Below are 111623 nucleotides of genomic sequence, written 5' to 3' on the forward strand. Positions count from 1 at the left end.
CATCAACGAGCATGGCTTGCTGGATGTTGCCGGAAATGTCTGGGAATGGACCGATACCTGCTTCATCCGGCACGATCTGGATTCCCAGAATCGCCCTGTCGGTGAGGCCACGACAAACTGCGGCGTGCGCGTGGTCCAGGGTGCGCATCGCAGCTATGTCAGCTCGTTCATTCGCGATGCGCGAGGCGGCGGTTGCAGCACTGGTACGCCGCCCGATAATCTGGGATTTCGCCTCGTTCGCGATGACCGGTCATGGTTGAAGCGTATGGTGGGGCGCGCATTCGAGCAATTGAAGCCAGCGGCCTGACACGGGAGCTGATGACCCCCGCGCTATCGTATCAAATACAAAAAGGAATGCCGCGGTTACGTTGCGCGTTGTGGGTCATGTCGTAATCTGGCGGTAGATCGCTGGCAGAGCTGCGGGAAGTCGCGCGATGTCCCGGACGATCGAATAGGCACCGCGCCCGAAGATATGCGGAAAGTAATCCCGGGCGTTCTCGTCGATGGTGACGCCGAACACCCGCAAGCCGGCTTTTCGCGCTTCGCGAATCGCCATTCGGGTATCCTCGATTCCGTAGCGGCCTTCGTAATGATCGATGTCGTTCGGCTTTCCATCGGTCAGCAGCAACAGTAGCTTGTGCCGTTGTGGCCGCTGCGCCAGTTCTGTGGTGACATGACGAACGGCGGCTCCGATGCGGGTATATTGCCCCGGCGTCAGCGCTTCGATTCTGCGAATGATCCGCCGGTCGAGAGGCTCGTCAAACTCCTTGATCGTTGAGACTGTCACGCTCGTGCGGCGTCGCGAGGTGAACGTATAGATGGCGTGTTCGTCGCCGCATGCCGTGAGACCATGTGTCAGCGCCAGCAACGCGCCTTTCTCGACATCGAGAACCCGGCGATCCTGCATCCATGCGTCGGTCGAAAGCGAAACGTCCATCAGAACGGCGAGTGAGAGATCGCGCGCTGCCGGCCGCGCATCGATGAATACGCGATCGGTCCCGGCTTCGCCCGCGCGACGGTCGGCGATCGTCCTGACAAGCATGGACAGATCGAGATCGTCGCCGTCGGGCTGGGCGTGGATGGTTTGGCGGCGCGGCCGCAGGGCCTCGAACTGGCGGCGCACGTAACGGATATTCCGCTGTGTAAGGGGATCTGCCGACCAGTCTTCGCCTTCTTCCGGGGCAGGCCCGGCGATTACCCGGCAATAATCGGGGCGGTAGGCTTGCCGCTTCCAGTCCCACTCCGGATAAACCCGTTCCGCAATCAGAGGCGTCGTCTCGGCCTCGCGCGGCGCCAGATCGAGATCGATTTTCAGGCGCGTTGCAGGGTTCTTCTTGTTGGAGCCGATCGTCAGCTCCGGCGTGTCCTCGGCGGCCTGGCGGGCGGAGTCCTCGTCGTCGTCCTCGACCTCGCGGTTGACGTTGATCATTTCGGCAAGGCTGAAAATGGTCTCGAAGCGATGCAGCATCAGCGGATCGCCCCTGTCGCTGCGGTCGGTCGATTTCCTGATGCCGGTGCGTCGCTTTGCATCGGGGGTAATGGCATCGCCGCCGGAATCGTCGGCCTCGGTATCGGGCGTGCCGGCGCCATCGGCGGCGATCTCACCCCACATCGGCACCGGCAACCAAGTCCGGTAACCGCGCGGCGCGACAAAGGCATTGAATTCGGTGTTCGTGGCGATGGCCTGCAGGATTCCGTCATGCTCCAGTGTGGCCGCGTTCAGCAGGCTGATGATAGCCGCCTCGATCTCGGCCTCCATCTTGGGCAATCCGCGCCTGGGCCTCACCTGCAGCGTTGCGGCTCGCAATCGTGCGTAGATTGGTGCGAGGCCCGGCCATGCAGCGAGCGCCGCGCGCGTTGTCCGTAACGCCGCTTGCAGACGATAAAGGTCGCTCCGCAACGGGTCGCTGTGATGACGCGGCTCCGTGGCATGGGCGAACCATGCGGCCAGCCATTCATAGAGCGCCTCGTTATCGCGTCTGTCGGGAAACAGATCGATCCGTGCAGGCAGGCGCAGCGTACTGGTATCGAGTGTCGGGCGCTCCAGCGCCTCTGTCCCGAGACCCACGGCCTGCTTGAGGCTCAGCCTGTGCCGGGAATGAGTTGCGGCGCCTGCCACGATGCGAATGGCGCCATCGCCTCCGAAGGCCCGGAACAACAACCCGATGCGTGTGCGCATGCTGTCGAGCGTCACAGCCGCGTCGGGATAGCCGCGATAGCTGCGGGACGAGCCGATCAGACGATGCCAGTATCGCCCGATCGTCTCTTCCGGCTCGAAGAGTGACATTGGAAGACTATCCCAGTGCGATCTGCGCGACGCGCTTCAATCCATCCACGATTTCCGGATCGTCGGATAGCGGCTCGATCAGGGCGACGCGCAGCGCGGTGTCGTAATCCACGCGGTCGCGGATCAGCACGGCGCAGTAAACCACCAGCCGCGTCGAAGCGCCTTCCTCGATGTCCTGTCCTTTCAGGCCGCGAAGCGCCTGGGCGACCTTGACCAGAGGAATGCAGCGGTCCTGCGGCAGGCCGCTTTCATGAGAAACGATCGCGGCCTCGACTTCCAGGGTGGGAAAGCCGAACTCCATGGACAGAAAACGCTGCCGCGTGCTTGGTTTCAATGTTTTCAGCACATTCTGGTAGCCGGGATTATAGGAGGCCACGAGCATGAACTCAGGTGGAGCCTGCAGCAATTCGCCGGTGCGCTCGAGCGGCAATGTGCGCCGGTCGTCTGTGACGGGATGCAGAACGACCGTGACGTCCTTGCGCGCTTCGACGACCTCATCGAGATAACAGATCGCACCTTCGCGCACGGCGCGCGTGAGAGGGCCGTCCGCCCAGACGGTATCGCCACCTTTCAGGAGATAGCGGCCGGTCAGGTCGGCGGCGGTCAGGTCGTCATGACACGACACAGTATAAAGAGGCCGGCCGAGCCGCGCCGCCATATGGGCGACGAAGCGGGTTTTCCCGCAGCCTGTCGGTCCTTTGAGCAGGACCGGCAGGTGATTGCGGTAAGCGTGTTCGAAAATCTCGCATTCCGAGCCGGTCGGTGCATAGAACGGCAAGTCAGGTTCTTTTTCCGCAGTGTTGACGCTCTTCAGCATGGAAGTATTCCTTGTGGCATTGAAGCCGTTACTTGGCCGCCTGCAGCGGCATGCTGATGTGAGCTGGCTGCTCCTCCTTCACCGGTCCGAAGATTGAGTAAAGGAACAGCAGGCACGAGATCAGGACGAACACTCCGGAGCCGAGGCGCATCCAGTAGAACAGCACAAGTTGGTCCTGCACCTCCATGTAGCTCATGCCCAGCACGCGCTGCAGGTGCACTTGCACGACACCGGCGAAGGTCAGGGTGAAAGTCATGAACGCCATGGCAGACGTCATGATCCAGAAGCTCCACATATTGAGCACTTGGTTGTAGGGCTTCCGGTTGCGCAAATAAGGCATGGCGTAGGAGATCATCGCCAGATTGAGCATCACATAGGCACCGAAGAAGGCGAGGTGGCCGTGGGCTGCAGTGACCTGGGTGCCGTGGCTGTAATAGTTGATGAAGGACAGCGTGTGCATGAAGCCCCACACGCCGGCTCCGAAGAATGCGCCGACGGTGCAACCGAGCGACCACAGCATCGCTGCCTTGTTGGGATGGTCGCGGCGGCCCTTCCAGACCATATTGAAGGCGAAGATCACCATGGCGAAGAACGGCGCGACCTCGAAGGTCGAGAAGATGCTGCCGATCCATTGCCAGTAGCCCGGCGCGCCGATCCAGTAATAATGATGCCCGGTGCCCAGCAGGCCGGAAAACAGCGCCAGACCGACGATGGCGTAGAGCCACTTCTCGATCACTTCGCGATCGACGCCGGTCATCTTGATCATCAAGAAGGCGAGCACGGATGCCATCACGAGCTCCCACACGCCCTCGACCCAGAGGTGGACGACGTACCACCAGTAGACCTTGTCGAGCGCGATGTTGCCCGGATTGTAGAAGGCGAACAGCCAGAACACCGCGATGCCCCACATGCCGAGCAGCAGCACGTTGCCAATCGCGGTCTTGCGGCCCTTCAGGATCGTCATTGAGACGTTGTAGAGATAGATCAGCGCCACCACGACGATCGCGCCCTTGATCCAGAGCGGCTGCTCAAGGAATTCGCGCCCTTCATGGACGCCCAGAAGATAGCCGGCAACTGCTGCCAGCGCACCGAACATCAGGAGTCCAAGCTGTACATAGGCAAGGAACGGGCTCTCGATGTCGCGTTCGGCCTCCTCGGGAATGAGGTAATAGCCGCAGCCGAAAAATCCCATCAGCAACCACACGATCAGCGCATTGGTGTGGATCATGCGCAGGACGTTGAAGGGGATGATGTTGGCGAGGAAATTCGGGAAGACATAGACGGTGCCCGCCAGTGTACCGAATATGATCTGCACGCCGAACAGAATCATGGCGCAGGTGAAGTAGGCCAGAGCGACCCGTTGAGTTGGATATTTCATTGTCTTTGGCTCCTCAGCCCGAGGTCTTCGGCGGCCAGCCTTGCGTTTTGACGCGGCTGGTAAATTCCAGGAAATCGATCAGATCGTTCACTTCCTGATCGGTCAGGTGAAAATCCGGCATCTGCCGGCGTCCTTCGATGCCGCTCGGCTGCGAGTGCATCCAGGCCGTCAGCGCTTCCCGTGCGCCGGTGGGATCCTCGCGGCCGCCATAACGCACCCAGACGTTTCCGAGTTCAGGGGCGAAATAAGCGCCTTCGCCAAGCAGGGTGTGGCAGTTGATGCACGCATTCTTCTCCCACACGTGCTTGCCGCGCCGAACGCTATCCGTCAGCGTTGCCTCGTCTGTGCTGGATGTGCGGATGTAGTAGTGCGTCTGTGCTGTCAGGCCGATGAAGACGATAAAAAAGAAGATCGAGCCCCCATAGAAAATATTTCTGGCGGCCGCTTTGGTAAATCTCTCACTCATTGAACAGCCGTTCCTTTGTGTAAGCAGAGACCCGCATGTCGTTCTGCGGCGTCAGTGTTCATTTGCCGGAGCGGTTGTCCGACGCGGCCGGAATATAGGTAAAAATTTGCTTCGCTCTTTGCGCCAGAACAAGGAAGGCGAGGGAAGTCGAGCCTCATGTCATTTGCGCGCAACCCGATCCGGGTTTTCGCGATGCGATTGTTTTGACATGGTGGAGACAGGCTTGATCCAGCGCTCGAATGACAACGTGGAGGTGGCGGTGGCGCCCGCTGACTGGGGGCCGTTGTCTGCGCTGCCTGGCAATCCAATGATGTGGATTCTGATCCTCGGAGAGATCGCCGTATTCGGGGTGTTTCTTGTTGGCTTTTCCGTCGCGCGTGTGCTGGATCCGCAATTATTCGACAACTCGCGATTCTACCTCAGTGCGTTGCTTGCCGGAATCAATACGCTTGTACTGGTGACCAGCGGTTTTCTCGTCGCTGCCGCTGTTTTTCAACGGCGGCACAACGGGCAGGGCAGGTTATTCCTTGCTGCGGGGATGGTGCTTGGAACAATCTTCCTCGCGATCAAGGGTGTGGAGTACACGCAGCTTTTCAACGAAGGAATTGGCATCGAAACCAATACATTCTTCAGACTGTACTTTATGATCACCGGCTTTCACGCGTTGCATATCGTTCTCGGCCTTCTGATCCTTGGAATCGTCTTCTTCGCCAACAGCGTGGAGAATATGGAAACAGGGGCGGCCTTCTGGCACATGCTCGATATGATCTGGGTGCTGATTTACCCGATCGTCTACCTGTTGCATTGACAGTGGCGGTGCTGACAAAAATCTGGATTGTGCTGGTCGCGTTGACGATCGCGACGATGAGCGTGGGCGCATCGCAAGGCCGCCTGCTGCCCTTCATTATTCAAGCCGCATTGATTCTGGCGGTCGCGGGCTTCAAAGCCTCGGCGATCCTGAATTATTTTCTGGATCTGCGTTCGAGTTCACGCGGATGGCGTCTGTTGTTCTCGATTTATCTGGTCATGCTCGGCGGATCGGTTCTCGCCATCCATGCCATTGGCTGCACCCTTGGGCATGGGGGGTGCATACTCCTGAGCTATGAGGCCATACGATGAATGAAGCACAGCTCGGATTGGTCATTTCCACTCCGGCGATTCTTGCCTTTATCGTCTTCATGTATCGCAAGGGCGCGATGAATCTTCCGGGAGCTTTTGCAGCTGCTTTTATGTCGGTTGCCATCGCGACAATGCTTTTCCTTTCACAGTAGAAATGGAAGGAGGGGTGCATTGGCTAGCTTGGCTCGTCGGAAATAGTTTCCAGCATGTTCGGTTTGCACACGACCACCTGCCGTCGCCCGCAATCGACGATACCAAGGTCCTCCCATCTGCTGAGGATCCTGCTGACTGTATGAAGTGTCGTGCCGGCCATCTCGGCGAGATCCTGGCGAGATAGAGGGAACGCTATTTCAATCCCGCGTGCGGTACGGCGGCCTGCCTGGTTTGCCAGCCTCAGGACGGTATGGCCGATGCGACGTTCGACTTTCTCGGTCGAAAGCTCAAGAAGCCGAAGCTGGATTTCACGGTAGCGTGCCGACAGCACGGCAAGCGCGTTCATGGTGACAGCCGGGTGCTGCTCCATGATTTTCCAGATCGTTTCGCTGCTCCAGCCGACTAAATGAGAATCGTCAACGGCTGTGACCGTGCTGGGGTGGACAACGCCACGGGCGAGAGTGGCGTGACCGGCCATTTCCCCCGGAGCGAGATAGCGGATGATGATCTGCTGACCGTCCGGAGTCGTTTGGGTGGCGCGAAGGCGACCTGCAATGACGCTGAACAGGGATGATGCACTGTCGCCCTGCTGGAATAGCACCTCGCCGCTGGCGAGCTTGGTGCGAAACCCTGCCGATTGAATCTCGATCAATGTCGCCGGAGTTACATCACGGAACAACTCGGTCCGACCGAGAATATTGAGGTCGGAATGATGCGCCATGTGACGGGCTTCGTCGGTTTCAGGTCTGATGATGAATGATCACCGCCGCAATGTACTTCACTCCGATGTTCGATTGATTGCGCTAACGCAATAACATGGCCTCGTAATTGAGGGTGCGCGCAAGTTGGGCCGATATTTGAGTGAAGCTCTTTGCGCCAGAACAAAGACCGGCTGTTTGCAACAGGTCAGGTTTTAGAATGCGGGCCCGGCATGGCTGTGTCCGCAAGGAAGATCGCCTCAACCGGCCTCAGGGCTACGGCAGCGGGTACGAGATATGCTCAATATCGATAAGACGAACCTGCTTCGCCATCATACCCCCGAGAGAATCCCCGACCGAATTGCATTTGGCCTGGCGCGGCTGGTTGCGTGGATGGCCGGGAATACTTTCTTCAATAGCCGCTACGGCGATCAGGTCATTGTTCTGGAGACGGTGACAGCCGTGCCGCCGATGGTGGTGGCAACCTTGCTCCATCTCAAGTGCTTGCGGCGGATGCTCGACGACGGCGGATGGGTTCGGACATTCATGGATGAGGCGGAAAGCCAGCGCACGCATCTCATGGCGTTTGTGGCGCTGGCGAAGCCAAATGCGTGGGAACGCTTCCTGATCGTTCTCGTGCAAGGTATTTTCTATAATGCCTATTTTTTTCTGTACCTCATCTCGGCCGGGACGGCCCATCGTCTGGCCGCGTATTTTGCCGAGCAGGCGGTTCAGGGGTATTCAAAGTATCTGTCGCAAATCGAATCCGGCGAGCGCGCGATGCAGCCGGCTCCGGCATTGGCGATTGCCTATTGGGCATTGGCGCCCGATGCGCAGGTTCGCGATATGATCGCGTCGATGCTGGAAGATGAGGCAATTCACCGCGATCTCCATCACGCTTTTGCCGATGCGCTCATGCAGGGACAGACATTCCCCGATCGCATCAGCAGCATTTCCTGATTCGTCGCGCAGCTTGCTCTAGAACAAAAACGCTCATCGGAAATCGCGCTAGCAGCGAAGCCGAAGTCACGGTTGTGACGACAACGGAGTCGAATCATGAAAAAGTATTGTGCGTTGACGCTTGGAGTCGTGAGTGCTGTTTTGCTCTCAATTTCTGCCCAGGCGGCAGAGTTTGAGGTCAAGATGTTGAACAAGGGATCGGATGGGCAGGTCATGATGTTTGAGCCCGCCTTTCTCCGCGTTCAGCCGGGAGATACGGTCCGCTTCATCCCTACGGACAAGGGGCATGATGCGGAAACGATTCCCGGCATGCTTCCGGATGGAGCGCAACCTTTTAAGGGCAAGCTTTCAGAGGAGCTGAAAGTCACTTTCCAGACGCCGGGTCTCTATGGCTATCGTTGTCTTCCGCATTTCGGGATGGGAATGGTGGGTCTGATCGCGGTCGGAAACGCTGCGCCGAATCTCGATACGGTCCGGCAGGTGAAGATTCCGCCAGCCCCGGCCAAGCGGATGGCGGCGCTTCTGGATCAGTCTCAGCGGGCGGAAGGCCCATCATCGACAAAGAGCGCGGCGGTTCGCTGAGCGTATTTACGGAAGGTCGATCATCGGCGGTTGCCGGAATCGTCGATAATCAGGAGCGGAATGGGCGGGCGTCAGGCGTCCGCCCATTATATTATGGGCGGCATTAATCTGATTCCACGTCAGCCGCCGGCTCGGAAGAATCCGTGCGCGGGTTATCACAACATTTTGGTGTCCGATGAAAATATCCCAGGCATTCAGATTTGAAGCCGCGCACCGGCTTCCCAATGTTTCGCCGGCCCATCGCTGCCATCGGATGCACGGTCATTCCTACCGGATAGAGGTGGTTCTGAACGGATCCACCGATCCGCATAGAGGATTCGTGGTCGACTTTTTCGATGTGGAAGAAGCGTTTGAACCGCTTCTCAAGAGGCTCGATCATAATTGTCTGAATGATGTCCCTGGATTGGAAAATCCCACGGCCGAAAACATCGCCATCTGGATATGGGAGAAGGCAAAACAACGACTGCCGCAACTTTCCAGCGTCAGAGTCTACGAGACGCCCGATTGCTGGGCGGAATACGATGGGCTCGATCCAATCGTATGAGCAAGATTTCCGGCTCTTGGCACAACGTAAACGCGTTGACCCGGCTCAATTGCAAATTGAGATAAGTGTTGGCGGTGATCAGAGGTGGCTTTGGTACTGGCATTTGGAGAAACAAAAGCCAGATGCTCCGGGTGCAATTCATTGTTCGGTTCAGCAAAATTCCCTGTTTTGTGAGAGCAGGGAATTCCGCGGCATCTGTTTCAGGCTGGCGTCTCTGACAGCGGGCGGTCGCCGAAGGCGATGATCGACTTGCGCAATATGCGGCCTTCCAGATCCGTGCTCAGGCGCGCGCGGCGATTGCTGTAAAAGAAGCTGAGGCGGAATTCTCCGGCGTGTTCTTCGAATCCACGCTCGCAGACGCTTGTGATGTCTCCGTGGCGCATCAGGACCTGCACGCGTGAGGCAGAAAGACCCAGCAGTTCGCCGATAAGCGCTGCGTCCACCATGAATGTATCGTCGCGGATGTCGACTGCGCCCTGGTGGGTTGCCGCCAGGCCGTTCTCCTTGAGACCCTTGGCCATTGCATTTCTCCTTGCCAAAACACCATAAAAGATATACTTAAAGTACATCTTTTAGGCAGGAGATCAACCGTGACCATTCATATGGAAATGCAGACGGGGTCCCGTTCCGCGCATAGCCCGGCTCTTTGTCAGACGCTCCCATCGCCGCCGTCAATGGATCGCAGCCTTGCGGCGCCCGCCCGTCTTTCAACGGCGGAGCTTGCGTTCCGTATTTTTGCTGTCTTTCGCGGGCATCCGCACATCAGCAACGTGCTGACGCACATTTCGCGCGCCAACTGGGCCCAGGTGGAGCGCGAGCTCAACATCATTCTGAACCCAACTACGACGGGCGGACTTTCGTCACTGGCACGCAACATCGTCGATTTGATGTGCGCGGAGCGCGGCGTGACCGGGAAGATCCTCAAGCCATACTTCCATGCCGCTTTGCAGCGGTTGCTTGGGCCTGACGAGGCGGAACGGCTGATCCGCCACGTCGAAGCGCTGTTTCTCGAGCTCGAATGGAAGGCCGATCATCCTGCGTTGGCTATCGCTTCCAAGGAGGCCGGACATGACCGAACCGCGCATTGACGAGCGGGTGATCAACGTTCTCGACATCGAGCCGCAACACCGTCATGCAATCCTGTTCCGCCTGTTTGAACATCTGACGCCGGATCAGTCGTTGCAGATCGTCGTTGACCACGATCCCAGACGGCTGCGCATGCAGCTGGAGGCATCTCATGGTTCACGATGCGGGTGGTCTTATCTGGAACAAGGCCCCGATCGCTGGCGCGTTCGCCTGCGTCAGCTTGCGCACGAAGGTGCCCGCGAGGATGGGAGGCCGGAATGTTAAGCAACTCGCATCGGTACGTGCTGCCTGATAGCGAAGCGGAATGGAGCTCTCTGGAGGCGCTGATCGGCGGGGACTTCGCCAGGTGCCACCCCGGCGAGACGCTGGAAGATATCAGGCGCCGGGCCGCCTTTTCGAAGGAGGACAGGGGCCTGCTTCGGGACTGGGTGGCGGTCGCAGCCGCGCATAAAATATGGCGTTCCGTTTGATTTAGCTCATGCCACGCCTGCCCCGGGCCGCTATCATTAGCCATTCAGGCCCGCTGAGCACGGGAAGGCTACCATGGGGTACAAATCGATTGGCGTCAGCATGGCGGTCGGCAGCTCGAATAGAGCTTGTCTGACAGTCGCGGCCGAACTCGCTGAGCGTTTCAATGCGCGTGTGATCGGAATGGCGGCAACAATACTGCCTGCGCCACTCTATTATACCGACGGCTCGTATGGAGCCGAACTGTTGGAGCGCGAGGGAGCGGGCCTTCGCAAAAGCCTGGCCAATGCGGAGGCGGAATTCCGCCACGCATTGGATGGACGCATCAAGACCATCGAATGGCGCGACAGCCTGACCATCGCCAAGGATTTCATTCCGGCACAAGCCCGTAGCGTCGATATCGTTGTCACCGCCGCACAGGAGGATGGAGACAGCGATCCTTACGCCATGGCCAGCCCATCCGATCTGGTGATGGAGGCTGGGCGCCCGGTTCTGGTCGTGCCGGCTTCGGCGACATGGCTGGATGTGCGCCGGATTCTCGTTGCGTGGAAAGACACCAGGGAATCGCGGCGCGCGGTTGCCGATGCGCTGCCGCTTCTGCAAAAGGCGGAAGAAGTCACCGTCGCCGAAGTCTGCGATGCGCTTAGCGAACCAGCGGCGAGCGAGCGGGCCAATGACGTGGCGGCCTGGCTGCTCCGACATGGCGTAGCTGCTTCCGCGATCACGAAGGAAGATACGAATACGCCGGAGAACCTGGAGACTATCGCATCCGATATGGGCGCGGGCGTGATCGTTGCTGGCGCCTACGGTCACTCACGGTTGCGGCAGTGGGTTCTTGGCGGGGTGACGCAGCATTTCATCACCCGCCCGTCGCGATGTGTACTTTTGTCGCGCTGAGACGCCTAACGACAGAAGCAGGTGCGGCGATCGTTTCCGCGTCATGACATCCCCGATCTCGATTTTGTGAAGCAAGAATTCTCGACCGCAAAAGTATCGGCGGCCTTTGCCATTTGCAAAGATACCCGCGCGATCGGGACATTACAGATTGCGGCGGCAGAAATTGCCCTTAAAACATATATTGACAATGTATCTTTTGGGGACGATGCTCCAGTCCATCTGAAGACGGCAGGCCGCAGACATCAATAGACGCAGTGGTCTTCGGGAGACGATGTTCCGCGCGTTCGCGGACGCGGTGCGGCGCAAGCGCCAACCGATTGAGATCAATCCCATGGTAGGAGCCTGAATATGACCGATGCCACCAAGAATTCGAACGTCAACAAGGTTGATGTGCGCACCCTGATCCCGGCGCAGCGTCACGCGAAAATCTTCGAACTCGTCAACAAGCTGACGCCCGGCGGAAGCTTCATCCTGGTCAACGATCACGATCCGAAGCCGCTCTACTATCAGCTCGAAGCTGAATATCCGAAGCAGTTCTCCTGGACCTATGTCGAGCGCGGACCGGAGGTCTGGCAGGTGGAAATCGGCAAGCTCGCAAAGGCTGCCTGAGTCTTTCCCCAAGGCTCGCGCCGGAATTCCATGCACCGGTGCGGGCCTTGAAAGGAGGTCTGCATGGTCGGCGTTTCACTGTCGAGATGGTCGATGTCCTATTTTGCCGCGGCGCTCGTTGCGTTGCTCGCGGCGGAAATCATGATGGCCACGGGATTCGGTTTTCCGGCCGTGGCGATCGCATCGCCCGATACGCTGATCCTCGTTCATGTCGTCGCCATCGGCTGGCTCAGCCTCTTGATGTGCGGTGCGCTTCTCCAGTTTCTGCCGGTTCTTGTGGCGCAACCGCTCCATAGCAATGCGCTCGCGGTACCGGCGCTTGTTTCGCTGGTTGCGGGTCTTGCGGCATTGATTCTCGCGTTTCTGCAATTCGGCGGGCGCATCAACATTGGCGTTCCGTTCTTCACGACAGCTGCCATCCTGTTGAGCCTCGGTTTCGCGCTGGTGTTGTACAATCTCGTACGGACGATGATTGCGTCGAAGACCGTGCCGTTGCCGGCGTGGTTCGTCGCGGCGGGTCTTGCGAGCGTCGTGGCAACGGTGGCGCTGGGGGTGATCTTCTCTCTCGTATTGGGCGGCGTGATCCAATCCAGGCCGCTCCTTGCGTTGGTGGGAGCAGGGCTTCCCATTCATGCGATCGCGGGCCTCGGCGGCTGGCTCACCTTCACGGCGGTCGGCGTGAGCTATCGGCTGCTTGCGATGTTCATGCTGGCGCCGGAGCTTGATGGCGCGAGACCGAAAGGCGCGCTCTCACTGGGCACGGCGGCGCTCGCGATCGTGATCATCGGGGGAGTCGTCACGGTTCTTTTTGAAGGCAATCTGTCGCTGACATTTCTTGCCGCGCTGGCCGTGGCACTTCCGGCATTCGCATTTTATGGCCTCGATGCCGTTCATCTCTATCGCGCACGCAAGCGCCGCAATATCGAGCTGAACAGTCGCACGGCCGGGATCGCTCTCGGTTATCTTGCGGCTTCGGTCGCGCTCATTGTGGTTCTTCTGGCATTGGGGCGCTTGAGCGATCACGTCGGCGCCGTGGTCTTTCTGGTCGCGTTCGGCTGGCTGACGGGGCTTGGCCTCTCCCAGCTCTACAAGATCGTGGCATTTCTCACCTGGCTTGAATGTTATGGGCCGGTGCTCGGCAAGATCCAGACGCCGCGCGTGCAGGACCTTGTGGTGGAGGCGCGCGCGATCAAGTGGTTCGTTCTCTATTTTGCCGCGGTTGGGGTCGGCGCTGTTGCGCTTCTTGCGGATGCACCGACTGCCTTCCGGTTCGCCGCCGTTGTCATGGCCGTTGGGACCACAGGCATTACCGCGCAACTGATACGTACACGCCGTCTGGCGGATGTGAAGGCGGAGGCGCGCCTGCCGCAGGGCGTCCAGCTCCCCCACCTTCTGCTGTCGTGCCACACCTGATCAAAAGAGGAGATTATGCGATGACAACATCGTTCGTTGAACTGGATGTCCGGCCAATACTTCGGAATGGCGGCGAACCCTTTGGAGAAATCATGGGGGCGATAACCAAGCTCCAGCCGGGGCAGGGGCTGAAATTGCTCGCGACCTTCAAGCCCACGCCGCTTTTCAGCGTGCTCGGTTCCAAGGGATTCAGTCATGAAGCGCGCGAGATCGGCGGGGGGGATTGGGAGGTTCTTTTCCGTCCGGCGGAGGGAGCGGCAAAATCGGAGCCGCCGGTGGCTGCGCCCGCACAGGACACGGCGGAATGGCCCGATCCCGCTCGACATCTCGACAACCGCGATCTCGATCCGCCGGAACCGATGGTACGCATACTGGCAGCCACGGAAGAGTTGAAGAAGGGCGAGGTGCTGTCCGCCTTGTTGTGCCGCGAGCCGATTTTCCTGCTTCCTGAGCTTGCGAAGCGTGGCCATGCCTGGCGTGGCGGCTTCGAGAGTGACGGCAAGACGTACAAGATCCTGGTGCGGATCGGCGCGGCCGATATGGCCGCCGCATGAACGAACGGTTTTCGTAGCCGCTGGTTCACCGCGGCCGCGAGGTCTCACGCAGGAGGTGTGTGATGTTCATACAGACGGAAGAGACGCAGGATTCCGAACGGCTCAGATTTCTCCCGGGCCGTGAGGTGCTGCCCGAGGGCACGCTCAATCTCAAGACGAAAGAGCAGGCCGCTTCCTCACCGCTCGCCGAGCAGCTTTTCACAATCCCCGGTGTCGCCGGCGTGTTGCTCAACAAGGATTCGATCGTCGTGACGCGGTCGGGCTCGGACTGGCAGCATCTCAAGCCTGTGATTCTCGGAACCATCATGGAGCACTTCATGTCCGGCGCGCCGGTGGTGCGGACGCCGCCTGACGCTTCCGCCCACGCCAGCGTATCAGGCGAGGAGGGCGATGCGACCGCCACCGGACAGATTCGCGAAGCGTTGCGGCGGGTGATCGATCCGGAGCTTGGCTACAACATTGTCGATCTCGGCCTCGTTTACGATGTCACGGTCGAGGATGGCGGTGTCACCATCGTGACGATGACGACGACCACGCCGGGATGCCCGGCGACGAATTATCTGAAGACAGGCGCGGGCGAGGCGGCGAGTTCGGTCGACGGGGTGGAGTTTGTCGATGTCAGACTGACCTATGAGCCGCGCTGGACGCCGGACATGATGACGCCCGAAGCGAAAGCGCATCTGGGGATCGGGAGTCAATGGTGAGCGAGCCCGCCGCGCCAGCGCGCCGTCCGGGCGAAGATGAGGCGACTGCGGGAGACGCGCGCTTGCCTGAGATTCTGCTGACAAGCCTGACGGCTCTCGCCGCAGCCGGAGAAGTCGAGCAGGCCTGCCGTCTCGCCGGGCAAGCCTGCGTGATGCTGCGCATCAGCGATCCTGCAGCGTCACGCCGCTTCGACGTCCTTCTTCACCGCCTGACACGCAAACTCAGTTGGTGAGGGCATTGTGCTGCGTCGTTAGTGCTTCAGCCCGCGCGCCAGCGTGCGCAACATGCCGACGAACGTGATCGTCCATGCCACCAGCGCGACATACAAGAAGACGCGCGGCAGTCCGGCCAGAAAGCCGAACTCCATGGCGCGATCCATTTGCCAGGTGCAAGCCGCATACATGCCGAGCGGAAACACCGCGCCCCAGTACAACGGATCGTATTCGAACGGAAATCTCTTATAGACGTAACGCCAGATGCCGAGCAGCAGCAGCATCGGTATCCACCATGTTCCGGTCGCCCAATAGAACACCGTGAAGCCTTTCAGGAAGGGTAGCAGCGACGCCAGATAGGGTGCATGCGGCGCGTTCTGGATGAGCAGGGAGCCGGCCAGTGTCGAGATCGCCATCGCGCCCATGTTGATCCAGTAGGGTGGAGCGAGGTCTCCGGGCGAGAATTGAAAGAACGCATAGCGATAGAAGATCAGCGACATCATCCAGATGTACAGCATGCCGCCCCATAGCCACATCGACAGGGCCATCAGGTTGAGCTCGAGCCGGTAGGGCTGCCCGATGCGCGAAGCGAGCAATGCGCTGGATACGGAAAGAGCCTGTGTCGCGACGACTGCGAGCAGCCAGCCGCCGTTGATGCCCTTGTCGAGCGTCGGCTTGCTGCGCTTCACGGTGAAGGCCGTGAAGATGGTGTAGGTCAAACCGATCCAGAGCAGGATGGCGAACATCCATAGTCCCACGCCGGCCGCGACATTTTCGTGCAATACCATGAACTGGCTGGCCAGAATGCCGGTGCCGGCCACCGTGGTGAAATAACCTGGCCCGCGAAGATGGGCGATCATGTCGCCGAAGAATCGCTGCGGGTAACGCCAGGCCCGCAAGCCGTAGAGCAGGCACAGGACGGCGTACTGCACGATGTTCAGATAGAACAGCGCAATCGCAATGTCCGGATGCTCCATCATGAAGGCGGCCAGCGAGACGATGCCTGTGGCCATGACCAGCCCGAAATAGGCAGGCGACAGATCTTCAAGATTGAAGGCGAGGCCCCCTCTGCGAGGGTTGACGGTCATCGATGATCTCCTGGCGTTCGGCGGCGCTTCCGCGCCCGCCGTCGCCTCATACTCTTGCGGACTATCTCTATACGGCAGCCGCATCAATGCAAACTTGCGCCGGAGCAAAGAAACGCCGGCCATCGCCCGATAGGATTAAGAGACCGGATGATCGAGCGACGATTTTATCGTGCCGTGAGCCGGAGATATTGGACGGACCGATGAATAAGCCTGCTATTCCCCTGAATCTACCGGGTCGTGGCCGCGTTTATGGTTCGATCACGGAGACGATCGGCAATACGCCGCTGGTGCGGCTGGATAAATTCGCCAAGGAAAGAGACGTCGTCGCCAATCTTATCGCCAAGCTGGAGTTCTTCAATCCTATCGGCTCGGTGAAGGATCGTATCGGGGTCGCGATGATCGAGGCGCTGGAAGCGGCCGGCCGCATCGCGCCGGGGAAAACCACGCTAATCGAGTCGACATCGGGCAATACCGGCATTGCGCTGGCCTTTGCGGCGGCGGCGAAGGGCTACAGGCTGATCCTGACCATGCCTGAGACCATGTCGGTAGAGCGCAGGAAGATGCTGGTGTTCATGGGCGCGCAATTGGTGCTGACCGATGGCGCCAAGGGCATCAAGGGCGCGATCGCGAGGGCCGAGGAGCTCGCCGCCACGCTGCCCGATGCGGTGATCGTGCGGCAGTTCGAAAATCCGGCCAATCCGGAAATCCACCGCATCACCACGGCCGAGGAGATCTGGAACGATACCAACGGCACGGTCGATATTTTCGTGGCGGGCGTCGGCACGGGTGGCACCATCACCGGCGTCGGGCAGGTGCTGAAGAGCCGCAAGCCATCGGTTCAGGTCGTCGCGGTGGAGCCGGAGACTTCGGCGGTGCTGTCGGGCGGCGAACCCGGCCCGCACAAGATTCAAGGTTTGGGCGCAGGCTTCAAGCCGGCAGTCCTCGACACCACGATTTATGACGTGGTGGTCAAGGTCTCGGATGAGAATGCGATCGCCAATGCGCGGCTTGTCGCGCGGCTGGAAGGCGTGCCGGTCGGCATCTCGTCCGGTGCGGCCTTGCAGGCGGCGGCTGAGATTGGCTCGCGGCGGGAGAACGCGGGCAAGAACCTCGTCGTGCTGCTTCCGTCCTTCGCCGAGCGTTATCTGTCGACGTTGCTGTTCGACGGGCTGGAGCCATGGAAGATCGCCAATACAACGAAGCGGAGGCGGTAACCCGCGTATCCAGTTCGGGACAGGGATGATGTTGAGAGAGCCGCCTTCTCCGAAAGGAGAGTCTTCCGTCACCGTGATCGGCGCCGGTGTTGCGGGGAGCTGGCAGGCGCTGCTGTTTGCATGTGCGGGCTATGACGTCACGCTGCTTGATCGTGACGACATCAAGATGACCTATGCGACCAGCCACTGGGCAGGGGGCATGCTGGCACCATGGTGCGAAGGCGAAGTCTCCGAGCCGCTGATTACGCATCTCGGGACGCGCTCGCTCGAACTGTGGCGCCAGCATCTTCCTGGCACGTCGTTTAACGGCTCCCTTGTCGTGGCTCAGCCGCGTGACCGCCCGGACTTCGAACGCTTCGCGCGGGTGACGACGGGTCATGATCGCCTCGACGCGGAGGGGATCGGACAGCTTGAACCGGCGCTGCATGGACGGTTTCACGCGGGCCTGTTTTTCGCGGGAGAAGGGCATGTCGAGCCGCGCGCCGTGTTGCCGCAACTGCATGCCCGGTTCGTCGCCGCAGGCGGCATCATCCGGTTTGAATCGGACTGCGATCTGGACAAGCTCGCGCTTGAAACCGACGGCATTGTGATCGACTGCCGCGGTCTTGCCGCCAGAGATAAGTTTTCAGATCTGCGTGGCGTCAAGGGCGAGATGGTCGTCGTCGAGATGCAGGATTTCAAACTGTCGCGCCCGGTCCGTCTGCTTCATCCGCGCTGGCCGATTTATGTCATTCCGCGCGAGGACAATTGTTTCATGATCGGCGCGACCAGCATTGAAAGCGAGGACACCGCCGTCAGCGTGCGCTCGGCCCTTGAATTGCTGACCGCGGCCTATGTCATTCATCCGGCCTTCAGGGATGCATATATCCTTGAAGTCGGCGCGGGACTTCGGCCTGCGTTTCCGGATCATCTGCCGCGCATCGTGGTGAGCAGGAAAAAGATATCGGTCAATGGGCTCTATCGCCACGGCTTCCTGCTCGCGCCTTCCTTGGCCGAGATGACGCTTGCTTATGTCCAGCGCGGATTCATCCATAACGAAGTGATGCGGTCGTCCTTCGAGCTGATGTCCTGATCGGACTATCGTTGGCCCGCATCCCGGACGCGGTCTTCACCTTCCCATTCATGGACAGGAAGATGAAGATCGAGGTCGAGAAGATCGATCGCCCGGCGCGCGATCTGGTCGATCACTTCGGCCATTGACGCGGGCTTGTGGTAGAAAGCGGGTACCGGCGGCGCAATGATCGCTCCAATTTCCGTGGCAGCGGTCATCGCCCGCAGATGGCCGAGATGCAGCGGTGTTTCCCGCACCATCAGCACGAGCCTGCGCCGCTCCTTGAGCTGAACATCGGCCGCGCGCACCAGAAGATTGTTCGCGGCACTGGTCGCAATCGCGGACAGGGTGCGGATCGAGCAGGGGGCGACGATCATGCCCGCTGTTCGGAAAGAACCGCTGGCGATGCTCGCACCGATGTCTTCATCCGCATGATGGCGCGTGGCCATTGCAGCGAGCGCCGATAGTGCATTGCGACCCACTTCGTGCAGCAGCGTTCGTTCGGCATGATGCGTGACGACCAGATGGATGTCGCATTGGCCGGTTTCCGCCAGCAATTCGACGACGCGCACGCCGAGCGCCGCACCCGAGGCGCCGCTGATGCCGACCACGATTCGCAAGCGGCTGCTCATTGTTGTTTCTCCGTGGATTCGAGGTCTGATGGAAGGCCGAGCCGTTGCCAAAGCTCGCTCACGCGCGCGACCACGGCTTCGTCCATGTCAAGGACCCGGCCCCATTCGCGATCCGTTTCGGGCGGCAGCTTCGTGGTCGCGTCAATGCCGACCTTGCCGCCGAGGCCGGGCTTCGGGGACGCGAAGTCGAGATAATCGATCGGCGTATCGGTCAGCGTGACGAGATCGCGCGATGGATCGGAGCGCGTGGCGATCGCCCACATCACATCGGACCAGTTGCGGACATCAATGTCCGGATCGACGAGGATCAGGAATTTCGTGTAGGTGAGCTGCGGCAGCATCGACCACAGTGCGAGCATCACCCGCCGCGCCTGTCCCGGATAGCGCTTTGAGATCGACGCGACGGCGATCCGGTACGAACATGCTTCGGGAGGCAGCCACAGATCGACGATTTCCGGAATCCGTTTCCTGACCAACGGCACAAGAAGTTCGTTAAAAACTTCGCCGATGCGGGACGGCTCATCCGGCGGGCGTCCGGTGAAAGTCGAAAAATAGGTTGGCTTCCAGCGCATGGTGATGGCGGACACGCGCATCACGGGGAAATTCTCGACGGCATTATAATAGCCGGTGTGGTCGCCGAACGGCCCTTCGGGCGCCGTTTCGTCGGGAGAGACGGTGCCTTCGATGACGATCTCGGCTTCCGCGGGCACCATCAGCGGAACGCTGATGCAGCGCGCGAGCGGCAGGCGCGCTCCGCGCAGAAGACCGGCGAAGCGAAATTCCGAAAGCGTTTCCGGCAAGGGGAGCGCCGCCGTGAGCATCATCGCCGGATCGGCGCCGATCGCGATCGCGACCGGCATGTCGAGGCCGCGCGCCTTCCACAGATGATGATGGCGCGCGCCGCCGCGATGGGCGAGCCAGCGCAGGATCAGGCGATCGCGGTCCAGCACCTGCATGCGATAGACGCCGACATTGACGTTGGCGTCCGTCTCGTCGTCCGGCGGCCGGGTGACGACCATCGGCCATGTGACGAGCGGAGCGGGTTCGCCTGGCCAGCAAACCTGCACCGGCAACCGCGTGAGATCGATTGAATCGTCTCGCCATACGATGTCGTGCACGGACGGCGCTTCGACATGCTTGGGGCGCATCGCCATGATCCCGCGCGCGAGCGGCAGTTTCGCCATCGCGTCCGCGAGACTGTGCGGCGGCTCCGGTTCGCTTAGCTCCGCGAGCGCCTGGCCGAGGTCCGGTAAATGCTCGGGGTCGACGCCAAGTCCCCAGGCAACGCGCTCGCGCGTGCCGAACAGGTTGACGAGGACAGGCATCTCGGAGGCTGCGCCGTCGGCTTTAATGGGTGATTCAAACAGCAGCGCGGGACCGTTGCGCTGAAGCACGCGCCTGTGAATCTCGGTGATCTCGTGGACGACCGAGACCGGTTCGCGGATGCGGACAAGTTGGCCTTGGGTCTCGAGATAGGAGAGAAAGCTGCGCAGGCTTTTGAAAAGTGGCTGGTCGCGACGCAACAGAGGCGTGGTCTCCGGAAAGGATTTCCTGCGTCTTTCCTGAAGCAGAAGGCCTCAACATTCGTTGTCCTAGAGCAAGGAATTCCCCTGGTGCGGATGATATGAACGCCACAGAGGAGACTCTGATGCCGGCGTCCGGCCCGTTCATTTCGAGAGTGCCGCCGGTGTTGGCGTTTGTCGGGCAATACCTGCCGCTGCTGCCGTTGCAGCCTGTGCTTGGCGCATGCCTGCATGGAATCCAGAAGCGGCACCCGCAAATCTTCGATCGCCTCGGCACTCACGCCACCAAACGATTTGGACTGGACCCGACAGACTTGCCCTTTGTCTTCGTGCTCGAGCCCGCGCGGGTAAATTCAAAGGTCGTCGCAGTCAGGTCGATGCCGCAGCAGATCGACGTCAGGGTGACGGGGACCATCGCGGCGCTGATTGGCCTCGTGGATGGCTCCTGTGATGGCGACGCGCTGTTCTTTTCCCGGGATATTAAGGTTGAGGGCGACATGGAGGCTGCGGTCGCGTTGCGCAATGCGATCGATGAAGCCGGGATCGACATCGTCGCGGAATCTATCGCCTGGCTGGGGCCGTTGTCGCCCATTGCCGCGCAGTTTCTGCGTGGTGTCATCGGCAGTCCGCCCGGTCAGCAACAAAGCGGGCTGGCAGCAGAGGGGCGGCCATGGAATTGATCTGCCCTGCCGGTACGCCTGCCGCGCTCAGGGCTGCCGTCGATGCGGGCGCGGATGCAGTGTATTGCGGATTTCGCGATGAAACCAACGCGCGTAATTTCCCCGGCCTGAATTTCAGCCCCGAGGAATTGAAGGCCGGAATTTCTTACGCCCACAACCATGGCGTCAGGGTTCTTGTCGCCATCAACACATTCGCGCGGGCGGGATCGCTCGACGTGTGGGAACGCGCGGTAGACGCTGCCACTGACGCCGGGGCGGACGCTCTGATCGTCGCGGATGTCGGAGTTCTCGACTATGCGGTCCGGCATCATCCGCATCAGCGCCTGCATCTGTCGGTCCAGGCGGCGGCGTCCAATCCGGATGCGATTGATTACTACGTGAAGGCATTTGGCGTGCGCCGGGTTGTTCTGCCGCGCGTGCTGAGTGTGCCCGAGATCGCGGCGATCACGCGGGAGGTCAATTGCGAGACGGAAGTCTTCGTCTTCGGCGGTCTTTGTGTGATGGAGGAGGGGCGCTGCTCGCTCTCCTCTTATGCCACGGGAGAATCTCCGAACATGAATGGCGTCTGCTCGCCCGCGAGCCATGTTCATTATCGAGAGCAGGATGGAGAGCTGATCTCGCGCCTTGGCGCGTTCACGGTCAACAAGTTCGCTGCGGGAGAGCCTGCGGGATACCCGACGCTTTGCAAGGGCCGTTTTCAGACCGAGCACGGCGCCGGCTATCTTTTCGAGGACCCGGTCAGTCTCGATGCGACATCCATGTTGCCGGACTTGCGAAAGGCAGGCGTGACGGCGCTCAAGATCGAAGGCCGGCAACGTGGCCGCGCCTATATCGAGCGCGTGGTCCGTAGCTTCCGCCAGATTCTCGCGGGACTGGAAAGCGATTTTGCAAGCCCGCCCGGTGATCTTGTCGCCCTCACCGAAGGCCAGTCAACAACGGCAGGAGCCTATCGCAAGAGCTGGCGATGATGTCATCCCCGTCCGCCATTGACGGCGCATTTCATAAGAGGTTGCGTTGATGCAGTTGACCCTTGGGCCTGTGCTCTACAACTGGGCTCCCGATCAGTGGCGGGACTTCTATTTCCGCGTGGCCGAGGAGGCTCCTGTGGATGTGGTCGTCATCGGCGAAATCGTCTGCTCGAAACGCTCGCCGTTTTTCGCCGAGCATATGCCTGCGGTGATCGAACGGCTCGCGGCCTGCGGCAAGCAGGTGGTTCTTGGGTCCTTGATTCTCGTGTCACTGAAGCGGGAGCGTCAGCAGATGGCGGAACTGGCCGAGAACACCGATTTCATGGTGGAGGCGAACGACCTCACTTGTCTTGGATCGCTCGCGGATCGTCCGCACGCGATCGGACCGTTCGTCAACATCTACAACGAGGCGACGGCATCCTATTTTGCGCGCCGGGGCGCGCAGCGGATTTGCCTGCCGCCGGAACTGCCGATGGAATCGATCCGGGCCATCGCGGCGGATCTGCCTGAGGTGACGACGGAGGTCTTCGCGTTCGGCCGCGTGCCGCTTGCGATTTCCGCGCGCTGTTATCATGCCCGCCTTCACAAGCTGTCGAAGGACAATTGCCGTTTCGTCTGCGAGAAGGACCCCGATGCATTGGCAGTCGCCACGCTCGACGGTGAGCCGTTCCTCGCCATGAACGGCGTGCAGACTATGTCCCATGCCTGCGCGAATTTGCTCGGAGAGGTGGACGATCTTGCGATGGCCGGTGTCGGCGCGCTTCGCCTGTCGCCGCAGCAATGCGACATGGTTGCGGTGGCTCGGGTCTTCCGGGATGTGATCGACGGTGGCCGGTCCCATGAAGACGGCATGCATGAATTGTCGTGCATCTATCCCGATGTGCCATTCGCGAATGGCTTCGTGCACGGGCAGGCGGGGGCGGTGTTCGTTGTCAATGAGGCAGGCGCGGAGTCGCGTATTCGCGAGCCGCAGATGCGGGACGCCGTACAGTGAAGCGCAACGACGTGGCGCGATGTGGTGAGGAGGCGGTGATGGTTGAGAAGGGCCGTACCTGTGAAGCGCTGGATTTGATCGGGCGATTGCAGACCGTGCTGACGCGCATGGATCTCGACTGCAGTTGCCGCGAGATTCTCAGCGATGCTCTCGAGCGATTCTCCAATCTTGAGGAGCAGCGCCTGTCGAGGCGGTCGCTGCTTCGCGCGCGCGATCACAAAGACCGGATCGACGCCATTCTCATGCTGCTCTCCGAGCTCGATCAACTGACGGAAAACGAGAAAGACCGCACGGTTTTCACGGAAATGGCGCTTCTGTTCGACGAGATCGGCCGATCGGCGGAGGCCGGTGCCGCGGCCTTGCGCGACATCGAGCCGCCGACCCTGAATTGCCCTCGCAATGAGTTGCCGCGGGCGGTCAGCGTGCTCAAACGGTAGCTGCCGGCGTCACACCGCGCGGCTATAGACCGGACCGGGTGCGCCGAGATAGGCGTCGAATGCGGCGGCGACGCTGCGCACGAGGTGGCGTGTGTCATCCTCGACCGAAAGCACAGATCCCTCGATCCGGACGATGCCATCGGCGATCAGCATGTCCAGGCGGTCGGCCGATCGCAGCAAAGTCTCCGGCCTTGTGCCGTGTCTCGCGCAGACCTGCTGTAGATCGACGCGAAAATCGCACATGATCCGCTCGATGATGTCCGCGCGCAGGCGGTCGTCGGCGCTCAGTGCATAACCCTTCCGGGTCGGAAGGTTGCCGTTACCGATCTGCGTCCGATAGGTCAGGGGCGCGACTTCGTTCTGAACGTAGCCCTGTTCCAGCCGCCCGATCGCGCTTGCGCCGAAGCCGATCAAGATGTCGCTGTCGTCGGTGGTGTAACCCTGAAAATTGCGGTGCAGGTGTCCCGTCGCCTGTGCTGTTGTCAGACTGTCGGCGGGAAGAGCAAAATGATCGAGGCCGATCTGCCGATAGCCAGCATTGGTCAGGCAATGGGCGATCATGTTGGCCTGAAGGTGGCGCTGCTCTCCATCCGGAAGCGCGGCTTCGTCGATCTTGCGCTGGTGCTTCTTGAACGTCGGGATATGGGCGTAGCCGAAAACCGCGAAGCGGTCGGGGCGAAGCTGCATGCACTTCTGAACGGTATCGAAACATGATGCCACTGTTTGATGCGGCAGGCCGTAGATCAGGTCGAAATTGATGCTGTTGATACCCGCCGCCCGCAATCCTTCAGTCACGGCGGCGGTGTCTTCAAAACTCTGAATGCGGTTGACGGCCTGCTGAACGGCGGGATCGAAGCTCTGGACGCCGAGGCTTGCCCGCGTGATGCCGTTCGCGCCGAGTGCAAGCGACATCTCGCGGGTCAGCCTGCGCGGGTCGATCTCGATGGCGATTTCGGCGTCGGACAGAAAATTGAATTTTTGCCTCAGGACAGTCATGAGGCCCGAGAACTGGTCCGGCGTCATAATCGTCGGCGTTCCGCCGCCAAAATGCACCGCGCCGACCTTAAGCCGTTGCCCTATATGGTCCGTCACCCTCTCGATCTCTTGGCTCAATGCTGCGAGATATTCGGCGACGGGCTCATTGCGCCGGACGATGGTGGTGTTGCAGCCGCAATACCAGCACATGGATTGGCAGAACGGAATGTGCAGATAGAGCGACACTGTTTTGCCTTGCGGGATTCCTGCAAGCCATTGGCGGTAAGTGTGTTGCGTGATCGATTCGGAGAAGTAAGGCGCGGTCGGATAGCTGGTGTAGCGCGGCAGACGCTCTTCGCCGTACCGATGGTTAAGGTCGGATCGCATCTGGATGGGGGGAAGGGTCATGTGCGATCTCTCCGATGTCAGGATCGCGAAACAGCATTCAGCAAATCCGCCCCGCCCGCTTTGCGTTAACGCAATATCGGTGCTGGTGCGGTGTCTGGCGTGACGGGGCGCAGCTTCAGGACGCGGGGTCGTCGATCAACCGCTGGGGGCGTGCGAAGATGATGAGTTGATCCTTGTCGTCGATGACGATTTCGCGCCCGCGAATCCGCACGCCATGGTCTGTCAGATACGCAAGGTTGCGCGACAGGTTTTCACGCGTGGTGCCGATATGCGATGCCAGCGTGCCGCGGTCGAAGGGAATGACGACGTTTCCCTGATGGGTATCTTTCTGGGCCTCAGTCAGTATCCAGTTGGCCAGGCGTTCGACGCTTGACCTGGCCATGTATCCTTTGAGCTTCTTGACCGATCCGCGATACGCGCGCGCAAGCTCTTTCGCGATCACGCGGGCGAAGACGATGTCCTGATCGAAAATCTCGCGGATCCGCTTGGCCGGAATCAGCAGGACACGCGATTCGAGCAACGTTCTTGCCGAACTCAGGTAGGGCTGGTTGCTGATGATGGCCGCGGGAATGAAGGTGGAGACCGGATTAATCAGTGAGATGCCCCATTCTCCGCCACCCTGTTCGGTATAAATTTCGGCAAGGCCGTCGATCAGCACATGCAGAAAATCGGCCTGGGTGTTTTCATGAATCAGGACGACGCCTGCCGGGAATTTCTGCAGCAATGCGGCGTCCAGCAGCCGCTCCATATTTTCCGGACTCATTGCGGAAAACAGTGGAAGCTGTCGAAGCTCTTCGGTTTCATGAGGACGCAATGCCGGCGCTCCGCTTCATCGTGGCCGATAGATGAGGTGTGATGTTTATCAAATTCAAGTATCCCAAACATCACTTCATCATGAGGACTGGGTCAAGCTGAACTGCCTCTATTTATATAAGTCAGGGACGATCATTATGGCTTGATCCAACGCAAATCAATTCCATGGCCCGGGCAGCAATCTCCGATCGCAACTGATTTGGAGATGCTCCGTGAGTGGGCCCAATCAAGGTAACGCCGCGCGAGGGCGGGCGCTCTGGCTTTCGACGATCTCGTTCACGGTCTGCTTTGCAGTCTGGACGATCTTCTCCATCATCGGCATCAGCATCAAGCAGAAGCTCGGCCTCAATGAGACCGAGTTCGGCCTGCTGGTCGGCTTGCCGATCCTCAGTGGATCGCTGATCCGCCTCGTTCTCGGCGCGTGGACCGATCAGTATGGCGGGCGCCGCGTCAACACCATCGTGATGCTGGCGGCTGCGGTCGCGACTTATTTCCTCACCTGGGCGCACACCTATCCGCAATTCCTGGTCGCCGCGTTCTTCGTCGGCATCGCGGGCGGCTCCTTCGCGGTCGGCGTCGCCTATGTCTCGCGGTTCTATCCGGCAGGAAAGCAGGGCACTGCGCTCGGCATCTTCGGCGCGGGCAATGTCGGAGCTGCGGTCACCAAGCTGCTCGCTCCGTTCGTCATGGTCGCGTTCGGCTGGCAGGCGGTCGCCGAGGTCTGGGCGGCGGCTCTTGCGGTGATGGCGGTCATCTTCTGGGTCTTCTCGGAGGAAGATCCGGTGATGCGCGAGCGGCGCGCGCGCGGCGAGAAGCCGAAGAGCATGTGGCTCGAATTTGCTCCGCTCAAGAACATCCAGGTCTGGCGCTTCTCGCTCTATTACTTCTTTGTGTTCGGCGCGTTCGTGGCGCTCGCGCTGTGGCTGCCGCAATATCTCATCAACGTCTACGGGGTCGATCTCAAGGCTGCCGGCATGATCGCGGCGATGTTCTCCATCCCGGCGTCGATCTTCCGCGCCTATGGCGGGCACCTGGCCGATCGCTACGGCGCGCGGCGGGTGATGTACTGGTCTCTGCTGGTTGGTGTCGCCTGTACGTTCATCCTGTCCTATCCGCCGACGGATTATGTGGTGCGGACCGTGACCGGCTCGGTCGGCTTCCACCTTGAAATGGGCGTGGTGCCGTTCACGGTGACGGTGTTCGTGCTCGGCTTCTTCATGGCGCTGGGCAAGGCGGCGGTGTTCCGTCACATCCCGGTTTACTACCCCAATAATGTCGGCGTGGTCGGCGGCCTTGTCGGCATGATCGGCGGTCTCGGCGGTTTCGTGCTGCCGATTGCCTTCGGTGCGCTGAACGATCTGACCGGGCTATGGACCAGTTGCTTCATGCTGCTGTTCCTCATCGTCACCGTCTCGCTGCTCTGGATGCATCTCGCGGTACGGCAGATGGAGCGCGGTCTTGCCGGCGAGGCGCTGCGGAAGCTGCCGCAATTCCCCGAAATGGAGGAGATCCACAAGCCCGAGCACATCGGCGCGCTGGCAGGCGTCGTGCTCACCGACTGGCGGCCGGAGGATCGCGAGTTCTGGGAAACAAAAGGGCGCGCCATCGCGCGGCGCAATCTGTGGATTTCAATTCCGTCGTTGCTGCTGTCGTTCGCGATCTGGCAGGTCTGGTCGGTGGTGGTGGCGAAGCTGCCATCGGTCGGGTTCAAGTTCACCACGGCCGAGCTGTTCTGGCTGGCGGCGTTGCCGGGCATTTCCGGCGCGGTGCTGCGCATCTTCTACTCGTTCATGGTGCCGATCTTCGGCGGACGGCTGTGGACCACGCTCGCGACATGGTCGCTGATGATCCCGGCGGTCGGAATCGGCTATGCGGTACAGTCGCCTTCGACGCCTTACGTCGTGTTCCTGGCGCTGGCGCTATTGTGCGGCTTAGGTGGCGGCAACTTTGCCTCCTCGATGGCCAACATCTCCTTCTTCTTCCCGCGTGCGGAGAAGGGCAACGCGCTCGCGCTGAACGCCGGCCTCGGCAATCTTGGCGTCAGCGTGGTGCAGTTCGTGGTGCCGCTCGTCATCACCGCCGGCGTGCTCGGCTGGTTCGGCGGCAAGCCGGTGATGGTCGCGGACGGTCCGCATCAGGTGCCGCTGTGGCTGCAGAACGCCGGTTTCGTCTGGGTCCCGTTCATTGCCGCCAGCGCATTCGCCGCGTGGTTCGGCATGAACGACATCGCTTCGGCCAAGGCGTCGTTCGCCGATCAGGCGGTGATCTTCCAGCGCAAGCATAACTGGGTGATGTGCTGGCTCTACACCGGCACGTTCGGCTCGTTCATCGGTTACTCGGCGGGCTTCCCGCTGCTGGCGAAGATTCTGTTCCCGGACGTTCATGTGCTGCCGTTCGTTTTTCTGGGGCCGCTGGTCGGTGCGTTGTCACGCTCGGGCACCGGCTGGATCGCCGACAGGTGGGGTGGCGGCCGTGTCACACTGTGGGTGTTCATCCTGATGATGGCCGGCGTGCTCGGCATCCTTTACTTCACCGGCATCAGGGAGCAGCCCGGTGCGTTCTGGGGCTTCTTCGCGATGTTCCTCCTGATGTTCTTCGTCACCGGCGTCGGCAATGCGTCGACCTTCCAGATGATCCCGAACATCATGCGCAAGGAAATGGATCGCCTGATGCCGGAGGCCGACGCCACCGCTCGCGCGCGTCAGACGGAAAAGGAATCCGCCGCGATTACCGGATTTACCTCGGCAATCGCCGCGTTTGGCGCGTTCTTCATCCCGAAATCGTTCGGCACGTCGATCGACATGACCGGCGGCGTGGAAGCGGCGCTGTGGGGTTTCTTCATCTTCTACGTCACCTGCGTGGCGATCACCTGGGCTGTCTACACCCGCAAGGGCGGCCTGCTTCATGACATCGAGCGGCGTGGCGCAACGGTGGTTGCCCAGCCGGCCCAGTAAGGAGAGGCTGATGAGCCATTTTCTTGACAGGCTTTCGTTCTTCACGAAAACCAGAACCGAATTCGCCGGCGGTCACGGCATCACCACGACGGAAGACAGGTCGTGGGAGGACGGCTACCGCAAGCGCTGGCAGCACGACAAGATCGTGCGCTCCACGCACGGCGTGAACTGCACGGGCTCGTGTTCGTGGAAGGTTTACGTCAAGGGCGGCATCGTCACCTGGGAAACCCAGCAGACCGACTATCCGCGTACGCGGCCCGATCTGCCGAACCACGAGCCGCGCGGCTGTCCGCGCGGCGCGAGCTATAGCTGGTACCTGTATTCCGGCAATCGCGTGAAATATCCACTGGTGCGCTCACGGCTGCTCAAGCTGTGGCGCGCAGCGCGGGCGACGCTGACGCCGGTCGCGGCGTGGAAGTCGATCGTCGAGAATCCGGAAAAGCGCGCCGCTTACACCAAGCGGCGCGGCCTTGGTGGCTTCGTCCGCGCGAACTGGGATGAGGTCAACGAGATCATCGGCGCGGCGAATGCGTACACGGTGAAGGCTCACGGCCCTGACCGCGTGTTCGGCTTCTCGCCGATCCCGGCGATGTCGATGGTCAGCTACGCCTCGGGCGCGCGCTACCTGTCGCTGCTCGGCGGCGTCTGCATGTCGTTCTACGACTGGTACTGCGATTTGCCGCCGGCTTCGCCGCAGACCTGGGGCGAACAGACCGACGTGCCGGAAAGCGCCGACTGGTACAATGCCGGATTCCTGATCCTGTGGGGCTCCAACGTGCCGCAGACGCGCACGCCGGATGCCCATTTCTACACCGAGGCGCGCTACAAGGGCGCCAAGAGCGTGGTGATCTGCCCGGATTATTCCGAGGCGTCGAAATTCGCCGACATGTGGATGTCGCCGAAGCAGGGCACCGATGCGGCGGTGGCGATGGCGATGGGCCATGTCATCCTTCGCGAATTCCACATCGACAGGAAGACGGCGTATTTCGATGACTACATGCGCCGCTACAGCGACATGCCGATGCTGGTGCGGCTGGTGAAGCAGGGCGATCATTACATTCCGGATCGCTTCGTGCGCGCGTCGGATTTCGTCGACGGCCTCAATGAGGCCAACAATCCAGAGTGGAAGACCGTCGCCTATGACGAGGTCAGCGGCGGAATCGTCGCGCCGAACGGCTCGATCGGTTTCCGCTGGGGCGAGAAAGGTAACTGGAATCTCGAGGAGAAGGCGGCGGGCGGCGACACCAGGCTGCGCATGTCGCTGATGGATATTCAGGACGACGTCGCCAAGGTCGGATTCCCGTATTTCGGCAATCGCGAGCATGACCATTTCCGCGGCACCGATCATCCGGGCGTGCTCACGCGCAACATTCCGGTGAAGACGTTGCAGCTTGCCGATGGCGAAACGCTGGTGGGCTCGGTGTTCGATCTGTTCGTCGCCAATTACGGCATTGATCGTGGCCTCGGCGGCGAGAACATCGCCAAGGGTTACGACGAGATCGAGCCCTATACGCCGGCCTGGGCAGAGCAGATCAGCGGCGTGCCGCGCGATCAGATCATCACGGTGGCGCGCGAATTCGCCCGCAATGCCGAGAAGACCCACGGCCGCTCGATGGTGATCGTCGGCGCCGGTCTTAATCACTGGTACCACATGGACATGAACTATCGCGGCATCATCAACATGCTGGTGATGTGCGGATGCGTCGGCCAGTCCGGCGGAGGCTGGTCGCATTATGTCGGTCAGGAAAAGCTGCGGCCGCAGTCCGGCTGGGTGCCGCTCGCTTTCGGTCTCGATTGGAGCAGGCCGCCGCGGCAGATGAACTCGACCTCGGCGTTTTACGCGCACACCGACCAGTGGCGTTACGAGACGCTCGACGTCAAGGACGTGCTGTCGCCGACCGCGCCGATGGGGCCGTGGGATGGCGCGTTGATCGATTACAACGTCCGCGCCGAGCGCATGGGCTGGTTGCCGTCCGCGCCGCAGCTTCAGACCAATCCTCTGGACGTGGCGATGCAGGTAGAGGCATCGGGCATGGAAGCCAAGGACTATGTCGCCAAGGCGCTGAAGTCCGGCGAACTGAAGATGTCCTGCGAAGACCCGGACAATCCGAAGAACTGGCCGCGTAATCTGTTCGTCTGGCGCTCCAACCTGCTCGGTGCGTCGGGCAAGGGGCACGAATATTTCCTCAAGCATTTGCTCGGCACCAGCCACGGCGTGATCGGCAAGGATCTCGGCGATGTCGGCGGCCGCAAGCCGTCCGAGGTGGCTTGGCACGAGGAGGCGCCGGAAGGAAAGCTCGACCTTCTCGTCACGCTCGACTTCCGCATGTCCACCACCTGCATGTACTCGGACATCGTGCTGCCGACCGCGACCTGGTACGAGAAGAACGACCTCAACACCTCGGACATGCATCCTTTCATCCACCCGCTGACTGCCGCGATCGATCCGGTGTGGGAGTCGCGTTCCGACTGGGAAATCTACAAGGGCATCGCGAAGTCGTTCTCGCAGGTCGCGCCTGAGGTGCTTGGCGTCGAGAAGGATGTGGTGCTGACGCCGATCATGCACGACTCGCCCGGCGAGATCGCGCAGCCGTTTGACGTCAAGGATTGGAAGAAAGGCGAGATCGATCCGATCCCCGGCAAGACCATGCCGGCGGTCGCTGTGGTCGAGCGCGACTATCCGAATCTCTACAAGCAGTTCACTTCGCTTGGCCCGCTGATGAGCAAGCTCGGCAATGGCGGCAAAGGCATGAACTGGAACACCGAGCACGAGGTCGCTCTGCTCAAGCGTCTCAACGGGGTCGTGACCGAGGAGGGGCCGAGCAAGGGCCTCCCGAAGATCGACACCGATATCGACGCATGCGAGGTGCTGCTCTCGCTCGCGCCGGAGACCAATGGCGAGGTTGCGGTGAAGGCGTGGAGTTCGCTCGGCACATTCACCGGCCGCGACCACACCCATCTCGCGATCCCGAAGGAGGACGAGAAGATCCGCTTCCGCGACGTTGTCGCGCAGCCGCGCAAGATCATCTCCTCGCCGATCTGGTCGGGGCTTGAGTCGGAAAGCGTCTGCTACAACGCCTGCTACACCAACGTTCACGAACTGATCCCATGGCGCACGCTGACCGGCCGTCAGCAGCTCTATCAGGATCATCTCTGGATGCGGGCGTTCGGCGAAGGCTTCTGCGTCTATCGGCCGCCGATCGACACGAAGTCGGTGAAGCCCGTGATCGACCGCAAGCCGAACGGCAACAAGTCGATCGTGCTGAACTTCCTCACGCCGCACCAGAAGTGGGGCATCCACTCGACCTACACCGACAATCTTCTGATGCTTACGCTGTCGCGCGGCGGGCCGATTGTCTGGATCAGCGAGATCGATGCGAAGAGCGCGGGCCTTGTCGATAACGACTGGATCGAGGTGTTCAACACCAACGGCGCGCTGGTAGCGCGTGCGGTGGTGTCGCAGCGCGTCCGTCAGGGCATGTGCATGATGTATCACGCCCAGGAGAAGATCGTGAACATGCCGGGCTCCGAGCAGACCGGCCAGCGCGGTGGCATCCACAACTCAGTGACCCGCGTCGTGCTCAAGCCGACCCATATGATCGGCGGTTATGTGCAGCAGGCCTACGGTTTCAATTACTACGGCACCGTCGGCTCCAACCGCGATGAATTTGTGATCGTCCGCAAGATGACAAAGGTGGATTGGCTGGACGAGCCTGTCGCCGCATCGAGCGCAAGCCTGGAGGCTGCAGAATGAAAATCCGTTCCCAGATCGCCATGGTGCTCAATCTCGACAAGTGCATCGGGTGCCACACCTGCAGCGTGACCTGTAAGAATGTCTGGACCAGCCGCGAAGGCATGGAATACGCATGGTTCAATAACGTCGAAACCAAGCCCGGCATCGGCTATCCGAAGGACTGGGAGAACCAGAAGCGCTGGAAAGGCGGCTGGGTGCGCCGGCGCGACGGTTCGATCGCGCCGCGCATCGGCGGTAAATGGCGGGTGCTGGCGAATATTTTCGCCAACCCCGACCTGCCGGAAATCGACGATTACTACGAGCCCTTCACCTACGATTACGAGCATCTGCAGAACGCGCCGGACATGAAGGCGATGCCGACCGCGCGGCCGCGCTCACTCATATCCGGTGAGCGGCTGGAGAAGATCCAGTGGGGGCCGAACTGGGAGGAAATCCTCGGCGGCGAGTTCGCCAAGCGCTCGAAGGATTACAATTTCGACGGCGTGCAGAAGGACATCTACGGCCAGTTCGAAAACACCTTCATGATGTATCTGCCGCGGTTGTGCGAGCACTGTCTCAACCCGACCTGCGTCGCGTCGTGCCCATCCGGCGCGATCTACAAGCGCGAGGAGGATGGCATCGTCCTGATCGATCAGGACAAGTGCCGCGGCTGGCGCATGTGCGTCTCCGGCTGCCCCTACAAGAAGATCTATTACAACTGGTCGTCGGGCAAATCCGAGAAGTGCATCTTCTGCTATCCGCGCATCGAGGCGGGGCAGCCGACGGTGTGCTCGGAAACCTGTGTCGGCCGCATCCGCTATCTCGGCGTCGTGCTTTACGATGCCGACCGCATCGCAGAAGCCGCCAGCAAGCCGGACGAGCGCGACCTCTATCAGGCGCAGCTCGACGTCTTCCTCGATCCGAACGATCCATCCGTGATCGCCGAAGCCGAGCGTCAGGGCATTCCGCATGCGTGGCTGGAAGCCGCCAAGGCATCGCCGATCTGGAAGATGGCGATGGAATGGAAGGTCGCGTTCCCGCTGCATCCGGAATACCGCACGCTGCCGATGGTCTGGTACGTGCCGCCGCTGTCGCCGATCACCTCGGCGGCGTCGGCCGGCAAGATCGGCCTCGATGGTGAGATGCCCGATGTCCGCTCGCTGCGGATTCCCATGCGTTATCTCGCCAATCTCCTGACCGCGGGGAACGAGGAGCCGGTGGCGCTCGCGCTCGAGCGCATGCTGGCGATGCGCAGCTACATGCGTGCCAAGACGGTGGACGGCGTGATCGACGAGGCCATTGCCAATCGTGTCGGCCTCAAGGGCGCGCAGATCGACGAGATGTACAAGATCATGGCGCTGGCCAATTACGAGGACCGTTTCGTGATCCCGACCGCGCACCGCGAACTCGGCGCCGACGCCTACGACATGCGTGGCTCGTGCGGCTTCTCGTTCGGCAATGGCTGCGGTGGCGGCGAAACCGAGGTCAATCTGTTCGGCTCGCCCCGCAAGACCAAGAACCCGATGGAGGTGGTGTGATGAAGACGTTCAAGGTGTTGTCCGCGCTTCTGACCTATCCTTCGGAAGACCTCGTTGCAGCCGCGCCGCTGTTCGGCGCGGTGCTGGATGATGAGGCGCTGGTGCCGCTCGCCGCGCGCGAGAAGCTCGATGTGTTGCTTGATGAGTTGGCGGCTGGCGATCTCTATGATCTGCAGGAGCGTTATGGCTTGCTGTTCGACCGCAGCCGCTCGCTGGCGCTGCATCTGTTCGAGCATGTCCATGGCGAAAGCCGCGACCGTGGCCAGGCGATGGTCGATCTGAAGACGCTGTATGAGAACGCGGGCTTCTTCATCACAGCGAATGATCTGCCGGATTTCATTCCGCTGTTCCTCGAATTTCTGTCGACCCAGCCGATTGCGGCGGCGCGCGAATTGCTGGGGCAACCCGCGCACATTCTCGCCGCTATCGCCGAGCGTCTGGAGCGCCGCGAGTCGAACTACAAGGCTGTCTTTGATGCACTGGTTGCGATTGCCGAGCAGCAGCCCGAGCGCGAGGCTGTCGAGGAATTGTTGAAGGGGCCGGACCCAGATCCGATGGACTTCGCAGCGCTCGATGCCGCGTGGGAAGAAGAGGAAGTCAATTTCGGACCCGCCGCGCAGAGCCAATCATCATGCGGCCGGGACGGATTGCAGTCGCGGCTGCGCCACGCCTCGCGCGCCGTCAAATCACCGGCAGCCTGAGAAGGAGGGACAGATGTACACGACGCTCAATTCCATCGCCTTCGGCTGGTATCCGTATCTGTGCGCCATCGTCTGCCTGTTCGGCAGCCTGTTCCGTTTCGACCGTGAGCAATACACATGGCGCAGCGGCTCGAGCCAGTTGCTGCGCCGCCGCCAGTTGATGTGGGGCTCCAACCTGTTTCACATCGGAATTCTGGTGATCTTTGGCGGCCACTTCGTCGGCCTGCTGACGCCGATCTGGGTGTTTGACATGATGGGCATCTCGCACACCTTCAAGCAGATACTGGCGATGACCGCCGGCGGCATCGCCGGTCTGATGTGCCTTGTTGGCATTTCATTGCTCACGCATCGCCGGCTGTTCGATCCGCGTATTCGCGCCAACTCGTCGTTCGGCGACACCGCGATTCTCCTGATCCTGTTCGCGCAGCTTCTGCTCGGCCTAGCCACCATTCCGGTGTCGGCTGGACATCTCGACGGCCATGAGATGGTGAAGTTCATGAACTGGGCGCAGGCCATCGTCACGCTGCAGCCGGATGCCGCGCACTATGTCCTCGACGTGCACCCGATCTTCAAGGCGCATCTGATGCTCGGCATGACGATCTTCCTCGTCTTCCCGTTCACGCGCCTCGTGCACATCTGGAGCGCGCCGATCTGGTACCTCGGCCGCCGCGGCTATCAGGTTGTGCGCAGCCGTCCGGGCAGCGGCCCGGTGCCTGTCGCGGCAACCCGTATGCCCGCCCCGCCGCCGATCCAGCCTGCGGAGTAAAGGCCATGGATTGTTCGGTCTCAAATGCCTTGCCGAAGCCGAAGGCAATCAGCGTCAACGGCGTGGTGATTTCCCGCGAAGCCATCGCGCAGGAGGTGCAGAACCATCCGGCGGACAAGCCGATCCATGCCTGGCAGGCGGCGGCGCGCGCACTCGTGGTGCGCGAACTGCTGTTGCAGGAAGCAGCTCGGCTCGGCATCGAAACCGAGGCGCTGTGCGATCCGGATGGGCGGCGCGAAACCGCCGAGGAAGCCGCGATGCGCGCGCTGGTCGAGCGCGAGGTCAAGACGCCGGAGCCGGATGAGGCGGCCTGCCGCCGCTTCTACGAACAGAACATTCAGCGTTTCCGGCTCGGCGATCTTTACGAGGCCGCCCACATCCTGATCGCCGCGCCACGTGACAACCAAGCGGCACGGGTGGCGGCGCGTGAGCAAGCCGAAACCATTCTCGCGGCGGTGAAGGAAAATCCGGCGGTTTTTGCCGACATGGCATCGAACCATTCGGCGTGTTCGACCTCCGCGGCGGAGGGCGGCCGTCTTGGTCAGATCTCGCGCGGCCAGACCGTGGCTGAATTCGAGGCGGCGCTGGAGCGGATGCAGCCGGGCGAGATGGCGATTGCAGAGACCCGGTACGGCTTCCATGTGGTGCGGCTGGATCGCCGCGCCGAAGGGCAGACGTTGCCGTTCGAACTCGCGAAAGAACGGATCGCGGGTTATCTCGCCACCAGCGTCGAGCATCGTGCGCTCGCGCAATACATCTCGATCCTTGCGGGCCAGGCCGAGATCACGGGTATCTCGCTGGCGGCGACGGACACGCCATTGGTGCAATAGAGGGAGCCCGGCATGCAACTCGGTGAAGTGATACGCGGCTTTGATGACGAAGCGAATGCCGCCGAAGCGCTGGTTGCTTGTGGCGACGTGGCGTTGCTGGCCCGCGTGGATGCCATGACAAGCCGGTTTGGCGAAACCGTCGGTGAGTATGCGTCCGGAGCGGTGCGGCGCTTTTCCAGCCTTGCGGAGAGCGAGGACTGGCTCGGGCTGATGAACGTTCTGGAGCGCGCCAGCGATCCCGGCACGGGATGCCTGACCTACATGGTCGGCTGGTCGCTGAAGCATGACGAAGCGATGGCGGCTGCGCCGGAGGAGGGCGGCCACTCTCATGAAGGTTGCACCTGCGGCGGACATGGAGGCTGCTCATGAACCACATGGATATCGACCGCGACGGACCGGACTCTTTTGTCGGATCGGGAACGCTGGCGCGGATCGGTGTCCTTGTCGTCTCCGACCGCGCGAGCGAAGGCATTTATGAAGACAAGAGCGGGAAGGCCGTCGGCGATTTTCTGAAGAAGGCCATCCGCTCAAACTGGATCATCATTTTCAAGATCGTGCCCGATGGCGCCGAGAGCGTGGCCAGCGCATTGATCGAATTGTCGGACCGTGAAGGCTGCGATCTGGTTCTGACGACGGGCGGCACGGGTCCAGCGCCGCGCGATCTTACGCCCGAAGGCACGCGCATGGTCATCGGTCGTGAACTGACTGGCTTTGGGGAATTGATGCGGCGGGTCAGTCTGGAGCATGTGCCCACCGCGATTCTATCGCGGCAACTCGCCGGGACGCGCAACCGTTCCTTGATCGTCAATTTGCCGGGGCGCCCGGCGGCTATCGAAGTCTGCCTGAACGCCATTTTTCCAGCCATTCCGTATTGCCTCGAGCTGATCGGGGCGCGCCGAATCGAGGTCGATTCCGATGTGTGCATTGCATTCCGCCCGGGCAATTGAGCCGGTCCGGGACAGCGCGCCGGATATTGGCGCGATCGTCTACGAGAACGACAAATATCCGGATGAGCTGTTCAAATGGATCGTCAGCCAGTGCCGGGCGCGCTGTCTGCCGCTGGCCGGCGTTCTGCAATACCCGGCATTCGAGGGCGCGGACCCGAGTTGCGATGTGGTGCTGGAAGATCTCGTCAGCGGACGCCGCACGGTGCTGTTCGACGACCGTGGCTCGGGCGCGAGCGGCTGCCGCCTCGATGTCGGAGCCTTGCTCGAAGCCGCGATGGAAATCGAGCGCGGCTTTGAGACCAACCCGTCGCTTCTTGTCCTGAACAAGTTCGGGAAAATAGAGGCGGAGGGAGGCGGCATGTGCGGGGTGATGGCCAAGGCGCTCGAGCGCGGCATCCCTGTCGTGATCGGCGTTCCCGCGCGCAATCTTGAGGCCTGGCAGAATTTCGCAGATGAATTCGCGACCGAGCTGCCGGGGGACATCGATCAGATCGGGCGCTGGCTTGCGAGACTTGGATAGAGCGCCGGCCGGTTTTGGTCACACAAGAGTATTCACGGATGTCGATACACGAAGGTAACGGGCAAATGGCGAGGACGAGCATGGAAACCAAGCATCCGTCGTGGCAGAGCCTGATGCCGCAGTCGATCCTGTCGGAAGAATTCCCCAGCGGTTATCCGCGCCGCTGCCTGCACTGTCAGGCGCGGCCGCTCAGTATATGCGCGGCACTCGATGCGCCCGAGCTTTCCGCCATGGAAAGGCTTGGCCCGGAAACGCACTTTGCGACGAAGGATGCCTTGTTCTCCGAAGACGACAAGGCCCGCCACGTCTTCAACCTGACGCAGGGTGTCGCACGCTTGTATCGGCTGTTGCCGGACGGGCGGCGTCATATTGTCGGGTTTGGCCTGCCGGGCGATTTTCTCGGGGCGACATCCTCCGACCGCTACAGTTTCTCGGCCGATGCTATTACGCCGATTATTGCCTGCCGGTTTTCCCGGGACAAGTTTTTGCGGTTTGTCGAATCCAAGCCGAACATCCTGCGAAGCATGAATGAGTTCGAAGTGCGGGAGCTTCATTTGGCCAGAAACCAGATGTTGCTGCTGGGGAGCCATTCGGCAGAGCAGCGGATTGCGCTGTTTCTCATCGGCTGGCGTGATCGGCTTGCGCGATTTGGCGAGATACCGGAGACCCTGCCGCTGCCGATGAAGCGGCGGGACATCGCGGATTTCCTTGGCATGACGATTGAAACAGCCAGCCGCACGTTGCGGCGGCTGGAACGGAAGAAACTCATCGTCAATGTTCCGAGAGGCGTTCGTTTGGTGAATGTCGCGCGCGTCGAGGATCTGGCGTGGGCGCGATGATCGTGTTCAGCTATTTCCGCAAAGACGCCGGATATTGATCCACGTCATCTCTGTCGGCGCTTCTTTTCACTATTCGCAGAGCGTGATCCGGCCACCGGTCGCGCGGATGTAACCCTTCGTTTTTTGGACGCGCCGATCGGGGAGTTGCCGGAGCGATCCCGCCTTGGGTGCATGATGACACAGCGTTCGCCGGTGCCGCGGCTCCGGGATTATCAAGGACCCGCCATTCTATCTTACGGATTCCGGCCTTTCTTCCTGCTGGGCGCGGTCTACGCGGGGCTTGCCATTCTGGTCTGGTTGCCGGTGTTTCTCGGCGAATTGACGCTGTGGACCGCGTTCGTTCCGCGCGACTGGCATGTGCATGAAATGCTGTACGGCTATTTGCCGGCGGTCATCACCGGCTTTCTGTTCACGGCGATTCCGAGTTGGACCGGGCGGCTTCCGGTACAGGGCAGGCCGTTGCTTGTGCTGGTCGTCGTGTGGCTGTTGGGACGTTTTGCCGTGACGTGTTCGGCGGGGATCGGCTGGCTCGCGGCCATGCTGATCGACGCCAGTTTTCTTGCGCTGATTGCGGCCGCCACAGGGCGCGAGGTTTTCGCGGGACGGAACTGGCGTAATCTCAAGGTCGTCGTGCTGGTCGTTCTGCTCCTCATCGGGAATATCGCCTTTCATCTTGAGGCGCATGTGTCGGGCGCGGCGGATTACGGCATTCGCGTCGGAATCGCGGTCGTGGTTCTGCTCATCATGCTGATTGGCGGGCGCATCATCCCGAGCTTCACGCGCAACTGGCTGGTGCGCGAAAATCCGGGACGCCTGCCGTCTCCTTTTGCAAAATTCGATACTGCGGTCGTCATCTTCAGCGCTGTGACGCTGCTGATGTGGGTTGTTCATCGGGACGGCCGTCTTGCCGGCGCCCTGCTTGCGGCGGCCGGTATTCTGCACGTCATTCGCCTCGGCCGGTGGGCAGGGGATCGCACATTCAAGGAGCGCCTCGTTCTTATCCTGCATGTCGGATACGCCTTCATCCCGGCCGGTTTTCTGCTGGCGTCGGCGGCGGCCTTTGATCTTTTTCCCGCAAGCGCCGCCATCCATGCATGGATGGCGGGAGGCGCCGGCGTCATGACCTTGGCGGTGATGACGCGCGCGAGCCTGGGCCATACCGGCCAGCAACTGATGGCTTCGTGGTCGACGCAGGGAATCTATCTGGCCGTCATCATCGCCGCGCTCGCGCGCATCGCTGCGGTCATGGTCCCGGTTTGGAGCGGCGCATTGCTGGATATTGCGGCGCTGGCCTGGGTGATCGCATTTCTTGGCTTCGCGGTCTTCTATGGACCTTCGCTGATGAGGCCGCGGGCAGCCTCACATCGGGACTGATATCTCTGACGCGCAGGTCACGTATCACGAACTGCTAACTTTGGACCGCTCGTGCGATCTGCTACATCGTCTGTCGCCATAAATACGGGACGCAGACATGAAGATCGCAGTGATGGGCGCTGGAGCAGTTGGATGTTTCTACGGCGGCATGCTTGCGCGCGGCGGGCATGAGGTGACGCTGATCGGCCGTCCGGCGCATGTCGAGGCCATCGCCAAACGCGGTGGCCTGCGGTTTGAGAGCGCGATCTTCGATGGCGTCATTCCGATCGGTGCGAATACCAACCCCTCCGCCGTCGCCGGGGCCGATGTCGTGCTGTTCTGTGTGAAGTCCGCCGACACCGAGGAGGCGGGACAACAGATCGCGCCGCACCTCAAGAACGATGCTGTCGTCATCTCGCTGCAGAATGGCGTCGACAATGCCGAACGCCTCGCGGCCGTGCTCAAACAGGTCGTGCTGCCGAGCGTCGTGTATGTCGCGGCCGGAATGGGCGGGCCCGGCCACATCCAGCATCACGGGCGCGGCGATCTCATCATCGGCCCGTCGCCGCGCAGCGATGACATTGCGAAAACCTTCGCGGATGCTGCGATCCCGACCGTGGTGTCGGGCGAGGTGCTGGCGCGGCTGTGGGACAAGCTCATCATCAACTGCGCCTACAACGCGCTGTCGGCGATCGCGCAACTGCCTTACGGCCGTCTGTTCGAGGTGGAGGGCACGAAAGAGGTGATGGACAGCGCCATTCTCGAATGCATCGCGGTGGCATCGGAGCTTGGCATCGCGGTCTCGCCCGATATCCGCGAGAAGACCTACGCGCTGGTGAAGGTCATGCCGGATCAACTGTCATCCACCGCGCAGGATTTGGCGCGCGGCAGGCCCACCGAGATCGATTTCCTCAACGGCCATATCGTCCGCAAGGGGGCCGAATTCGGCATCCCCACGCCCTCGAACCTCGCGCTTCAGGTGGCCGTGAAACTGCGCGAACTGGAACGCGCGGGGAAAGCACCTAGATAGGCGCTGCGGCCTATCCGCCGAATTGTTTATCCGCGACGGAGGTGCCTCTTGCTCGAAATGGGACTGGATACGTTCGGCGACGTGACCGCCGATGCGTCGGGGCAATTGCTGCCCCACGCGCAGGTGATCCGCGACGTGATCGAGGAAGCGGTGCTGGCCGACAGTCTCGGCATCGATTTCATCGGCCTTGGCGAGCATCATCGCGCCGACTTCGCGATCTCCGCGCCGGAAACGGTGCTGGCTGCGATCGCGGGGCGCACCAACCGCATCCGTCTCGGCACCGCCGTTACGGTGCTGTCATCGGACGATCCCATCCGCGTCTTCCAACGGTTCGCGACGCTTGATGCCGCTTCGAACGGTCGCGCGGAGGTCATTCTCGGGCGCGGCTCGTTCACCGAATCCTTTCCGCTGTTCGGTTTTCCGCTCGATCAGTACGAGCGGCTGTTTCAGGAGAAGCTCGATCTTTTTGTCGAGGTGCTCAAGCAGGAGCCCGTCACCTGGGAGGGCTCGATCCGCCCGCCGCTTGTCAACCAGAGCATCTTCCCGCCGATCGAGCACGGGCGGCTGAAGGCATGGATCGGCGTCGGCGGCACGCCTCAATCGGTGGTGCGCGCGGCCTATTATCAATTGCCATTGATGCTCGCGATCATCGGCGGCGATCCGCAGCGCTTCGCGCCTTTTGTCGATCTCTACCGCCGCACCCACGAGCAGCGCAAAACGCCGATGCAGCCGGTCGGCATTCATTCGCCGGGCTATGTCGCCGCGACCGACGAACAGGCGCGCGAGGAATTCTGGCTGCCTTATAAAGGTATGCGCGACCGCATCGGCGCGGAACGCGGCTGGCCGCCGATGGAGAAGGAGGAGTTCGAACGCGAGATCGAACGCGGCTCGCTCTACCTCGGCTCGCCCGACACGGTGGCGCGCAAGATCGCGGCGACGGTGAAGGCGCTCGGCGCGTCGCGCTTCGATCTGAAATACAGCGCTGGCACGCTGTCGCACGGCAAGCTGATGACCTGCATCGAACTCTACGGCCGCGAGGTGATGCCGCGCGTACGCCAACTGCTGGCGTGAGGGTCTACCGGTCGCAGAGCTCCACAAGTGTCTGCGTCAGGATGCCGTCCGGCTTCGCCAGTTCGTCCATGATCGAATAATGATGATGGCCCGGCAGCACGTAGAGCTTGGCGTCGAGGCCAGCGGCCTGCGCGGCACGGGCGTAGTCGGCGGACTGTCGCTGCAATTCGGGCAGTTCGTTTCCGCCTGACATGATGCGTGTGGGCGGCAGGCTTGCGCGCAATTGGTGGTACGGGCTGAGGTCGCGGATCTCGTCCGGTGTCAGTTGTAAGGGGTCGTTGAGATAATTCAGCGACAGCGGTTCGAGGTCGAAGATGCCGCTGATCGGCATGGTGCCGCGCACGGCCGGATGATCGGCGGTGATCGCGGTGAGGTGGCCGCCAGCCGACCAGCCGCCGACGTAAATCCGTTCACGGTCATAACCGAATCCGGTGGCCCTTTGCAGGTGCGTCAGGCCGTGGCGGATTTCGTCCACGATCTCATCGAGCCGTGCCTGTGGCGCGAGCGTATAGCCGAGAGCCGCGAAATCGATGCCGCGCGCGTTCGGTCCTTCGGCGAGAAACGAAAACATCCCGATGGCGTTGCGCACCCAGTAGCCGCCATGGATGAAGACGAACAGCGGCGCACCGGTGCGGCCCGAGGGAAAGTAATCGAAGCGCTGGCGTTCGCGTGGTCCATAGGCCGAACCGAGTACGGCATCGGAGCGCCTGCGGGATTCCTGGCTGCGATGCGTCCATTCGACGAGCCATTGCGGGCTGTCGGCAACGGCCTTGGTGTTGTTGTAGGCGTCGTCGAGCAGGGCGCGCGTCATGCCGCGATAGACGATCTGCGAAGCATTTGTGTCTGACATCGGAAAAGCCGGTTGGAAATGAGAATCCACGCTAGCAAAGCCGCTCCATCCGGCCAACAGCCATTGACGTGGCATCGCGGCGACGGCTTGATGGCGCGATGACGGACACTGTCCCCGACTCAAAATTCGCATCGCATTTCGTCGCCTCGCCGAATTTCGACGAGCGTGACGGGAGTCCGGTGGATGTCGTGGTGCTGCATTACACCGGAATGCCGGAAGAAGAGGCGGCGCTGGCGCGGCTGTGCGACCCGGAGGCGAAAGTTTCCTCCCATTATGTCGTGCGCGAGAGCGGCGAGATCGTACAGCTTGTTGCCGAGGACAAGCGCGCCTGGCACGCGGGCGTCTCGCGCTGGCGCGAGTGGAGCGGCCTCAACGCGCGCTCGATCGGCATCGAGATCGTCAATCCGGGGCATGACGGCGGCTGCCCGCCGTTTCCGGACGCGCAGATCAATGCGGTGATCGCGCTCACCCGCGACATCACGGCACGCCGGGCGATCCCGCGCGATCAGGTGCTGGCGCATTCGGACATCGCGCCGCTGCGCAAGCAGGACCCCGGCGAATGGTTTCCGTGGGAAAGGCTCGCGGCGGAGGGCGTCGGGCTGTGGGTCGCGCCCGCGCCGCTATCCGACGAGGGGTTCGAAGCGAATCCGCGCGAACTGGATGCTTTCGTCGAGGCGCTCGCGACTTACGGATACGGGGTGGCGCTCTCCGATCCATGCGAGACCAAGCAGGCCGTCGTCGCTGCCTTCCAGCGGCATTTCCGCCCCGCGCGGGTCGATGGGCGAGTGGATCGCTCCAGCATCGATACGATGCTGCGGCTCCTGATGGCCCGGCAGGCGATGGCGGCCCGATCGTAACGATTCATCAAGAAATTCATGGTTACCAAAGTGTCAAACAGCTTTGGGATCAGGGCCATGAACGAGCAGGACGACAGTCACCATACCGGCAATTCGCAGGGTGATGGCGGCGGCCAGTCGCTCGTTCCCGCCCCTTCGGCACGCGCCGAAAGCGAGGGTTCTCCGGAGAGCAAGGCCAAGGATTTTTCCGGAGACGGGTCGAAAAACATCACGCTGCAGCGGTTGCCGCCGCAGGGCTCCTGGGAAGATATCGTGTTCGGCGACGCGCCTCCGCAGCCGCAGAACCCCCGTCAGTTCTCCTCGATGGCCCTGATGATCGGGGTGGCGGCGCTTGTCGGTGTGATGAGCAGCGTCGGCACCACCTGGTTCTCGAACGAGCATTTCGGCAGGGACGACAAGGCGCAGGCCGCCGTGGCGGAGCGCAACCGCGCGATCGATAACGCTTTCGCGCAGGTCAATTCCGAATTGCAGTCGTTGAAGATGTCGGCTGAAAACGCCGCCAAAACCAATGCCAGCAAGATCGCCAAGTTCAGCGAGGCGCTCGAGAAGATAAAAGCCGCCGACGCGACCGGCAGCATTCCGGCACCCGCCGCGCCTGCGCCGGTTCCGGCCAAGTCCGCGCCGCAGATCGCCCGATTGCCGACCATCGACGGCTGGGTCGTGCGCGCCGTCGCCAATGGCGGTGCACTGGTCGAGGGCCGCGCCGGTATTTTCGAGGTCTATGCTGGCGACCCATTGCCGGGCGTGGGCCGGGTCGATGCGATCCGCCGGCAGGACGGGCGCTGGGTGGTGGTCACGAGCCGCGGCCTGATTATCGCACGGTAGGTTCCTGCCTCACCGGGGAGTAAACCCGGGGCTGAAAATCTCCGATAAAATTTGAGCCTTTGCTTGAACGCTACGGCATGATCTTGCTGGCATGGTGCGCCTCATCGACAATGAGGTACATGCATGACGGGCGATATAAATTCTTCTCCGGACAACGTCGTCAAATTCTTTGCCGCGGAAGTGCGCGAGGCAGACGATGATGTGTGGCCCTCGCATGCCAACGACAATGCCTGTCCGTATTGCGGCGGCGTGCTGATGCCCGGCGACAAGGCGACGGATTGTTCGAGCTATAACCCGCGCATGCCGCGGATGTCGCCGCGGGCCTGGCGCGCGCTCGAAGATCGCATGATGGGCCCGTGTTCGTATTGAACCTGCGTCTTGTGCCGTTGTGCCAGTAGGTCCATGCGAAATGCAGGCAAAATAAAAAGGCCAATCGACCGAATGACGGTGGATGGCCTCGGGACTTGCCCAGTCGGTTTGATTTAGTCGATCAACGATCTTGTGCCGAATTGAGCGCGGACCCGAAGAGACTTCAGGTTCGCGAAGGCCGGGATCAAACCTTCAGGTTTTCTGCCGACGTCTTGCCGCGGTTGGCGACTTCCTCGAACTCGATGGTCTGTCCTTCGTTCAGCGAAGTCAGACCCGCCTTTTCAACCGCCGAGATATGCACGAACACATCCTTGCCGCCGCCTGCGGGCTGGATGAAACCGTAGCCCTTGGTCGGGTTGAACCACTTCACAGTCCCTTTAGCCATTAGTCACTCTCCAGAAAGATACCAGTCGGCGCGCGGATGCGTGTCCAACGGCGCACACGATACGCAATTTATGCATGGGGTAAAGCGGCAAAGCCGAATTCGCCGGGTGGTACCGGGCCGGAGGCGGTGCGCCGGGGAGTATATTGCAATGCGAAGAGACCACCTTCCGGCCGGGGGACAGGCCGGAAAGTGGTCTCGTGACCGCACGGATCAGTAGCAGACGTTCACCGTCCGCCAGCGATAGCCGTGGCGCGTCATGATGCGCTGGCGCCGCAGGCAGTCGTCATAAACCGGGCCGCCGACATAGACCGGGCCGACGCCGAGGCCGTAACCGAAGCCGCCGTGCCAGCCGTGATGGTGATGCCAGCCATGGGCGGATGCGGCGGTGGGTGCGAGCGCGGCAACGGTCAGGGCGGTGGCGGCGGCAAGTCCAAGGGTGAGTTTGCGCAACATGGTCGTTCTCCGATGAAAGGGCCGGACTGGCCCGATAATCGTTGGTTGCGCGACCCGCGGGGCGGGTTCATTCCGGTTCGGGGGAATCGGGATTTTTTTGTGCTTCGATCCGGGCGGCCGGATCGGCGCGGCGCATCAGGTCCTTCACCAGATCGGACAGGACCGGGCGGGGCAGCGCCGAAAACGGCAGCGGCCGTGTCACGTCGACGGCGGCGAGGCCAAGGCGCGCGGTGAGCAGGCCATTCAAAATACCTTCGCCAAGCCGCGCGGAGAGTTTCGCAGCAACGCCGTGTCCGAGGACCTGCTGGATCAGGCTGTCGCTTGCCGCCATGCCGCCGGTGACGGCGAGATGTGCGATGACGTGTCGCATCAGCCGGATCATGCCGAGCGTACCGGGTCGCCCGCCGTAGAGCCGCGCGAGTTGCCGCACCAGCCGCAACGCTGCCGCGAACACGAACAGCATGTCGATCACAGCACCGGGGCTGACGGCGGTGACGATGGAGACGCGCGAGGCCGCGCTCGAGATCAGCCGCCGCGCCTCCTGGTCGAGCGGCGCCATCAGCGTGCGTTCGGCGAGGCGCAGCATGTCGGCGCCGTCGATGATGTCGTGGGTGTGGCTCTGCATCACCGCGCGGGCATGGGCAAGTTGTGGATTGTCGTGCGCGACCTTCAAGAGATCGCGGACGATGACATCGCTCTCCTTGCGATCATCCGAGACGAGCACGGCGTCGGCGCGGGCGTGCAACTGTTCGATGGTGTCGAGCCGGGCGAGCGCGAGTGCTTCACGCGCGACGATCACGATGAAGGCCAGCGCGCACAGAACCGCGAGCGCGAGGCCGGTGAAGCCCAGCGCATCGCTGCGCGCGAACAGGTCCTCGATCAGGTTGGCCGCACCCAAGCCGAGGCCGAGCACCACAAGCCCGCCCAGCGCGGTCCAGAACAGCCCGCCCCACGGAAAGCGGCGGCGGCGCGGGTGAGGCGTCGCGACGGGTGCCGGGAGTGCAGGCGCATCCGGTTCCGGTGTGATGCGGATGCCGCCATGCGAGGCACGGCCGCTCTCGCCGGCTTCCGCAACGGTCACGCGCGGATCGTCGAGCCGGAACGAAGCAGGTTTGCGCGGATGGCTGCGCTCGCTCATTGCAGTTTGTCTCCGATCAGGAATTGCAGCGCGCGGTCGAGGCGGATGTGGGGCAGCGCGGGCTCGCCTTGCGTGGCGTCGAGCCGGGGCGGGCGGAAACGCAGGAAGCGGTAATCGGCTTCACCGGGATGCGCGGAGCCTGAACCCTTGAACGTCCCCTCGCTGAACAGAGCATCCGGTGACGCCGGGAGGTCGCCGGGAAACGTCGCGACCTCGCTTTCGCCGTCGAGCGTCTCCTTGCCTGCGACTTCACCTTTCATCGGCGTGCCGATGATGGAAGGTAGCGTCTCGCCGTGATGCTGCACGCTTGCCTCGCGGGTGGCGCGCACGGCGGCGAGCGCCACCACGTCGGTGGTCGCGCCTGCGAATTCCGCGCGCGAGGCAGCGCGTTCCACCATCCGCCGCAGGATTGCTTCCAGCCGGTCGTGGCTCAGGTGATGCAGGTGATCGGCCTTGGTGGCCGCGAACAGGATGCGATCGATACGCGGACGGAACATCATGCTCAACAGCGTGCGCCGTCCGGTGTTGAAGCAATCGAGAATCCCCTCTAGCGCGCCTTCGAGGTCGCGCAGGGCTTCCGGCCCGGCGTTGAATGCGGCAAGCGCATCGACCAGCACGATCTGGCGGTCGAGCCGGGCGAAATGGTCGCGGAAGAATGGCCGCACCACGATGTCTTTGTAGGACTCATAGCGTCTGCGCATCATCGCCCACAGCGAGCCTGCGGGAGGCGTGCCGCCCGTGGGCAGATCGAGCGGCGCGAAGGTGAGGGCGGGCGAGTTCGCAAGCGCGCCCGGCATCAGGAAGCGGCCGGGCGGCAGCAGGCTCATGGCGAATTGCTCGTGGCGGCAGGCGCGCAGATATTCGGTAAAGAGCTTTGCCGCCGTCACCGCCGCCGCTTCGTTCTCCGGCGCGACGGGCGCAAGGCTTTCAAGATGCTCGTGCCAAGGTCTGGCGAGCGCGGCGCGCGGCACCTGCCGCGACAGCGCAATGCTTTCCGCCGACCATTGTTCGTAGCTCTTGTGCAGCAGCGGCAGGTCGAGCAGCCATTCGCCGGGATAGTCGACGATATCGAGCGTCAGCGTGCGCATCGCGCCGTTCTCGCGCTGGTAGTCGATGGCGAGCCGCAATTCGCTGATGTCGGTGGTCGATTGCGGCCACAGCCGCTTCTCGATCAGCGTGGACAGATGCGGCTCGTAGGCGAAGCGCGGAATACCGTCGTCCGGCTGCGGCTCCAGTCGCGCCCGCGCGATCCGCCCGCTGGACAGCGACTCGAACACCGGAAAGCGGCCGCCGCGCAGGAAGCCATGCACGAGTGCAGTGATGAACACCGTCTTGCCCGCGCGCGACAGGCCTGTGACGCCGAGGCGGACCGTCGGGTTGAGCAGGCTTTCGCTGTAGTCGAGCAGCGAGCGCGCCGACAGCCGCAGATCGTCAAGAATGTCAGACAGGCCTGGTGCCATAATTCGATCAAATGAAAGGGGAGTATAGCGTGGGTACCTCTAAAAAGCTGGCGATGATGGAACCCAAAATCAAGATGACGTGGATCGTCCGGAATTGTGATCGCGTTGTGGGGCGGTAGGGTTTTGTTGTGGGTCAAGGCGTAGGGTTGGATCTAAAGCGTAATAGTTGATAGATGACGATTTTCCGGTTGAAAGATCTGACGGCCTTCCCGCCGCTGCCCGGCCGCGGAGCCAAACACTGGTGTTACGACCGGGCCGAACTGATCGCCGACAGCATCGTTCACGTTACCGGCCTGTCGCTCGGGTTGATCGCCGCGACCACGCTGATCGTGCTCGCGGGGGTCTATGCCTCGACGCTCAATCTCGTCACCACCTCGATCTATGCCGCGGGGCTCATCGCCATGCTGGCGTTCTCGGCCATCTACAATTTGTGGCCGATCTCGCCGGTGAAGTGGGTTTTACGCCGGTTCGACCATTCGGCGATCTATGTGCTGATCGCCGCCACCTACACGCCGTTCTTGGCGCAGATGACCGACCGCAGGCTTGGCTTCCTGCTGATGGGCGGGGTCTGGTCCGTTGCCCTGATCGGCATCGCGCTGAAGGTTTTTTACCCCGGCCGATTCGATAAGCTCGCCGTCGTGCTTTATCTGGCGCTCGGCTGGAGCGGAGTGATGGCCTACGATTCCATCGCGGCGTCGCTCTCCAGCACGACGCTGTGGCTGATCGCCATCGGGGGTGTGCTGTATTCGGCCGGCGTGATCTTTCATGCCTGGGAGCGGCTGCGCTTTCAGAACGCGATCTGGCATGGCTTCGTGCTGCTCGCGGCTGCCTGCCATTACAGCGCGGTGCTCGATACAGTGCTGATCGCGAACTGAGGCTTGCGCCTCCATTCACCTTGCAACGAAATTCAGACGCGGACGTCGAACTTTTCAACGCCCCGGCGGTTATATTTTCGCGCATCGTTTTCGGCGCGGTTTTATTATGCCGTTTGCGAGGTTGTTTTTGCCGTCTCCCATTGAAGACTATGCCCTGATCGGGGATTGCCTCACCACCGCGCTTGTAAGCCGTGACGGTTCGATCGACTGGTTGTGCTGGCCGACATTCGACTCTGACGCCTGCTTCGCGGCCATGCTCGGCACGCCCGAGCATGGCCGCTGGAAGATTGCACCGAAGGATGCGGCAGTCACCGCCAAACGCGCGTATCGCGACGGCACCCTCATTCTCGAAACCACATTCAGTTGCGAAAGCGGCACCTGCACGCTGATTGATTTCATGCCGCCGCGCGGCGAGGCGTCCGACATCGTGCGGCTGGTGCGCGGCGATGCCGGCGTGGTCGAGATGCGGATGGAGTTGCTGCTGCGTTTCGGCTCCGGCGCCAACGTGCCATGGGTGCGGCGGCTCGATGACGGTACGCTGCAGGCGGTCGCGGGGCCGGACATGGTGGTGTTGCGCAGCAATGTCGAGATGCGCGGCGAAGGCATGACCACCGTCTCCGACTTCAAGGTGCACCAGGGCGAGACGTATCATTACGTGATGACTTACAATCCCTCGCATCTTCCGGTGCCCGAGGCGATCGATATCGAGATCGCGCTGGAGGAGACCGAGTCGTTCTGGACGGGATGGTCCTCTCGCTGCAATTTCAAGGGCAAGCATCGCGACTTTATCCAGCGTTCGCTGATCACGCTGAAGGCCATGACCTACGCGCCGACCGGTGGCATCGTCGCGGCGCCGACGACATCGCTGCCGGAAAAGGTCGGCGGGGCGCGGAATTGGGATTATCGGTTCTGCTGGCTGCGCGACGCCACCTTCACGCTGCTCGCTCTGATCGACAGCGGCTATGTCGAGGAAGCCGTCGCGTGGCACGAATGGCTGCTGCGTTCGGTGGCGGGTGCGCCCGCCGACATGCAGATCATGTACAGCATCACCGGCCAGCGCCGCCTGCTGGAATGGCAGGCGGACTGGCTGCCGGGCTATGAAAACTCGAAGCCGGTGCGGTTCGGCAATGCCGCGCACGCGCAGTTGCAGCTCGATGTCTATGGCGAGCTGATGGACGCCTTCCATCAGGCGCGGGTGCACAAGATCCAGCTCAATGGCGAGACGTGGCCGGTCGAGACGGCGCTGTTGAAGCATCTCGCGCAGGTGTGGATGGAGCCTGATTGCGGCATTTGGGAGCGGCGGGACGTGCCTCGCCATTATGTATTCTCCAAGGTCATGTGCTGGGTGGCGTTTGACCGAGCCGTTCTTGCTGTCGAAACGTTCGGCAGAAAAGGGCCGGTGGAGGAATGGCGCGCCATCCGCGACGGCATCCATGCCGAGATTTGCGCCAATGGCTTCGATGCGCAGGAAAATACTTTCGTCGAAGCCTATGGCTCGAAGATGCTGGATGCGAGCCTGCTGTTGCTGCCCGCCGTGGGCTTTCTCAAGCCGGACGATCCGCGCATCATCGGCACCATCGCCGCGATTGAACGGCGCATGATGAAGGATGGATTCGTGCTGCGGCACGATCCGCAGGAGGCGCGTGACGGCGAAGTGCAGCCGATCGAGGGCGCGTTTCTCGCCTGCACGCTATGGCTTGCGGATGTCTATGTATTGCTCGGGCGTGTCGACGACGCGCGCGAGCTTTATTTGCGGGTACACGGCATCGCCAATGATGTCGGCCTGTTGTCGGAGGAGTACGACCCGACCCTGCGGCGGCAGACCGGGAATTTCCCGCAGGCGCTGACGCATATCGCGATGATCAACAGCGCGCAGAACATCTTTGCGGCACTGCATCCCGACAAACCCGCCGTGCAGCGCGCGAAGAAGAACTAGGCAAGCGCCAGAATTTTGTCGATGGCGGATGCCACGCCGTCTTCTTCATTGGATGACGTTGTGTAGGTCGCGCGCTTCTTCACCGCGTCGCTGGCATTGCCCATCGCAAACGATATCCCGCCCTTGAGGAACATCGGCAGGTCGTTGGCCATGTCGCCGATGACGGCGACCTCCTTGAGCGGAATGCCGAGCCGGGCAGCGCTTTCCTCGACGAAGGTGCCTTTGTCGAGGCTGGGTGGCGTCACGTCGAGATAGTAATTCTGCGAACGTGCCGCATGGGCGGCTTTGCCGAGCGCCGCTTTCAGGTCTGGCTCGCAGGCCGCCAGCAACTCGAAATCCTCGCTGACGCCCACGATCTTGCAGATGCCGTCGCGCGGAAGCGCATTATCGTCGACGACTTCCGGCTCGAAATCGATGGTACGGCGCTCGCGCGCGACATAGGGGGTGTCACCGCGCCGCACCAGCCAGCGTTCGGCGGTGAACAGCCATATCTCCACGCCCCGCTCGTTGAGAAGGTCGAGCGCGACATCGACGGCATCGTGCGGAATGGTGTGGTTCTCGATGATGGAGCCGTCGGGGCTGAACAGCGTGCTGCCGTTGAACGCGCCCATCGGCAACATGAGCTTCAAGGGCGCCGACAGCATCCGTATGCCGAAGGGCGGGCGGCTGCTGACGACTGTGAATGCGATGCCGCGCGTGTGCAGGCGATGCACAGCGGCGATGACGCCGGGTGTCAATTGCTTGTCGCGCGTGACCAGCGTGCCGTCGACATCGGAAACCACCAGACGAACGGGGCTCATGAGGTGCGGGCTCCTGGTTTGTCGGGGAGGTGCAAGGCAGTGATGATTGTATCCACGATGCGCTCCACCGGTGCGTCGATGCCGACTGTAAGGATATGTTCGCCGGGCTGCGGTGGTTCCAGTGCGTCGATTTGGCTCTTGAGCAACTCTGGCGGCATAAAATGGCCGCTACGATGCTTAAGGCGCTGTGCGATCAAATCGGCCGGCCCTTTCAGGTAGACGATCCGTACATCCTTGCGGCCATGCACGAGAATGTCGCGGTAGGCACGTTTCAGCGCGGAGCAGGCGATAATCACCGGCGTGTTGTCGTCGGCGTAACGGTCGATGGCGTCCGCGATGGCATGCAGCCAAGGCAGGCGATCGTCGTCGGTCAGCGGAATTCCAGCCTTCATTTTTTTGATATTGGCGGCGGGGTGATAATCGTCGCCGTCGGCTTCTGCAAAACCGGTGCGCGCGGCAAGCGCCTCCGAGATCGTGGTCTTGCCCGATCCGGACACGCCCATCACGACAATGATCCTGACGGCATCGGTTGCCATCACGCCTCACAGGACTCTGGAGCTGCCGCCCTGTCGATTAGCCACCATGTCTCGCCGCGTGCCGACTGCGCGTGTGCGGCTGGTAAATCTTCGCCTGCGAACACGCGCGACAGGATCGCGCGCTTGTCGTGACCGGAGGCGAGTAACAGCATCTCGCGGCATTGCGCGAGGCACGGCAGCGTCAGGCTGACGCGCGGCACGAAGGGCGCGACATGCGCCTGTGGCACGCCTGCAACCCAATGCTCGGTCTCGGAGGCGGCGGGATAGCCCGGAAACAACGAGGCGGTGTGACCGTCCGGCCCGACGCCGAGCAGCACGAGATCAAACAGCGGTGCGCCGTCGGTGCGATGGCGGGCCTGAAATTCGCGCAAGGTCTGTTCATAGGCCCGCGCGGCCTCAACCGGCGAGGCTGCATCCGTCGGGATCGCGTGGATGTTCTCGGGCGGCGCGCAGCCGTCGAGGAACGCATGGCGCGCCATGCCGATATTGCTGAGGTCGTCGTCTGGTGGCACGAAGCGGTCATCGCCGATGAACCACTGCACCCGCTGCCACGGCAACTGGTTGCGCCATTCCGGCGTCGCCAGCAATTGATAGAGCCGCTTCGGCGTGGAGCCGCCGGTGAGGCAGATCGCAGGCTCGCCGGTGTTCTCTCTGGCGCGTGCAACGACGCGCTCCGCCGCCCGCTCGGCGAGGGCCACCGCGTCCCGCTCGATGATGATGCGCGGACGGGGCATTGTCATTCGCCATCGATGGCGCGCCAGCGGCGGCCGTCGCGCTCCAGCAGCTCGTGCGCTTCCTCGGGGCCGTCGGTGCCGGCCTGGTACATCGCAAGTCCCTTGCCGCCGGCTTTCTTCCACGCGTCGAGAAAAGGCTGCACCGCTGCCCATCCGGCTTCCACACCATCGGCGCGCTGGAACAGGATGTTGTCGCCGATCATGCAATCGTAGATCAGCGTCTCGTAGCCGGTGTTCGGCGAGGCCTTGAAGTAGTCCTTGTACCTGAACTTCATTTCCACACCGTCGATCGTCACCTGTGGGCCGGGCACCTTGGTGTTGAACTGCAGCATGATGCCTTCGGTCGGCTCGATGCCGATGACCAGATAGTTCTGCGACAGCCGTTCGACCTCGGTGGTGCGGAACATCGAGAACGGCGCCTGCTTGAAGCGGATCGCGACTTCCGTGCGTTTGGCGGCGAGCGCCTTGCCGGTGCGCAGATAGAACGGCACGCCCGCCCAGCGCCAGTTGTCGATGGTGAGTTTCAGCGCGGCGTAGGTCTCCACCGTGCTGTCCGGCGAGACGTCCTTGGTCTGGCGGTAATAGCCGACCTGCCGGTCGCCGATGCGGCCCGCGAGGTATTGCCCGCGCACTGAATTCTTCAGCGCCTCCGCCTCGGTCTGGGTCTGGATCGCGGCGAGCGCCTCGCCTTTCTCCGAGCGCACCGAATGCGCATCGAATCGCGAGGGCGGCTCCATCGCCACCAGCGCCATCAACTGAAACAGATGGTTCGGCACCATGTCGCGCAGCGCGCCGGTCTGTTCGTAGAAGCTGCCACGCGTGCCGACATCGATGGTCTCCGACACGGTGATCTGGACATGATCGATGTGGTTGCGATTCCAGATCGGCTCGAACATGCCGTTGGCGAAGCGCAGCACGAGGATGTTTTGCACCGTCTCTTTGCCGAGATAGTGGTCGATGCGATAAATCTGGTGCTCGTCGGCAAGCTTGAGAAGATCAGCGTTGAGCTGCTTGGCGGATTGCAGGTCGGTGCCGAACGGCTTTTCGATGACGAGCCGCCGCCACGCACCATCTTTTTCCTTGAGCAGGCCGGCTGCGCCCAGCATCTCGCTGATCGGCTTGAACGCGCCGGGCGGCACGGCAAGATAGAACAGATGGTTGGTGACACCTTTATCCTTGCGTGCCTTTTCAAGCTGCGCCTTCAGGTTCTCGACGGATTTGGGATCGCTCGGATCGGCATGGATCGAGGTGAGGCAGCCGAACAGTTTGTCGGCGACCTCCTGTTTCACCGGACGGGTGGCATGTTTCTCAAGCCCCTTCATCAGGTCGGTCTTGAGCGTTTTGCTCTGGGTCTCGGTGCGCGTCACGCCGATGATGCAGAATTTTTCCGGCAGCAGGCCGGATTCTTCCAGATTGTAGAGTGCGGGAATGACCAGCCGGTGGGAGAGATCGCCGGTGACGCCGAAGATCACGAAGCCGCACGAATCCGGAATCCGCTCGCGTGCGTTCACGGTATCGGCATTCATCATGGGCAGACTCCTGCTTAGTCGTCTTTGGGCTTGAGCTTCTCCGGCGCCTTGGCGCCTGGCGCGTCAGGGTGCTGCTGCGGCTCCTTGTGGCCGCCGAAGCCTGCGCGCATCGCAGAGAGAATCTTTTCAGCGAAGGTGTGTTCCTTGCGTGAGCGGAAACGCGCGAACAAAGCGGCGGTAATCACTTCCGCGGGCACGGATTCGTCGATCGCGGCGGCAATGGTCCAGCGGCCTTCGCCGGAATCCTCGACGAAGCCGGAATATTGGTCGAGCGTATCGTTGCGCGCGAGTGCGGAGGCGGTGAGATCGAGCAGCCATGACGAGATCACGCTGCCGCGCCGCCAGACTTCCGCGACATCGGCAACATTGACGTCGAAGCGGTGCTCGGGCGGCAGCGCCTCGATGTTGGCGTTCTTGAGAATGTCGAAGCCTTCGGCGTAAGCCTGCATCAGCCCGTATTCGATGCCGTTATGCACCATCTTGACGAAATGCCCGGCGCCGACAGGCCCGGCATGGATGTAGCCCTGCTCGGCGCGGGGGTCGCGCGCCTCACGTCCGGGCGTGCGCGGCACGCCGCTTTCGCCGGGCGCGAGCGTTGCGAAGATCGGATCGAGCCGGTCGACATTCGCCTTGTCGCCGCCGATCATCATGCAGTAGCCACGCTCATAGCCCCAGATGCCGCCACTGGTGCCGACATCGATGTAGTGGATGCCTTTTTCCTTTAATGCCTGCGCACGGCGTACGTCGTCCTGCCAGAAGGTGTTGCCGCCATCGATGATGGTGTCACCCTTTTGCAGAATGGAGGAAAGCGTGTGGATCGTGTCCTCGGTGATCTTGCCAGCAGGGAGCATGATCCAGACGGTGCGCGGCGCTTTCAGCTTCGCCGCGACATCTTTTAACGAGGCGGTGGCGACGGCGCCGTGCTGCGCCAGTTCGTCCACCGCCTTGGGATTGACGTCGAACACGACGACCTCGTGCTTGCCCATTTCGATCAGGCGGCGCGTGATGTTGCCGCCCATCCGGCCAAGGCCGACAAGTCCGATCTGCATGGTATCTTCCTATGACAGTGCTTTGGCGACCGCGCTGTTGATGGCGGCGAGACCTTTTGAAACATCCCCCTTGATGTGAAGCCGCAGGGCGCGGCGGTCGCGCTCGGTGAGCACGTCGAAATCGCCACGTGCCTGCGCCGCCTTGATGATGCCGAAGCTCGCCGTCTGGCCCGGCACCGGCAGGTCCTTGGCGTCGTCGGCGGTGATCTGAACGAACACGCCGGTGTTCGGCCCGCCCTTGTAGGCCTGCCCGGTGGAGTGCTGGAAGCGCGGGCCGAAGCCGACGCAGGTAGCGACATGCTTGTCGTCGCGGATGGCAATGCGCGCCTTCTGAAGCGCGGCGATGTCCTTGTCGTTATGGTCGATATAAGCGAGCAGGGCGGCGTAGTCGCCGGACTCGATGCGCGAGAAATGCGCCTTGAGCCACGATTCCACCGTGCCGTTCGCGCCTGCTTCGCGCAGCGCCTCGGCGTTGTTGCGGTCGGTATAGACCGCGAGGTTGCCGTCGGTGACGAGCGGTTCTTCCTGCGGTAGCGCGCCGGATTTTTCAAAAGCGGCGGTGAGCTCGCGGGTCTTGACCTTGGCGGCCTCGACATCCGGCTGGTCGAAAGGGTTGACGCCGATCACGCTGCCCGCGACCGCCGTCGCCATCTCGAAGCGGAAGAACTCCTGGCCGATATGAGCGGCGTCCGTCACCGCGATGCGGATCACCGGATGGCCTGCCTGTTCAAGCGCCTTGAGGGCGGCCTCGCGCGAGGTGTCGCCTTTCAAGGCGAGATCGACGAAAACGCGATCATCGCCATACACGTCCGGCTTGCCGAGCGGCTCGTCGGCGAGCGGGATCAGCGCGCGGCCATTCTTGCCGGTGGATTCGGCAATCAATTGTTCGGTCCATGCGCCGAAGTCCTCGATCTGGTTCGAGGCCGACAGCGTGACCTTGTCGCGGCCCGCGCGGGCCGCAGCACCAAGTGCCAGGCCGAGCTGGATGCCGGGGTTCTCGTGCGGCGGCACGTCCGCGCCGCAGGCATGCGCCATCGCGCCCGCCGCTGCGAGGAATTTTTTAAGATCGATGCCTGCCGCGGCCGCAGGCACGAGGCCGAACGGAGAGATCACCGAATAGCGGCCGCCGATGCTCGGCTCGCCATGGAAGACGTGGATGAAGTTGCGTTCGCGCGCGACCTTTTCCAGCGACGAGCCGGGATCGGTGACGGCGATGAAGTGCACGCCGGGCTTCTGGCCGCTGACCTTCTCCACGCGCGCGAAGAAATAATCCATCAGCGCGTTCGGCTCGGTGGTACCGCCGGACTTACTGGAGACGATGAACAGTGTACGGGTGAGGTTGATGGATTTCTCGACGCGCCGCACCTGTGCGGGATCGGTGGAATCGAGGATGTGCAGCTTCGGGAAGCCCTTCGCCTGCTTGAAGGTGGTGGCGAGCACTTCCGGCCCGAGGCTCGATCCGCCCATGCCGAGCACCACGGCATCGGTGAACTTCGCGCGCTTCACCGCGTCGGCGAAGCGCTGGTAGAGCTTGAGCGAATTCTGCTCGCGTTCGACGGCATCCAGCCAGCCGAGCCATTTGGCCTCGTCGTGATTGGTCCACACCGAGGCGTCTCGCTTCCACAGCCTGCGGCCCTTGCCCTCGGCGCGCCAGTCGTCGGTCAGTGCCTTGGTGGTGCGGGTGAGATCGTCACCGAGCGCAAGCGCCTGCGTGTCGATCTTCGCGCCCAGCATCCGCGCGCGCTTGGAGGCGACCGCGCCGAGGAGCTGGTCGGCGGCTTCCGAGAACAGCCGTACGCCGTCGTCCACCAGATGGTCAGTGATGGCATCGAGCGAGATGCCGGCCAGCCTCAGGCCGGACAGGATTCCTTCGGCCTCCTGAATATTCTCCTCCAGCGTATCGCGGACCTTGCCGTGATCGCGGAAGGCATCGAGCGTCGCGGGCGGCACGGTGTTGACCGTGTCCCTGCCGATCAGCTCCTCGACGTAAAGCACGTCGCTGTAAGCCTTGTTCTTGGTGCCGGTCGAGGCCCAGAGCAGGCGTTGCACGCGCGCGCCCTTGGCTTCCAGCGCCTTCCAGCGGTCGGAGGCGATCACCTTTTTATAATGCTGATAGGCGAGTTTGGCGTTGGCGACGGCGACCTTGCCCTTCAGCGCAGCCAACTGCGCCTTGCGGTCATCGTCGTTGGCGGCGGCGATCTTGTCATCGAGCTGCCGGTCCACGGCGGTATCGATGCGGGACACGAAGAACGAGGCGACGCTCGCAACCTTGGAGAGATCGCCGCCGGTCGCGGCGTATTTCTCCAGCCCCGAGATATAGGCCTCCAGCACGTCGGCATAGACCTTCTGCGAGAACAGCAGCGTGATGTTGATGCTCAGACCTTCGGCGGTGAGTTGCTCGATCGCGGGCAGGCCCTCGCTTGTGCCCGGCACCTTCACCATCAGGTTCTTGCGGCCGACCGCCTTCCACAGCCGCCGCGCCTCTTGGAGCGTGCCCTCGGTGTCACGCGCGAGATAGGGCGAGACTTCGAGGCTGACGTAGCCATCATGGCCATGCAGTTCGTCATAGACAGGCCGCAGAACGTCGGCGGCGTTCTGGATATCCTCGATGGCGACGGATTCATAAAGATCGATCACCGAGCGGTCGCCGCCCTTCAGGAGCTTTGCGAATGCGGCATCGTATTCGTCGCCGGTGCCGATGGCTTTCTCGAAAATCGAGGGATTGGAGGTGACGCCGCGTACGCCGTCGCGCTCGATCAGCGCTTTCAGCTCTCCCTTGGCAATGAAGCCGCGCGCGAGGAAGTCGAGCCAGATCGACTGGCCATGGTTCTGCAATTCTTTGAGAGGATTCATGATGCCTTGTTCTGTTCGATTTGGTGCAATGCCGCTTCGACGACCTTATCCGGTGTGAAGCCGAATTTCTTCAACAGATCCTTCAGCGGAGCTGACGCGCCGAAAGTATGCATACCGATGATGGCACCGGAAGGGCCTGCGTAACGATCCCAGCCGATGGGGGAGCCTTGCTCCACGGCCACCCGCGCGGTGATATGCGGGGGCAGCACGGTGTCGCGGTAGGATTTGTCCTGTTTTTCGAACAAATCCCATGACGGCATGCTGACCACGCGGGCGCGGATGCCGCGTGATTTCAACTCCTCGAAGGCTGCGACGCACAATTGTACCTCGCTGCCGGTACCGATCAGGATCACCTGCGGCTCGCCGTCGCTATCCGCCATCACATAGGCACCGCGTGCGACCCCGGACGCGGAAGCATATTTACCGCGGTCGAAAATCGGCAGGGCCTGGCGGCTCAGGATCAGCGCTGCCGGTTGGTCCTTGAGGCTGAAGATGACTTTATAAGCCTCTCTTACTTCATTGGCGTCGGCCGGGCGCAGCACGACGAGGTTCGGGATGGCGCGCAGGCCTGCCAGTTGTTCGATCGGCTGATGGGTCGGCCCGTCTTCGCCGACGCCGATGGAATCGTGGGTGAAGACATGGAAGATCGGCAGCCGCATCAAGGCGGCGAGCCGGATCGGCGGACGCATGTAGTCAGAGAAAATCAGAAAGGTCGCGCCGAAAGCGCGCAGATGGCACAGCCCCATGCCGTTGACGATGGCGCCCATGCCGTGTTCGCGAATTCCGAAATGCATGTTGCGTCCGCCGGGGGTGGCCTTTTCCAGCGCGGTCATGCCTTCGCTGGTAAGCTTGGTCTTGGTTGACGGTGCGAGGTCGGCCGCGCCGCCCAGCACCCACGGCAATTCCTCGGCGATGGCGTTCAGCACTTTTCCTGAAGCCTCGCGCGTGGCGATGCCTTTCGCGTCCGGTTTGAAGACGGGCAGGGTGCTGGCCCAGTTTTCGGGTAATCCATGCCTCAGGCAGCGTTCGATCTGCCCGGCCTCGCGGTGGTACTCTTTCGCGTATTGCGCAAAGCCCTTTTCCCACGCCGCGCGCGCGGCGGCACCGCGTTGGCCGATGCCGGCATGGAAGCGTTCGCGCACGCCGTCCGGCACGTAGAAATCCTTATCCTGCGGGAAGCCGAGAAACGCCTTGGTCTTTTTCACTTCGTCGGCGCCAAGCGCGTCGCTGTGGATTTTCGACGTGCCCTGCATGTCCGGCGCGCCGTAGCCGATCACGCTGTTGACGATGATGAGTGTGGGGCGGCCCTTGGTTTCGCGGAATTCCTCCAGCGTGGCACGCACACGGTTGCAATCGTTGGCGTCCGCGACATGGGTGACATGCCAGCCATAGCCGCGGAAACGCTCCGCGACATTCTCATCGAACGCGAGTTCGGTGTGGCCTTCGATGGTGACGGTGTTGCTGTCGTAGATCCAGCACAGGTTGTCGAGCCCGAGATGGCCCGCGAGGGAGGCGGCTTCCGAGGCGACGCCCTCCATCATGTCGCCGTCGCTGCAGATGTTGTAGACGTTGAAGTCGAAAATGGTGTGTCCCGGCTTGTTGTAATGCGCGCCCAGCCAGCGCGAGGCGATCGCCATGCCGACGCTGTTGCCACAGCCCTGTCCCAGTGGGCCGGTGGTGGTCTCGACGCCGGTGGTGTGGCCGTATTCGGGGTGGCCCGGCGTCACGCTGTCGATCTGGCGGAAATGCTCGATGTCGTCGAGCGTCACCGCGAGCTTGTCCGTTGCCTTGCCGTCCTTCAGGCGCTTGATGCCGGACAGGTGAATCAGCGAATACAGCAGCATCGAGGCATGGCCGCACGACAGCACGAAGCGGTCACGGTTTGGCCATAGCGGTTCATCGGGGTCGTAGCGCAGCACCTCCTGCCACAGTGTGTAGGCGACGGGCGCGAGCCCCATCGGCGCGCCGGCATGGCCCGAATTGGCCTTTTGCACGGCGTCGATGGTGAGGGTGCGGATGGTGTTGATGCAGAGCTGATCGATGTCGGCCTGGGCGCGTGGTTGATCATTCGGTGTCGAGCGCGGAGCATCCATTGGTGATTTTCCCGGCGTGGCTGAAAACGTCTGTCTTGCGCCCGTGCCCCGGCGGCAAAGCTATAACTGGAATAAAACGGACGTAAGACGGGATGGTTCCCGTTTCGGGCGGTGTCGCGACGACGTGAAGATGCGCCTATGATGAGGGCAACGGAGGCCTGCATGAGAGTGGCAATAGGTGTGGTGATCGGGTTGGCGATCGGCTATCTCGCGATGTATTATTTCAAAAGCGGACATTTGCCGTTCTGACTGACCTTAACTGGCACACGGCAACGCATGGCAGGCATGCCTGCGGCGACAATTAAAGGACGATGATGAGCGAGGAATTGCCCGACCGCCTCTCGGTGGACCCCAACAGCCCGTTTTACGACGAGAAGGTTTTGTCTCGCGATATCGGCATCCGCTTCAAGGGCGTCGAGAAAACCAATGTCGAGGAATATTGCGTCAGCGAGGGCTGGGTGCGCATGAGCGTCGGCTCGGCGAAGGACCGCCACGGCAATCCGATCACCATGAAATTTTCCGGTACCGTCGAGCCGTACTTCAAGAGCTGATTATTTTCCGACGAGCTTCGGCAGGTCGGACAATGCGCGGATGCGGTGATCCGGCAGGAATCCCAGCTCGTCCATCTGCGTTCGCACGGCCTTGAACATGGTGACGGGAGCGACCGGCGCGCCGGGCTTAATCTCGGCGGCCATCGCCTGCGGGGTGACGCGTTCGATCCATGCGACGTTGAGGCCGAAGGATTTCGCGCCCGCGACGTCGAACGGATTTGACGAGACGAAGATCACCTCGCTCGGCTTCACGCCGAGTCTTTTCTCGATCAGCGTGTAGGCCTGCGGTGCGGGCTTGAAGATGCGCTCGCTGTCGATGCTGATGGTGGCGTCAAGGGTTTGATCGAGGCCGGTGTTTTTCACCAGATCGTTGAGCATCTGGCTGCTGCCGTTCGACAGAATGGCGAGCTTGTGGCCTTTCAAGGCCGCAAGTGCTGCCTTGGCGTCCGGATACAGGTCGAGGTGGATGTATTTGTCCATGATGCGCTCGAACACGGCGTCGCTGTAGGTGAGGCCGAGCAGTTTCAACGAATAGACGAGCGATTCTCGTGTCACGACCGAGAAATCCGCATAGCGCTGCATCATGCTGCGCTGCCAGGTGTATTCGAGCTGCTTCATCCGCCAGACCTGCGTGATGAAATCACCATGGCCGGGGAAGGCCTCCTCGGTTACGGCCGCGACCGACTGGATGTCGTAGAGCGTGCCATAGGCGTCGAACACGAAGGCTTTGATGGTCATGGGCGGTCCATTTTGCAAAGAGCGATTGCGAACCTGAAACGGCACGAGGCGTTAGGTGCTCGTCTCAATCGCTAAGGACGCAAACCATGGCAAAAACTGCGACACGGCGCAAACGGACGGCAACATCAAAATTGCGCGGCACCCATGCGCGCAAGGCACGTAACAAAAAGGCAAGCGCCAAATCCACGGCGCGGCGGACGCGCAAAGCCGGTCCACATGCCGGAAAGCGTCCGGTGAAGAAATGGTCGAAGCACGTCACGCAGACCAGCGACGCGCTCGATCTCAAGCATGATGTCTTCAAGCAGGATAGCCCGAAGGCGATCGCACGGTCACTGAAGCGTTCGGCCGAGCATAGCCACCGGCGCAAGAGCGATCCGTATCGCTCGGCGATGTCGATGCTGGTGTTCTATATCAACCGCGCAGGCAAGAACCTGCCCGCGACGCGGCGCAAGAAGCTTGAAGCCGCCAAGGACGAATTGCGCAAGGCGTTCGGCAAGGCGGCGTAGGCAAAAGATTGCGATACGCCGCCTTGTGAAAATCAGCCGTGCAGCTTCTTCGCGGTTTCGGCGATGGTGCGGCCCTGATAGCGCGCGGCATCAAGTTCGTTCTGGCTCGGCATGCGTGAGCCGTCGCCATCGGTAATCGTCGTCGCACCGTAAGGCGCGCCGCCGGTCACTTCCTTGACGCCCATCTGTCCGGCGAAGCCGTAGTTCAGCCCGACGATCACCATGCCGAAGTGCAGGAGGTTGGTGATGATGGAAAACAGGGTCGTCTCCTGACCGCCGTGCTGGGTCGCGGTCGAGGAGAATGCGCCGCCGACCTTGCCGTGCAGCGCGCCCTTCGCCCACAGGCCGCCGGCCTGATCGAGGAAGTTCGCCATCTGCGACGACATGCGGCCGAACCGCGTGCCGGTGCCGACGACGATGGCGTCGTAATTCGCAAGATCTTCGATCTTCGCCACAGGGGCGGCCTGATCGACCTTGTAATGCGCGGCCTTGGCGACGTCCGGCGGCACCAGTTCGGGCACGCGCTTGATGTCGACAGTGGCGCCGGCCTCGCGCGCGCCTTCGGCGACCGCATTCGCCATCGCTTCGATGTGGCCGTAGGCGGAGTAATAAAGAACGAGAACCTTGGGCATGGAAGTCTCCAACAAAATTGCAGATTGATTGAGGGGAGGGAGTGCCGTGGCCCGGAGGGGCCACGGCGTTGTCGTTAGTGCAGGTGCAGATGTGCGCGGTGGCAACGCGCCCGGCCGAGCAGGGTTCGCAGGCTGGCAGTGACCGCCGGCATCACGAGCAACAGGTCGATCATGCCGCCGTCTCCACCAGCACGAGTTCGGAGTCTTCCAGCGCGGTGATGCGCAGGTTCGGCTCGTTGCTGATCGCGACACCGTCGCGGGCATTGGCGCGGACGCCGTTGACTTCGACCGCGCCGGTTGCGGGCACCAGATAACCCTTGTGGTTATCGTTGAGCGCAACGTCGACACTGTCACCGGCCTTCAGCGTGGTGGCGAGCACCCGCGCTTCGGCCCGGATCGGCAACGCCTCGGCGTCATCCTTGAAGCCGCTGGCGAGCGTGACGAACTTGCCGGAACGATTGCCCTTCGGAAAAGGCTTGGCACCCCAGCAAGGCTGACCGCCCTGCTGCGTCGGCTCGATCCATATCTGGAACAGCGTCGTCTTGACCGGCTCGAGATTGTACTCCGCGTGACGGATGCCGGAGCCCGCGCTCATCACCTGAACGTCGCCGGCTTCGGTGCGTCCCTTGTTGCCGAGCGAATCCTGATGCGTGATCGCGCCTTCGCGGACATAGGTGATGATCTCCATGTCGGAGTGCGGATGCGCCGGAAAGCCGGTGTTGGGGGCGATCTCGTCGTCGTTCCAGACGCGCAGCGCGCCGTGGCTCATGCGGGCGGGATCGTAGTAGCTCGCGAACGAGAAGTGATGCTTGGCGTTGAGCCAGCCGTGGTTGGCGCCGCCAAGAGAACTGAAGGGACGAAGTTCGATCATGTCATGTCCTCCATTGCCTGGGGTTGTGGGTTTCGATGGCGCTGATTTAGGCCTTTCCGCATGGTCTAAAAATAGAAACTATTGAAACTCATCGTTTCTAAATATAAACCAATGATAATTGGCGGGGTGTCCGCCCGGCATTGGAGCCGGCATGTCGAAACTTCCCGATTTCGAGGCGATGGCGATCTTTGCCAAGGTGGTGGAACTGCGGTCCTTCGCTGCCGCCGCGAGCGAACTCGCTCTGTCGAAAGCGACAGTCTCGAAGGCCGTGACGCGGCTGGAGGAGCGGCTGGGCGCGCGGCTGTTCAATCGCAGTTCGCGCCGTCTGGCGCTGACCGATGCCGGTCGCGCGCTGTCGGTGCGCGCGGCGCAACTATTGGCGGACGGCGAAGAGGCTGAAAACGAGGCGCTGTCGCAGGCGGCCTCGCCGCGCGGGCTTGTGCGGCTGGCGGTGCCGATGACATTCGGCCAGCGGGTGATCGCGCCGCTCCTGCCGGAATTTCTCGCACAATATCCGGATGTGTCGATCGATCTGCATTTGAGCGACGCGATGGTTGATCTGATTGGGGAGGGGTTCGACATCGGCGTGCGCATCGCGCGGCTGCCGGATTCCTCGCTGGTGGCGCGGCGGCTCTGCCCGATGCCGGTCTACACCGTGGCTGCGCCGTCTTACCTCAAGAAATACGGACGGCCGACGCATCCGATGCATCTCGCCCAGCATCGCTGCTTTACCTATGCCTACCGGACGACGCCGGAGGTCTGGCATTATTTCAACGATGCGGGCGAGGCGGTGTCGGTACGGCCTTCCGGCCAGTTGCGGATCAACAACGGCGAGGCGGTGCTTCCCGCGCTGATCGCCGGGCTCGGCATTGCCGACCTGCCGGACTTCATCATCGGCGAGGCGATCGCCAGGAAGCAGGTCGAGGTCATCCTCAAGGGCTGGAAGCAGCCGGAAGGGGCGGTGCATCTGGTGATGCCGCCGGGCGGTCCGCGCCCCGCCCGGGTGGAGGCGCTGGTCGAGTTCCTCGCCACCCATCTGGCCCGGCTGGGCAAGGCGGCTACCGCAAAATCTCGCCGGGAACCGGAGGCGGGCTGAGAGGCTGGATTTTCCCAAGGATTTCAGTGATGAAACTTGAGAAAATGGCGTTCCTTTATCCCCCGCCGTTCAGAAAAAGCCTTGATTGCATTGACATTCCGCCCTGCGCTCTCTAGAAACCGGCCATCCCGGCGATGGCCCTGCCGCCCGGGCGCCCATAGATATTGATGCAACTCGGCCTGTCGATACGGCCTTTCGCAAGAGCATGTCCCATGAAGGTCCGTAACTCGCTGAAATCGCTCCGTGGTCGTCACCGCAACAACCGTCTGGTCCGCCGCAAGGGCCGGGTTTACGTGATCAACAAGGTGCAGCGCCGCTTCAAGGCGCGTCAGGGCTAATCGCCTTTGAGGTTTGCCGGACGCTGTCCGGCACTCCCTAAATCATCACACCTGGTTGACGCCGCTTGCCCTTTGCAGGCGGCGTTTTGCGCGTTTAAAATCCTCGCATGAAATTGACCCGGCGTGTCGCCGTGAATGTTCCGGCTGGATTTGCACTCGCGGCGCTGCTCGTTGTTGCGCCCGCAGCCGCGCAGCCCGACTCCCACCTCAGGCAGAAGCTGCCGCAAGCGCCGAAACAGCTTCCGTCCGTCAAAGCCCATGGCAAGAGCCTCGACTTTCTGTTCGATGCGCTGAAGGCCGCGCCCGACGAGGAAAGCGCGCGCGCGGTCGAGGCGCGGATCTGGGCGATCTGGATGAAGACGCCGAGCGACACCGTCGCGCTGCTGATGGCGCGCGCGAGCATCGCGCTGGAGAATAACGAATCCGACGTCGCGCTGAAACTGCTCGACGCCATCATCAAGCTGCGTCCCGATTACACGGAAGCCTGGAACAGGCGCGCGACGCTTTATTACAAGAAGAACGACTACAACCGCGCGATGGAAGATATCGAGGAAGTGCTGCGCCGTGAGCCGCGCCACTTCGGTGCGCTGGCGGGGCTCGGCGTCATCCTCGAGGAAACCGGCGACGCCAAGCATGCGCTGGACGTGTTCCGCCGCGCGCTCGCTATCAATCCGCACCTCGACAAGGTGCCGGACATGGTGAAGACCCTGTCGGAAAAGGTCGAGGGCCGCGACATTTGAAACCGTGCATGAGCCGCCGCTCCGCTTCATGTGGAGCGGCGGTTTTGCTATGTCTTGGCTTTATTTGAGGGGATTGCATCATGAGAGCTTCGTCGCTCAGTTTCCTTGTCGCCGCCTTGATCCTCGCCTTCGGAATGATCTGGGGTCTTGCGATGGCGATCTCGCAGGATCATTCAACCCTTGCAGCCCACGCCCATCTCAACCTGCTCGGCTGGGTGTCTTTATTTCTGTTCGGGCTGTTCTACCGCCTGCATCCGGCACTCGATGCCGCACGGGTGGCACGCCTGCAGGTGATGATCTGGATCGCCGGGACCATTGTGATGGCGATCGGCGTCGCCATGATCCATATGGGCAAGCATGAGGGTGAGCCGCTGGCGGGCGCGGGCTCGATCATGGTGCTGGTGAGCGTCGTGCTGTTCGTCTGGCAGGTGATCCGCTTTGAGCGGACAAGCGCCGCCTGAAATCAGATATTGGCGTCGCTGTCCGAGCCGATAGTGGCGATGCGCACCATGTTGGTGGTGCCCGGGGTGCCGAACGGCACGCCCGCGACGACGATGACGCGCTCGCCAGCCTTGGCGAAGCCGTCGCGATAGGCGATGCGGCCCGCGCGCTGGATCATGTCGTCGCCGTCCTGCGCGTCCTCGGCCACTACGCAATGCACGCCCCACAACAAGGCAAGCTTGCGTGCGACCACGGCATTCGGCGTGATCGCGACGATCGGACAGCGGGGCCGCTCGCGTGCGACACGAATGGCCGTCGAGCCCGAACTGGTCCAACAGATGATGGCCGGCAAATGCAGCGTCTCGGCGATCTGCCGCGCGGCGTCGGCGATGGCGTCGCCGGCGGTGGCTTCCGGCGCGGGGCGCTGCCCGTCGATCACGCTGCTGAAGGTCGGGTCGCGCTCCACCTCCTCGCCAATGTGATCCATCATCATCACCGCGTCGGAGGGATATTTGCCAGCCGCGGATTCCGCCGACAGCATCACGGCATCGGCCCCCTCGAACACCGCGGTCGCGACGTCGGAGACTTCGGCGCGCGTCGGCACCGGTGAGGCGATCATCGATTCCAGCATCTGGGTCGCGATGATGACCGGCTTGCCCATGCGTCGCGCCATGCGCGTCATTTGTTTCTGAAGTCCCGGCACGCGCTCGACCGGCATTTCGACGCCGAGATCGCCACGCGCCACCATGATGGCGTCGGAGGCATCCATGATCGCCTCAAGGCGTTCGATGGCCTGCGGCTTTTCGATCTTGGACATGATCGCCGCGCGGCCGCGCACGATGCGGCGGGCCTCGTGCACGTCATCGGCGCGCTGCACGAACGACAGCGCGATCCAGTCGGTGCCGGCGTCGAGGGCCGCGGCGAGATCGGCATGGTCCTTCGGCGTCATGGCCGAGACGGGCAGGTCGGTGTCGGGCAGGCTCACGCCCTTGCGGTCGGAGATGCGCCCGCCGATCACGACGCGTGTCACGGCATGATCGTGTGAGGTTTCCTCCGCGATCAGGCGCAGCTTGCCGTCGTCGATCAGGAGCGCGTCGCCCGGCTTCAGCGCGCGCAGGATTTCCGGATGCGGCAGGTGGACGCGTGTCTTGTCGCCCGGCGCGGGATCGGAATCGAGTACGAAATTCTGCCCGTTGGTGATGATCGCCGCGCCCTCCTTGAAGGCGCCGAGCCGCAGCTTCGGGCCCTGAAGGTCGACGAGAATGCCGATCGGCCGGTTGTAGCTGCTCTCGATGTTGCGGATGGTGGCGATCAACTCCCGCATCTTGTCATGCGAGGTATGGCTCATGTTGATGCGGAAGACGTCGGCTCCCGCTTCGAACAGCTTGCGAATCGTGACGCTGTCGGACGAGGCAGGTCCTAGCGTTGCGAGAATCCGGACGCGACGCAGCCGCCTCATTGCTTCGTTCCCGGTGCGGGAAGCGGGGCAGGTGCGGGGAGAATGCCGCCGGGCTGGCCGGCGCCGGGCTGGCCGGCGCCGGGCGCGTTCGGCAATCCCGGCAGGGTCGGCTGTTGCTGCCGCTGCAGGTTCTGCTCGGTGGTTTCGGTCAGTTGCACTGTCCAGGAACGCTGCTCGCCGGTATCCACCTCGTAGAAGCCGGTGCGGTCGAAGCCGCGGGCGAGGCAGTTCTCGGTGCCCTTGATGGTGAATTCCTTGTCGCGCGAGCACATGAAGGCCTGGCCCGACCATTCGCCGCCGCGGTCGTAATCGAGGCCGTAAATGTAATAATAGCGCGCCACCAGCGTGCCCTTGAGCAGCGTTTCGCAGGCGTGGGAGGAGATATTCCACCAGCCTTCGGTGACCCAGCCTTCGCTGTCCTTGTAGCCCAGCGCGATACCCACCCGGCTCGAGGTATTGTTGCATAGCCGGAAATCGGCCCGCGCTGGTGTGCTGGACGCGCACAGTGCCGGAAGCGCGAGAGCTAGTCCGAACAGGAGAGGCAGGAAAAGGCGCAAGGTGGGCAACCGCAAATTCACTTTCGGCATGGGCGCAGGCTATCTCAAACGCGGGCGCAATTCCAATCGCGCGGAACGCGGGGGCTGGTAAAATCCGCTGCCGGGTTTATGTGCTGGTTGTAGTTTCCAGCGGAAGATCGAAACAGGGGCGGCCATTCGGGCCGCAGCCGGAGGACGAGGAACATCATGGCCATCGATAAAGCCACCCAGACCGAGCTTGAGGCGGCCGTTTTCCGCCGTCTCGTCGCGCATTTGCAGAAGCGCACCGACGTGCAGAACATCGACATGATGAATCTGGCGGGATTTTGCCGCAACTGCCTGTCGAACTGGATGAAGGACGCCGCCGACGAAAAGGGCGTGCCGATGACCAAGGATGAGGGCCGCGAGGCTGTCTATGGCATGCCTTACGAGGAATGGAAGGCGAAGTACCAAAGCGAGGCGACACCCGAGCAGATTGAGGCCATGAAGAAGGCCGCCAGCGGTCACTGACGCCGCGCGCTGAACGCTGAAAAAAGCGTGAGGCGCGAGCTTTTTAAAACCACCCTGTGGGCATTGTGGACGGCGCGGTGCCTTGCCTTGACGCCGCCTCTCCGACTGGATGAGTGTGGTCACGAAAGACGCTTTGCCGCCCGGCCGGCGCCGCCTCATCAAAGTTCAGGAGTACCCGATGGCCACAGCCGCCGCCGTGAAGGAAGACGTTGCCCACCGTTTCGCCAAGGATCAGCTCAAGGCCATCATCGAGCGCATCGAGCGGCTGGAAGAAGAAAAGAAGACGATCTCCGACGACATCCGCGACGTCTATGCCGAGGCCAAGGGCAACGGCTTCGACGTCAAGGCGCTGCGCACCATCGTGCGGATGCGCAAGCAGGACGCCAACGAGCGCGAGGAGCAGGAAACCATCCTTGAGACCTACATGCAGGCGCTCGGGATGCTGTGAGAGGCGTAGACCATCCTGTGGATGGCGCCTCCAGGCAGGCAATAAGTATAAGATTCGTTAACGCTGTGGCCTTAACCATGGAGAAAGAGACAATCTCCCAGAGGCCGCCGGTCGCGAATGAGAGATGAAGCAGGCCATGTTTCGGAACTTCAGTGGGCTGAGGTTTACGCGCGTCTCTATGACCAGGCCTTGGGTCATGCTCGTATCGGCGCATGGGAATGCGAGCTTGAGACGGAACGCCTGACCTGGACGTCCGGAGTCTACAAACTCTTTGCTTATCCGATGGACAGCGCGCTGCGGCGCGCGAGCATCGTCGACCTTTATACCCCTGAATCCAGACGCAACATGGAAATCGCCCGCGCCGAGGTGATCCGGAGCGGCCGTTCCGTCTCGCTCGATACGGAGATCAGGACGTGGGACGGCGAAAAGCGCTGGATGCGGCTTTCGATCAATGCGGTGAGAGAGAACGGGCGGCCTGTCCGCATCTTCGGCTCCAAGCAGGACATCACCTCAGACCGGCAAGCGATGGAGAGCCTGCGTCTGCAAGCCGAAACCGATCCGCTCACCGGGCTTGCCAATCGTTCTTTGTTTCAGCAGCGCTACCGTGAAGTCATCGGTGACACTTTGAACCATGGTTTTGCATCGGCGCTTGTCCTCATCGATCTCGACCGCTTCAAGGAACTGAATGATACGTTCGGGCATGAGGCTGGAGATGCATGTCTGCGCGAGATCGCAATGCGTTTGAAGCGGGCCTTCTGCAATGCCGGCTTGGTCGCCCGGCTGGGAGGCGACGAATTCGCACTCATCCTGCGTGCCCCCACGAATCCCGCACGGATCGAGAGCGTCTTGGAGCAAACGGTCGCGATGCTATCTCGTCCGGTCTTCTGGAATGGTCTTCGTCTCGAGGTCGGTGCTTCGATCGGGGCTGCCCTGATCGGACGCCCGCATCGCCGGCGTATCACCGAGCTGTTCGCGGATGCCGACATTGCGCTGTATGCCGCAAAGGCTGCCGGCCGCAACAAAGTTCATCTGTTCAATGATGAAGTGGGCAGCCGCTCGATGAATCCGGAAGCCGCCGCCTGACGATGGCCTTTTGAATTTACCGCAGCGAAGCGGTCTGCACGAAAGTCGTGGTCGGCATTGAAGCGATCGCCGGGCCGCTGAAGCGGTCGCAGGCGGGGCCGATCTGCGGATCGAGCGAGAACGTCATCGTCACCGCGCGCGCAGGCTTCACGAAATGCGCGACCATCGGCCTCATGTCCCAGTCACCCATCACCGAGGTGTAAAGCGCGTTATTGGCGCTCGGCGTCAGCACCATCGCGCGCAGCCAGATGTCGCTCGCCTGATCGGCGCTGGCGAGGCGCAGCATGGTGGCAGGCGAGCGGGAGTGGCCACGCGACGTCTTGCCGAGCACGGTGCTGGCATGGACGGATACGGCGGCATCGCGCGCGAGGGCTGCGATGTGCGTCGGCGGCACCGGCCCGCTCGCGGCGACGATCTTGCTGCGGTCGAGCAGTTGCGGCGCGTCATAGGCCATCGCGTTGGCGACGTTCGCGGGCAGCGAAGCGGTGGATTGCGGATCGGCGGCACGCGCCTTCACGGCGGCGATCTGTTCGGCTGATGCGGGCTTCGGCGTCATCGCGGCGTCATCCCAGCGGACGCGGGCCTCGATCATCTCGGCCATGGTCTGCGGCTGTTTGGCTGCTTTGGCAGGAGCGAGCGGAATTTCGACGGGGACTGCGGAGGCGACGCGATAGCTGGCGGTCTGAACCGGCCGTGCACGCGGCACCGGCACCATCTCGGCGATCTTGTCCTTCACCCTGTCTGCCGCCGCGGCGATCAGACTGGGCTTGGCAGGTGTTTCGGCAGCCGGTGTGGAGGCGGAGGATTCGTCGTCGTCCTCTGAGGCTTGCTTGCCCTTGAACAGGGAGGCGAGCAGGCTGCGGCTGCTGGCCGTCGTGGCCTCATCGCCCTTGCGGTGCCGGATTTCAGCGAGCGCGAGATCGTAGCCCTTCAGCGGACGTCCATCGGTGGGGACATGGACCGTCTTGCCGTCCGGGAACACGCGCACGAGCTGGTCGTGCGTCATGCGCGGCCAGTGGCGGATGTTGCCGGTGTCGAGATGCACGAAGGGCGAGCCGGAGGTGGGGTAGAAACCGACGCCGCCGCGTTGCAGGCGAAGCCCGGCGAACCGGATCTTCTCAAGCGGCACGCCGGGAATGAAGAAATCCATCGCGTGGCCGAGCATGTGCTGGCTGAAGCGCGCGACGCCGGAATGCGCCGAGCGGCGGCGCAGCATGGCGTTGGTCTTGGGCGAGCGATAGGCCGAGATGATCTGGATCGGCTGCTTGGCGTCGACGTCGCGAGTGACCTCCCACAGGATGTCGAACAGATGCGGGTCCATCGTGGTCGAATCCTGGCTGCGCCAGTCGCGGAGGAAGTGGTTGAGTTTCTTCAGCGCGTCGGCGTCGTAGCGACCGTTGCGCTTGAAGGTGACGGTGAGCTCTTCGCTGGAATGAGTGTGGTGGAAGGAGAGGGTGCGGGTGTCGTTGCTGGCGGTCGCGTCATGCACCGCGCCTGCGCCGGCGAACAGCAGGAGCATAGCGGATGCGCTCACCCGCAAGGAGTGCCGCACAGGCCAAAGGCTGCTGCCGCGTGGATGATCGCCCGCCACTTATCGTCCTGTTGGAACGCCCAGGAAGAGATCCCCGCTACCCCACGCAGCGGAGATGATGAATTGTGTGTAACGTCGGCCGGTTAATGGAAATTTACCCCCATCCCCGATCACGCAATCGAGAGCTAACGGGCCGACTGTGGCAAAAAATGGCCGGTATTTATATCGCCTCCGGAGACAGGGTTAACGCAAAGGGCCCCGCTTGCGGCGGGGCCCTGATTTTATTGCGTAAGGTGGATTTCGGAGCTGGGGAACCCGAGCCGAAAAATTTATGCGTTTAGCGGTAGCGGCGCCGGCCGCGCGGTTCCGGCTCGACCTCGGCGCGTCCGCCGCCACCAAACAGCATCTGGAAGAAGTTCGGCGCCGAGGAGCGGTCCGCATAGCCGTCGCCCGGAATATTGATGTTGCCGGTGGGCCGTACGTAGTTCGGCTGCGAATGCGCGACGACGGTTTCGAGGTTGCGGCGGCCGCCTTCCTTCAGCAGTTTGATCATGGTCGCATCGCGGCCATAGATGTCCTTGCGGAATTCGAGCTTGCCGGCGTCGTCCACGAACGCGGTCTGGTAGGTGATGTTGACCGGGAGCGGCGTCGGCAGGTTGATGTTGATCTCGTTGTGGCCATACATGCTGCGGATTTTCTCCGGCGTGTAATGATCCTTCGGCAGTGCGATACCCAGGATCGTCGCGGCGTACTGATCCGGATTCTGCACCCGCATGCAGCCATGGCTGAAAGCGCGCTCGCTCTTGGCGAACAGATACTTGTCCGGCGTGTCGTGCTGATAGACCAGGAATTTGTTCGGGAAGTTGAAGCGGATGCGGCCGAGCGCGTTGGCTTCGCCCGGCGGCTGCGAAATGCGGATGGTGCCATCGGGATTGCGCTGGAGCTTGAGGCCCATGCGCTCGAGCACGGTCGGGTCCTGCTGCAGGGCGGGCAGGTACTCGTTGTAGATGATCGACGGCGGCACGTTCCAGGTCGGATTGACGGTGATGTACTTCATCGTCTCCGTCAGCAGCGGGGTAGCGTGCTTGCCGGGTTTGCCGACAACGACACGGGTCTTCCAGGCCGTTGCGCCATTATGCATCAACTGGAGGCTGTAATCGGGAATGTTGAGGATGACATAGGCATCGCCGAGCGCGGGTGCGCCGAGATCGCGCGGCAGCCAGCGCCAGCGTTCCATGTTGACGCGGATGATATCGATCTTGCGGTCGTTGCGCGGTCCGTTGAGTGCCGCGACCGTGTGGTTGTCGAGAACGCCGGTGGCCTTGAGGTCGTTCGCGCTCTGGAACTTGCGCACGGCGGCGGCGACGGTCGCATCGTAGTGCGTGTCGCTCGCATTCTCGGTGACGCCGAGCTTGGCGCGCAGCGCAGGCACGCGCGCGTCGTCCATCACGGTGGGGTTCGGGTTCTTCTTGGTCGGCTTGACGAAGCGCAGCGTCTCGCCGTCGGCGATCTTTTTGCCTTCGTCGGTCTTGCCGCGCAGCTCGGCGAGCTTGGCCTTCAATTCCTTGTAGAGCTTGTGCGGCGGATTGTAGGTCTCAAGCGCCGCGCCGGCATTGCGCGCGGTCGAGACGTTGATCAGCACTTCGGTCGGGTCGGGGTAGTGCTCCGGGTACTGGATGTCGCCGGACACCTGCGACCAGTGCATGCGGCCGCTCTGGGCGTGGCGCGCATAGTCGAGCACGCTTTCAGTCAGCTTCAGTTCGGCATCGGCCTGCGCATCCGCGGTTGTGGCGGCGGTGAAATTCGGCACCGGATAATCCTCCGGATCGAGGCCGTCCTCATCCGCCTTCTTCAGCCGCGCGCTCGCGTCATTGGCGCGCGCGGTTGCCGCGGCACCCTTGGTCCAGAGCGGAGCGTAGTTGCGGTCCTTGTAGAAGGCTTCCACCGCCTCGCGTTCTTTCTTGCGGTCGAAATATTTGCCGGCCTTCGTCGTCACCAGGCTGCGCAGCGCCTCGGCGGACGGATCGAGTGTGGCGACGGCAGGAGCAGCGGCCGGAGTTTCGGTCTTGGCATTATCCGTCTTGGCCGGAGCGGCGGGCGCTGTCGTGGCCGTATCGGCCTTCGCCGGTTCGGACTTCGCAGGCTCGGACTTCGCAGGCTCGGTTTTAGCTGTATCCGCCTTCGACGCGTCGGCGGGCTTGTTGTCCGCCTTTGCATCCGTCTTGGCCGGCTCGGATGCAGCAGGCTTTGCGGTGTCCGCGGCCTTTGCCGCGTCGGCTTTCGGTGCATCGGCCTTCACGTCGGCCGCGGTCGGCGGTGGGACGTTCGAGGTGTCGGGTGTGGGAACTGCGGCGCTGATGGAGGCATCCGCTGGCTTCGCCGGGTCGGCATGAGCAAAGGTTACGGTGCCGGTCAGCAGGAAGGTCGCTGCGACGGCTGCCAGCACGCGATCGTAACCGCTGCGGCCGGTCGAGAAGTCATGCATTATCGAGTTCCCTGAGCGAGGCTGTTTCGGCCTGAAACAGCAAGTTTGTCTCATTTAAGCCCGCACCCAGGTGAAACCCGGCTCTCACCGGTTCGTTTCCCCGGCGTATCGCGCCCGGTCGATTCATCGCACCATCAACAAGTGTACACGCACGGACGCAATGCGCCTAGCTTGCGCCGGAACGTGTCACGGGAAACTGACCGTGCTGACGGTGATCTGCAACCACCCCTGCGTGCTTTCTCTTGGTCTGTCACCAAGCCGCAACGGTCCGAAGGGGCGGGGTCTTTTTCAGGATTCTTGGTTCTTCCCGGCGGGAACAGCGGCGATGTCGTCCATCTTCCGGTACAGCGTGGAACGGCCGATCTTCAGCCGCCGCGCCACTTCCGACATCTGGCCGCGATAATGCGAGATGGCGAAGCGGATGATCTCGGCTTCCATCTCGTCGAGCGCGCGGCATTCGCCGTCTTCGTCCAGTATCGTCAGGGCGCCGTGCGGCAGGAGGGCCGGTGCGGACTGGGCCGGTGCGATTGGGATTTCATGGGCGGCTACCCGCGCAGGTTGCGCGAGCGTCAGCGGTCCGATCTCGGGACCTGCGTCCGACCCCAGGGGGCCGCCATTGATGGCGGGGAAGTCGTCGGCCCGAAGCTCCTCGCCGTCGGACAGCACCACCGCGCGATAGACCGCGTTCTCGAGCTGGCGGACATTGCCCGGCCAGTCGGCATTGACGAGGCGGGCCATGGCGTCGGCGCCGACGCGGGCAATGGCGCGGTTTTCCTCCGCGCTGAAGCGCGCGAGGAAATGGCGTAACAAATGAGGGATGTCCTCGCGCCGCGACCGCAGCGGCGGGATCGTCAGCGGCAGCACATGCAGGCGATAGAACAGGTCGTCGCGGAAATGACCGGCCTTCACATGGTTGAGCAAATTGCGGTTGGTCGCCGAGATGATGCGCACATCGACCTTGACCGGCTTGCGGCCGCCGACCGCCTCGACCTCGCCCTGTTGCAGGGCGCGCAGCAGTTTCACCTGCGCGGTGAGCGGCAGTTCGCCGACTTCATCCAGGAACAGCGTGCCGCCGGAGGCTTCGACGAACTTGCCGGCATGGCGTTCGGTGGCGCCGGTGAAAGCGCCCTTCTCGTGGCCGAACAGGATCGACTCGACGAGGTTATCGGGGATCGCGCCGCAATTGACGGTGACGAATGGCTTGCTGGCGCGCTCCGAGGAGCCGTGAATGGCGCGCGCGACCAGCTCCTTGCCGACGCCGGATTCGCCTTCGATCAGCACCGGAATGGCCGAGGCTGCGGCCTTCTTGCCCATCGCCAGCACATGCCCCATCGCCTCCGAGCGGGTCACGATGTCCTTGAAGGTGAGGCGGCCTTCGCGCGAGTGGCGGATGCGTTGCAATTCGCCTTTCAGGGCGCTGGCGTCGAGCGCGTTGCGCAACGACACCTGAAGCCGCTCGATGCCGACCGGCTTGACCACGAAATCATGCGCGCCCGCGCGCATCGCGGAGACCACATTGTCGATGCCGCCATGCGCGGTCTGCACCACCACCGGAATATGCAGGCCCATCTCGCGCATCTTCGACAGCACGCCGAGGCCGTCGAGACCCGGCATCACGAGATCGAGCACGATGGCATCGACCGTGCGCATCTCATCTGCGATCACCGTCATGGCGGCGTCACCGCTTTCGACGACGATGGTCTGATAGCCGCAACGCTGCACCATATTTTCCAGCAGACGGCGCTGGACGGCATCGTCATCGGCAATCAGAATAGTCGCGGCCATGGAATTCCTCGGTCAGCAGGTTTATCTGTCTCGAATCGGGGCACTCTCGCCGATGCCGATTAACGGCCTCTTAAGAGTTGGCGGACGTTCGCGCTGCCAGCACAGGAACAACACGGGTAGGAACACATAATGGCTGCACGTTCGTCCTCCGCTCTGCGTAAACCCGCCAAGACCAAGAAGGCGGCGAAGCCTGCGAAACCCGCGGCCAAAAAGGCGGTGAAGAAGACGGCGAAGCTGCCCGAGTGGAATCTGGGCGATCTCTATTCGTCGATCACCGCGCCGGAGATCGCGCGCGACCTCGACAAGCTCGATGCCGACTGCGTGGCGTTCGAGGCGGCCTATAAGGGCAAGATCGCGGATGCGCTTTCCAAGCCCGGCGCGGGCGAGTGGCTGGCGGAAGCCGTGAAATCCTTTGAGGCGATCGACGATCTCGCCGGACGGCTGATTTCCTATGCGGGCCTGATCCATGCGGGCGACACGGTCGATCCGGCGATCACCAAATTCTACGGCGATGTGTCAGAGCGTCTCACCAATGCCTCGACGCATCTGCTGTTCTTCACGCTCGAACTCAACCGCATCGACGACGAACTGATCGAAAAGGCGATGCAGGTGCCGGCGCTCGGCCATTATCGCCCGTGGCTGGAGGACATCCGCAAGGACAAGCCGTATCAGCTCGAGGATCGCATCGAGCAGCTGTTCCACGAGAAATCGACCACGAGCTACGGCGCGTTCAACCGTATGTTCGACCAGACCATCGCGGGCCTGCGCTTCAAGGTCGGATCGAAAGAACTGGCGATCGAGCCGACGCTGAACCTGTTGCAGGATCGCGCGCCCGAGAAGCGCAAGGCGGCTGCGCAGGCGCTGGCGAAAACCTTCAAGGCCAACGAGCGGACCTTCGCGCTCGTCACCAACACGCTCGCCAAGGACAAGGAAATCTCGGACCGCTGGCGTGGCTTCGAGGATGTCGCGGATTCGCGCCATCTCGCCAATCGTGTCGAGCGCGAAGTGGTGGATGCGCTGGTGGCGTCGGTGCGTGCGGCCTATCCGCGCATCTCGCATCGTTATTACGCGTTGAAGGCATCGTGGTTCAAAAAGAAGAAGCTCGCGCACTGGGACCGCAACGCGCCGCTGCCGTTCGCGGCCACCGGCCAGATCGAATGGAATGATGCCAAGAGCACGATCCTGAAAGCCTATGGCGATTTCTCGCCGGAGATGGCGGGCATCGCGAAGCGTTTCTTCGACGACCGCTGGATCGACGCGCCGGTGCGTCCGGGCAAGGCGCCGGGTGCGTTCTCGCATCCGACCACGCCGTCGGCGCATCCCTATGTGCTGATGAACTATCAGGGCAAGCCACGCGACGTGATGACGCTCGCCCATGAACTTGGTCACGGTGTGCATCAGGTGCTGGCGGCGAAGCAGGGCGCGCTGATGGCGCCGACGCCGCTGACGCTCGCCGAGACCGCAAGCGTATTCGGCGAGATGCTGACCTTCAAGCGCCTCCTCGCGCAGACCAAGAACGCCAAACAGCGGCAGGCGCTGCTCGCGGGCAAGGTCGAGGACATGATCAACACGGTGGTGCGCCAGATCGCGTTCTATTCGTTCGAGCGCGCCGTGCACACCGAGCGCCGCAACGGCGAACTCACCGCCGAGCGTCTTGGCGAGATCTGGCTGTCGGTGCAGGGCGAGAGCTTAGGGCCGGCCATCGAAATCAAGCCGGGCTACGAGACGTTCTGGATGTACATCCCGCACTTCATTCATTCGCCATTCTACGTGTACGCCTATGCGTTCGGCGATTGCCTCGTGAACTCGCTCTATGCGGTGTACGAGCACGCGGCCGAGGGCTTCGCCGACCGCTATCTCGATATGCTCGCGGCGGGCGGCACCAAGCACTATTCCGAACTGCTGGCGCCGTTTGGACTCGATGCCAAGGACCCTGCTTTCTGGGACGGTGGCCTGTCGGTGATCGAGGGGATGATCGGTGAGCTGGAGGCGATGGGGTAGGGCGGAGCGGCCTCTTACATTTTCATTCAATGAAAACAAACCCATAGGCCGAGTGCTAGAAACCCGGCGCTTGTGGGTTGTACAACTTTTTGCCTAGAAGGACCGTTGCTCTGCCAAGGCAAGTGCGGTATTGCCCACGCAAAGCAAAGTGCTGGAGGCAACTATAATGGCGGACCACAGTGAGGTGGCCTACACGACCGCGGATGGCAACGACTATCCCGCTCATGAGCAGACCTACGAGTCATTCCTGAAGCTGACCAAATACACCTGCGTGACGCTGGTGGTGATTTTGGCGCTGATGGCGATTTTCCTCACCTGAATTCGACTTTTCCCTGAACTTACAACGGGATTGGAAGGAAGCGGCTTACGCCGCTTCCGCGTGTAGCAGAGGTGCGTCATGCACCGGTCAGACGCGGCTTTGAGATCGCGGGAGGCTTTATGAAGATAGCGATTGCCAAGGAACAGGACGCGGCCGAGCCGCGTGTCGCGGCGACGCCCGACACTGTGAAGAAATTCAAGTCGCTCGGTATCGACGTTGCGATCGAGCCGGGCGCGGGCATCAAGTCCGGCCTGCTGGATGCCGACTACGAAGCCATGGGTGCCGTGGTCAGCGCCGACGCCGTGAAGGACGCCGACATCGTCATCAAGGTGAAGCGCCCGACCGCAGCCGAAGCTGCCTCCTACAAGAAGGGTGCGCTCGCGATCGCGATCATGGACCCGTACAACAACGACGCCGCGCTAAAGTCGCTCGCCGATGCCGGCGTGTCGGCCTTCGCGATGGAGTTGATGCCACGCATCACCCGCGCGCAGGTGATGGACGTACTGTCCTCTCAGGCGAACCTCGCGGGCTATCGCGCCGTGATCGAAGGCGCCGAGGCCTTCGGCCGCGCCTTCCCGATGATGATGACCGCAGCGGGCACTGTGCCTGCCGCCAAGGTGTTCGTGATGGGTGTCGGCGTCGCTGGCCTCCAGGCGATCGCGACCGCGCGCCGCCTCGGCGCCGTCGTCTCCGCCACCGACGTTCGCCCGGCGACGAAGGAGCAGGTCGAGTCGCTCGGCGCAAAATTCCTTGCCGTCGAGGACGAGGAATTCAAGAACGCGCAGACGGCGGGCGGCTACGCCAAGGAAATGTCCAAGGAATACCAGGCCAAGCAGGCCGCGCTCACCGCCGAGCACATCAAGAAGCAGGACATCATCATCACCACGGCTTTGATCCCGGGCCGTCCGGCTCCGAAGCTCGTCACGCTTGAGATGGTGAAGTCGATGAAGCCCGGCTCCGTGCTGGTCGACCTCGCGGTCGAACGCGGCGGCAACGTCGAGGGTGCGAAGGCCGATGAGATCGCGGACGTCAACGGCGTCAAGATCATCGGCTACACCAACCTCGCGGGCAAGGTCCCGGCGTCGGCCTCGGGCCTTTACGCCCGCAACCTGCAGGCGTTCATCGAGACGATGTTCGACAAGGAAACCAAGTCGCTGGCCGTGAAGTGGGACGACGAACTGGTCAAGGCCACCGCGCTGACCAAGGACGGCGCCGTCATCCACCCGAACTTCCAGCCGAAGGCGTAAGGAGTCCAGCCATGCATGGTATTGAGATTGTCGACCCGTTCGTGTTCCGGCTGTCGATCTTCGTGCTCGCGGTGTTCGTGGGCTATTTCGTGGTGTGGTCGGTGACGCCCGCGCTGCACACGCCGCTGATGTCGGTGACCAACGCGATCTCCTCGGTGATCGTGGTCGGTGCGCTGCTCGCGGTCGGCGTGGCACTCGTCGGCGACGACAACGGCCCGCTCTGGGCACGGGCCTTCGGGTTCGTCGCGCTGATCTTCGCATGCATCAACATCTTTGGCGGCTTCCTTGTCACCCAGCGCATGCTGGCGATGTACAAGAAGAAGCAGAAGTGAGCAGGGGCTGAGCCATGAACGCTAATCTTTCGGCCCTGCTCTATCTCGTCGCAGGCGTCCTTTTCATTCTGTCGCTGCGCGGGCTGTCCAGCCCGGCGTCCTCGCGTCAGGGCAACTTCTTCGGCATGGTCGGTATGGCGATCGCGGTCGCCACCACGCTCGCGGCGCATCCGCCGGCGAGCGCTACTGGCTGGATCCTCGTGCTGCTCGGCATCGCCATCGGCGGTTCGATCGGCGCTGTGATCGCCAGGCGCGTGCCGATGACGGCGATGCCTGAACTGGTCGCCGCCTTCCACTCGCTGGTTGGCATGGCCGCCGTGCTCGTTGCGGCCGGAGCGTTCTACGCGCCGACCGCCTTCGGCATCGGCACCCACGGCGCGATCCACGCCCAGAGCCTCGTTGAAATGTCGCTCGGCGTCGCCATCGGCGCGCTGACCTTCACCGGCTCGGTGATCGCGTTCGCCAAGCTCTCCGGCCGCATGAGCGGTGCGCCCATCATTTTGCCGGCGCGCCACATCATCAACATCGTGCTGGCGCTGGCGCTGGTGTTCTTCATCTACGGCCTGATCTCCTCGCAGAGCGCGGTCGACTTCTGGCTCATCACCATCATCGCGCTGGTGCTCGGTGTGCTCCTGATCATTCCGATCGGCGGCGCCGACATGCCGGTGGTGATCTCGATGCTCAACTCCTATTCGGGTTGGGCCGCGGCCGGCATTGGCTTCACCCTCGGCAACTCGGCGCTGATCATCACCGGCGCCCTTGTCGGCTCGTCGGGTGCGATCCTGTCCTACATCATGTGTCACGCGATGAACCGTTCCTTCATCTCGGTCATCCTCGGCGGCTTCGGCGCCGATGGCGGTGCCGCGGCTGCGGCCGGAGCGTCTGGCGAAGTGAAGCCGGTCAAGCTCGGCTCGGCCGACGACGCGGCCTTCATCATGAAGAACGCACAGAAGGTCATCATCGTGCCGGGCTACGGCATGGCAGTGGCGCAGGCCCAGCACGCGCTGCGTGAAATGGCCGACACGCTGAAGAAGGAAGGCGTCGAGGTGAAATACGCCATCCATCCGGTCGCGGGCCGCATGCCCGGCCACATGAACGTGCTGCTGGCGGAAGCCAACGTGCCTTACGACGAGGTGTTCGAACTCGAGGATATCAACTCGGAGTTCGCGCAGGCCGACGTGGCGTTCGTGATCGGCGCCAACGACGTCACCAACCCGGCGGCGGAAGAAGATCCGTCCTCGCCGATCTACGGTATGCCCGTTCTTCAGGTCTGGAAGGCCGGCACCGTGATGTTCATCAAGCGCTCGCTCGCTTCCGGTTACGCCGGCGTCGACAACCCGCTGTTCTATCGTGACAACACGATGATGCTGCTGGGCGACGCCAAGAAGATGACGGAGAACATCGTCAAGGCGATGTAATTGGACTCTGGATGAAGCCTCGCCCTTGAGGCTTCGTCCACCACCAAAGTCATGTGGCATTCGCCGTCAAAACCCGGCGAAATCAAATCTTTAAACCCCTCGATCGCATCGCGCGATCGAGGGGTTTTGCATGGCCCGCCCTTTCTCGACAGCTGACCTTGATGACGCCGATCGATACAATTGTAGGCACACGCAACGGCTGTTCTTCGAGGGACTTGCTACAAAGAGTAAGTTGGGCCTAGGATTGACGTGCTCGTAAAGCCCTGACGCCGCAAGCCCGTAAGGCCTGAGGTTGCCATGATCGACTCGTCGAACAACGGCACGCGACAGGATTCTTCGAATGCCGTCCCAATGCGGCGGGACGAGCTTATTGTTTTTGCCATCATCGCAGCATTGATCTGGCCGGTCGTCGCCGTTGGCGTGGTGGGCGGCTTTGGCTTTTGTATCTGGATGTCCCAATTGATCCTGGGGCCGCCCGGACCTCCTGGGACTTGAGGTACAGCGATGAGCGAGTCTCTCTCCCGGCGCAGTGTGATTACAGGGCGATTGGCGGATGAGATGATTCACATCTCCAGCGCCGTCGTGTCGGTGCTTCCACAAAACAGAGACGATGTTGTCCGTGCACTGAAGGCGATGGACGGTGTCGAAGTCCATCACATGGCGGCGTCGAAGATCGTCGTCGTGATGGAAGCGCATGACAGCGGCATTCTCGGGAGCCATCTGGCGGAAATCGCCACGTGGCCCGGCGTGCTGTCTGCCAACATGGTGTTTGAACAGGCTGAGAGGTTCGCCCGTATCGGAGATTAGGCAATGGCCCTTACGCGCCGTGAACTGTTGAAGGCTCATGCAGCGGCTGTTGCAGCCGCGGCAGCCAATATCAGTCTTCCCGCCATGGCACAGCCGGTCGCGGGCGGCACCGGATCGCTGGAAATCAAATGGTCGAAAGCGCCGTGTCGTTTTTGCGGCACCGGATGCGGGGTGATGGTCGGCGTCAAGGACGGGAAAGTGGTCGCAACCCATGGCGACACGCTTGCGGAGGTCAATCGCGGGCTGAACTGCATCAAGGGTTATTTCCTATCCAAGATCATGTATGGCGGCGACCGTCTGACGATGCCGTTGTTGCGCAAGAAAAACGGGGTGTTCGCCAAGGACGGCGATCTCACGCCGGTCAGTTGGGATGAAGCCTTCGACATCATGGCCGAGCGCGCCAAAGCGGTTTTGAAGGCGAAAGGCCCGACCGCGCTTGGCATGTTTGGCTCCGGCCAGTGGACGATCTACGAGGGTTATGCCGCAACCAAGCTGATGCGCGCCGGATTCCGCTCGAACAATCTCGATCCCAATGCGCGTCATTGCATGGCGTCGGCAGCTTACGCGTTCATGCGGACGTTCGGCATGGATGAGCCGATGGGCTGCTACGACGACTTCGAGGCTGCGGATGCATTCGTCCTCTGGGGATCGAATATGGCGGAGATGCATCCGATCCTCTGGACGCGTCTGACCGACCGCAGGCTGAGTCAACGGCATGTCAAGGTCGCCGTGTTGTCGACTTTTACCAACCGGAGTTCGGATCTCGCCGACATTCCGATCGTCTTCAAGCCCGGGACGGACTTGGCGATTCTGAATTATATCGCCAACCACATCATCTCGACCGGGCGGGTTAACGAGGATTTCGTCAAGAACCACACCACCTTCGTGCGGGGCACGGTCGATATCGGCTACGGCCTGCGCCCCGACAATCCGCTGGAGCAGAAAGCCAAGGGCGCGGCGACCGCGGCGGCGATGACGCCCATCGATTTCAAGGCCTATTCCGACTTCGTGAAGGACTACACGGTCGAGAAGGTCTCCAAGCTGACCGGCGTGGAGCGCGGCTTTCTGCAAGAACTCGCCGAATTGTACGCCGACCCCAATCGGAAGGTGATGTCGCTTTGGACGATGGGCTTCAACCAACATGTCCGGGGCGTCTGGGCGAATCAGCTCCTTTACAACCTGCATCTTCTGACCGGCAAGATCTCGGAGCCGGGCAATTCGCCGTTCTCCCTGACCGGCCAGCCATCGGCTTGCGGCACGGCGCGCGAGGTGGGCACGTTCGCACACCGCCTGCCGGCCGATATGACCGTGACCAATCCGGAGCATCGCAAGCATGCGGAAGAAGTCTGGCGTGTCCCGCACGGCATCATTCCGGAGAAGCCGGGTTATCACGCCGTGGAGCAGGACCGCATGCTTCACGACGGCAAGCTCAATTTCTACTGGGTCCAGGTCAACAACAACGTGCAGGCGGCGCCGAACAATTCGCGCGAGACCTATGTCGGTTATCGCAACCCGGATAATTTCATCGTTGTCTCGGACGCCTATCCGACGGTGACGGCGATGGCGGCCGATCTCGTGCTTCCGGCGGCTATGTGGGTCGAAAAGGAAGGCGCCTATGGCAATGCGGAGCGCCGCACCCATGTGTGGCGGCAGCTCGTTAATGCGCCGGGGCAGGCGCGCTCCGATCTCTGGCAGATCATGGAGTTCTCAAAACGCTTCACTACCGATGAGGTGTGGCCCGCGGACATTCTGACGGCGAACCCGAACTACAAGGGAAAAACGCTGTTCGACGTGTTGTTCCGCAACGGCAATGTCGACAAGTTTTCGGCGAGCGAAGTCCCGGCCGAATACGACAATATGGAAGCGAAGCAGTTCGGCTTCTACGTTCAGAAGGGATTGTTTGAAGAATACGCATCCTTCGGACGCGGGCATGGCCACGATCTCGCACCGTTCGACATGTATCACGGGAATCGCGGAATGCGCTGGCCGGTCGTCGACGGCAAGGAGACCAAATGGCGCTTTCGCGAAGGCCTCGATCCTTACGTCAAGCCCGGAAAGAAGATCGACTTTTACGGACAGCCGGATGGACGGGCCAAGATCATCGCCGTGCCATACGAGCCGCCGGCGGAATCTCCCGACAAGGACTACGACATCTGGCTTGTGACAGGCCGCGTGCTTGAGCACTGGCATTCGGGGTCAATGACCATGCGGGTGCCTGAGCTCTACAAGGCATTTCCCGGTGCTCGCGTTTTCATGCATGCCGAAGATGCGCGCGCCCGCGGCATCAACCAGGGCGCCGAAGTCCGCGTCGTATCGCGCCGGGGCGAAATCCGGACCCGTGTCGATACACAGGGGCGAAACCGCATGCCACGCGGAGTCGTCTTCGTTCCCTGGTTCGATGCCAGCCAGCTCATCAACAAGGCCACCCTCGACGCCACCGATCCGATTTCCAAACAAACGGATTTCAAGAAATGCGCAGTCAAGATCGTTCCGGTTTAGCCGAGATGCGTCATGCGCTCATCGGAGCCGTAGCCAGCTCCATGCTCGTGTTTGTTTGCGGGACGATTTATGCTCAAAACGCTCCGCAAATCGTCAATCGCCTGACCGGCGCCGCTTCTCCCATGAGCGAGAACCCGGCGCCTCCTCTCGCGCGGCCGATCGTCAACGACAAAAGGGTGATGCGCAATTACCCTGAGCAGCCGCCGATCATTCCTCATTCGATCGAGAATTATCAGCTCACACTCGAAACCAACCGCTGCCTTGACTGCCATCGCCGCCAATATACCGAAGGATCGGGCGCGCCGATGATCAGCGTAACTCACTTCATGGATCGTGACGGGCAGGTGCTCGCCGACGTCACGCCGCGACGCTATTTCTGCACCGAGTGCCACGTCCAGCAAACCGATGCGGCTCCCCTGGTTCCCAACACATTCACAGATATCCTGGTCGTCGGATCAGAGAAGCGGTGAATGTCCCATGGCTCGCCTCAAGCAATTGCTGCTCTGGTTCTGGAACATCGCAAGCCGCCCCAGTGCTCACATCAGCCTTGGCGTGCTCGCGCTCGGCGGCTTCATCTGCGGCGTGATTTTCTGGGGCGGTTTCAATACCGCGCTTGAGGTCACCAACACCGAGAAATTCTGCACCTCGTGCCATGAGATGCACGACAACGTCTATCAGGAATTGCAGCGCACGATCCATTTCACGAATCGCTCGGGCGTCCGGGCGAGTTGTCCCGACTGCCATGTGCCGCACGACTGGACTGACAAGATCGCACGCAAGATGCAGGCTTCGAAAGAGGTGTGGGGAAAGATATTCGGCACCATCTCGACCCGGCAGAAATTTCTCGACAAGCGGCTGGAGCTTGCCAAGCACGAGTGGGCGCGGCTGAAGGCAAACGACTCGCTGGAGTGTCGCAACTGCCATTCCTCAATAGCGATGGACTTCACCAAGCAAACCAGACGCGCCGCAGAGATTCATTCGCGTTTTCTCATAAACGGCGAAAAGACATGCATCGACTGTCACAAGGGCATCGCCCATCAATTGCCCGACATGACGGGCATCGAACCGGGCTGGCGCGCGCCGCCTGAACTGCGCGACCGGCAGAGTTCTCTCGACGAGCAGCAGGAAGCGTTACGGCATTATGTAACATTCGAGGCTGCCTCGCAGAACGAGACAAACCCCGACAAGTGAGAGACATGCTCTGTGTGTCTTGATTGAGGGCTGTGTGATTTAGTTGTGGAATTTTCCAAACGGTCGGGCTTTTCAAAACCGGATGCGGGCGGGGCCGTGGACCCGTCATCAAAATGCGCTAAGCTCCCAGCATGAGCACATCTCACGCGATGCCACGGTCAGCCTGGGTTTTCCCGGCGCTGGCCGTTTTGCTGTTTGCGGCTACGGCGATCCCTTCGCTCGGCATTGGTTTTACGCATTCCTTTGCGGGGCTGGTGTTTGCCGCGGTGCTGCTCGTCATCCTGTTCGGCACGGTATTCGCCGCCGTCCACCATGCCGAGGTGATCGCGGAGCGGGTCGGGGAGCCGTTCGGCACGCTGCTGCTGACGCTCGCCGTCACCGTCATCGAGGTTGCGCTGATCGCGACGCTGATGCTGGGCGAGCAGGAAGTCCCCACGCTGGCGCGTGACACCGTGTTCGCCGTGGTGATGATCGTCTGCAACGGGCTTGTCGGCGCCTGCATTCTCGTCGGCGGGTTGCGCTACCGCGAGCAGGAATTCCAGATCACCGGCGTCAACGTCTACCTGTCCGTGCTCACGGTGTTCGCGACCATCACGCTGGTGCTGCCGAACTACACGCTGGAGACGCCGGGGCCGGTCTACTCACATCTGCAGCTCGGATTCGTGAGCGTGGTCACGATCATTCTCTACGGAGTCTTTCTCTACACCCAGACCATCCGCCATCGCGATTACTTCGTGGGCGGGCAACAGGAGGAGAATGGCCACGCGGTCGCGTCCGGCGGCGCGTTGGTGATGAGCGCGGTGCTGCTGCTTGTCTCGCTGGTGGCCGTGGTGCTGCTGGCCAAGAAGTTCTCGCTGGTGGTGGATGCCGGTGCGGCGGCCATCGGCGCGCCACCTGCCTTTGCCGGTGTGGTCGTCGCGATGCTGGTCCTGCTGCCGGAGAGCATCGCGGCGCTGTCCGCCGCCCGCAAGAACGACCTGCAGAAAAGCATCAATCTCGCGCTCGGCTCCTCGCTCGCCACCATCGGCCTGACGATCCCGGCGGTGGCGGAAGCCGCCTACCTTCTCGACAAGACCCTGGTGCTCGGTCTGCCGTCACGGGACATCGCGCTTTTGGCGATGACCATGCTGGTCAGCATGATGACGTTCGGAACCGGCCGCACCAACATCCTGTTTGGGCTGGTGCATCTGGTTATTTTCGCGATCTTTCTGCTGCTGGTTTTCGTCCCTTAACCGCCTCGCAAGCATTGAATTCTAAAGCGTGACCAATTGCCACCATGCGGTCGCAGTTGATCCCTCAATCGGCCCAAAAGTTCCCGCATGCAGGCGCGGCGCGGGGAGCACATTCGGCGATGATCAAGAAATTTCTGTCCAAATATCTTCTGGAGGTGATCCCTTCCATCGTGGCGACGGTCGTCGGCGCCTACATCGTGACCAATTACATCAACGCCAAGCCGCCCGCCGACAAGCCGCCGGCGGCGATGTCCGCACCTGCCCAGGCCGCTTCCGGGACGCCGAACAACGCAGAGGCCTCCGCGAAGGCCGAGGCTGCCGTCAGGGCGGAAGCCAAAGCCGCCGAGGCAAAGGCGGCTGCGGAGCGGGTGGCCAGTGAGAAGGCCGCAGCGGCCAAGGTTGCCACTGAGAAGGCCGCCGCAGACAAGGCGGAGGCCCGGAAGGCAGCCGAACGGCTCGCCAGTGAGAAGCGCGAGGCCGAGAAGCGGGAACTGGAGCGGAAGGAAGCCGAACGGCGCGAAGCTGAGAAGCGCGAGCGCACCCTCGTCAAGGCTGCCCCCGTGGCTCGGACTCCAGCCACGAGGCCGGTCGAGGAGACCGCGGCAACGCCCGACGCCAACGATCTGGCGCGCGCCGCCATCGCGCGGCTGCGGGCCGAACAGCCTGCCGCCGTTGCGCAGCCGGTTCCGAAAATGCCCGAACACACGGTTGCTCCGGTGATCGCGGCGCCTGCCCCTCAGCCTGCCGTGCCGCCTATGCGTGAGGCCAATATCAGCCCAACCGCGCCGTCGCCGCCTGCGGCGGTGACGCCGCTGCCGACGGCTTCCATCGCTACGACGCCGCCCGTTGCCGATGTCAGCGCCTCACATCTGGTGCCGCCCGCCGACATCCCCTCGCGTCCGCTCGATCTGAACGCTGGCGATGACAGCAAAAAGGACAAGGACAGCAGTTCGGTCGTCTCGGACGTGATGTCGGCGACGAAGTCCGCCTTCCAGGCCGTACTGCCGCACTGACATCCAGTCTGTCTGGATTGGAGTAGACTCTCTCCCCGTCATTCCCGCGAAAGCGGGAATCCACTCCCAAGACTGGGTCCCCGCCTTCGCGGGGACGACAACTAATGGTCTGACGACCCTGCCTAACGGCGCGCTTTTTTCTTCGCGGCTTTGGCGGCGGGCTTTGCAACGGTCCTTGCAGCCGTCTTTTTCCCCGGTTGGGCCCGTTTGGCGGGCGGCCGCGAAGGCGCCGGTGCGCCGGGATTTTCCACCATCGACTCGAAGAAGTCCTTCACGAGGCTGATCTCGCCGGGGCGGGATGCGCTATAGCCCGGCAGGTTGGCGATCGCATTCCGGAATTCCTCGCCCTTCATGAGGTCGAGCAGGTGCTGCATCGGCTGCGTCTCGAGGAAGGCGCGGTGGCAGACGAAGAAATAGTCTTCGGTCAGCAGCGGGATGAAATCCAGCCCGAACTGCCGCGCCGCCGCCTCGACGCCGAAGGTCGCATCCGCCATGTCGCTTGCGACGAAGGCTGCGACCGCCGCGTGGGTGAACTCCAGTTGCGTCTCCTGCACGGCGGAGGGGTCGATGTGATGCAATTCCAGCAATTGGTTGAACACCTGCCGCGTACCGGAATCGTGGTCGCGGTTTACGAAGCGCGCCTTGTGCGCGACGAGATCCTCGAGCGAGTGGATTTTCAGTGGATTGCCGCGCTTCGTCATCAGGCCCATTTCGCGGGTGACGAGGCTGATAACGCGATCCTCCTTCGGATCGAGCCATTCGAGGCAGGAGCGGATGTTCTGCTCGCGCAGCGGGCCGCGCGGCAGATGGACGCCCGACAGATCGCAGGCATTCTGTGCGAGTGAGACCAAGGAATTCTGGTTGCTGACATAACGCAGATCGACGCCGAGCGCGGGCAGGCGGTCGAGCATTTCGCGCAGTTTCGACACCGCGAAGCCGTGGCTCGCGTGAACGCGGATCACCGACGGCTCCTGATGCAGGAACGGTTTGATCTCGCTCGCGAGCTCCTGCGCGAGGTTCTGCAGTTGCGGGCCGAGCCGCGCTTCGAGCCGCTGTCCCGCCCAGACCAGTTTCTCGCCGAACGGCGTCAGCGTCGTGCCGCGGCCGCGCTGGCGCTCGACGAGCGGCGCGCCGAAGAATGCCGACCATTGCTCGATCAAATTCCAGACGTGCCGGTACGACAGATTGGCGTGCGTGGCGGCGCTGGTGAGTTTTCCGGTCTGCCGAATCTCATTGAGGATGCCAAGCATGACGATGGCAGCCTGTGGGCTGCCTTCTTTACGAAATCGCCAGACCGGTTCGATTTCGATATGAAGCATCGTACCTCCCTTATGTATTTGTGTTCATATGCCGGAAACGCTTGCGCTTTAGATATCATATTTTTTATTGAAGAAATCCTCCTACCTTAAAGAACAAGAAAAAGGAGGAATATGATGTCTGTAGCATATGACTACGATGCTGCATCGCTCATCAGGCGCGTTTCGGCCCGGGAAAAACTGCTCGTCATCGACGGCAGGCTTGTTCCCGCGGTCTCCGGCAAGACCTTCAGAAGCATCAACCCCGCCACCGAGGACGTTATTGCCACCGTCTCCGAAGGCGGCGTGGAGGATGTGGAGCGGGCCGTTGCGGCGGCACGGCGGGCCTTCGAAGGCCCGTGGAGCCTGATGCGTGCTGCCGAGCGGAGCAGGATCTTGTTCCGGCTTGTCGAACTGATGAAGGAGCACACCGACGAACTCGCTGAACTCGAAAGTCTCGATGCCGGCAAGCCTATTTCGGCTGTGTTGCGGCAGGATCTGCCTGCCGCGATCGATACCCTGACGTACTACGCCGGATGGGCCGACAAGGTTCATGGCGAAGTGATCCCTGCGCGTGAGGACGCGCTGACCTACACCGTGCGCGAACCGGTGGGTGTGGTCGCGGCGATCGTGCCGTGGAATTTCCCGATGATGATCGGAATGTGGAAACTGGCTCCCGCGCTGGCATGTGGCTGTACCGTGGTGATGAAGCCGGCCGAACTGACCTCGCTCTCGGCGCTGCGGATTGCCGAACTCGCACTCGAAGCCGGGCTTCCGGCGGGGGTGCTCAATATTGTCGCAGGCTCCGGCCGCGTGGTCGGCGAGGCGCTCGTCAACCATCCGGATGTCGACAAGGTGACCTTCACCGGCTCACCGGGCGTCGGCCGTGGCATCATGAAAGGTGCGGCAAGCAACTTCAAACATGTCTCGCTCGAGCTGGGCGGCAAGTCGGCCAACGTGATTTTCGAGGACGCGGACCTTGCGGCCGCGACCAAGTCGGCGGCGTCGGGCGTGTTCTTCAACGCAGGCCAGGTGTGCTCGGCAGGCTCCCGCGTGCTGGCGCATGAGAAGGTCTATGACGAAGTCGTCGAGCGTCTCACGGCCCGCGCTCGGACCATGAAGATCGGCGATCCGTCGGATCGCTCCACGATGCTTGGCCCGGTGATTTCCGAGAAGCAGATGAACAGCATTCTCGGTTACATTGACATCGGCCAGAAGGAAGGTGCCTCGCTGACAACCGGCGGCGAGCGGATCGGCCAACGCGGCTTCTACATCGCGCCGACGGTGTTCGCGAATGTCGAGCACGAGATGCGTATCTCGCAGGAGGAAATCTTCGGGCCTGTGGTGAGTGTCATCAAGTTCAAGGACGACGCGGAGGCTCTGCGCATCGCCAACGGCACGGCCTTCAGCCTCGCCGCGGGTGCGTGGAGCCGCGACATCGGTCGCCTGCAGCACTTTGCCCGCCATGCCAAGGCAGGCACGGTCTGGCTGAACACGTTTGGCTACACCGATGTCCGCCTGCCGTGGGGTGGTGCGCATGATTCGGGTCTGGGCCGCGAGCGCGGCACCGCTGCGCTGAAGAACTTCACCGAGGAAAAGGTGGTCTGGCTCAACACCAGAGGGTAACGCTTTGCTCAAGCCTTCCCGCAATGAGCGGGAAGGCTTCTCCAACGAAAAACGCGGACCGAAAGGCCCGCGTTTTTTTAATTCTGACTGAGAAAGATCGCTTAGGAGCGAGGAGCGCGCGCGCCACCGGCTGCGCCGCCACGGCCGCCTGCGCCACGCTCGGCGCCAGCGCCGAACACCGGCTTCGGCTTCATCGGCAGCAGGCCTTCGCGCTGCAGCTTCTTGCGGGCGAGCTTGCGGGCGCGGCGAACGGCTTCCGCCTTCTCGCGAGCCTTCTTCTCGGACGGCTTTTCATAATGACCGCGGAGCTTCATCTCGCGGAAAATACCCTCGCGCTGCATCTTCTTCTTCAGCGCCTTGAGGGCCTGGTCGACATTGTTATCGCGGACGAGAACCTGCACGCGGCATCCTTTTTTGGTTCGAAAGCCTGAAAATGGGGACGAAAGAAAGGGTCGCCAAAGGCAAAGCCCTTCACGTCGAAGCCGGGTTTCTACCAGATCGGGGGGGTGGTGTCCACGCCTGTGGACAGGGTTTTTCGCAGGTAGGGAAGCCACAAATCACGGGCAGATTGGGCTTGGGCGGAGGGGCGATTCGAGGGCGCCGGATGGTTCAGGGCATCGGATTCCCCACGGTTCCACCCGACAGATTGGCCACCGTTTCGGGAGACCACAGATGAACTCGAAAAAATATGCCGCCGAACTGATCGGCACCTTCTGGCTCACCTTCGCGGGCTGCGGCAGCGCGGTTCTGGCAGCGGCCTTTCCGCAGGTCGGTATCGGCCTGTTGGGCGTGGCGTTTACCTTCGGCCTGAGCGTCGTCACCATGGCCTTCGCCATCGGTCACATTTCCGGCTGCCATCTCAATCCCGCCGTGACGGTGGGGCTCTGTGCGGGGGGCCGCTTTCCCGGAAGCCAGGTCATTCCCTACATCGTCGCGCAGGTGATCGGCGCGATTGCGGGCGCGGCACTCCTGTATGTCATCGCCAGCGGCAAGGCGGGCTTCGACCTCGCCGGAGGCTTTGCCTCCAACGGCTATGGCGATCACTCACCGGGCAAATACAGCCTGATGGCCGGGTTCGTCTGCGAAGTGACCATGACCGCGATGTTCCTGTTCGTCATCATGGGCGCGACCCACGGCAGGGCCCCTGCGGGCTTCGCGCCGCTCGCCATCGGCCTCGCCCTGGTGATGATCCACCTCGTCAGCATTCCCGTCACCAACACCTCGGTGAACCCGGCGCGCAGCACCGGACCGGCGTTGTTCGTTGGCGGCTGGGCGTTGCAGCAGCTCTGGCTGTTCTGGGTCGCGCCGCTGATCGGCGGCGTCATCGGCGGCGTGGTCTATCGCTGGCTGAGCGATGAGCCCGCCGGCATCGTCGAGGGACGGAAGTAAGCTCTCGCTTTCCAAAATTTAAAGGCCGCTGCGAGCGATCGCGGCGGCCTTTTGTTTTACCTGTGGGGCTTCACCTCGGTGACATGTCCCATCTTGCGTCCCGGACGCGCCGCGCCCTTGCCGTAGAGATGAACTGTTGCACCGGGCACGGTCAGCCATTTGCCGTAGTCGAGAACCTCGTCGCCGATCAGGTTGGTCATGGTGACTTGGCCGTGGCGGATCGGGTTACCGAGCGGCCAGCCCGCGATGGCGCGGATGTGCTGCTCGAATTGCGACACCGACGCGCCGTCCAGCGTCCAGTGGCCGGAATTGTGCACGCGCGGGGCGATCTCGTTGACCAGCAAACCCGGTCCGTTCTTGCCGGGCACGACAAACAATTCCACCCCGAGCACGCCGACATAATTCAGCGCGTTGGCGATCTTGGTCGCGATGGTGCGCGCCTCGTCGGCCAGGGCCGCGGGAATCGCCGCTGGCGCATAAGAAAATTTCAGGATGTGGTTCTGGTGCTCGTTTTCGGTAACGTCGAAGCACACGACGTGGCCATCCGCCGAGCGCGCGGCGATCACCGAGACTTCCTTTTCGAAGGGCACGAAGCCTTCCAGAATCGCCGAGCGGGTGGCGAGCGCCGCCCACACCGCGTCGAGATCGTCGTCTTCGCGGATCATCGCCTGACCCTTGCCGTCATAGCCGAAACGCCGGGTCTTGAGCACGGCGGGCAGGCCGATCTTGGCGATCGCCTGCCGCAGGCTCTCGGCGGAGGTCACGTCGGCGTAACCGGCGGTACCGATGCCGAGACCGTTGACGAAATTCTTTTCAATCAGCCGGTCCTGCGTCGTCTCGAGGATCTTCGTGTCCGGCAGCACCGGGCGGCGCGCCTGCAAGGCCATCGCGGCGGCGGTCGGAACGTTCTCGAATTCGTAGGTGATGACGTCGACGTCGGAAGCGAACAGCTCCAGCGCCTCGATGTCGGCATATTCGGCGCAGGTACAGTGTTGCACCACGTCGAAGGCGGGTGAATCCGGGTCGGGCGAGAAAACGTGGGATTTAAGGCCGAGCCGGGCGGCTGCGAGCGCCAGCATCCGGCCGAGCTGGCCGCCGCCCAAAATGCCAACCGTGTCGCCGGGTTTCAGCGCCACTTGTTTCGATGAAGTCACCTGGAATCCTTATGGCCGCTCGGAGACGGCGTCGGTTTGTTGCTTGCGCCATGCGGCGAGTTTCGCTGCCAGCGCGCCGTCGGACAGCGCGAGCACGCTGGCGGCCAGAAGCGCTGCATTGATAGCGCCGGCTTTGCCGATCGCCAAGGTTCCAACAGGCACGCCGGCGGGCATTTGCACGATGGAATAAAGGGAATCCATGCCCGACAGCGCCTTGGATTCGACCGGAACACCGAACACCGGCAGTTCGGTCATGGCGGCGGTCATGCCGGGCAGGTGGGCGGCCCCGCCGGCGCCTGCGATCACGACCTTGTAGCCTGCGGCCTTGGCGCCCCTGGCGAAGCTGTAGAGCCGCTCCGGGGTGCGGTGGGCGGACACGATCAGCCGCTCGGAGGCGACGCCGAGGGCGTCCAGCGTCTCGGCGGCGTGCCGCATCGTCTCCCAGTCGGACTTGCTTCCCATGATGATGGCGATTGGGGCGGACATGGCGGCTTGGTTCTCGAAAAATGGCGGAAAGACAAGAATTACAGGAGCGCACCCCTGCCGGGCAACCGCTTTGGGAGGGAGTTGGCGTCATGGTCAATGCCGGGGCACGACAGGCTACCCGGGTTTTCGTGGCGATGGCCGTTGGTCAGGCGATGATGTCGGGGGTGATCTGGTCTTCGAGGAATGAAATCCGGTCGCGCAACTGCAGCTTGCGCTTTTTCAGGCGCTGCAATTGCAGTAGGTCCGGCGCGGGAGAGTGGTGCAAGGCCTCGATTGCGGCATCGAGGTCACGATGCTCCTGTTGCAGCCGTGCCAGCTCGAGAGCGAATTCGTTATTGTCTTGTTCGGCCATGATGATCGACGGCTTGCCGGTATGCGACGCCTAGTTCGTTATCTTCATGGCAGAAAAGGGCGTGCGGGGCCAGCCTTGGGAATTCTTTGGGAAATTTCCGGCCGCATTTTCTAAAATGCGAGCCGTTCCGTTTTCCGGATAACAGGAAGTTTGAATGTGTCGCATCGATCCCAGTCGACAGATCGCAATTGCGATGTACAATCTTTTGTTCGACCTCGTATCTGACATCCACGGAAGAAGGAGACTTCTAATGGCGATTCAGGCGCATCTCGTTGAACTGGAGCGTAAGCACCGTATTCTCGAAGGCGAACTCCACGAGGCTTTGAAGAATCTCGCGACGGACGATGTGCGTATTGGCGAACTGAAGCGGCGCAAACTGCTGCTCAAGGACCAGATCGAACGCCTGAAGGCGTCCGGCGGCCAGACGCTGCACTGATTTCCCGCCTTCCCTTTTTCAGGACTTCAACAACCCGACGTGAAGGCTCTTCACCTGCCTGCCGCTTCAGTGCGGCGAGGTGAGGGCCCGTACGTCTTCTGCGATCGCAAGCGATGCAGTCAGTCCCGGCGATTCGATACCGAACAAGTTGACGAGTCCCGGAACGCCGTGGCTCTGCGCGCCCTGGATCACGAAATCCTGCGCGGCGGCGCCGGGCGGGACGATTTTGGGCCGGATGCCTGAATAGGCCGGCACCAGCGCGCCATCCGGCAGATCCGGCCAATAGCGCCGGATCGCCGGATAGAAACGCTCCGCGCGCTTCGGATCGACATCATAGGCGAGCGTCTCCACCCATTCGACGTCGGGGCCGAATCGCCCCGCGCCGCCGATGTCGAGCGTGAGATGCACACCGAGGCCGCCCGGCTCGGGCAGCGGATAAATCAGGCGCGAGAACGGTACGCGCGTCGTGCAGGCGAAGTAATTGCCTTTGGCGTAGTAGGCCGTGGGGATGTGTTCGGGCGGCAATCCTGCGATGGCGCGGGCCACCTCCGGCGCGCTCAGTCCGGCCGCGTTGATGAGAAGATCGCAGCCGAGCGTCATTGGCGCATCGCCGCCGATCTCGACCACGAATCCGTCACCGTCGCGCCGCGCCCTCACGAGCGGAGCGTGAAAGGCGAGCGCCGCGCCCGCCTGCTCGGCATCGCCGCGCAAGGCGAGCATCAGCGCGTGGCTGTCGACGATGCCGGTCGAAGGCGAATGCAGCGCGCCGGTGGAGTTCAGCGCGGGCTCTCTGGCATGCGCTTCCTCTGCGCTCAACGTGACGAGATCGGTGACGCCGTTGGCCTCGGCGCGTGCGCGGATCGCGGCCAGTCTGTCGGATTCGTCGGGGCCGGTGGCGACGATGAACTTGCCGCAGCGCCGGTATGGCACGCCGTGGTCCTCGCAATAGCGATACAGCATTTGCCGGCCGGCGACGCACAGCCGTGCCATGGCGCTGCCTGCGGGATAATAGATACCGGCGTGGATCACTTCCGAATTGCGCGAAGACGTGCCGGTACCAATGTCGCCAGCCGCCTCGACCACGATCACTTCGCGCCCGGCCAGTGCGAGCGCGCGCGCCACCGCGAGGCCTACGACGCCTGCGCCGGCGACGATGCATTCAACGCGATCCATGCATGCTCCGGTGAGGCGTTTCCGTCATAGGCGTTCGCGGCTTCGGGCCGATTAGGATTTCATTAAGCATGACGAACCAATTGCTCGCGCGGAAGTGATAAATCGCGACCGCGAGGGTACGCGTTTACCCAATTCATACCGCTGCAACCAGAGAGTGTCGCCCGTCAATCCACGGGTTATCATGGACGTCTGGCGCAGGATCATCAGAACGGGGGCCATCCGCTTCTCCGGCGGGTTGGGTTTGGTTGTCGCGCTGTCGATGATGACCGCCCCGGTTGCCCATGCGGTGACCGACGCCGAAGTCGCGGCCGGCCTCAGCGGTGTGGATCAAGGGTCCCTGACTTTTCAAGTCGTGGTCGACGGTCTGCTCGTCATTCTGATCCTGCTGGCGATGTTCGTCTGGGTGATGTCGGCGCTGCGCCGTGCTCGCCGGATCAATGCGCGCCGTGAATTCTTCGTCTCCTCCGCGCTCAACAATCTGTCGCAAGGCATTGTCATCACCAATGCGCGGCAGGTGGTCACGTATTGCAACGACCGCTATCTGCAACTCTATGGCCTGTCGCGTTCCGATCTTCGCAAGAACATGACGCGGTTCGAACTCATGGAGCTTCGCAAGGCGCGTGGGATGCTGGCGGAAGACGTCGAGACCTATTGGCGGGACTCCATGGCGCCCGAAGGCTACATGAATGTGCTGCCGGATGGGCGGCGCATTCGCATGAAGAAGGAGACGCTTGCCAACGGCGGCATTGTCGCCACGCACGAGGATTGCACCGAGGAGGGCAGGCTCTCGGAGGAGTTGGCCTCGACCAAGCGATTCCTGGAGATGGTGCTCGACAACATCCCCTCCGCCGTCATGGTCAAGCGCATCAAGGATGGCAAGTTCGTGCTCGCCAACCGCGCGGCCGAGACCATCCTGAACCGCAAACGCGATGCCATCATCAACCAGACGGTGATGGAAGTTCATCCGGAGGCTGCGGCGAAGTTTGTGCTCCAGCGCGACGACGCCGCGATCAAGCAGGGCGGCCTCGTCACCGAAGAGCATCCGATCCCGACCGACAACGGCCTGCGCCTGTTTGCCACGCGCCGCGTCACCGTCACCGATGAGGCGGGCAATCCGCAATATCTCATCAAGACCAGCGACGACATCACCGACCGGCGCGAGACGGAATCGCGCATGGCGCACATGGCCTATCATGACGGCCTCACCGGCATGCCGAACCGCGCCGCGTTCCTGCAGGCGCTGGCGCAGCTGATCGATGCCTGCGACGGCACCAATGAGGAATTCGCGGTGCTGTCGATGGACCTCGACCGCTTCAAGGAAGTCAACGACGTGTTCGGCCACGAGATCGGCGACAAGCTGCTGATCGAAGTGACCAAGCGGCTTGAGAAAGCGGCGGGCGCCGGCGTGGTCGCACGGCTCGGCGGTGACGAATACGGCATGATCATCGATGGCGAGCAGCCGACGGCTGCGTGGAAGCTCGCCGAAACCGTCGCCCGGATGATTTCGCAGGAATTCGAGATCGACGGCAAGACCCTGCGCATCGGCGTCACCGCGGGAATCTCGATCTTCCCGCGCAACGGCCGCGACGGCGCGGCGCTGCTGGCGAATGCCGGCGCGGCGCTAAGTCGGGCCAAGGCCAAGTCGCGCGGTTCGATCGTGTTCTACGAAGCCGAAATGGATCAGCAGATTCGCGATCGGCGGGCGCTCCATCAGGAACTCCACAACGCGCTGCGCAAGGGCGAATTGACGCTGCACTACCAGCCGCTGGCGCGGGCGCGCCATACCCTGAGCGGCGACGACGTGACGGGCTTCGAGACCTTGGTGCGCTGGGTGCATCCGACGCGCGGCTTCGTGCCGCCGGCCGATTTCATTCCGCTCGCCGAGGAAAGCGGCCTGATCGTCGAACTGGGCGAATGGATTCTGCGCGAAGCCTGCCGCGAGGCGGCCTCGTGGCCGCGTCATCTGCAAATCGCAGTCAACCTGTCGCCTGTGCAGTTCATGCATGGCGATCTGGTCGGGCTTGTCCACTCGATCCTGCTGGAGACGGGCCTCACCCCGGGGCGGCTCGAGCTCGAAATCACCGAAGGCGTGCTGATCGACGATTTCGAGCGCAGCCTGTTGCTGCTGCGCCGCCTGAAGGCGCTCGGCGTGCGCATCGCGATGGATGATTTCGGTTCGGGCTATTCGTCGCTGACCTATCTGCAGGCGTTCCCGTTCGACAAGATCAAGATCGACCGCGCCTTCGTCATGAATCTCGGCCGCAACCAGCAGTCCTCGGCGATCATCCGCTCGGTGATCGGGCTCGGCCACGGCCTCGACATTTCCATCGTCGCCGAGGGCGTCGAGACGCAGGACCAGTTGAGCTTCCTTGCGGTGGAAGCCTGCGATCAGGTCCAGGGCTATTTCCTCGGCAAGCCCGCGCCGATCGCGCAGTACGACGCCTGGGTGGGGCGGAAGCCCCATGTCGAAGTCGAGCCCGGCAGCAACGTCGTCACCATCCGCCGGGTCAGCTAGTTTTCATTCCCTTGTCTGAGCGCGCGTCGGGTGGCCGCGGCCGCCCGGCTTGACAATGCGCACAGTGATGCCAAGAGCATGGACGTTTTGGTTTGGCGCGCGGCCTGAAAAGGCCATCGGGGCGGGAGTTCGCGATCAAATGCGGAATGGATTCTCATGAGCGGTGCTGCATCTGCGCCGCTGATGCGCATCGAGACTGTCAGCAAACGGTTCGGTGGCTTTACCGCGGTCGATGGCGTGTCGCTCCAGATCGGGGCCGGGGAGTTCTTCGCGCTGCTCGGCCCGAGCGGCTGCGGCAAGACCACGCTGCTGCGGATGCTGGCCGGATTTGAGATGCCGGACGAAGGTGGCATCTGGCTCGATGGCGAGAACATCGCCGAGGTGCCGCCGCATCTGCGCCCCGTGAACATGATGTTCCAGAATTACGCGCTGTTTCCGCACCTCAGCGTCGAGGCCAACATTGCCTTCGGCCTGAAGCGGGCGGGACTAGCCAAAGACGAGATCGCTGCGCGCGTCGCGGAGATGGTGGCGTTGGTGCGGCTGCAAGGGCTGGAGCGGCGCAAGCCGGATCAACTGTCCGGCGGGCAGCGTCAGCGTGTGGCGCTGGCGCGCGCATTGGCGCGGCGGCCGCGCCTGTTGCTGCTCGACGAGCCGCTCGCGGCGCTGGACAAGAAGCTGCGCGCCGAGACGCAGGCCGAACTCATTCAGGTGCAGCGCCGCCTTGGCATGTCCTTCATCATCGTCACCCACGATCAGGAGGAGGCGATGACGCTGGCCGACCGGATCGGCGTCATGAACCAGGGGCGTCTGGTGCAGGTCGCGGCGCCGCGTACGCTGTACGAGCGGCCCGACACGCGCTGGATCGCGGGCTTCGTCGGCGACATCAATCTGTTCGCGGGGCAGGTGATGTCGCAAGGTAGCGGCTGCGTGACCGTTGCGACGCCGTCCGCAGGCGTGCTTCGCGTCGCGGGCGAGGTGGGGGCAGGGCAGGCGGTCTCGATCGCGGTACGGCCCGAGAAGCTGTCGCTCTCGCATGACATGTCCTCGGGCGAGGTCAATGCGCAGCCCGGAGAAGTTGTCGATGCCGATTATCTCGGCGGCTTCACGCGGTATCGCGTGAAACTCGCGGGTGGCGATGTCGTTCAGGTCGCGCGCGCCAATGCGGCCGGCAGCGAGGTTGCGTTCGAGGCCGGGCATCAGGTGATGGTGTCGTTCGCGCCGGAAGACGCGGTGGTGCTGACACAATGAAAAGCCGCCGCATCTTCACCCGCCCGGCACGGATCGCCGCCATCGCACCCTATATCTGGATGACGCTGTTCTTCCTGGTGCCGTTCGGCTTCGTGCTGAAGATCGCGCTGTCGCAGACCGTGATCGCGCAGCCGCCTTATGCGCCGACCTTCGATATGTTCGGAGGGTGGATCGCCTTTCGAGACAGCCTGTCGAAACTCTCGCTCGACAATTTCTATCTGCTCACCTCCGACGACATTTACATCTTCTCCTACCTGCGCAGCGTCACCGTGGCGCTGGTCTCGACCACGATCCTGCTCGTGATTGGCTATCCGGTCGCCTACGCGATGTCGCGGCTGCCGCAACGCTGGCAGGGCATCGCGATGATGCTGGTGGTGGTGCCGTTCTGGACCTCGTTCCTGATCCGCATCTATGCCTGGATCAATATCCTGCAGCATGATGGGCTTCTGAACTCGCTGCTGCTGACGCTGCATGTCATCGACCGCCCGGTGCCGTGGCTGTCGACCGACAGTGCGATGTATCTCGGCATCGTCTATTCCTATTTCCCGTTCATGATTCTGCCGCTGTTCGCCACGCTCTCGAAGATGGACGGATCGCTGCTCGAAGCGGCAGCCGATCTCGGCTGCTCGCGGCTGAAGGCGTTCTGGCTCGTCACCGTGCCGCTGTCGCTGCCCGGCATCGCGGCGGGTGCGCTGTTGTGCTTCATCCCCATCGCGGGCGAGTTCGTGATCCCCGATCTGCTCGCGGGCTCCGACAATATGATGATCGGGCAGACGCTGTGGCTGGAATTCTTCACCAACCGCGACTGGCCGGTGGCCTCGACCATTGCCGTCGTGCTGCTGGTGCTGCTGCTCGCGCCGCTGCTGATCTACGAGCACATCCAGCGCAAGCAGTTGGAGAGCCGCTGATGGCGCGCGCGTTGAACAAACCTTCGGCGGTAAATGTCGCAGCCCTCGCGCTGGGGCTGGCGTTCCTGTACCTGCCGATCGTCATTCTCGTGATCTATTCGTTCAACGCCTCGCGCCTCGTCACGGTGTGGGGCGGCTGGTCCCTGAAATGGTATCGCGAGCTGTTCAGCAACGACGCGATGCTGTCGGCGGCGTGGATGAGTCTGCGTGTCGGCGTGGTGTCGGCGTCTCTCGCAACATTGCTCGGCACGCTGGCGGCGGTGGCGCTGTCGCGGGGCCGGCGTTTCCGTGGCCGCACGCTGTTCTCCGGCATGCTTTATGCGCCGCTGGTGATGCCCGAAGTTATTACCGGGTTGTCGCTGCTTCTGTTGTTCGTCGCCACCAATGCCGGTCGCGGCTTCTGGACCGTCACCATTGCCCACACCACGCTGACGATGTGCTTTGTCGCGGTGGTGGTGCAGGCGCGCCTGAACGGGCTCGACCGCAGTCTGGAAGAAGCGGCGATGGATCTCGGTTGCAGCCCGGCGCGGGCATTTACGTCCGTGACGCTGCCCTTGATCTGGCCATCGATTGCGGCAGGCTGGATGCTGGCCTTCACGCTGTCGCTCGATGATCTGGTGATCGCGAGTTTCACCACGGGGCCGGGCTCATCGACGCTGCCGATCCGGATCTATTCGGAGGTGCGGCTCGGCGTGAAGCCGGAGATCAACGCGATCTGCACGCTGATCGTGGCGTTCGTCGCGATGGTGATTGTCGTGGCCTCATTGGCCTCGAAACTGTCGAGCGACCGCGGCGAGAACGCAGCCCCGCTCTAGATCAGTGGGATGGTGGCGCGGCGGGCGCCGCCGGTGCTTGCGCCGCGGGCGGCGTGGCAGGAGCGGGTGAAGGCGCCGCGGCAGGGGCCTCCGGCGCGGATTTCTTGGCCCCCGACAGCCGTTCGATCACCGCTTTCACGGCATCTCGCGCCTTGTGGTCCTTGAGCGAGTCGAGCAGCGGCGCGGTCACGGTCGAGCGGCGGATCAGGATGTCGGAATCCGGTAGGATCAACGGATCGTCCCATGGCCCCTGCACCACGAACGGCAACTGGAATTCCGGTGGCGCGCCGTTCGCCGCTTTCAGCGCGGCAGTGCCTTTCAGATCGTATTCGCGCGAGGGGATCGAAGCGTCGCCCGTGAGTGTCACGCGCGTCGCTGGTCCGTCGAGCGCGATGTCGTCCGCATGCGCCATGCCGTCATTGATGGTGACGGCGATCCGTAGCGTATCGAACGGCGTCGTGCCGCTGCGGAAGCTTCCCGTGCCGGACAATGGCCGCCGCTCCAGCCGCCGCAGCAATTGTTCGATGTTGAAACCGGAGAGCGCGCCGTCGTGCGCCGTCAGCACGGCGCTGCCGTCGAGCGTCTGCGTCAGCGCGAAGGCGCTCGCGCCCTGCGCTTCCAGCGTCAGATTGAGGTCGCCCCGGCCGCGCAGCGAGCGGATGTCGAACAGTTCGGCCCCGCCTGCCTCGAGGTCGACATCGGAGAATCCGAACTGCGCCTTGACGTTGGCGCCGTCATCGATCCGGCTGACGGAGAGCGAGCCTCTGGCGATGCCGCCAAACATCTGCGCTTCGCCGATCGAGAGCGCCAGCGTGCCGTTGCGCACGTTCGCGCCGAACGCGGTGCGCCCCAGCCGCGAGGAACCGATGGTGACCTTCGCCGCCGAGAGGCGGATGTCGAGACTGGTTTCCGACAGCGCCCGCAGATCGAAGGCTTGCCTGTTCCATTCGTGCGCCCCCGCGAGCAGGCGGATGGTCCCGAGATAGGGTGTGAGATCGAGCGTGTCGGCGGCCAGCGTGCCTTGCAGGGTTTGCTGGCCGGTGCTGCCGTTGAAGGTCAGCACGCCTTCGGCGGCGTTGCCGTCGAGCGAGGTGGTGACATTGGTCAGCGCTACGGAATTGCCGACCACGTTGGCGCGGGCTTTCAGTGAGAACGGACCAAATCCGTTGCTGCCCGGCAATTCATGTCCGGCCCAGCGCGTCAGGCCGCGCAGCGAAGCGGTGCTGGCGGTGAGCGTGCCGTCGAGCAGCAGGCTCGAGCGGTTGGTCATGGTGCCGTCGAACGACAGTTTCAGCGGCGTGCCGGAGAGTTTGACCTTCAGGCCGGATTTCTCGCCGCCCACGGCTGCGATAAAATCGGCGATCGTGAAGCTGCCGTCGAGTTGCTCGTTATGCCAGGTCGCCTGGCCTTGCAGGGAGAAGCTGCGCGAGCCGGACGGCAGCGAGATCGCAAGGTCGATGCCGCCCACCGTTTCATTCGCCTGGTTCTTGGCGTTGCGATAGGCGAGGGTGCCGTCGGAAATCTTGACGTCGGAAAACCAGACGTCGCGCGTGGCGGCGGGCTTCACCGCGCGGGCGAAGGTCTGCACGATCGGCGCCCAGTTGGAATGGCCGTCCTTGTCCACGGTCACGCGGATGCGCGGCGCATGCAGCGCTACGTCGGTGACGCGGGTGTGTCCCGCGATCAGCCCGAACAGGCTGAGGCGCGCCTGAAGCTGGTCGGTGCTAAGCGGCGCATCGTGATCCGCGTTGCCCTTCAGGGCGACGCCGTGGAGAACAACCCGCGCGGAAGGAAATAGCGAAACGTCGGTCTTGCCGGTAACGACAAGCTCAAGTCCGGTGGCATCGCGAATCTGCGTTTCGACGGCCTGCCGGACGGCATTGCGATCGATAAACCACGAGCTTGCGAGAAGTCCCGCCAGCACGGCGCCGAGGACGACCGCCACGGGCAAAGCAAGGCGTCTGATCGCGTGCGGTGTCAAATAGAACGATCCGGTTCGATGTCATGATTGCGGGCGATCCACAAGGCCGCCCCGGCCGCGCGCAACTTGATCCGTTTTCTTGACGCTTTCAAGGCTTGAAGGGCTTTTGCCACACCCCCGCCGCAGGCCCATGCCCTCGAAAGGGGACATCACCTGGTCATGAAAGCGGCCGATCTTGAGAGGGTCCCTGATACGCTCTCTGATACTGTCCTGAACCGTCATCGGGGAGCTTGCCTATTTTTGCTCAATTGACGGCTTTTCCGGATTGCGCCTAAGAACGTCGTCAGCCCGGCGGGTTGCCGTCGTGTCCATTGGAATGGGTTGCACATGAACAAGGTATATCCCGACGCCAAATCGGCGCTGGAAGGCACGCTCCGCGATGGCATGATGATCATGTCCGGGGGTTTCGGTCTGTGCGGTATCGCCGAAACGCTGGCGAACGCGATCTGCGACAGCGGGGTGAAGAACCTCACGGTGGTGTCGAACAATGCCGCCGTCGACGGCATCGGCCTAGGTAAGATGCTGGAAAAGAAGCAGATCAGGAAAATGATCTCCTCCTATGTCGGCGAGAACAAGACGTTTGCGCAGATGTTCCTGGCGGGCGAACTCGAGCTTGAATTCAATCCGCAGGGCACGCTGGCCGAGCGCATCCGCGCGGGCGGCGCGGGCATCCCGGCCTTCTACACCAAGACCGGCGTCGGCACGCTGGCGGCGGAAGGCAAGGAGCTGAAGGACTTCGACGGCGAGACCTATGTGATGGAGCGCGCGCTGTTCGCGGATCTCTCCATCGTCCACGCCTGGAAGGGCGACACCGCCGGCAACCTGATCTATCGAAAGACAGCGCGCAACTTCAACCCGATGATGGCGACCGCCTCGCGCATGACGGTGGCGGAAGTCGAGCATCTGGTGCCCGCGGGCGAACTCGATCCCGACCAGATCCACACGCCCGGCATTTTCGTCAAGCGCATCGTCGCGGTCGACCCCAAGCTGAAACATATCGAGCAGCGCACCGTGCGCCAGCGCGCTTAATACTTCTCAGGAGAACCATCATGGCATGGACCCGCGAACAGATGGCCGCGCGCGCCGCAAAGGAATTGCGCGACGGCTTCTACGTCAATCTCGGCATCGGCATTCCGACGCTGGTGTCGAACTACATTCCCGAGGGCATCGACGTTGCGCTCCAGAGCGAGAACGGCATGCTCGGCACCGGCCCGTTCCCCTATGCGGGCGAGGAAGACCCCGACCTTATCAATGCCGGCAAGCAGACCGTCACCGAACTGCCGGACACCAGCTATTTCTCCAGCGCGGATTCGTTCGGCATGATCCGCGGCGGCCACATCGATCTGTCGATCCTCGGCGCGATGCAGGTCGCGGAGAACGGGGATCTTGCCAACTGGATGATCCCCGGCAAGATGGTGAAGGGTATGGGCGGCGCGATGGATCTCGTCGCGGGCGTCAAGCGCGTCGTCGTGGTGATGGAGCATTCCGCCAAGGACGGCCCGAAGCTCTTGCACAAGTGCACGCTGCCGCTGACCGGCCAGAAGGTGGTCGATCTCGTCGTCACCGATCTCGCGGTGTTCACCATCGACAAGCACGGCACGGGCGGCATGACGCTGATCGAACTGGCCGACGGCGTGACGCTCGATGACGTGAAGGCGAAGACCGAGGCCGACTACAAGGTGGCGCTCAAGGGCGCGTGAGAGCCCTTACGCCGTCGCAGCGGCCTGCGAGAACACCACCTCGATCAGCGTGCCGGTGTTCGGCGAGCTCCTGAGATGGAAGCGGCCGCGATTGGCCTCCACCAGCGCTTTCGCAAGCGACAGGTTGGCGCCGTTGCCTGCGGCCACTTCGTCCGTGGGCGAGGGCGTACGGAATGGTGCCATCGCCGCCGCGATTTCGTTGTCGTTCATGCCGTGGCCGGTGTCGCGGATGCGCAGCGCCACTTCACCAAGGTCGTTGAGCGCGGTCGAGACGATCACCTGTCCGCCCGCATTGGCAAGACGGATCGCGCAGCCGATCAGGGTGAGCGCGATCTGGCGCAGCGCCCGCGCGTCGGCCTGGATGTTCGGCAGGCCGTGCGTCAGTGAGGAGCGGATGATGATGCGCTCGCGGTTGGCCTGCGGCTGCATCACGCCGACGCATTGTTCGACCAGCGCGTTGAGATCCTGACTGGCGAATTCGAGATCGAGCTTGCCGGATTCGATCCGCGACAGGTCCAGCATGTCATCGATGATGGAAATCACGCGTTCGCCGGACGCGCGAATGTCCTTCATGTAATCGGCGTAGCGCTCGTTGCCGAGCGCGCCGAATCGTTCCTCGATCATGACGTCGGCGAAGCCGATAATGGCGTTGACCGGCGCGCGCACCTCGTGGCTGAGGCGGGCGAGCAGATCGGCCTTGGCGTTGGCGGCGCGTTCATCCGCGCGTTTGTCCTGATCGGGCGCGCGGAGCGCGGGAGCGGTGGGTGGCTTGTCGCGGAACACCGCGAAGTAACGCGGGCGATCCGGGCGAGTGCGTCCCATTGTGACCGAAAGCGCCATCGCGCCGCCATCAGGCGCGCGGCCGAGCACGTCGCGGCCCTGTTCGAACAGGCCCTGCATGGCGCCGGACTTGATGCCTTCGAGATAGTCGAGAACCGCGCGCTGGCTTTCCGGCGCGAACAGTTCGATCAGATTGTGGCCCTCGAGTCCGTCGCGGCCGAACAACGCTTCGGCGCTGCGGTTGCAGGCGATGATGCCGCCGTCGCTGTCGAACATCATGACGCCTTCGGCGGTGGTCTCGAGAATGGTCGCGAGTTCGTCGGATTCGATCAGGTCGCCGGCGCGCGGCAGCGGTTCGGCGGCGACGGGGATGGCATGATCCGTCTGCGCTGGCGCAACCGGCGGCGACAGGATCAGCGCAAGCGCATTTTCACCTTCCCAGTCGACGGTGTGCAGCCTGGCGTCAAGCGCCTGATGCGCGCCCATCGACACGGTGGACACCTTGATCGGCGTGCCTTCGCCGGATGCGTCCGTGTCCGCGACCCCGGACCCGACATAGAGCGCACCGAGGCCGCCATCCTTGTTGAGGGCATTGAGCGTCGCGTAGCCGGTGGCGGCGAGGAAAGCGTTATTGGCGTAGAGCAGGCGGTCGGCGCGGTACACCAGCACGCCCGATGGCAACTGATCGTAGAGCGAGGTGTTCTGCGGCGCACGCGCGACGGGCGAGAGTTGCGCGGGCGGCACTTCGATCTCGTCTTCCCCGGATTCGAAAATCATGTCGTCGTGCGGCTGCGCGGCGGAACTGTCGTTGGCCTGTTCTTCCTCATGCAGGGCGCTGAGCCGACGCTCGGTTTCATGCTCGAGCCGTTCGGACAATTGCCGCGCCAGTTCCTGAAATGCGTTGTTCTCGCCGGGCGTCAGCACGGGCGGCCGCGCGTCGTCATTGGCGGGGCGGAACGGCACGACGTTGGGCGGCGTCTCGCTGCCTTCGGTCTCGGCCAGTTCACCGAGCGCAGTCTCGGTCTGCGGCGCGGTGGCTTCAGGCGCGGGAGGCTCGGGGCTTGCCGCGATGGGCGCCGGCGTCTCGAGCGGCGCGGGCGATGAGCCGAACAGCGTGTCGTGGCGGCGTTGCGCGGCGACGCGGGTGAGGCCGTCGAGATCGCGGCAGATGCCGAAGCCACGATAGCCCGCGAACGCATGGTCGCGGCCAAAGATCGGCAGGCCCGACATCTCGACCGGCAGCCGTCCGGCAAGGCCGTCCGCGGGCCATTGCAGCAGGATGTTGCTGAAGGTGTCGCGCGTTGCGATCGCGTGCGCTACCCGGTTCTCGGGATCGAGCGCCAGCGCCGCATTGACCTCGCTCCAGAGCCGGCCGAATGCGGCGGTGGTCTGCGCACCGATCAGATGCGTGAATTCGCCCGCGCCGAACGAGAAGCGGCCTTCGGCATCCATCGCCCAGGTGAAGCGCAGCGGATGTCGCCGCCGCTGTCCGGCGAGATCGTCCGGCAGCGGAATCAACTCCGGCGCGGCTGCGGGCGATGTCTCGGGAGGGCTATCGGGCCCCACGCTGTCATCCATGAACAACTCGTTCTGCAAAGAGGGCGCGGCCGGCTCAGACGCGGCCGGCGCGTGCATGGGGACAACCTCGCCCGCCGGGGCCGGTTCGACAACAGGAACCGGGGCTGCGTCAACGGGTTTGTCGGGGCGCGGTCGCGCGGCCAGCCCCTGCAGCAGCACGATGAGCGCGGTTTCCGGCTCCGCGCCTGCGCGATGAACGATCGCGCGGCCGAGTGGCGTCTCGATTGTGGAGCCCTGCTCGGGAAAATGCGTCGGGAGCGCGATCCCGGCAAGCTCACGAATGGCGTCGTTATGCGCGCGGGCTGCGGCGTTGGCGGCTTCGAGATGCCCGTTCACGAAGGCCACGGCGGGCCCTTCGAGGCCCTCGATCAGCGCCATCAGACGCTCCGGGAAAGGCGACACCCGTCCGCCCGGCTGTTCGGCAGCGATGAGAATGCCGTTCTCGCCGTTGAGCGAAATCCGCGCGCAGCCGCATGTCATCAGGCCGCCGAGATGCGCGCCAAATCCGCGCAGCCGCTCCAGCCGCAGCGCGCCGGATGGCGCAAGGATCGAGGCCAGTTGTTTGACCTGTCGGCGGTACGGATCGGCGGGCCCGAATGCGTGCGCGAGCAGCGTGTCGTCGCTCGGCGCGCGGAAGAACGCGCGGCCCGCAGCGTTGGCCCAGAGCAGGCGATTGCCTGCTTCGGACCAGACCCAGGCGGGCGCGGCGCTCAGACAGAATGTCGAGAGCCGGCTGTTGCGGATGGCCTGCAAGGAAAACTCGGCTCTGGGCAACGCTTGAAATCCTGCTCCGGAAAGAAATTCGGCTGATCGATGTGGGCCTTACAGGCTGATTATCAATGGGACGGCGGATGAGTCCACCGGGGGCAGGGAGGCAGCGGCCCAAACCGGCGATAACCTTAACTCCCGCGACGATGCCGCAGGGCGATTGCAAAAAATACTGCGTCGGTCACGATGAGCATTGGATGGCTGTCACGCCGCGCTGTCATGATGCAGGAACCGCCCGGCCCTGCCGTCCGTTGGTCTTCACGAGGCTGGCAAGTAGCCGGTACGAACAGGAGCGAGACGCCATGGCTGACAACAATCGTTTCGAGATTCCCCAGGAAATGCGCTCGATGGCGGAAGCCAGCTTTGACCAGGCTCGCAAGGCGTTCGAGAGCTTCCTCGGACAGGCCCATCAGACCGCCAGCACGCTGACGGGAACGGGCGAGACGGCGCGCGCCAACGCCAAGGACATTACCGCCAAGGCGATTTCGTTTGCGGAAAAGAACGTCCAGTCGTCGCTCACCTATGCCCAGCAGCTCGTGCACGCCTCGGACCTGACCGAGATCATGCGGCTGCACTCCGAATACGTGCAGGCGCAGATGAAGGCGCTCGCCGAACAGGCCTCCGAAATGGGGCAGGCCGTCACCAAGGCGGCGATGGATACCGCAAAGCCACGCTAAGTCAGTGGCTTAAGATAAAATTAGCGCAATGCAATAAAAATATTGCATTGCACAAAAAATGGCTTATATTGGTTTGGTCAGAGGCTGGTGGCCGGTCTTATTGCCGGGCTGCGCGTGGCCTCCTTTTCCCAGGCTGAGGACATGCCAATATGAGCAACCAGGCGTTTTTCACCACGACTCCTTTCCAGATTCCCGAGCAGTTCCGTGCGTTTGCCGAAAACGGCGTCAATCAGGCCCGCGACGGCTACCAGAAGCTGAAGGCCGCCGCCGAGAGCAACAACGAGGCCCTGGAAGCCGTTTATGCTTCGGCCACCAAGGGCGCGAGCGGCTTCGCCGCCAAGCTCGTCGAGATTGCCCAGGCTAACGTCACTTCGTCGTTCGATTTCGCCCAGTCGCTGGTCGGCGTCGGCTCGCTGCCGGAGGCCGCGGAACTGGTGAGCGCCCATACGCGCAAGCAGTTCGAGGCGCTGACGGCCCAGTCGAAGGAACTGGCCGAGTTCGGTCAGAAAGTTGCGACCGAAACCGTTGAGCCGCTCAAGGCCAGCGTGACCAAGGCGTTCCAGAACGTCGCCTAAGCGATTTCAGGATTGATCCATGAACGGCCGGGCTTGCCCGGCCGTTTTTGCGTCCGGACCCCCTGGCGAGCCTGGAATTTCTCCCGCTTGCTCAGCCCGCGATCTGATAGAATCTCTTGTTACAGAATGGCTTGTCCGGTCTTGCCAAAGCCGGGCGCTGCCCCTAGTTTCCGCGCGTTCGCAGCCCTCAGGGCGCGACGAAGGATGCAGTTGTAGCTCAGCTGGTTAGAGCGCCGGATTGTGGATCCGGAGGTCGGTGGTTCGATCCCACCCAACTGTACCACTCTCCCATTCATAGAAGTTCATCCACGCTCGCGATAGTGTAGAATGGTCCGGTAAACGGGCCTTTTTTTGTTTTTGGGCGTTCGTGGGTGTTTACGGCAACCCGAGCAGTTTGTTGGCCCCTACGTTGGCCTTGCTGACCGCGGTGTTGGCCTTTTCTTGGCGCGGAAGGAGATGGGGAATGTCGGAGTTATCAGACCGAAAATGCCGAACTGCCAAGCCTCATGACGGACTTTATAAGCTGTCTGACGGGGGTGGTTTGCAGCTATGGATACAGCCTTCCGGAACCAAGCTCTGGCGATTGGCTTATCGTTTTGGTGGCAAGCAAAAGAAGCTCTCCATCGGCATCTATCCGGCCGTTTCGCTAGCAGACGCTCGCCGCAAGCGTGATGAGGCCCGAAAATTGTTGGCGGGAGGCAAAGACCCGAGCGCGCAAAAGAAACTCGACAAGGCTGCGAAACTGACGGCAAGCGCTAACACCTTCAACGTGCTGGCCGACGAGTACGTGGCGAAGAAAAAGCGCGATGGCCGCGACGCCAAAACCTTGGATAAGGTTGCGTGGATACTTGGCTACGCTCGCCCGCTCATTGGCGGCCGACCGATCAGCGAAATAACTGCTCCGGAAGTTCTAACAACGATCCGTCCGCTTGAGGCGGCGGGCAAGCTGGATGCCGCCCATCGTCTCCGCAGCACCATTGGCGGCGTGTTTCGCTACGCTATTGCCACCGCACGGGCGGCGAACGATCCAACGCTCGCTTTGCACGGGGCCATTGCCAGCAAGGACAAGAACAAGATCAATCGTCCGGCGATTACCGATTCGGTCGCCTTCGGCGGTCTTTTGCGCGCGATTGACAGCTATTTGGGCCAGCCCACCACCAAGGCTGCGTTGCAGTTGATGGCCTTGCTGGCGTGTCGCCCGGGTGAGTTGCGGCAGGCAAAATGGGTAGAGTTTGATCTGGACAGCGGTGTGTGGAGTGTCCCGGCAGGGCGCATGAAGATGCGTAGGCCGCACCGCATCCCGTTGCCGGCGCAAGCCGTTGCTATCTTGAAAGAGCTTCACCCGATTACGAGGCATGGTGCCGGAGGCCTTGTATTTCCGGGATTGCGGAGCGTCTCACGACCAATCAGCGAGAATACCATGAATGGGGCACTCCGCCGGATTGGCTACTCGCAAGACGAAGCCACTGCGCACGGTTTTCGCTCGACGTTCTCTACGCTGGCTAACGAGTCCGGCAAATGGACCGTCAACGCCATTGAGGCCGCGCTTGCCCATATCGAGCCGAATGCGGTTCGCCGCGCTTATGCGCGAGGAGATTATTGG

At 62.4% G+C, this 111623-nt stretch carries 111 protein-coding genes, 1 tRNA gene and 1 pseudogene (2 of these 113 running past the window's edge); 74 read left to right on the forward strand and 39 right to left on the reverse strand.

Features of this window, described 5'->3' with window-relative positions:
- Positions 1-307: the final stretch of an SUMF1/EgtB/PvdO family nonheme iron enzyme gene (locus tag AC1RNA_RS06885; protein ID WP_492950577.1), read on the forward strand. Its footprint begins 635 nt before the window's first position; the window shows 307 of its 942 coding nt (coding positions 636-942); its start codon lies off the left edge, out of view; the stop codon is at positions 305-307.
- A gap of 75 nt (positions 308-382) precedes the next feature.
- On the opposite strand, the gene AC1RNA_RS06890 is transcribed toward AC1RNA_RS06885, so the two are convergent.
- From AC1RNA_RS06890 to AC1RNA_RS06905, 4 genes are read right to left on the reverse strand one after another with little or no spacing between them, the layout of a single operon-like run.
- Positions 383-2287: a nitric oxide reductase activation protein NorD gene (locus AC1RNA_RS06890; protein WP_492950578.1), complete on the reverse strand. Its 1905-nt coding sequence runs from the start codon at positions 2285-2287 to the stop codon at positions 383-385.
- A gap of 7 nt (positions 2288-2294) precedes the next feature.
- Entirely contained in the window at positions 2295-3104 is an 810-nt protein-coding gene (locus AC1RNA_RS06895; RefSeq protein WP_009337409.1) for a CbbQ/NirQ/NorQ/GpvN family protein, read from the reverse strand.
- Between the two features lie 28 nt (positions 3105-3132).
- Positions 3133-4482, reverse strand: coding sequence for a cbb3-type cytochrome c oxidase subunit I (locus tag AC1RNA_RS06900; protein WP_009337408.1), 1350 nt, complete (start codon positions 4480-4482; stop codon positions 3133-3135).
- A 13-nt stretch (positions 4483-4495) separates the two neighbouring features.
- A complete protein-coding gene (locus tag AC1RNA_RS06905; RefSeq protein WP_492950579.1) occupies positions 4496-4948 on the reverse strand; it encodes a c-type cytochrome in 453 nt (150 codons plus the stop codon).
- Positions 4949-5171: 223 nt separating this feature from the next.
- On the opposite strand from AC1RNA_RS06905, the gene AC1RNA_RS06910 reads away from it, so the two are divergent.
- From AC1RNA_RS06910 to AC1RNA_RS06920, 3 genes are read left to right on the forward strand one after another with little or no spacing between them, the layout of a single operon-like run.
- Positions 5172-5756, forward strand: a complete 585-nt coding sequence (locus AC1RNA_RS06910) for a cytochrome c oxidase subunit 3 (protein WP_492950580.1) — start codon at positions 5172-5174, stop codon at positions 5754-5756.
- Positions 5757-5758: 2 nt separating this feature from the next.
- Positions 5759-6067, forward strand: a complete 309-nt coding sequence (locus tag AC1RNA_RS06915; RefSeq protein WP_492950581.1) for a cytochrome C oxidase subunit IV family protein — start codon at positions 5759-5761, stop codon at positions 6065-6067.
- Positions 6064-6219 (forward strand): hypothetical protein, encoded by a 156-nt coding sequence (locus AC1RNA_RS06920; protein WP_009337404.1) that lies wholly within the window; start codon positions 6064-6066, stop codon positions 6217-6219. Before AC1RNA_RS06915 ends, AC1RNA_RS06920 begins: the two co-directional genes overlap by 4 nt.
- 23 nt (positions 6220-6242) lie before the next feature.
- On the opposite strand, the gene AC1RNA_RS06925 is transcribed toward AC1RNA_RS06920, so the two are convergent.
- The gene (locus tag AC1RNA_RS06925) at positions 6243-6941 is read right to left on the reverse strand and encodes a Crp/Fnr family transcriptional regulator (protein WP_492950582.1); all 699 of its coding nucleotides are present in this window, start codon (positions 6939-6941) and stop codon (positions 6243-6245) included.
- A 274-nt stretch (positions 6942-7215) separates the two neighbouring features.
- Between AC1RNA_RS06925 and AC1RNA_RS06930 the strand changes: the two genes are divergently transcribed.
- From AC1RNA_RS06930 to queD, 3 genes are all read left to right on the forward strand, one after another.
- On the forward strand, positions 7216-7878 hold the full coding sequence (locus AC1RNA_RS06930; protein WP_009337402.1) for an alternative oxidase: 663 nt from the start codon (positions 7216-7218) through the stop codon (positions 7876-7878).
- A gap of 96 nt (positions 7879-7974) precedes the next feature.
- Positions 7975-8460, forward strand: coding sequence for a pseudoazurin (locus AC1RNA_RS06935; protein ID WP_492950583.1), 486 nt, complete (start codon positions 7975-7977; stop codon positions 8458-8460).
- Between the two features lie 175 nt (positions 8461-8635).
- Positions 8636-9004, forward strand: a complete 369-nt coding sequence (gene queD / locus AC1RNA_RS06940; RefSeq protein ID WP_492950584.1) for a 6-carboxytetrahydropterin synthase QueD — start codon at positions 8636-8638, stop codon at positions 9002-9004.
- A gap of 200 nt (positions 9005-9204) precedes the next feature.
- Here the strand turns inward: queD and AC1RNA_RS06945 are convergent, their stop codons facing one another.
- Positions 9205-9525 carry a DUF6522 family protein gene (locus AC1RNA_RS06945; protein WP_492950585.1) on the reverse strand — a complete coding sequence of 107 codons (321 nt, stop codon included), beginning with the start codon at positions 9523-9525 and terminating at the stop codon, positions 9205-9207.
- A gap of 153 nt (positions 9526-9678) precedes the next feature.
- Between AC1RNA_RS06945 and AC1RNA_RS06950 the strand changes: the two genes are divergently transcribed.
- The 9 genes and pseudogenes from AC1RNA_RS06950 (at position 9679) to AC1RNA_RS06990 (ending at position 14968) form a co-directional block, all read left to right on the forward strand.
- Entirely contained in the window at positions 9679-10092 is a 414-nt protein-coding gene (locus AC1RNA_RS06950) for a hypothetical protein (RefSeq protein WP_492950586.1), read from the forward strand.
- The gene (locus AC1RNA_RS06955) at positions 10073-10354 is read left to right on the forward strand and encodes a DUF2249 domain-containing protein (RefSeq protein ID WP_492950587.1); all 282 of its coding nucleotides are present in this window, start codon (positions 10073-10075) and stop codon (positions 10352-10354) included. The genes AC1RNA_RS06950 and AC1RNA_RS06955 overlap by 20 nt, the downstream gene beginning before the upstream one ends.
- A 279-nt stretch (positions 10355-10633) precedes the next feature.
- Entirely contained in the window at positions 10634-11455 is an 822-nt protein-coding gene (locus tag AC1RNA_RS06960; RefSeq protein WP_492950588.1) for a universal stress protein, read from the forward strand.
- Between the two features lie 348 nt (positions 11456-11803).
- Positions 11804-12064 carry a DUF2249 domain-containing protein gene (locus AC1RNA_RS06965; protein ID WP_492950589.1) on the forward strand — a complete coding sequence of 87 codons (261 nt, stop codon included), beginning with the start codon at positions 11804-11806 and terminating at the stop codon, positions 12062-12064.
- Between the two features lie 63 nt (positions 12065-12127).
- Positions 12128-13477: a hypothetical protein gene (locus tag AC1RNA_RS06970; protein WP_492950590.1), complete on the forward strand. Its 1350-nt coding sequence runs from the start codon at positions 12128-12130 to the stop codon at positions 13475-13477.
- A 20-nt stretch (positions 13478-13497) separates the two neighbouring features.
- Entirely contained in the window at positions 13498-14031 is a 534-nt protein-coding gene (locus AC1RNA_RS06975; RefSeq protein WP_009337391.1) for a DUF2249 domain-containing protein, read from the forward strand.
- Between the two features lie 62 nt (positions 14032-14093).
- A pseudogene (locus AC1RNA_RS06980) lies at positions 14094-14345 on the forward strand (NifU N-terminal domain-containing protein); the annotation flags it as partial.
- A gap of 3 nt (positions 14346-14348) precedes the next feature.
- Positions 14349-14735, forward strand: a complete 387-nt coding sequence (locus AC1RNA_RS06985; RefSeq protein WP_492951187.1) for a metal-sulfur cluster assembly factor — start codon at positions 14349-14351, stop codon at positions 14733-14735.
- A complete protein-coding gene (locus AC1RNA_RS06990) occupies positions 14729-14968 on the forward strand; it encodes a hypothetical protein (RefSeq protein ID WP_492950591.1) in 240 nt (79 codons plus the stop codon). The genes AC1RNA_RS06985 and AC1RNA_RS06990 overlap by 7 nt, the downstream gene beginning before the upstream one ends.
- 18 nt (positions 14969-14986) lie before the next feature.
- Here AC1RNA_RS06990 and AC1RNA_RS06995 read toward each other — a convergent pair whose 3' ends face one another.
- Positions 14987-16036 (reverse strand): tellurite resistance/C4-dicarboxylate transporter family protein, encoded by a 1050-nt coding sequence (locus AC1RNA_RS06995; RefSeq protein ID WP_492950592.1) that lies wholly within the window; start codon positions 16034-16036, stop codon positions 14987-14989.
- 200 nt (positions 16037-16236) lie between these two features.
- On the opposite strand from AC1RNA_RS06995, the gene cysK reads away from it, so the two are divergent.
- Both cysK and AC1RNA_RS07005 read left to right on the forward strand, forming a co-directional pair.
- The gene (gene cysK, locus AC1RNA_RS07000) at positions 16237-17250 is read left to right on the forward strand and encodes a cysteine synthase A (protein WP_492950593.1); all 1014 of its coding nucleotides are present in this window, start codon (positions 16237-16239) and stop codon (positions 17248-17250) included.
- Positions 17251-17278: 28 nt separating this feature from the next.
- Positions 17279-18322 carry an FAD-dependent oxidoreductase gene (locus tag AC1RNA_RS07005; protein WP_492951188.1) on the forward strand — a complete coding sequence of 348 codons (1044 nt, stop codon included), beginning with the start codon at positions 17279-17281 and terminating at the stop codon, positions 18320-18322.
- Between the two features lie 5 nt (positions 18323-18327).
- Here the strand turns inward: AC1RNA_RS07005 and AC1RNA_RS07010 are convergent, their stop codons facing one another.
- Both AC1RNA_RS07010 and AC1RNA_RS07015 read right to left on the reverse strand, forming a co-directional pair.
- Positions 18328-18933 (reverse strand): UbiX family flavin prenyltransferase, encoded by a 606-nt coding sequence (locus tag AC1RNA_RS07010; protein WP_492950594.1) that lies wholly within the window; start codon positions 18931-18933, stop codon positions 18328-18330.
- Positions 18930-20459 (reverse strand): UbiD family decarboxylase, encoded by a 1530-nt coding sequence (locus AC1RNA_RS07015; protein WP_492951189.1) that lies wholly within the window; start codon positions 20457-20459, stop codon positions 18930-18932. The genes AC1RNA_RS07010 and AC1RNA_RS07015 overlap by 4 nt, the downstream gene beginning before the upstream one ends.
- Before the next feature lie 122 nt (positions 20460-20581).
- Between AC1RNA_RS07015 and ubiT the strand changes: the two genes are divergently transcribed.
- The 4 genes from ubiT to AC1RNA_RS07035 are packed head-to-tail and all read left to right on the forward strand — an operon-like array spanning position 20582 to position 23535.
- Positions 20582-21136 (forward strand): ubiquinone anaerobic biosynthesis accessory factor UbiT, encoded by a 555-nt coding sequence (gene ubiT / locus AC1RNA_RS07020; protein WP_492950595.1) that lies wholly within the window; start codon positions 20582-20584, stop codon positions 21134-21136.
- Positions 21127-22104: a ubiquinone anaerobic biosynthesis protein UbiU gene (gene ubiU, locus AC1RNA_RS07025; RefSeq protein WP_492950596.1), complete on the forward strand. Its 978-nt coding sequence runs from the start codon at positions 21127-21129 to the stop codon at positions 22102-22104. The genes ubiT and ubiU overlap by 10 nt, the downstream gene beginning before the upstream one ends.
- Positions 22105-22153: 49 nt before the next feature.
- Positions 22154-23098 carry a ubiquinone anaerobic biosynthesis protein UbiV gene (gene ubiV / locus AC1RNA_RS07030; protein ID WP_492950597.1) on the forward strand — a complete coding sequence of 315 codons (945 nt, stop codon included), beginning with the start codon at positions 22154-22156 and terminating at the stop codon, positions 23096-23098.
- Positions 23095-23535, forward strand: coding sequence for a hypothetical protein (locus AC1RNA_RS07035; protein ID WP_245258098.1), 441 nt, complete (start codon positions 23095-23097; stop codon positions 23533-23535). The genes ubiV and AC1RNA_RS07035 overlap by 4 nt, the downstream gene beginning before the upstream one ends.
- A gap of 9 nt (positions 23536-23544) precedes the next feature.
- Here AC1RNA_RS07035 and hemN read toward each other — a convergent pair whose 3' ends face one another.
- Both hemN and AC1RNA_RS07045 read right to left on the reverse strand, forming a co-directional pair.
- Positions 23545-24897, reverse strand: coding sequence for an oxygen-independent coproporphyrinogen III oxidase (gene hemN, locus AC1RNA_RS07040; RefSeq protein WP_492951190.1), 1353 nt, complete (start codon positions 24895-24897; stop codon positions 23545-23547).
- A gap of 136 nt (positions 24898-25033) precedes the next feature.
- Positions 25034-25732, reverse strand: a complete 699-nt coding sequence (locus tag AC1RNA_RS07045; protein ID WP_040297720.1) for a cyclic nucleotide-binding domain-containing protein — start codon at positions 25730-25732, stop codon at positions 25034-25036.
- Positions 25733-25943: 211 nt separating this feature from the next.
- Between AC1RNA_RS07045 and AC1RNA_RS07050 the strand changes: the two genes are divergently transcribed.
- The 13 genes from AC1RNA_RS07050 to AC1RNA_RS07110 all read left to right on the forward strand — a co-directional run bounded on the left by AC1RNA_RS07050 (position 25944) and on the right by AC1RNA_RS07110 (position 42013).
- Positions 25944-28685 (forward strand): nitrate/nitrite transporter, encoded by a 2742-nt coding sequence (locus AC1RNA_RS07050; protein ID WP_492950598.1) that lies wholly within the window; start codon positions 25944-25946, stop codon positions 28683-28685.
- A gap of 10 nt (positions 28686-28695) precedes the next feature.
- Positions 28696-32439, forward strand: coding sequence for a nitrate reductase subunit alpha (locus AC1RNA_RS07055; protein WP_492950599.1), 3744 nt, complete (start codon positions 28696-28698; stop codon positions 32437-32439).
- Positions 32436-33956, forward strand: a complete 1521-nt coding sequence (gene narH / locus AC1RNA_RS07060) for a nitrate reductase subunit beta (protein ID WP_009337375.1) — start codon at positions 32436-32438, stop codon at positions 33954-33956. The genes AC1RNA_RS07055 and narH overlap by 4 nt, the downstream gene beginning before the upstream one ends.
- Positions 33956-34657, forward strand: coding sequence for a nitrate reductase molybdenum cofactor assembly chaperone (narJ, locus tag AC1RNA_RS07065; protein WP_275247861.1), 702 nt, complete (start codon positions 33956-33958; stop codon positions 34655-34657). Before narH ends, narJ begins: the two co-directional genes overlap by 1 nt.
- A gap of 13 nt (positions 34658-34670) precedes the next feature.
- On the forward strand, positions 34671-35423 hold the full coding sequence (gene narI / locus AC1RNA_RS07070; protein ID WP_492950600.1) for a respiratory nitrate reductase subunit gamma: 753 nt from the start codon (positions 34671-34673) through the stop codon (positions 35421-35423).
- 5 nt (positions 35424-35428) lie between these two features.
- Positions 35429-36253 carry a peptidylprolyl isomerase gene (locus tag AC1RNA_RS07075; protein ID WP_492950601.1) on the forward strand — a complete coding sequence of 275 codons (825 nt, stop codon included), beginning with the start codon at positions 35429-35431 and terminating at the stop codon, positions 36251-36253.
- 12 nt (positions 36254-36265) lie between these two features.
- On the forward strand, positions 36266-36622 hold the full coding sequence (locus tag AC1RNA_RS07080; protein ID WP_009337359.1) for a hypothetical protein: 357 nt from the start codon (positions 36266-36268) through the stop codon (positions 36620-36622).
- Between the two features lie 5 nt (positions 36623-36627).
- Positions 36628-37200, forward strand: coding sequence for a molybdopterin adenylyltransferase (gene mog / locus AC1RNA_RS07085; protein ID WP_492951191.1), 573 nt, complete (start codon positions 36628-36630; stop codon positions 37198-37200).
- A complete protein-coding gene (locus AC1RNA_RS07090) occupies positions 37169-37720 on the forward strand; it encodes a DUF2478 domain-containing protein (protein WP_492950602.1) in 552 nt (183 codons plus the stop codon). Before mog ends, AC1RNA_RS07090 begins: the two co-directional genes overlap by 32 nt.
- Positions 37721-37833: 113 nt before the next feature.
- A complete protein-coding gene (locus AC1RNA_RS07095; RefSeq protein ID WP_492950603.1) occupies positions 37834-38559 on the forward strand; it encodes a Crp/Fnr family transcriptional regulator in 726 nt (241 codons plus the stop codon).
- A gap of 171 nt (positions 38560-38730) precedes the next feature.
- A complete protein-coding gene (locus AC1RNA_RS07100; protein ID WP_492950604.1) occupies positions 38731-39933 on the forward strand; it encodes an NnrS family protein in 1203 nt (400 codons plus the stop codon).
- 97 nt (positions 39934-40030) lie between these two features.
- Positions 40031-40942, forward strand: coding sequence for a ketopantoate reductase family protein (locus AC1RNA_RS07105; protein WP_492950605.1), 912 nt, complete (start codon positions 40031-40033; stop codon positions 40940-40942).
- 57 nt (positions 40943-40999) lie between these two features.
- Complete coding sequence (locus AC1RNA_RS07110) at positions 41000-42013, forward strand: LLM class flavin-dependent oxidoreductase (protein ID WP_492951192.1); 1014 nt, start codon at positions 41000-41002, stop codon at positions 42011-42013.
- Between the two features lie 4 nt (positions 42014-42017).
- On the opposite strand, the gene AC1RNA_RS07115 is transcribed toward AC1RNA_RS07110, so the two are convergent.
- A complete protein-coding gene (locus AC1RNA_RS07115) occupies positions 42018-42863 on the reverse strand; it encodes an alpha/beta hydrolase (RefSeq protein ID WP_492950606.1) in 846 nt (281 codons plus the stop codon).
- A 98-nt stretch (positions 42864-42961) separates the two neighbouring features.
- Here AC1RNA_RS07115 and AC1RNA_RS07120 point away from each other — a divergent pair, with 98 nt between their 5' ends.
- The 3 genes from AC1RNA_RS07120 (at position 42962) to AC1RNA_RS07130 (ending at position 44914) form a co-directional block, all read left to right on the forward strand.
- Entirely contained in the window at positions 42962-43720 is a 759-nt protein-coding gene (locus AC1RNA_RS07120) for an N-acetylmuramoyl-L-alanine amidase (RefSeq protein ID WP_492950607.1), read from the forward strand.
- Positions 43721-43777: 57 nt separating this feature from the next.
- Positions 43778-44545 carry a hypothetical protein gene (locus AC1RNA_RS07125; protein WP_492950608.1) on the forward strand — a complete coding sequence of 256 codons (768 nt, stop codon included), beginning with the start codon at positions 43778-43780 and terminating at the stop codon, positions 44543-44545.
- Positions 44546-44668: 123 nt separating this feature from the next.
- Complete coding sequence (locus AC1RNA_RS07130; RefSeq protein WP_009337341.1) at positions 44669-44914, forward strand: hypothetical protein; 246 nt, start codon at positions 44669-44671, stop codon at positions 44912-44914.
- Between the two features lie 184 nt (positions 44915-45098).
- On the opposite strand, the gene AC1RNA_RS07135 is transcribed toward AC1RNA_RS07130, so the two are convergent.
- From AC1RNA_RS07135 to AC1RNA_RS07150, 4 genes are all read right to left on the reverse strand, one after another.
- The gene (locus AC1RNA_RS07135) at positions 45099-45299 is read right to left on the reverse strand and encodes a cold-shock protein (RefSeq protein ID WP_009337339.1); all 201 of its coding nucleotides are present in this window, start codon (positions 45297-45299) and stop codon (positions 45099-45101) included.
- A 210-nt stretch (positions 45300-45509) separates the two neighbouring features.
- Positions 45510-45752: a hypothetical protein gene (locus tag AC1RNA_RS07140; RefSeq protein WP_009337338.1), complete on the reverse strand. Its 243-nt coding sequence runs from the start codon at positions 45750-45752 to the stop codon at positions 45510-45512.
- A 67-nt stretch (positions 45753-45819) separates the two neighbouring features.
- Positions 45820-46890 (reverse strand): YcjF family protein, encoded by a 1071-nt coding sequence (locus AC1RNA_RS07145; RefSeq protein ID WP_492950609.1) that lies wholly within the window; start codon positions 46888-46890, stop codon positions 45820-45822.
- Positions 46887-48350 carry a YcjX family GTP-binding protein gene (locus AC1RNA_RS07150; protein WP_492950610.1) on the reverse strand — a complete coding sequence of 488 codons (1464 nt, stop codon included), beginning with the start codon at positions 48348-48350 and terminating at the stop codon, positions 46887-46889. The genes AC1RNA_RS07145 and AC1RNA_RS07150 overlap by 4 nt, the downstream gene beginning before the upstream one ends.
- Positions 48351-48523: 173 nt before the next feature.
- Here AC1RNA_RS07150 and trhA point away from each other — a divergent pair, with 173 nt between their 5' ends.
- Positions 48524-49225, forward strand: coding sequence for a PAQR family membrane homeostasis protein TrhA (gene trhA, locus AC1RNA_RS07155; protein ID WP_492950611.1), 702 nt, complete (start codon positions 48524-48526; stop codon positions 49223-49225).
- Between the two features lie 127 nt (positions 49226-49352).
- On the forward strand, positions 49353-51161 hold the full coding sequence (locus AC1RNA_RS07160) for a glycoside hydrolase family 15 protein (RefSeq protein WP_492950612.1): 1809 nt from the start codon (positions 49353-49355) through the stop codon (positions 51159-51161).
- On the opposite strand, the gene AC1RNA_RS07165 is transcribed toward AC1RNA_RS07160, so the two are convergent.
- The 7 genes from AC1RNA_RS07165 to tkt are packed head-to-tail and all read right to left on the reverse strand — an operon-like array spanning position 51158 to position 60755.
- On the reverse strand, positions 51158-51961 hold the full coding sequence (locus AC1RNA_RS07165) for a Cof-type HAD-IIB family hydrolase (RefSeq protein ID WP_492950613.1): 804 nt from the start codon (positions 51959-51961) through the stop codon (positions 51158-51160). The genes AC1RNA_RS07160 and AC1RNA_RS07165 overlap by 4 nt on opposite strands.
- Positions 51958-52497 (reverse strand): gluconokinase, encoded by a 540-nt coding sequence (locus AC1RNA_RS07170; RefSeq protein ID WP_492950614.1) that lies wholly within the window; start codon positions 52495-52497, stop codon positions 51958-51960. The genes AC1RNA_RS07165 and AC1RNA_RS07170 overlap by 4 nt, the downstream gene beginning before the upstream one ends.
- Positions 52497-53237, reverse strand: a complete 741-nt coding sequence (gene pgl / locus AC1RNA_RS07175; protein ID WP_492950615.1) for a 6-phosphogluconolactonase — start codon at positions 53235-53237, stop codon at positions 52497-52499. The genes AC1RNA_RS07170 and pgl overlap by 1 nt, the downstream gene beginning before the upstream one ends.
- Positions 53234-54760, reverse strand: coding sequence for a glucose-6-phosphate dehydrogenase (zwf, locus tag AC1RNA_RS07180; RefSeq protein ID WP_492950616.1), 1527 nt, complete (start codon positions 54758-54760; stop codon positions 53234-53236). Before zwf ends, pgl begins: the two co-directional genes overlap by 4 nt.
- A 14-nt stretch (positions 54761-54774) precedes the next feature.
- Positions 54775-55809 (reverse strand): phosphogluconate dehydrogenase (NAD(+)-dependent, decarboxylating), encoded by a 1035-nt coding sequence (gene gnd / locus AC1RNA_RS07185; protein ID WP_492950617.1) that lies wholly within the window; start codon positions 55807-55809, stop codon positions 54775-54777.
- Between the two features lie 9 nt (positions 55810-55818).
- Positions 55819-58662 (reverse strand): bifunctional transaldolase/phosoglucose isomerase, encoded by a 2844-nt coding sequence (locus AC1RNA_RS07190; RefSeq protein WP_492950618.1) that lies wholly within the window; start codon positions 58660-58662, stop codon positions 55819-55821.
- Positions 58659-60755: a transketolase gene (gene tkt, locus AC1RNA_RS07195; protein WP_492950619.1), complete on the reverse strand. Its 2097-nt coding sequence runs from the start codon at positions 60753-60755 to the stop codon at positions 58659-58661. The genes AC1RNA_RS07190 and tkt overlap by 4 nt, the downstream gene beginning before the upstream one ends.
- Positions 60756-61069: 314 nt before the next feature.
- Here tkt and AC1RNA_RS07200 point away from each other — a divergent pair, with 314 nt between their 5' ends.
- A complete protein-coding gene (locus tag AC1RNA_RS07200) occupies positions 61070-61306 on the forward strand; it encodes a DUF3297 family protein (protein WP_009337325.1) in 237 nt (78 codons plus the stop codon).
- Here the strand turns inward: AC1RNA_RS07200 and AC1RNA_RS07205 are convergent, their stop codons facing one another.
- On the reverse strand, positions 61307-62044 hold the full coding sequence (locus AC1RNA_RS07205) for a haloacid dehalogenase type II (protein WP_009337324.1): 738 nt from the start codon (positions 62042-62044) through the stop codon (positions 61307-61309).
- Positions 62045-62130: 86 nt separating this feature from the next.
- On the opposite strand from AC1RNA_RS07205, the gene AC1RNA_RS07210 reads away from it, so the two are divergent.
- Positions 62131-62550, forward strand: coding sequence for a DUF3175 domain-containing protein (locus AC1RNA_RS07210; RefSeq protein ID WP_492950620.1), 420 nt, complete (start codon positions 62131-62133; stop codon positions 62548-62550).
- Positions 62551-62582: 32 nt separating this feature from the next.
- Here the strand turns inward: AC1RNA_RS07210 and wrbA are convergent, their stop codons facing one another.
- The gene (gene wrbA / locus AC1RNA_RS07215; RefSeq protein WP_492950621.1) at positions 62583-63182 is read right to left on the reverse strand and encodes an NAD(P)H:quinone oxidoreductase; all 600 of its coding nucleotides are present in this window, start codon (positions 63180-63182) and stop codon (positions 62583-62585) included.
- 169 nt (positions 63183-63351) lie between these two features.
- Positions 63352-64053, reverse strand: a complete 702-nt coding sequence (locus tag AC1RNA_RS07220; RefSeq protein WP_492950622.1) for a pirin family protein — start codon at positions 64051-64053, stop codon at positions 63352-63354.
- A gap of 151 nt (positions 64054-64204) precedes the next feature.
- Here AC1RNA_RS07220 and AC1RNA_RS07225 point away from each other — a divergent pair, with 151 nt between their 5' ends.
- The 4 genes from AC1RNA_RS07225 to AC1RNA_RS07240 all read left to right on the forward strand — a co-directional run bounded on the left by AC1RNA_RS07225 (position 64205) and on the right by AC1RNA_RS07240 (position 66688).
- Positions 64205-65149, forward strand: a complete 945-nt coding sequence (locus AC1RNA_RS07225; RefSeq protein ID WP_009337319.1) for a LysR family transcriptional regulator — start codon at positions 64205-64207, stop codon at positions 65147-65149.
- A 212-nt stretch (positions 65150-65361) separates the two neighbouring features.
- On the forward strand, positions 65362-65487 hold the full coding sequence (ykgO, locus tag AC1RNA_RS07230) for a type B 50S ribosomal protein L36 (protein WP_002718645.1): 126 nt from the start codon (positions 65362-65364) through the stop codon (positions 65485-65487).
- Positions 65488-65594: 107 nt separating this feature from the next.
- On the forward strand, positions 65595-66227 hold the full coding sequence (locus tag AC1RNA_RS07235; RefSeq protein ID WP_492950623.1) for a tetratricopeptide repeat protein: 633 nt from the start codon (positions 65595-65597) through the stop codon (positions 66225-66227).
- A gap of 80 nt (positions 66228-66307) precedes the next feature.
- A complete protein-coding gene (locus tag AC1RNA_RS07240; protein WP_492950624.1) occupies positions 66308-66688 on the forward strand; it encodes a hypothetical protein in 381 nt (126 codons plus the stop codon).
- Between the two features lie 2 nt (positions 66689-66690).
- Here AC1RNA_RS07240 and pyk read toward each other — a convergent pair whose 3' ends face one another.
- Both pyk and AC1RNA_RS07250 read right to left on the reverse strand, forming a co-directional pair.
- Positions 66691-68127 carry a pyruvate kinase gene (pyk, locus tag AC1RNA_RS07245; RefSeq protein ID WP_009337316.1) on the reverse strand — a complete coding sequence of 479 codons (1437 nt, stop codon included), beginning with the start codon at positions 68125-68127 and terminating at the stop codon, positions 66691-66693.
- Entirely contained in the window at positions 68124-68714 is a 591-nt protein-coding gene (locus AC1RNA_RS07250) for a DUF1036 domain-containing protein (RefSeq protein WP_492950625.1), read from the reverse strand. The genes pyk and AC1RNA_RS07250 overlap by 4 nt, the downstream gene beginning before the upstream one ends.
- Before the next feature lie 156 nt (positions 68715-68870).
- Here AC1RNA_RS07250 and AC1RNA_RS07255 point away from each other — a divergent pair, with 156 nt between their 5' ends.
- From AC1RNA_RS07255 to AC1RNA_RS07265, 3 genes are all read left to right on the forward strand, one after another.
- On the forward strand, positions 68871-69173 hold the full coding sequence (locus AC1RNA_RS07255; RefSeq protein WP_492950626.1) for a DUF1244 domain-containing protein: 303 nt from the start codon (positions 68871-68873) through the stop codon (positions 69171-69173).
- A 178-nt stretch (positions 69174-69351) separates the two neighbouring features.
- Positions 69352-69621 carry a DUF2312 domain-containing protein gene (locus tag AC1RNA_RS07260; protein ID WP_275247900.1) on the forward strand — a complete coding sequence of 90 codons (270 nt, stop codon included), beginning with the start codon at positions 69352-69354 and terminating at the stop codon, positions 69619-69621.
- Positions 69622-69738: 117 nt separating this feature from the next.
- Positions 69739-70704, forward strand: coding sequence for a sensor domain-containing diguanylate cyclase (locus tag AC1RNA_RS07265; RefSeq protein WP_009337312.1), 966 nt, complete (start codon positions 69739-69741; stop codon positions 70702-70704).
- A 16-nt stretch (positions 70705-70720) separates the two neighbouring features.
- Here the strand turns inward: AC1RNA_RS07265 and AC1RNA_RS07270 are convergent, their stop codons facing one another.
- The 3 genes from AC1RNA_RS07270 to AC1RNA_RS07280 form a co-directional block, all read right to left on the reverse strand.
- Positions 70721-72295, reverse strand: a complete 1575-nt coding sequence (locus AC1RNA_RS07270) for a peptidoglycan L,D-endopeptidase MepK (protein ID WP_492950627.1) — start codon at positions 72293-72295, stop codon at positions 70721-70723.
- A 277-nt stretch (positions 72296-72572) separates the two neighbouring features.
- Complete coding sequence (locus tag AC1RNA_RS07275) at positions 72573-74720, reverse strand: L,D-transpeptidase family protein (protein ID WP_492950628.1); 2148 nt, start codon at positions 74718-74720, stop codon at positions 72573-72575.
- Between the two features lie 288 nt (positions 74721-75008).
- Positions 75009-76505 carry a sigma-54-dependent transcriptional regulator gene (locus AC1RNA_RS07280; RefSeq protein ID WP_492950629.1) on the reverse strand — a complete coding sequence of 499 codons (1497 nt, stop codon included), beginning with the start codon at positions 76503-76505 and terminating at the stop codon, positions 75009-75011.
- Between the two features lie 129 nt (positions 76506-76634).
- Between AC1RNA_RS07280 and AC1RNA_RS07285 the strand changes: the two genes are divergently transcribed.
- The 12 genes from AC1RNA_RS07285 to AC1RNA_RS07340 all read left to right on the forward strand — a co-directional run bounded on the left by AC1RNA_RS07285 (position 76635) and on the right by AC1RNA_RS07340 (position 88564).
- Positions 76635-78506, forward strand: a complete 1872-nt coding sequence (locus AC1RNA_RS07285; RefSeq protein WP_492950630.1) for a M3 family oligoendopeptidase — start codon at positions 76635-76637, stop codon at positions 78504-78506.
- 166 nt (positions 78507-78672) lie between these two features.
- Positions 78673-78825: an aa3-type cytochrome c oxidase subunit IV gene (locus AC1RNA_RS07290; protein ID WP_009337307.1), complete on the forward strand. Its 153-nt coding sequence runs from the start codon at positions 78673-78675 to the stop codon at positions 78823-78825.
- A gap of 119 nt (positions 78826-78944) precedes the next feature.
- Positions 78945-80072, forward strand: coding sequence for a Re/Si-specific NAD(P)(+) transhydrogenase subunit alpha (locus AC1RNA_RS07295; protein ID WP_009337306.1), 1128 nt, complete (start codon positions 78945-78947; stop codon positions 80070-80072).
- An 11-nt stretch (positions 80073-80083) separates the two neighbouring features.
- Positions 80084-80404 carry a proton-translocating transhydrogenase family protein gene (locus tag AC1RNA_RS07300; RefSeq protein ID WP_002718713.1) on the forward strand — a complete coding sequence of 107 codons (321 nt, stop codon included), beginning with the start codon at positions 80084-80086 and terminating at the stop codon, positions 80402-80404.
- Positions 80405-80418: 14 nt separating this feature from the next.
- Positions 80419-81822 (forward strand): NAD(P)(+) transhydrogenase (Re/Si-specific) subunit beta, encoded by a 1404-nt coding sequence (locus tag AC1RNA_RS07305; protein ID WP_492950631.1) that lies wholly within the window; start codon positions 80419-80421, stop codon positions 81820-81822.
- A gap of 297 nt (positions 81823-82119) precedes the next feature.
- Positions 82120-82317 (forward strand): periplasmic nitrate reductase, NapE protein, encoded by a 198-nt coding sequence (napE, locus tag AC1RNA_RS07310; protein WP_492950632.1) that lies wholly within the window; start codon positions 82120-82122, stop codon positions 82315-82317.
- Between the two features lie 9 nt (positions 82318-82326).
- On the forward strand, positions 82327-82629 hold the full coding sequence (locus AC1RNA_RS07315; RefSeq protein WP_492950633.1) for a chaperone NapD: 303 nt from the start codon (positions 82327-82329) through the stop codon (positions 82627-82629).
- Positions 82630-82632: 3 nt separating this feature from the next.
- Positions 82633-85128, forward strand: coding sequence for a periplasmic nitrate reductase subunit alpha (gene napA, locus AC1RNA_RS07320; protein ID WP_492950634.1), 2496 nt, complete (start codon positions 82633-82635; stop codon positions 85126-85128).
- Positions 85101-85598 carry a nitrate reductase cytochrome c-type subunit gene (locus tag AC1RNA_RS07325; RefSeq protein WP_492950635.1) on the forward strand — a complete coding sequence of 166 codons (498 nt, stop codon included), beginning with the start codon at positions 85101-85103 and terminating at the stop codon, positions 85596-85598. The genes napA and AC1RNA_RS07325 overlap by 28 nt, the downstream gene beginning before the upstream one ends.
- Positions 85599-85605: 7 nt before the next feature.
- Positions 85606-86319 (forward strand): cytochrome c3 family protein, encoded by a 714-nt coding sequence (locus tag AC1RNA_RS07330; RefSeq protein ID WP_492950636.1) that lies wholly within the window; start codon positions 85606-85608, stop codon positions 86317-86319.
- 131 nt (positions 86320-86450) lie between these two features.
- The gene (locus AC1RNA_RS07335; RefSeq protein ID WP_040297711.1) at positions 86451-87551 is read left to right on the forward strand and encodes a calcium:cation antiporter; all 1101 of its coding nucleotides are present in this window, start codon (positions 86451-86453) and stop codon (positions 87549-87551) included.
- A 119-nt stretch (positions 87552-87670) separates the two neighbouring features.
- On the forward strand, positions 87671-88564 hold the full coding sequence (locus AC1RNA_RS07340) for a hypothetical protein (RefSeq protein ID WP_492950637.1): 894 nt from the start codon (positions 87671-87673) through the stop codon (positions 88562-88564).
- Positions 88565-88686: 122 nt separating this feature from the next.
- Here the strand turns inward: AC1RNA_RS07340 and AC1RNA_RS07345 are convergent, their stop codons facing one another.
- Positions 88687-89883, reverse strand: coding sequence for a substrate-binding domain-containing protein (locus AC1RNA_RS07345; RefSeq protein ID WP_492950638.1), 1197 nt, complete (start codon positions 89881-89883; stop codon positions 88687-88689).
- Between the two features lie 114 nt (positions 89884-89997).
- On the opposite strand from AC1RNA_RS07345, the gene AC1RNA_RS07350 reads away from it, so the two are divergent.
- The gene (locus AC1RNA_RS07350; RefSeq protein WP_492950639.1) at positions 89998-91485 is read left to right on the forward strand and encodes an aldehyde dehydrogenase family protein; all 1488 of its coding nucleotides are present in this window, start codon (positions 89998-90000) and stop codon (positions 91483-91485) included.
- 101 nt (positions 91486-91586) lie between these two features.
- On the opposite strand, the gene rpsU is transcribed toward AC1RNA_RS07350, so the two are convergent.
- On the reverse strand, positions 91587-91886 hold the full coding sequence (rpsU, locus tag AC1RNA_RS07355) for a 30S ribosomal protein S21 (protein WP_009337295.1): 300 nt from the start codon (positions 91884-91886) through the stop codon (positions 91587-91589).
- A gap of 271 nt (positions 91887-92157) precedes the next feature.
- On the opposite strand from rpsU, the gene aqpZ reads away from it, so the two are divergent.
- Positions 92158-92874, forward strand: coding sequence for an aquaporin Z (gene aqpZ, locus AC1RNA_RS07360; RefSeq protein WP_009337294.1), 717 nt, complete (start codon positions 92158-92160; stop codon positions 92872-92874).
- Between the two features lie 56 nt (positions 92875-92930).
- On the opposite strand, the gene AC1RNA_RS07365 is transcribed toward aqpZ, so the two are convergent.
- The 3 genes from AC1RNA_RS07365 to AC1RNA_RS07375 all read right to left on the reverse strand — a co-directional run bounded on the left by AC1RNA_RS07365 (position 92931) and on the right by AC1RNA_RS07375 (position 94866).
- Positions 92931-94028: a 5-(carboxyamino)imidazole ribonucleotide synthase gene (locus AC1RNA_RS07365; RefSeq protein WP_492950640.1), complete on the reverse strand. Its 1098-nt coding sequence runs from the start codon at positions 94026-94028 to the stop codon at positions 92931-92933.
- A 9-nt stretch (positions 94029-94037) separates the two neighbouring features.
- The gene (gene purE, locus AC1RNA_RS07370; RefSeq protein ID WP_009337292.1) at positions 94038-94514 is read right to left on the reverse strand and encodes a 5-(carboxyamino)imidazole ribonucleotide mutase; all 477 of its coding nucleotides are present in this window, start codon (positions 94512-94514) and stop codon (positions 94038-94040) included.
- 145 nt (positions 94515-94659) lie between these two features.
- Positions 94660-94866 carry a YdcH family protein gene (locus AC1RNA_RS07375; protein WP_009337291.1) on the reverse strand — a complete coding sequence of 69 codons (207 nt, stop codon included), beginning with the start codon at positions 94864-94866 and terminating at the stop codon, positions 94660-94662.
- A gap of 250 nt (positions 94867-95116) precedes the next feature.
- Between AC1RNA_RS07375 and AC1RNA_RS07380 the strand changes: the two genes are divergently transcribed.
- On the forward strand, positions 95117-95302 hold the full coding sequence (locus AC1RNA_RS07380) for a YdcH family protein (RefSeq protein ID WP_492950641.1): 186 nt from the start codon (positions 95117-95119) through the stop codon (positions 95300-95302).
- Positions 95303-95368: 66 nt separating this feature from the next.
- Here the strand turns inward: AC1RNA_RS07380 and AC1RNA_RS07385 are convergent, their stop codons facing one another.
- Positions 95369-96475, reverse strand: a complete 1107-nt coding sequence (locus tag AC1RNA_RS07385) for an NAD(P)/FAD-dependent oxidoreductase (RefSeq protein WP_492950642.1) — start codon at positions 96473-96475, stop codon at positions 95369-95371.
- A gap of 181 nt (positions 96476-96656) precedes the next feature.
- Between AC1RNA_RS07385 and AC1RNA_RS07390 the strand changes: the two genes are divergently transcribed.
- The 4 genes from AC1RNA_RS07390 (at position 96657) to AC1RNA_RS07405 (ending at position 101961) form a co-directional block, all read left to right on the forward strand.
- Positions 96657-98990, forward strand: coding sequence for a putative bifunctional diguanylate cyclase/phosphodiesterase (locus AC1RNA_RS07390; RefSeq protein ID WP_492950643.1), 2334 nt, complete (start codon positions 96657-96659; stop codon positions 98988-98990).
- A 156-nt stretch (positions 98991-99146) separates the two neighbouring features.
- Positions 99147-100238, forward strand: coding sequence for an ABC transporter ATP-binding protein (locus AC1RNA_RS07395; RefSeq protein ID WP_492950644.1), 1092 nt, complete (start codon positions 99147-99149; stop codon positions 100236-100238).
- Positions 100235-101146, forward strand: a complete 912-nt coding sequence (locus AC1RNA_RS07400) for an ABC transporter permease (protein WP_492950645.1) — start codon at positions 100235-100237, stop codon at positions 101144-101146. The genes AC1RNA_RS07395 and AC1RNA_RS07400 overlap by 4 nt, the downstream gene beginning before the upstream one ends.
- Positions 101146-101961 (forward strand): ABC transporter permease, encoded by an 816-nt coding sequence (locus tag AC1RNA_RS07405; protein ID WP_492950646.1) that lies wholly within the window; start codon positions 101146-101148, stop codon positions 101959-101961. Before AC1RNA_RS07400 ends, AC1RNA_RS07405 begins: the two co-directional genes overlap by 1 nt.
- Position 101962: 1 nt before the next feature.
- Here AC1RNA_RS07405 and AC1RNA_RS07410 read toward each other — a convergent pair whose 3' ends face one another.
- Entirely contained in the window at positions 101963-103942 is a 1980-nt protein-coding gene (locus AC1RNA_RS07410) for an AsmA family protein (RefSeq protein ID WP_492950647.1), read from the reverse strand.
- A 327-nt stretch (positions 103943-104269) separates the two neighbouring features.
- Here AC1RNA_RS07410 and AC1RNA_RS07415 point away from each other — a divergent pair, with 327 nt between their 5' ends.
- Positions 104270-104971, forward strand: a complete 702-nt coding sequence (locus AC1RNA_RS07415) for a CoA transferase subunit A (RefSeq protein WP_009337277.1) — start codon at positions 104270-104272, stop codon at positions 104969-104971.
- A gap of 20 nt (positions 104972-104991) precedes the next feature.
- Positions 104992-105642, forward strand: a complete 651-nt coding sequence (locus tag AC1RNA_RS07420; protein WP_492950648.1) for a 3-oxoacid CoA-transferase subunit B — start codon at positions 104992-104994, stop codon at positions 105640-105642.
- Positions 105643-105648: 6 nt separating this feature from the next.
- Here the strand turns inward: AC1RNA_RS07420 and AC1RNA_RS07425 are convergent, their stop codons facing one another.
- Positions 105649-108774 (reverse strand): PAS domain-containing sensor histidine kinase, encoded by a 3126-nt coding sequence (locus AC1RNA_RS07425; protein WP_492950649.1) that lies wholly within the window; start codon positions 108772-108774, stop codon positions 105649-105651.
- A gap of 296 nt (positions 108775-109070) precedes the next feature.
- Between AC1RNA_RS07425 and AC1RNA_RS07430 the strand changes: the two genes are divergently transcribed.
- The 4 genes from AC1RNA_RS07430 to AC1RNA_RS07445 all read left to right on the forward strand — a co-directional run.
- Entirely contained in the window at positions 109071-109445 is a 375-nt protein-coding gene (locus AC1RNA_RS07430) for a phasin family protein (RefSeq protein ID WP_009337270.1), read from the forward strand.
- Between the two features lie 149 nt (positions 109446-109594).
- Complete coding sequence (locus tag AC1RNA_RS07435; protein ID WP_492950650.1) at positions 109595-110020, forward strand: phasin; 426 nt, start codon at positions 109595-109597, stop codon at positions 110018-110020.
- A gap of 206 nt (positions 110021-110226) precedes the next feature.
- Positions 110227-110303: transfer RNA gene (locus AC1RNA_RS07440), tRNA-His, on the forward strand.
- Positions 110304-110483: 180 nt separating this feature from the next.
- On the forward strand, positions 110484-111623 hold the 5' portion of the coding sequence (locus tag AC1RNA_RS07445) for a tyrosine-type recombinase/integrase (RefSeq protein ID WP_492950651.1). It continues 96 nt past the right edge of the window; 1140 of the gene's 1236 nt are visible here — the first part of the coding sequence; it begins with the start codon at positions 110484-110486; its stop codon lies off the right edge, out of view.

The organism is Afipia sp. GW821-FHT14H12 (genome assembly GCF_058803465.1).

Bases quoted from the DNA above. Each gene is read 5' to 3' on its own strand.
- mog (WP_492951191.1), top strand. From the start codon at position 36,628: ATGGATATCGACCGCGACGGACCGGACTCTTTTGTCGGATCGGGAACG.
- AC1RNA_RS07255 (WP_492950626.1), top strand. From the start codon at position 68,871: ATGGCCATCGATAAAGCCACCCAGACCGAGCTTGAGGCGGCCGTTTTC.
- gnd (WP_492950617.1), bottom strand. From the start codon at position 55,809: ATGCAGATCGGACTTGTCGGCCTTGGCCGGATGGGCGGCAACATCACG.
- trhA (WP_492950611.1), top strand. From the start codon at position 48,524: ATGACGATTTTCCGGTTGAAAGATCTGACGGCCTTCCCGCCGCTGCCC.
- tkt (WP_492950619.1), bottom strand. From the start codon at position 60,755: ATGGATGCTCCGCGCTCGACACCGAATGATCAACCACGCGCCCAGGCC.
- zwf (WP_492950616.1), bottom strand. From the start codon at position 54,760: ATGATGAATGCCGATACCGTGAACGCACGCGAGCGGATTCCGGATTCG.
- AC1RNA_RS06990 (WP_492950591.1), top strand. From the start codon at position 14,729: ATGGTGAGCGAGCCCGCCGCGCCAGCGCGCCGTCCGGGCGAAGATGAG.
- AC1RNA_RS07220 (WP_492950622.1), bottom strand. From the start codon at position 64,053: ATGATCGAACTTCGTCCCTTCAGTTCTCTTGGCGGCGCCAACCACGGC.
- AC1RNA_RS07330 (WP_492950636.1), top strand. From the start codon at position 85,606: ATGGCTCGCCTCAAGCAATTGCTGCTCTGGTTCTGGAACATCGCAAGC.
- AC1RNA_RS07275 (WP_492950628.1), bottom strand. From the start codon at position 74,720: ATGCATGACTTCTCGACCGGCCGCAGCGGTTACGATCGCGTGCTGGCA.
- AC1RNA_RS06965 (WP_492950589.1), top strand. From the start codon at position 11,804: ATGACCGATGCCACCAAGAATTCGAACGTCAACAAGGTTGATGTGCGC.
- AC1RNA_RS06900 (WP_009337408.1), bottom strand. From the start codon at position 4,482: ATGAAATATCCAACTCAACGGGTCGCTCTGGCCTACTTCACCTGCGCC.
- AC1RNA_RS07140 (WP_009337338.1), bottom strand. From the start codon at position 45,752: ATGTTGCGCAAACTCACCCTTGGACTTGCCGCCGCCACCGCCCTGACC.
- AC1RNA_RS07335 (WP_040297711.1), top strand. From the start codon at position 86,451: ATGAGCACATCTCACGCGATGCCACGGTCAGCCTGGGTTTTCCCGGCG.
- AC1RNA_RS07435 (WP_492950650.1), top strand. From the start codon at position 109,595: ATGAGCAACCAGGCGTTTTTCACCACGACTCCTTTCCAGATTCCCGAG.
- narJ (WP_275247861.1), top strand. From the start codon at position 33,956: ATGAAGACGTTCAAGGTGTTGTCCGCGCTTCTGACCTATCCTTCGGAA.
- AC1RNA_RS07235 (WP_492950623.1), top strand. From the start codon at position 65,595: ATGAAATTGACCCGGCGTGTCGCCGTGAATGTTCCGGCTGGATTTGCA.
- napE (WP_492950632.1), top strand. From the start codon at position 82,120: ATGATCGACTCGTCGAACAACGGCACGCGACAGGATTCTTCGAATGCC.
- AC1RNA_RS06985 (WP_492951187.1), top strand. From the start codon at position 14,349: ATGTCCGGCGCGCCGGTGGTGCGGACGCCGCCTGACGCTTCCGCCCAC.
- AC1RNA_RS06955 (WP_492950587.1), top strand. From the start codon at position 10,073: ATGACCGAACCGCGCATTGACGAGCGGGTGATCAACGTTCTCGACATC.
- AC1RNA_RS06920 (WP_009337404.1), top strand. From the start codon at position 6,064: ATGAATGAAGCACAGCTCGGATTGGTCATTTCCACTCCGGCGATTCTT.
- pgl (WP_492950615.1), bottom strand. From the start codon at position 53,237: ATGACAATGCCCCGTCCGCGCATCATCATCGAGCGGGACGCGGTGGCC.
- AC1RNA_RS07315 (WP_492950633.1), top strand. From the start codon at position 82,327: ATGAGCGAGTCTCTCTCCCGGCGCAGTGTGATTACAGGGCGATTGGCG.
- AC1RNA_RS07095 (WP_492950603.1), top strand. From the start codon at position 37,834: ATGCCGCAGTCGATCCTGTCGGAAGAATTCCCCAGCGGTTATCCGCGC.
- AC1RNA_RS07430 (WP_009337270.1), top strand. From the start codon at position 109,071: ATGGCTGACAACAATCGTTTCGAGATTCCCCAGGAAATGCGCTCGATG.
- purE (WP_009337292.1), bottom strand. From the start codon at position 94,514: ATGTCCGCCCCAATCGCCATCATCATGGGAAGCAAGTCCGACTGGGAG.
- cysK (WP_492950593.1), top strand. From the start codon at position 16,237: ATGAATAAGCCTGCTATTCCCCTGAATCTACCGGGTCGTGGCCGCGTT.
- napA (WP_492950634.1), top strand. From the start codon at position 82,633: ATGGCCCTTACGCGCCGTGAACTGTTGAAGGCTCATGCAGCGGCTGTT.
- AC1RNA_RS06995 (WP_492950592.1), bottom strand. From the start codon at position 16,036: ATGACCGTCAACCCTCGCAGAGGGGGCCTCGCCTTCAATCTTGAAGAT.
- AC1RNA_RS07005 (WP_492951188.1), top strand. From the start codon at position 17,279: ATGTTGAGAGAGCCGCCTTCTCCGAAAGGAGAGTCTTCCGTCACCGTG.
- AC1RNA_RS07010 (WP_492950594.1), bottom strand. From the start codon at position 18,933: ATGAGCAGCCGCTTGCGAATCGTGGTCGGCATCAGCGGCGCCTCGGGT.
- AC1RNA_RS07080 (WP_009337359.1), top strand. From the start codon at position 36,266: ATGCAACTCGGTGAAGTGATACGCGGCTTTGATGACGAAGCGAATGCC.
- AC1RNA_RS07135 (WP_009337339.1), bottom strand. From the start codon at position 45,299: ATGGCTAAAGGGACTGTGAAGTGGTTCAACCCGACCAAGGGCTACGGT.
- AC1RNA_RS06935 (WP_492950583.1), top strand. From the start codon at position 7,975: ATGAAAAAGTATTGTGCGTTGACGCTTGGAGTCGTGAGTGCTGTTTTG.
- AC1RNA_RS06930 (WP_009337402.1), top strand. From the start codon at position 7,216: ATGCTCAATATCGATAAGACGAACCTGCTTCGCCATCATACCCCCGAG.
- ykgO (WP_002718645.1), top strand. From the start codon at position 65,362: ATGAAGGTCCGTAACTCGCTGAAATCGCTCCGTGGTCGTCACCGCAAC.
- AC1RNA_RS07055 (WP_492950599.1), top strand. From the start codon at position 28,696: ATGAGCCATTTTCTTGACAGGCTTTCGTTCTTCACGAAAACCAGAACC.
- AC1RNA_RS07075 (WP_492950601.1), top strand. From the start codon at position 35,429: ATGGATTGTTCGGTCTCAAATGCCTTGCCGAAGCCGAAGGCAATCAGC.
- AC1RNA_RS07390 (WP_492950643.1), top strand. From the start codon at position 96,657: ATGGACGTCTGGCGCAGGATCATCAGAACGGGGGCCATCCGCTTCTCC.
- AC1RNA_RS06975 (WP_009337391.1), top strand. From the start codon at position 13,498: ATGACAACATCGTTCGTTGAACTGGATGTCCGGCCAATACTTCGGAAT.
- narH (WP_009337375.1), top strand. From the start codon at position 32,436: ATGAAAATCCGTTCCCAGATCGCCATGGTGCTCAATCTCGACAAGTGC.
- AC1RNA_RS06890 (WP_492950578.1), bottom strand. From the start codon at position 2,287: ATGTCACTCTTCGAGCCGGAAGAGACGATCGGGCGATACTGGCATCGT.
- AC1RNA_RS07385 (WP_492950642.1), bottom strand. From the start codon at position 96,475: ATGGATCGCGTTGAATGCATCGTCGCCGGCGCAGGCGTCGTAGGCCTC.
- AC1RNA_RS07205 (WP_009337324.1), bottom strand. From the start codon at position 62,044: ATGACCATCAAAGCCTTCGTGTTCGACGCCTATGGCACGCTCTACGAC.
- AC1RNA_RS07165 (WP_492950613.1), bottom strand. From the start codon at position 51,961: ATGAGCCCCGTTCGTCTGGTGGTTTCCGATGTCGACGGCACGCTGGTC.
- AC1RNA_RS07395 (WP_492950644.1), top strand. From the start codon at position 99,147: ATGAGCGGTGCTGCATCTGCGCCGCTGATGCGCATCGAGACTGTCAGC.
- hemN (WP_492951190.1), bottom strand. From the start codon at position 24,897: ATGCGATCCGACCTTAACCATCGGTACGGCGAAGAGCGTCTGCCGCGC.
- AC1RNA_RS07200 (WP_009337325.1), top strand. From the start codon at position 61,070: ATGAGCGAGGAATTGCCCGACCGCCTCTCGGTGGACCCCAACAGCCCG.
- wrbA (WP_492950621.1), bottom strand. From the start codon at position 63,182: ATGCCCAAGGTTCTCGTTCTTTATTACTCCGCCTACGGCCACATCGAA.
- AC1RNA_RS07110 (WP_492951192.1), top strand. From the start codon at position 41,000: ATGGGACTGGATACGTTCGGCGACGTGACCGCCGATGCGTCGGGGCAA.
- AC1RNA_RS07260 (WP_275247900.1), top strand. From the start codon at position 69,352: ATGGCCACAGCCGCCGCCGTGAAGGAAGACGTTGCCCACCGTTTCGCC.
- AC1RNA_RS07130 (WP_009337341.1), top strand. From the start codon at position 44,669: ATGACGGGCGATATAAATTCTTCTCCGGACAACGTCGTCAAATTCTTT.
- AC1RNA_RS06960 (WP_492950588.1), top strand. From the start codon at position 10,634: ATGGGGTACAAATCGATTGGCGTCAGCATGGCGGTCGGCAGCTCGAAT.
- AC1RNA_RS07380 (WP_492950641.1), top strand. From the start codon at position 95,117: ATGGCGATTCAGGCGCATCTCGTTGAACTGGAGCGTAAGCACCGTATT.
- narI (WP_492950600.1), top strand. From the start codon at position 34,671: ATGTACACGACGCTCAATTCCATCGCCTTCGGCTGGTATCCGTATCTG.
- AC1RNA_RS07090 (WP_492950602.1), top strand. From the start codon at position 37,169: ATGTGTGCATTGCATTCCGCCCGGGCAATTGAGCCGGTCCGGGACAGC.
- pyk (WP_009337316.1), bottom strand. From the start codon at position 68,127: ATGAGGCGGCTGCGTCGCGTCCGGATTCTCGCAACGCTAGGACCTGCC.
- AC1RNA_RS07210 (WP_492950620.1), top strand. From the start codon at position 62,131: ATGGCAAAAACTGCGACACGGCGCAAACGGACGGCAACATCAAAATTG.
- AC1RNA_RS06905 (WP_492950579.1), bottom strand. From the start codon at position 4,948: ATGAGTGAGAGATTTACCAAAGCGGCCGCCAGAAATATTTTCTATGGG.
- AC1RNA_RS07120 (WP_492950607.1), top strand. From the start codon at position 42,962: ATGACGGACACTGTCCCCGACTCAAAATTCGCATCGCATTTCGTCGCC.
- AC1RNA_RS07375 (WP_009337291.1), bottom strand. From the start codon at position 94,866: ATGGCCGAACAAGACAATAACGAATTCGCTCTCGAGCTGGCACGGCTG.
- AC1RNA_RS07405 (WP_492950646.1), top strand. From the start codon at position 101,146: ATGGCGCGCGCGTTGAACAAACCTTCGGCGGTAAATGTCGCAGCCCTC.
- AC1RNA_RS07350 (WP_492950639.1), top strand. From the start codon at position 89,998: ATGTCTGTAGCATATGACTACGATGCTGCATCGCTCATCAGGCGCGTT.
- AC1RNA_RS07290 (WP_009337307.1), top strand. From the start codon at position 78,673: ATGGCGGACCACAGTGAGGTGGCCTACACGACCGCGGATGGCAACGAC.
- AC1RNA_RS06970 (WP_492950590.1), top strand. From the start codon at position 12,128: ATGGTCGGCGTTTCACTGTCGAGATGGTCGATGTCCTATTTTGCCGCG.
- ubiV (WP_492950597.1), top strand. From the start codon at position 22,154: ATGCAGTTGACCCTTGGGCCTGTGCTCTACAACTGGGCTCCCGATCAG.
- AC1RNA_RS07340 (WP_492950637.1), top strand. From the start codon at position 87,671: ATGATCAAGAAATTTCTGTCCAAATATCTTCTGGAGGTGATCCCTTCC.
- AC1RNA_RS07300 (WP_002718713.1), top strand. From the start codon at position 80,084: ATGCATGGTATTGAGATTGTCGACCCGTTCGTGTTCCGGCTGTCGATC.
- AC1RNA_RS07295 (WP_009337306.1), top strand. From the start codon at position 78,945: ATGAAGATAGCGATTGCCAAGGAACAGGACGCGGCCGAGCCGCGTGTC.
- AC1RNA_RS07125 (WP_492950608.1), top strand. From the start codon at position 43,778: ATGAACGAGCAGGACGACAGTCACCATACCGGCAATTCGCAGGGTGAT.
- AC1RNA_RS07400 (WP_492950645.1), top strand. From the start codon at position 100,235: ATGAAAAGCCGCCGCATCTTCACCCGCCCGGCACGGATCGCCGCCATC.
- AC1RNA_RS07190 (WP_492950618.1), bottom strand. From the start codon at position 58,662: ATGAATCCTCTCAAAGAATTGCAGAACCATGGCCAGTCGATCTGGCTC.
- AC1RNA_RS07170 (WP_492950614.1), bottom strand. From the start codon at position 52,497: ATGGCAACCGATGCCGTCAGGATCATTGTCGTGATGGGCGTGTCCGGA.
- AC1RNA_RS07150 (WP_492950610.1), bottom strand. From the start codon at position 48,350: ATGGCACCAGGCCTGTCTGACATTCTTGACGATCTGCGGCTGTCGGCG.
- AC1RNA_RS07265 (WP_009337312.1), top strand. From the start codon at position 69,739: ATGAGAGATGAAGCAGGCCATGTTTCGGAACTTCAGTGGGCTGAGGTT.
- AC1RNA_RS07305 (WP_492950631.1), top strand. From the start codon at position 80,419: ATGAACGCTAATCTTTCGGCCCTGCTCTATCTCGTCGCAGGCGTCCTT.
- AC1RNA_RS07420 (WP_492950648.1), top strand. From the start codon at position 104,992: ATGGCATGGACCCGCGAACAGATGGCCGCGCGCGCCGCAAAGGAATTG.
- ubiU (WP_492950596.1), top strand. From the start codon at position 21,127: ATGGAATTGATCTGCCCTGCCGGTACGCCTGCCGCGCTCAGGGCTGCC.
- AC1RNA_RS07100 (WP_492950604.1), top strand. From the start codon at position 38,731: ATGATGACACAGCGTTCGCCGGTGCCGCGGCTCCGGGATTATCAAGGA.
- AC1RNA_RS06945 (WP_492950585.1), bottom strand. From the start codon at position 9,525: ATGGCCAAGGGTCTCAAGGAGAACGGCCTGGCGGCAACCCACCAGGGC.
- AC1RNA_RS07225 (WP_009337319.1), top strand. From the start codon at position 64,205: ATGTCGAAACTTCCCGATTTCGAGGCGATGGCGATCTTTGCCAAGGTG.
- AC1RNA_RS06950 (WP_492950586.1), top strand. From the start codon at position 9,679: ATGGATCGCAGCCTTGCGGCGCCCGCCCGTCTTTCAACGGCGGAGCTT.
- AC1RNA_RS07280 (WP_492950629.1), bottom strand. From the start codon at position 76,505: ATGGCCGCGACTATTCTGATTGCCGATGACGATGCCGTCCAGCGCCGT.
- AC1RNA_RS06895 (WP_009337409.1), bottom strand. From the start codon at position 3,104: ATGCTGAAGAGCGTCAACACTGCGGAAAAAGAACCTGACTTGCCGTTC.
- AC1RNA_RS07345 (WP_492950638.1), bottom strand. From the start codon at position 89,883: ATGCTTCATATCGAAATCGAACCGGTCTGGCGATTTCGTAAAGAAGGC.
- AC1RNA_RS07415 (WP_009337277.1), top strand. From the start codon at position 104,270: ATGAACAAGGTATATCCCGACGCCAAATCGGCGCTGGAAGGCACGCTC.
- AC1RNA_RS07240 (WP_492950624.1), top strand. From the start codon at position 66,308: ATGAGAGCTTCGTCGCTCAGTTTCCTTGTCGCCGCCTTGATCCTCGCC.
- AC1RNA_RS07105 (WP_492950605.1), top strand. From the start codon at position 40,031: ATGAAGATCGCAGTGATGGGCGCTGGAGCAGTTGGATGTTTCTACGGC.
- aqpZ (WP_009337294.1), top strand. From the start codon at position 92,158: ATGAACTCGAAAAAATATGCCGCCGAACTGATCGGCACCTTCTGGCTC.
- AC1RNA_RS07250 (WP_492950625.1), bottom strand. From the start codon at position 68,714: ATGCCGAAAGTGAATTTGCGGTTGCCCACCTTGCGCCTTTTCCTGCCT.
- AC1RNA_RS07285 (WP_492950630.1), top strand. From the start codon at position 76,635: ATGGCTGCACGTTCGTCCTCCGCTCTGCGTAAACCCGCCAAGACCAAG.
- queD (WP_492950584.1), top strand. From the start codon at position 8,636: ATGAAAATATCCCAGGCATTCAGATTTGAAGCCGCGCACCGGCTTCCC.
- AC1RNA_RS07325 (WP_492950635.1), top strand. From the start codon at position 85,101: ATGCGCAGTCAAGATCGTTCCGGTTTAGCCGAGATGCGTCATGCGCTC.
- AC1RNA_RS06925 (WP_492950582.1), bottom strand. From the start codon at position 6,941: ATGGCGCATCATTCCGACCTCAATATTCTCGGTCGGACCGAGTTGTTC.
- ubiT (WP_492950595.1), top strand. From the start codon at position 20,582: ATGCCGGCGTCCGGCCCGTTCATTTCGAGAGTGCCGCCGGTGTTGGCG.
- AC1RNA_RS07145 (WP_492950609.1), bottom strand. From the start codon at position 46,890: ATGAGCGAGCGCAGCCATCCGCGCAAACCTGCTTCGTTCCGGCTCGAC.
- AC1RNA_RS07115 (WP_492950606.1), bottom strand. From the start codon at position 42,863: ATGTCAGACACAAATGCTTCGCAGATCGTCTATCGCGGCATGACGCGC.